Annotated in this window: 82 protein-coding genes, 1 tRNA gene and 1 pseudogene (1 of these 84 only partly in view); 32 read left to right on the plus strand and 52 right to left on the minus strand. The window is 45.3% G+C overall.

What is annotated here, in order from left to right; all coding sequences use genetic code 11:
* The 5 genes from QUA62_RS07750 to QUA62_RS07770 all read right to left on the minus strand — a co-directional run.
* Positions 1 to 149: the 5' portion of a hypothetical protein gene (locus QUA62_RS07750; RefSeq protein ID WP_333403325.1), read on the minus strand. Its footprint begins 148 nt before the window's first position; 149 of the gene's 297 nt are visible here — the first part of the coding sequence; it begins with the start codon at positions 147 to 149; its stop codon lies beyond the left edge, outside the window.
* A 100-nt stretch (positions 150 to 249) separates the two neighbouring features.
* A complete protein-coding gene (locus tag QUA62_RS07755; protein WP_333403326.1) occupies positions 250 to 420 on the minus strand; it encodes a BrnT family toxin in 171 nt (56 codons plus the stop codon).
* Between the two features lie 83 nt (positions 421 to 503).
* Entirely contained in the window at positions 504 to 1,418 is a 915-nt protein-coding gene (locus tag QUA62_RS07760; protein ID WP_333403327.1) for a hypothetical protein, read from the minus strand.
* A 171-nt stretch (positions 1,419 to 1,589) separates the two neighbouring features.
* Positions 1,590 to 2,858, minus strand: coding sequence for a dynamin family protein (locus tag QUA62_RS07765; protein ID WP_333403328.1), 1,269 nt, complete (start codon positions 2,856 to 2,858; stop codon positions 1,590 to 1,592).
* Between the two features lie 295 nt (positions 2,859 to 3,153).
* Positions 3,154 to 3,369, minus strand: coding sequence for a hypothetical protein (locus QUA62_RS07770; protein ID WP_242724456.1), 216 nt, complete (start codon positions 3,367 to 3,369; stop codon positions 3,154 to 3,156).
* A 227-nt stretch (positions 3,370 to 3,596) separates the two neighbouring features.
* Here QUA62_RS07770 and QUA62_RS07775 point away from each other — a divergent pair, with 227 nt between their 5' ends.
* Positions 3,597 to 4,100, plus strand: a complete 504-nt coding sequence (locus tag QUA62_RS07775; RefSeq protein ID WP_333403329.1) for a DNA-binding response regulator — start codon at positions 3,597 to 3,599, stop codon at positions 4,098 to 4,100.
* 171 nt (positions 4,101 to 4,271) lie between these two features.
* Positions 4,272 to 6,059, plus strand: coding sequence for a cellulose-binding protein (locus tag QUA62_RS07780; protein WP_333403330.1), 1,788 nt, complete (start codon positions 4,272 to 4,274; stop codon positions 6,057 to 6,059).
* A gap of 17 nt (positions 6,060 to 6,076) precedes the next feature.
* Here the strand turns inward: QUA62_RS07780 and QUA62_RS07785 are convergent, their stop codons facing one another.
* The 4 genes from QUA62_RS07785 to msrA all read right to left on the minus strand — a co-directional run bounded on the left by QUA62_RS07785 (position 6,077) and on the right by msrA (position 8,294).
* Positions 6,077 to 6,658: a DUF948 domain-containing protein gene (locus tag QUA62_RS07785; RefSeq protein WP_006632276.1), complete on the minus strand. Its 582-nt coding sequence runs from the start codon at positions 6,656 to 6,658 to the stop codon at positions 6,077 to 6,079.
* Between the two features lie 37 nt (positions 6,659 to 6,695).
* Positions 6,696 to 7,037, minus strand: coding sequence for a YtxH domain-containing protein (locus QUA62_RS07790; RefSeq protein ID WP_006632275.1), 342 nt, complete (start codon positions 7,035 to 7,037; stop codon positions 6,696 to 6,698).
* Positions 7,038 to 7,158: 121 nt separating this feature from the next.
* Positions 7,159 to 7,464: a hypothetical protein gene (locus QUA62_RS07795; RefSeq protein ID WP_333403331.1), complete on the minus strand. Its 306-nt coding sequence runs from the start codon at positions 7,462 to 7,464 to the stop codon at positions 7,159 to 7,161.
* Positions 7,465 to 7,640: 176 nt separating this feature from the next.
* Entirely contained in the window at positions 7,641 to 8,294 is a 654-nt protein-coding gene (gene msrA, locus QUA62_RS07800; RefSeq protein ID WP_333059920.1) for a peptide-methionine (S)-S-oxide reductase MsrA, read from the minus strand.
* Positions 8,295 to 8,611: 317 nt separating this feature from the next.
* Here msrA and QUA62_RS07805 point away from each other — a divergent pair, with 317 nt between their 5' ends.
* Positions 8,612 to 8,746 (plus strand): hypothetical protein, encoded by a 135-nt coding sequence (locus QUA62_RS07805; protein WP_333403332.1) that lies wholly within the window; start codon positions 8,612 to 8,614, stop codon positions 8,744 to 8,746.
* Positions 8,747 to 8,879: 133 nt separating this feature from the next.
* Here QUA62_RS07805 and QUA62_RS07810 read toward each other — a convergent pair whose 3' ends face one another.
* Positions 8,880 to 9,062, minus strand: coding sequence for a DUF6999 family protein (locus QUA62_RS07810; protein WP_333403333.1), 183 nt, complete (start codon positions 9,060 to 9,062; stop codon positions 8,880 to 8,882).
* 296 nt (positions 9,063 to 9,358) lie between these two features.
* On the minus strand, positions 9,359 to 10,276 hold the full coding sequence (locus QUA62_RS07815; protein WP_333403334.1) for a hypothetical protein: 918 nt from the start codon (positions 10,274 to 10,276) through the stop codon (positions 9,359 to 9,361).
* Positions 10,277 to 10,558: 282 nt separating this feature from the next.
* On the opposite strand from QUA62_RS07815, the gene QUA62_RS07820 reads away from it, so the two are divergent.
* On the plus strand, positions 10,559 to 11,575 hold the full coding sequence (locus tag QUA62_RS07820; protein ID WP_333403335.1) for a hypothetical protein: 1,017 nt from the start codon (positions 10,559 to 10,561) through the stop codon (positions 11,573 to 11,575).
* Positions 11,576 to 11,616: 41 nt separating this feature from the next.
* On the opposite strand, the gene serS is transcribed toward QUA62_RS07820, so the two are convergent.
* The 6 genes from serS to QUA62_RS07850 form a co-directional block, all read right to left on the minus strand.
* Complete coding sequence (serS, locus tag QUA62_RS07825; protein WP_333403336.1) at positions 11,617 to 12,897, minus strand: serine--tRNA ligase; 1,281 nt, start codon at positions 12,895 to 12,897, stop codon at positions 11,617 to 11,619.
* Between the two features lie 367 nt (positions 12,898 to 13,264).
* On the minus strand, positions 13,265 to 14,896 hold the full coding sequence (locus QUA62_RS07830; protein WP_333403337.1) for an iron uptake porin: 1,632 nt from the start codon (positions 14,894 to 14,896) through the stop codon (positions 13,265 to 13,267).
* A gap of 96 nt (positions 14,897 to 14,992) precedes the next feature.
* Positions 14,993 to 15,211, minus strand: coding sequence for a hypothetical protein (locus QUA62_RS07835; RefSeq protein ID WP_333403338.1), 219 nt, complete (start codon positions 15,209 to 15,211; stop codon positions 14,993 to 14,995).
* Positions 15,177 to 16,181, minus strand: a complete 1,005-nt coding sequence (locus QUA62_RS07840; RefSeq protein WP_333288790.1) for an ABC transporter permease subunit — start codon at positions 16,179 to 16,181, stop codon at positions 15,177 to 15,179. The genes QUA62_RS07835 and QUA62_RS07840 overlap by 35 nt, the downstream gene beginning before the upstream one ends.
* Positions 16,178 to 17,722, minus strand: a complete 1,545-nt coding sequence (locus QUA62_RS07845) for a sugar ABC transporter ATP-binding protein (protein WP_333403339.1) — start codon at positions 17,720 to 17,722, stop codon at positions 16,178 to 16,180. Before QUA62_RS07845 ends, QUA62_RS07840 begins: the two co-directional genes overlap by 4 nt.
* Before the next feature lie 181 nt (positions 17,723 to 17,903).
* Positions 17,904 to 18,950 carry an ABC transporter substrate-binding protein gene (locus tag QUA62_RS07850; RefSeq protein WP_333403340.1) on the minus strand — a complete coding sequence of 349 codons (1,047 nt, stop codon included), beginning with the start codon at positions 18,948 to 18,950 and terminating at the stop codon, positions 17,904 to 17,906.
* An 866-nt stretch (positions 18,951 to 19,816) separates the two neighbouring features.
* Here QUA62_RS07850 and QUA62_RS07855 point away from each other — a divergent pair.
* Positions 19,817 to 21,007, plus strand: coding sequence for a glycosyltransferase family 4 protein (locus QUA62_RS07855; protein ID WP_333403341.1), 1,191 nt, complete (start codon positions 19,817 to 19,819; stop codon positions 21,005 to 21,007).
* A gap of 106 nt (positions 21,008 to 21,113) precedes the next feature.
* On the plus strand, positions 21,114 to 21,494 hold the full coding sequence (locus QUA62_RS07860) for a hypothetical protein (protein WP_333082950.1): 381 nt from the start codon (positions 21,114 to 21,116) through the stop codon (positions 21,492 to 21,494).
* A gap of 152 nt (positions 21,495 to 21,646) precedes the next feature.
* Here the strand turns inward: QUA62_RS07860 and QUA62_RS07865 are convergent, their stop codons facing one another.
* Positions 21,647 to 21,895: a chlororespiratory reduction protein 7 gene (locus QUA62_RS07865; protein ID WP_006632267.1), complete on the minus strand. Its 249-nt coding sequence runs from the start codon at positions 21,893 to 21,895 to the stop codon at positions 21,647 to 21,649.
* A 297-nt stretch (positions 21,896 to 22,192) separates the two neighbouring features.
* On the opposite strand from QUA62_RS07865, the gene sir reads away from it, so the two are divergent.
* From sir to QUA62_RS07885, 4 genes are all read left to right on the plus strand, one after another.
* Positions 22,193 to 24,184 carry a sulfite reductase, ferredoxin dependent gene (gene sir / locus QUA62_RS07870; protein ID WP_333403342.1) on the plus strand — a complete coding sequence of 664 codons (1,992 nt, stop codon included), beginning with the start codon at positions 22,193 to 22,195 and terminating at the stop codon, positions 24,182 to 24,184.
* A gap of 262 nt (positions 24,185 to 24,446) precedes the next feature.
* The gene (locus tag QUA62_RS07875) at positions 24,447 to 25,214 is read left to right on the plus strand and encodes a 16S rRNA (uracil(1498)-N(3))-methyltransferase (RefSeq protein ID WP_333403343.1); all 768 of its coding nucleotides are present in this window, start codon (positions 24,447 to 24,449) and stop codon (positions 25,212 to 25,214) included.
* A 47-nt stretch (positions 25,215 to 25,261) separates the two neighbouring features.
* On the plus strand, positions 25,262 to 25,702 hold the full coding sequence (locus QUA62_RS07880) for a lysozyme inhibitor LprI family protein (RefSeq protein WP_333403344.1): 441 nt from the start codon (positions 25,262 to 25,264) through the stop codon (positions 25,700 to 25,702).
* A gap of 53 nt (positions 25,703 to 25,755) precedes the next feature.
* Positions 25,756 to 26,508 (plus strand): PPC domain-containing protein, encoded by a 753-nt coding sequence (locus tag QUA62_RS07885; protein ID WP_333403345.1) that lies wholly within the window; start codon positions 25,756 to 25,758, stop codon positions 26,506 to 26,508.
* Positions 26,509 to 26,526: 18 nt separating this feature from the next.
* Here QUA62_RS07885 and QUA62_RS07890 read toward each other — a convergent pair whose 3' ends face one another.
* From QUA62_RS07890 to QUA62_RS07900, 3 genes and pseudogenes are all read right to left on the minus strand, one after another.
* Positions 26,527 to 26,751, minus strand: coding sequence for a YgiT-type zinc finger protein (locus QUA62_RS07890; RefSeq protein ID WP_333403346.1), 225 nt, complete (start codon positions 26,749 to 26,751; stop codon positions 26,527 to 26,529).
* Positions 26,741 to 26,911: pseudogene (locus QUA62_RS07895) on the minus strand (DUF4258 domain-containing protein); the annotation flags it as partial. The pseudogene QUA62_RS07895 and the gene QUA62_RS07890, both read right to left, overlap by 11 nt.
* 12 nt (positions 26,912 to 26,923) lie before the next feature.
* Positions 26,924 to 27,064, minus strand: a complete 141-nt coding sequence (locus QUA62_RS07900; RefSeq protein ID WP_333403347.1) for a hypothetical protein — start codon at positions 27,062 to 27,064, stop codon at positions 26,924 to 26,926.
* A 108-nt stretch (positions 27,065 to 27,172) separates the two neighbouring features.
* Between QUA62_RS07900 and QUA62_RS07905 the strand changes: the two genes are divergently transcribed.
* Positions 27,173 to 28,330 (plus strand): tetratricopeptide repeat protein, encoded by a 1,158-nt coding sequence (locus tag QUA62_RS07905; protein ID WP_333403348.1) that lies wholly within the window; start codon positions 27,173 to 27,175, stop codon positions 28,328 to 28,330.
* A 104-nt stretch (positions 28,331 to 28,434) separates the two neighbouring features.
* Here the strand turns inward: QUA62_RS07905 and QUA62_RS07910 are convergent, their stop codons facing one another.
* The gene (locus tag QUA62_RS07910) at positions 28,435 to 28,902 is read right to left on the minus strand and encodes a hypothetical protein (protein ID WP_333403349.1); all 468 of its coding nucleotides are present in this window, start codon (positions 28,900 to 28,902) and stop codon (positions 28,435 to 28,437) included.
* A 318-nt stretch (positions 28,903 to 29,220) separates the two neighbouring features.
* Between QUA62_RS07910 and QUA62_RS07915 the strand changes: the two genes are divergently transcribed.
* Together QUA62_RS07915 and QUA62_RS07920 are read left to right on the plus strand one after the other, a co-directional pair.
* Complete coding sequence (locus QUA62_RS07915; protein WP_190663646.1) at positions 29,221 to 29,838, plus strand: esterase/lipase family protein; 618 nt, start codon at positions 29,221 to 29,223, stop codon at positions 29,836 to 29,838.
* A gap of 2 nt (positions 29,839 to 29,840) precedes the next feature.
* Complete coding sequence (locus QUA62_RS07920) at positions 29,841 to 30,452, plus strand: alpha/beta fold hydrolase (RefSeq protein ID WP_190663645.1); 612 nt, start codon at positions 29,841 to 29,843, stop codon at positions 30,450 to 30,452.
* A 189-nt stretch (positions 30,453 to 30,641) separates the two neighbouring features.
* On the opposite strand, the gene QUA62_RS07925 is transcribed toward QUA62_RS07920, so the two are convergent.
* Positions 30,642 to 31,073 carry a VOC family protein gene (locus tag QUA62_RS07925; RefSeq protein ID WP_006632256.1) on the minus strand — a complete coding sequence of 144 codons (432 nt, stop codon included), beginning with the start codon at positions 31,071 to 31,073 and terminating at the stop codon, positions 30,642 to 30,644.
* An 11-nt stretch (positions 31,074 to 31,084) separates the two neighbouring features.
* Here QUA62_RS07925 and QUA62_RS07930 point away from each other — a divergent pair, with 11 nt between their 5' ends.
* Positions 31,085 to 31,897: a TIGR00297 family protein gene (locus QUA62_RS07930; protein ID WP_333288766.1), complete on the plus strand. Its 813-nt coding sequence runs from the start codon at positions 31,085 to 31,087 to the stop codon at positions 31,895 to 31,897.
* Positions 31,898 to 32,079: 182 nt separating this feature from the next.
* Here the strand turns inward: QUA62_RS07930 and hetR are convergent, their stop codons facing one another.
* The 4 genes from hetR to QUA62_RS07950 all read right to left on the minus strand — a co-directional run bounded on the left by hetR (position 32,080) and on the right by QUA62_RS07950 (position 36,787).
* Entirely contained in the window at positions 32,080 to 32,985 is a 906-nt protein-coding gene (gene hetR / locus QUA62_RS07935; RefSeq protein WP_190663691.1) for a heterocyst differentiation master regulator HetR, read from the minus strand.
* An 851-nt stretch (positions 32,986 to 33,836) separates the two neighbouring features.
* Positions 33,837 to 34,064, minus strand: coding sequence for a heterocyst-inhibiting protein PatX (gene patX, locus QUA62_RS07940; protein ID WP_333403350.1), 228 nt, complete (start codon positions 34,062 to 34,064; stop codon positions 33,837 to 33,839).
* Between the two features lie 594 nt (positions 34,065 to 34,658).
* Entirely contained in the window at positions 34,659 to 34,886 is a 228-nt protein-coding gene (locus QUA62_RS07945) for a hypothetical protein (protein ID WP_333403351.1), read from the minus strand.
* A 98-nt stretch (positions 34,887 to 34,984) separates the two neighbouring features.
* Positions 34,985 to 36,787: an FAD-dependent oxidoreductase gene (locus QUA62_RS07950; RefSeq protein WP_333403352.1), complete on the minus strand. Its 1,803-nt coding sequence runs from the start codon at positions 36,785 to 36,787 to the stop codon at positions 34,985 to 34,987.
* 300 nt (positions 36,788 to 37,087) lie between these two features.
* On the opposite strand from QUA62_RS07950, the gene cysC reads away from it, so the two are divergent.
* The 5 genes from cysC to QUA62_RS07975 all read left to right on the plus strand — a co-directional run bounded on the left by cysC (position 37,088) and on the right by QUA62_RS07975 (position 45,426).
* A complete protein-coding gene (gene cysC / locus QUA62_RS07955; RefSeq protein WP_190656752.1) occupies positions 37,088 to 37,618 on the plus strand; it encodes an adenylyl-sulfate kinase in 531 nt (176 codons plus the stop codon).
* A 37-nt stretch (positions 37,619 to 37,655) separates the two neighbouring features.
* Positions 37,656 to 39,386 (plus strand): SLBB domain-containing protein, encoded by a 1,731-nt coding sequence (locus tag QUA62_RS07960; RefSeq protein ID WP_333403353.1) that lies wholly within the window; start codon positions 37,656 to 37,658, stop codon positions 39,384 to 39,386.
* Between the two features lie 143 nt (positions 39,387 to 39,529).
* Entirely contained in the window at positions 39,530 to 41,854 is a 2,325-nt protein-coding gene (locus QUA62_RS07965) for a polysaccharide biosynthesis tyrosine autokinase (protein ID WP_333403354.1), read from the plus strand.
* 422 nt (positions 41,855 to 42,276) lie between these two features.
* Positions 42,277 to 43,644: an NAD-dependent succinate-semialdehyde dehydrogenase gene (locus tag QUA62_RS07970; RefSeq protein ID WP_333403355.1), complete on the plus strand. Its 1,368-nt coding sequence runs from the start codon at positions 42,277 to 42,279 to the stop codon at positions 43,642 to 43,644.
* Positions 43,645 to 43,788: 144 nt separating this feature from the next.
* On the plus strand, positions 43,789 to 45,426 hold the full coding sequence (locus QUA62_RS07975) for an acetolactate synthase large subunit (protein WP_333403356.1): 1,638 nt from the start codon (positions 43,789 to 43,791) through the stop codon (positions 45,424 to 45,426).
* Between the two features lie 130 nt (positions 45,427 to 45,556).
* On the opposite strand, the gene QUA62_RS07980 is transcribed toward QUA62_RS07975, so the two are convergent.
* From QUA62_RS07980 to murA, 8 genes are all read right to left on the minus strand, one after another.
* Entirely contained in the window at positions 45,557 to 45,706 is a 150-nt protein-coding gene (locus QUA62_RS07980; RefSeq protein ID WP_333403357.1) for a hypothetical protein, read from the minus strand.
* Between the two features lie 398 nt (positions 45,707 to 46,104).
* Positions 46,105 to 46,980: a DMT family transporter gene (locus tag QUA62_RS07985; protein WP_333288792.1), complete on the minus strand. Its 876-nt coding sequence runs from the start codon at positions 46,978 to 46,980 to the stop codon at positions 46,105 to 46,107.
* A gap of 289 nt (positions 46,981 to 47,269) precedes the next feature.
* Entirely contained in the window at positions 47,270 to 50,770 is a 3,501-nt protein-coding gene (locus QUA62_RS07990) for a hypothetical protein (protein ID WP_333403358.1), read from the minus strand.
* Complete coding sequence (locus tag QUA62_RS07995; RefSeq protein WP_333403359.1) at positions 50,763 to 50,915, minus strand: hypothetical protein; 153 nt, start codon at positions 50,913 to 50,915, stop codon at positions 50,763 to 50,765. Before QUA62_RS07995 ends, QUA62_RS07990 begins: the two co-directional genes overlap by 8 nt.
* A gap of 352 nt (positions 50,916 to 51,267) precedes the next feature.
* Positions 51,268 to 51,645: a DMT family transporter gene (locus tag QUA62_RS08000; protein WP_333403360.1), complete on the minus strand. Its 378-nt coding sequence runs from the start codon at positions 51,643 to 51,645 to the stop codon at positions 51,268 to 51,270.
* Positions 51,646 to 51,748: 103 nt separating this feature from the next.
* Positions 51,749 to 51,830 (minus strand) — tRNA-Leu (locus tag QUA62_RS08005).
* On the minus strand, positions 51,809 to 52,678 hold the full coding sequence (locus QUA62_RS08010; RefSeq protein WP_333217264.1) for a M48 family metallopeptidase: 870 nt from the start codon (positions 52,676 to 52,678) through the stop codon (positions 51,809 to 51,811). Before QUA62_RS08010 ends, QUA62_RS08005 begins: the two co-directional genes overlap by 22 nt.
* A 136-nt stretch (positions 52,679 to 52,814) precedes the next feature.
* A complete protein-coding gene (gene murA / locus QUA62_RS08015) occupies positions 52,815 to 54,233 on the minus strand; it encodes a UDP-N-acetylglucosamine 1-carboxyvinyltransferase (protein WP_333403361.1) in 1,419 nt (472 codons plus the stop codon).
* Positions 54,234 to 54,598: 365 nt separating this feature from the next.
* Here murA and smc point away from each other — a divergent pair, with 365 nt between their 5' ends.
* From smc to QUA62_RS08040, 5 genes are all read left to right on the plus strand, one after another.
* Positions 54,599 to 58,399 carry a chromosome segregation protein SMC gene (gene smc / locus QUA62_RS08020; RefSeq protein WP_333403362.1) on the plus strand — a complete coding sequence of 1,267 codons (3,801 nt, stop codon included), beginning with the start codon at positions 54,599 to 54,601 and terminating at the stop codon, positions 58,397 to 58,399.
* 68 nt (positions 58,400 to 58,467) lie between these two features.
* A complete protein-coding gene (locus tag QUA62_RS08025) occupies positions 58,468 to 59,484 on the plus strand; it encodes a PRC-barrel domain-containing protein (protein ID WP_333403363.1) in 1,017 nt (338 codons plus the stop codon).
* 290 nt (positions 59,485 to 59,774) lie between these two features.
* Positions 59,775 to 60,800 carry an SGNH/GDSL hydrolase family protein gene (locus QUA62_RS08030; RefSeq protein WP_333403364.1) on the plus strand — a complete coding sequence of 342 codons (1,026 nt, stop codon included), beginning with the start codon at positions 59,775 to 59,777 and terminating at the stop codon, positions 60,798 to 60,800.
* Between the two features lie 168 nt (positions 60,801 to 60,968).
* Complete coding sequence (locus tag QUA62_RS08035) at positions 60,969 to 63,062, plus strand: hypothetical protein (RefSeq protein ID WP_333403365.1); 2,094 nt, start codon at positions 60,969 to 60,971, stop codon at positions 63,060 to 63,062.
* 12 nt (positions 63,063 to 63,074) lie between these two features.
* On the plus strand, positions 63,075 to 64,907 hold the full coding sequence (locus QUA62_RS08040) for a DUF6798 domain-containing protein (RefSeq protein WP_333403366.1): 1,833 nt from the start codon (positions 63,075 to 63,077) through the stop codon (positions 64,905 to 64,907).
* A gap of 136 nt (positions 64,908 to 65,043) precedes the next feature.
* On the opposite strand, the gene QUA62_RS08045 is transcribed toward QUA62_RS08040, so the two are convergent.
* The 4 genes from QUA62_RS08045 to rfbC all read right to left on the minus strand — a co-directional run bounded on the left by QUA62_RS08045 (position 65,044) and on the right by rfbC (position 69,427).
* Complete coding sequence (locus QUA62_RS08045; RefSeq protein ID WP_333403367.1) at positions 65,044 to 66,018, minus strand: glycosyltransferase family 2 protein; 975 nt, start codon at positions 66,016 to 66,018, stop codon at positions 65,044 to 65,046.
* Positions 66,019 to 66,110: 92 nt separating this feature from the next.
* A complete protein-coding gene (locus tag QUA62_RS08050; protein ID WP_333403368.1) occupies positions 66,111 to 67,901 on the minus strand; it encodes a hypothetical protein in 1,791 nt (596 codons plus the stop codon).
* A 105-nt stretch (positions 67,902 to 68,006) separates the two neighbouring features.
* Positions 68,007 to 68,879, minus strand: a complete 873-nt coding sequence (gene rfbD / locus QUA62_RS08055; RefSeq protein ID WP_333403369.1) for a dTDP-4-dehydrorhamnose reductase — start codon at positions 68,877 to 68,879, stop codon at positions 68,007 to 68,009.
* A gap of 2 nt (positions 68,880 to 68,881) precedes the next feature.
* Positions 68,882 to 69,427 carry a dTDP-4-dehydrorhamnose 3,5-epimerase gene (gene rfbC, locus QUA62_RS08060; protein WP_190656722.1) on the minus strand — a complete coding sequence of 182 codons (546 nt, stop codon included), beginning with the start codon at positions 69,425 to 69,427 and terminating at the stop codon, positions 68,882 to 68,884.
* A 49-nt stretch (positions 69,428 to 69,476) separates the two neighbouring features.
* On the opposite strand from rfbC, the gene QUA62_RS08065 reads away from it, so the two are divergent.
* Positions 69,477 to 70,151 carry a methyltransferase domain-containing protein gene (locus QUA62_RS08065; RefSeq protein ID WP_333403370.1) on the plus strand — a complete coding sequence of 225 codons (675 nt, stop codon included), beginning with the start codon at positions 69,477 to 69,479 and terminating at the stop codon, positions 70,149 to 70,151.
* Positions 70,152 to 70,251: 100 nt separating this feature from the next.
* Here the strand turns inward: QUA62_RS08065 and QUA62_RS08070 are convergent, their stop codons facing one another.
* From QUA62_RS08070 to QUA62_RS08100, 7 genes are all read right to left on the minus strand, one after another.
* Entirely contained in the window at positions 70,252 to 71,316 is a 1,065-nt protein-coding gene (locus QUA62_RS08070; RefSeq protein ID WP_333403371.1) for an NAD-dependent epimerase/dehydratase family protein, read from the minus strand.
* Positions 71,309 to 72,070, minus strand: coding sequence for a glycosyltransferase family 2 protein (locus QUA62_RS08075; RefSeq protein WP_333403372.1), 762 nt, complete (start codon positions 72,068 to 72,070; stop codon positions 71,309 to 71,311). Before QUA62_RS08075 ends, QUA62_RS08070 begins: the two co-directional genes overlap by 8 nt.
* Positions 72,071 to 72,073: 3 nt before the next feature.
* Positions 72,074 to 74,017: a hypothetical protein gene (locus QUA62_RS08080; RefSeq protein ID WP_333403373.1), complete on the minus strand. Its 1,944-nt coding sequence runs from the start codon at positions 74,015 to 74,017 to the stop codon at positions 72,074 to 72,076.
* A 225-nt stretch (positions 74,018 to 74,242) separates the two neighbouring features.
* A complete protein-coding gene (locus tag QUA62_RS08085) occupies positions 74,243 to 76,243 on the minus strand; it encodes a chromosome partitioning protein ParA (RefSeq protein WP_333403374.1) in 2,001 nt (666 codons plus the stop codon).
* A 58-nt stretch (positions 76,244 to 76,301) separates the two neighbouring features.
* Positions 76,302 to 79,316 (minus strand): peptidase domain-containing ABC transporter, encoded by a 3,015-nt coding sequence (locus tag QUA62_RS08090; RefSeq protein WP_333403375.1) that lies wholly within the window; start codon positions 79,314 to 79,316, stop codon positions 76,302 to 76,304.
* Between the two features lie 131 nt (positions 79,317 to 79,447).
* Entirely contained in the window at positions 79,448 to 80,197 is a 750-nt protein-coding gene (locus QUA62_RS08095) for a peptidylprolyl isomerase (protein ID WP_190656712.1), read from the minus strand.
* Positions 80,198 to 80,492: 295 nt separating this feature from the next.
* Positions 80,493 to 84,293, minus strand: coding sequence for a glycosyltransferase (locus QUA62_RS08100; protein WP_333403376.1), 3,801 nt, complete (start codon positions 84,291 to 84,293; stop codon positions 80,493 to 80,495).
* Positions 84,294 to 84,649: 356 nt separating this feature from the next.
* Here QUA62_RS08100 and QUA62_RS08105 point away from each other — a divergent pair, with 356 nt between their 5' ends.
* From QUA62_RS08105 to QUA62_RS08115, 3 genes are all read left to right on the plus strand, one after another.
* Positions 84,650 to 86,323: a methyltransferase domain-containing protein gene (locus QUA62_RS08105; protein WP_333403377.1), complete on the plus strand. Its 1,674-nt coding sequence runs from the start codon at positions 84,650 to 84,652 to the stop codon at positions 86,321 to 86,323.
* A 75-nt stretch (positions 86,324 to 86,398) separates the two neighbouring features.
* Positions 86,399 to 87,268, plus strand: coding sequence for a calcium-binding protein (locus QUA62_RS08110; protein ID WP_333403378.1), 870 nt, complete (start codon positions 86,399 to 86,401; stop codon positions 87,266 to 87,268).
* Positions 87,269 to 87,308: 40 nt separating this feature from the next.
* On the plus strand, positions 87,309 to 88,157 hold the full coding sequence (locus QUA62_RS08115) for a Uma2 family endonuclease (protein WP_333403379.1): 849 nt from the start codon (positions 87,309 to 87,311) through the stop codon (positions 88,155 to 88,157).
* 12 nt (positions 88,158 to 88,169) lie between these two features.
* Here the strand turns inward: QUA62_RS08115 and QUA62_RS08120 are convergent, their stop codons facing one another.
* The 3 genes from QUA62_RS08120 to QUA62_RS08130 all read right to left on the minus strand — a co-directional run bounded on the left by QUA62_RS08120 (position 88,170) and on the right by QUA62_RS08130 (position 90,307).
* Positions 88,170 to 88,976 (minus strand): MOSC domain-containing protein, encoded by an 807-nt coding sequence (locus QUA62_RS08120; RefSeq protein WP_333403380.1) that lies wholly within the window; start codon positions 88,974 to 88,976, stop codon positions 88,170 to 88,172.
* Between the two features lie 116 nt (positions 88,977 to 89,092).
* Positions 89,093 to 89,392, minus strand: coding sequence for a putative quinol monooxygenase (locus QUA62_RS08125; RefSeq protein WP_190656699.1), 300 nt, complete (start codon positions 89,390 to 89,392; stop codon positions 89,093 to 89,095).
* 237 nt (positions 89,393 to 89,629) lie between these two features.
* Complete coding sequence (locus QUA62_RS08130; protein ID WP_333403381.1) at positions 89,630 to 90,307, minus strand: hypothetical protein; 678 nt, start codon at positions 90,305 to 90,307, stop codon at positions 89,630 to 89,632.
* Between the two features lie 143 nt (positions 90,308 to 90,450).
* Between QUA62_RS08130 and QUA62_RS08135 the strand changes: the two genes are divergently transcribed.
* The gene (locus tag QUA62_RS08135; protein WP_333403382.1) at positions 90,451 to 90,930 is read left to right on the plus strand and encodes a hypothetical protein; all 480 of its coding nucleotides are present in this window, start codon (positions 90,451 to 90,453) and stop codon (positions 90,928 to 90,930) included.
* Positions 90,931 to 91,048: 118 nt separating this feature from the next.
* Here the strand turns inward: QUA62_RS08135 and QUA62_RS08140 are convergent, their stop codons facing one another.
* On the minus strand, positions 91,049 to 91,552 hold the full coding sequence (locus tag QUA62_RS08140) for a hypothetical protein (protein ID WP_333282647.1): 504 nt from the start codon (positions 91,550 to 91,552) through the stop codon (positions 91,049 to 91,051).
* Positions 91,553 to 91,990: 438 nt separating this feature from the next.
* On the opposite strand from QUA62_RS08140, the gene aroA reads away from it, so the two are divergent.
* Positions 91,991 to 93,346: a 3-phosphoshikimate 1-carboxyvinyltransferase gene (gene aroA / locus QUA62_RS08145; RefSeq protein WP_333403383.1), complete on the plus strand. Its 1,356-nt coding sequence runs from the start codon at positions 91,991 to 91,993 to the stop codon at positions 93,344 to 93,346.
* Positions 93,347 to 93,494: 148 nt separating this feature from the next.
* On the opposite strand, the gene QUA62_RS08150 is transcribed toward aroA, so the two are convergent.
* Together QUA62_RS08150 and QUA62_RS08155 are read right to left on the minus strand one after the other, a co-directional pair.
* Positions 93,495 to 93,932: a CAAD domain-containing protein gene (locus QUA62_RS08150; RefSeq protein ID WP_333403384.1), complete on the minus strand. Its 438-nt coding sequence runs from the start codon at positions 93,930 to 93,932 to the stop codon at positions 93,495 to 93,497.
* A 196-nt stretch (positions 93,933 to 94,128) separates the two neighbouring features.
* Positions 94,129 to 95,136 (minus strand): 2-hydroxyacid dehydrogenase, encoded by a 1,008-nt coding sequence (locus tag QUA62_RS08155; protein ID WP_333403385.1) that lies wholly within the window; start codon positions 95,134 to 95,136, stop codon positions 94,129 to 94,131.
* A 243-nt stretch (positions 95,137 to 95,379) separates the two neighbouring features.
* On the opposite strand from QUA62_RS08155, the gene QUA62_RS08160 reads away from it, so the two are divergent.
* Together QUA62_RS08160 and QUA62_RS08165 are read left to right on the plus strand one after the other, a co-directional pair.
* Positions 95,380 to 96,384, plus strand: coding sequence for an ion transporter (locus QUA62_RS08160; protein WP_333403386.1), 1,005 nt, complete (start codon positions 95,380 to 95,382; stop codon positions 96,382 to 96,384).
* Between the two features lie 258 nt (positions 96,385 to 96,642).
* Positions 96,643 to 96,785 (plus strand): IS1/IS1595 family N-terminal zinc-binding domain-containing protein (locus tag QUA62_RS08165; RefSeq protein WP_445301646.1); only part of this gene is annotated, 143 nt, incomplete at its 3' end.

Here is a 96,785-nt window from a genome sequence, read left to right on the forward strand (position 1 = left end):
TAAAACTTAAGCAATGCTTCTACAGACATATCTCGATTTGCCGCTATTTTCTCAAGTGATGCTAAAGTATCTATTGGAATGTTTAGCGAGACTATTTCCGCTGTACGAGGTCGCAATTGCAATTTTATTTCTTCTTCAGAATTGTTCATATAATTTCCTTTCAGTCCGGGTAGCAGGACGGGCTGAAATGATGCGTATTCGCAAGCTGCGTTCTACATAAACAACCAGTAATAGGCGTTGAGTGCGGGACTAACCCAGGATAAAGTTACGCTGTTCGTCATGAGCCGTTGCATCTCCCTCCTGATAGAATGGATCGAAGAAAACTTCTGCGGCTTCTTCAAAGCTAACGCCATGCTTTTCTAGGTTAATCTGAAATTTGTTTGTGTCCCATTCAAACTCAACGCCTTGCAGTCTGTACACACTATCCATGCTTCGATATTAACATTCTTTAAATAAGAGCGATCGCACTTTGGGAAAAAAGGGCGATCGTACTTTCTCTAACTTTACTTAACTGGCTTCCAACTATTGAGAGATTCCCGAATCGAACTTAATTGACTGAGGTACTCAATAAGCGTGGCTTTTTGATACTCAAGACGAGCTAGAATTTCCGGCGCTTCTGCTTCTTTCGTTTCCCGTTCCTTCAAGACGCGCTCGAAGTCATTTTGAAACCTTTTAATGTAATCATTGATTTGCTTTTCGGCACTTCTGAAATCAGCAGAAATCTGTTTATCAATAACTCGCTCTAGAAGTTGTCTGTTTCTAGATATCTGCTCATCTATTTTCCCATTTACTGACTCTAATGTCTGTCGTAAATCAACATCAAAAAATTCCCAATTTTCCGTAACATCAACATCAGCATAATAGACTTCATCCGAGTTACAGCAACGACTTTTTCTACCTGTTTCTTCCCTTCTATTTCCTACAACCACTGCTAATTGTACATCTTTAATCCGCGCATCAATTCCGGGAAAATCAAAGCTAGGAAACTGAATCGAGTTGATGTTCAGTTTCACTTCTAAAGAATCACCAAGATAATTAGATAATTCATCTGATATTTCTTGAATATCTTCCTGAATTCTTCTTGCCAACTCTTCGCGAATCTTCGTCCCCTCTCGAACTAATTCATCCTGAGTATCTATCCACCAATTATGAATATGTGGCGCGCAAAATTTATTAATTGTTTTAACAATTTTTTCTGCTTCCGCCTTAGTTTTACACCGGATAATGTACGGCTCTAATTTTTCACTTTTAACAGCGTGTTCATAAACCGAATTATTGAAAGTTTCAGGCACAGATTCACTCAGCTTATCCAACAAAGATACAGTTAAATTGAATGCTTGGCCTAAGCCCTTACCAAAATTAGGGAAAAGTCCTAATACTAATTCTCCCATTCCTCCTATTATTTGTCCGACGCCCATATTATCAGATGTTGGCTGTGGTAGTTGAAGAATTTTTGGAGTTTTTTTTGGCTTTGGAGAGTTGGCGGAACGAGAGTCGGCAATCTTATCAATCTCACTTTTGATCTTGGCTTTAGCTCCATCGGCAAATTTATCAATGCCTTGACTAAATCCTTGGATTAGTATTTGTTTTTATGTCTCGACCTTTTTTTTGACTGACTCAACTTTGTACATCGCATTTTCTGAGCGTTTCCTGTACTCTTCTACTTTTTCCTTGAGGGATTCAATCTCCATTTCCCAACCTTTAATTTCTGTATTCAGAGTATCCTCAATAGCCTTAGCAGCTTTATCAATTTCTGCCACCACCTCACTCAATAAATTCCAGCCAGAATTTTGCGTAATCTTTTGAATGACTGTTTCTTGAATGTTCAGGATACCGCTATCTTGCAAAGCTCTTGGTGCAATCTCTTCAGGTAAAGGAATTACTCTCCTACCTTTTTCATCTCTCTCAGCATATTTGGCACTAAAGAAATCCTCAAAATCTTTTATCTCCTTTTCAGTTGCTTTTCCTTGCTGAATCAGTTTCGCTAGAAGTCCTTGTCGAGAACTAGCAGGGTAAATAACTGGATTGCTAAAGCCAAAACCAACTAACTCTCGCTCTAAATCTTTAATGACATCAACAATTTCTTTGTCTCTCTCTGTTTTTTGGTCAACTTTATTCAAAATAAAGTAAATTTTTCCCGTGTTCTCAGCTATAAAATCCTTACGATTTTCAACAACATCCTTAAACAAATCGGCAACTGCATTATCTTTGTAGGAAGCGTAGTTTAAAATAAACAGAATGGCATTGCAGGTTCGCAGTGCTTCTAGTGCTGTCTGCTTCAGTGCATTAATGTTGAAGTTTGCAGACTCCCACTCATTAGGGCCAGGAGTATCAACTAAGGTAAAGCCTGTGAGAGAAGATAATTGGCTAATTGCTTCAATCGCATGCTCTATCTCAAAGCGTGTAGTGTTATCAGGATTGCCTTTCTCTCGGATTTCACGGGTACGCCGCAGGAATTCTTGTTGAATTTTGCCTGCGTCACCCTCAACAAGAATGACTGGTTTTCTTTCTCCTTCTCGATACTCTAAAAGTTTAGGAGTTTCGCCCGGTTTAATGTGTCGGACATCTGTACGGCAGATGGTACAGGCGGCCGTTTCACTCGCCAGTACATCAGCACCGATGATAGAATTTAAGAAGGTGCTTTTGCCAGCTTTCATTGCTGCAATGACGGCTACTTGATACTTCTGAGCTTGCAAAGCCTTTAAAGCTTTGTTAATTTCATCTTCAATGCTTTGTAGTCCTTGACTTTCATCTCCCTGAATGCGGAGCCCGTCACGGAATTCTTTGAGATATTGTAAGAGGAAAGTGCCTGTACTGTAAATGCTGGTGTATGCTGCTTGAAATTCTTGAGAAGACATAAGTTGACACTTTTTAGTTGAGGGACGGGCTAAGTTAGAGCTAGAAATTCGCGGTTCAAATTGATATAGATTGTGCGCTTACCAACCTATCTGCCAGGGGTTTAAACTCCTGGCTAACAGCGAAAGTCCTCGTTATGAGGACTGAAAATTTTGTACATTAGGTATTTAGTCCTCTTTAGAGGACTTTCGCTATGAGACGGGGGTTTTTAACCCCCGGCGGACTCGTGGAACAAACGCTAAATATCAACAACCTAGTTATTAGCTAGGGACTGAAGTCCCTGGCGCGAGTCAATGTTTAGTCGTCAGAAAAAGCCTTGCTGATCCCGTAAAATGCCAAACCAGCCAACGCACCTACGGCTACACCAACGGGCCCAGCAGCAGCACCAATACCCGCACCTCCGCCAACGGCACCAACTGCCGTCAAACCTGTAGCAGCTACCACACCAGCACCCACAGCACCACCGGCAGCAGCGGAACCTGCCGCTTTCGCTATTTCATCACCTTTAGCCATTGAAATACCTCTGTGTAAGGAACAAAAACTAACTGTTTGACTAACGAAAGTTAATTAAACAGACAAAATTTGAAAGATCGCGATCGCACTTTCCCGCTTTTCTAAGTATTTGCACTTAGACAATGAGTCGGTAATTTAATCCTAGACTACCTATAGTTAGCAAACCACTAACAAACGCTATCAACTTCGGTTATGCTATCGTTAGCCACATCTCACCACACCCGACAATGGCATCAAAAGAAGATTTATTTGCCGAAGCCGCGAAACACTGGGACTTAGAAAGGCTGTACCAAGCTTTTGCAGAAGCTAAACGGCAAATCTCACCCCGATCGCGAAGGGGACTAACAGAAACAGAAAAACTTTACCTGCGAGGATTGCTTTCCGGTTGCAGTCCCGCCGAAATCGCCCGCCAACTGTTTCAGAGTTCCAAAAGTGCAGAGGTTTATTTATGTAAAACTTTATACCAATATGTTAAAAAACTCGCAGATGTACCTAACGAACCTGTAGGAAATTGGCGCAATATTTGCGATCGGCTACAGGAAGCCGGATATAAAACTCAGTCTTCTCCTGAATTTAAAATAAATAATTCTGTACCTACAGAAGCATTAGTAAAAATAGTTGGTATAGGTGTGATTGAGAAAAATACAGTATCAATTGATATTAATATTCGACTAGAATTCCCCTCAACTTCAGAAGCGCCGAAAACAGAAGATTTGGATAAAGACGGTTAGATGGGCGATCGCACTTGGGGACAGAAAGGGATCTCGCCCCTCCACAGAGAGGCAAAAATGTTAATAATCTTATAGCTGATAGTTTGAGAAGGAAGTTTTTGATAAAATATCAAAATTAAAACTGCCTCACCCGCTTCGATTTTACCTAAAACACTCAAATTAGTCAAATTTATGTCTCGATTAAGTATCCTATCAAAAAATAAAGCTCTGGGCTTTGTGCTGGGTTTATTAATTTTTGTCATTTTCATTCCCGGATGTTGGGCTTTAACCACTAATATTGCTCCCACAGCAGCACGGCAAGTAGATAACAAAGTAGCTGTGCGTGCAGATGTACAAAATACATCAAATTCTCGATCTTCTTTAGGAGTTGGGCTGAGTGGTATTGCTGACTACTCAACACAATTACCCTTTTTAGATGCTTTCAAATCTTCTAGACAATGGATAACTCAATGCGTCAGCGGACAACCAAACTGTAACGGTGAATGGGATACAGAGGAGTATAATCTTTTAAATCTTGATGAAAATGGGTGGGTGAAGTCTCTCCCCTCGCCCGAAGATGCTCCTAAATATACTAGGGTAAGTACCCTATTACTTAGGGAAATCCCCAATCGCTATCCTTCAGGGCAATATATTGTTACTTATGAGGGTGAAGGTGCGATCGAATATAGCTTTGATGCCAAAAAAGATGAGGCTGCGTCGAAACCCGGGAGGGATATCATTAATGTAGATGCCACACAAGGCGGAGGCATAATGATTATAATTACTGCTACCGATCCCAAGAAAACAGGGAACTATATCCGCAATATTAAAGTTGTTCACTCCCAAGATGAACAGCTTTATCAAAGTGGTGAAATATTTAATCCGCTGTTTATAGACAAGATTAAAAAATTTAGAGTCTTGCGTTTTATGGACTGGATGGACACAAATGGTTCAGAACAAAAAGACTGGTCAAACCGACCTAAACCAGAGAGTGTATCCTATGCTTACAGAGGAAATGTTCCCATAGAAGTTATGGTGAATTTATCTAACAAACTCCAAGCAGAGCCCTGGTTTAATATGCCACACCAGGCTACGGATGAATATATGACTAACTTTGCTAAAATGATCAAAGATAGTTTAGATCCCAAGCTGAAAGTTAATGTAGAGTATTCTAATGAGGTTTGGAATTGGTCATTCCCACAAGCGACTTATGCTTTGGAACAAGGTAAAGCGAGGTGGGGAGATAAAGGCGATGCTTTTATGCAATGGCACGGAATGCGTACTGCTCAAATGTGCGATATCTGGAAAGGCGTTTTTGGGGATCAAAACAATCGAGTTGTGTGCGTGTTAGGAACTCAAAGAGCCTGGAGAGAGTTAGAAACTTATTCTTTAGAGTGTTCCTATTGGGTGGCTGAGGGCAATAAACCTTGTTATCAACACGGTATTGATGCCGTAGCCATAGCTGGATATTTTAGCGGAAACTTGGGCGGGAAAGAAAGTGTCAGTACAGTAGAGTCTTGGTTGAAGGACGCAGATGGCGGGTTTGGCAAAGCTTTTAAGCAATTAAAAGAGGGCGGGTTACTTCCTGGCTTCAAAGATAGTTTGCCCGATGTTGAGAATGACTTTAAGTATTTCTTAGATGTGGCTCAAAAAAAAGGTCTCAAGTTATTTGTTTACGAGGGCGGTCAACATATTGTAGGTATTGAAGGAGTTGAGAATAACGAAAAACTGACTCAGTTTTTTATGGAATTAAATAGGCGTCCAGAAATGTATGAGATCTACACCCAATTACTGAATAGTTGGAAACAAGCTGGAGGTAGTCTCTTCATGCACTTTGTGGATGTGAGTTCATTTAGTAAGTGGGGAAGTTGGGGGGCTTTGGAATATGTGGAACAAAAGGGTTCGCCTAAGTATGATGCTTTGATGGATTTTATTGATAAGAATCCTTGCTGGTGGGATCGCTGTGCTGTGGAGGGATGATGAGGAATTGGGTGCAATCAAGAATCGTTCGATCGCACTTCCTCAAAATCTTCCGCATCCCCCGGCAAACCCGAACCCTCGCTACCCCTCAACCGGGGCGATTCCCCATTACTCCCACCCGCACCGTAAACCCCAGAATACCTATCCTCCAAACCCGAATCCCTTAGCGAAAGCGCACTTCTTTGACTCGGCGACAATCTATCTGTTGACCGGCGATTTGTCCCAGAAATCGGCGGCTTCCGAGTTAAAGTTTTCCAAGCAGCCTTAATCCCACTCACTACGCTGCGAGTAGTTACCTGCACCTTTTGCGCCTGCTTTTTGGCGCTACCAATACTTTGATCGACCTGTTTGACAACCTCGCCCGCACTTTGTACTCCCTCGCTGACATCATCCGTCAACTCGCTAATTTCCAGCCCCGTCAACCGAATCGCCTCCAAAGTGGGCGGAAATTCGCGAGAAAGCGTGTCAGCGAGCTTTTCCACGCTGCGGGCCGCCCGGGCGAGCGCTTGCACCGCAGGTATTAAAGTCACTAAAACAGCAGTCAGGCTAACTGCCACTAGCAAAATCGAAAGTCCTAGCCAAAATATGGGATCGCTCACTTGAATCTGGGATTGGGGGTTGAGAATTTCATGTCATTTAGCGGATGGGAGGGCGCGACGGGGGACTCACTTCAGCTTCAGCTTCCGACAGGGTTTGGCGTTCCCGCTGAGTCGCTTCCAAACCTGCCGCGATCGCCTCTTTGAGTCTAATCAAAGTTTCGTCCCAATTTCGGATTGCAGTTTCAGAAAGTCGATCGGCCTGCAACTGCACGCTAGTCGATAAATCCTCCGCCAACTCGGGCAAAGCATCGGCCGATTTTTTCAATATCTGTCGCGTCTCCTTGCCCGGTCGCGGTGCTATCAGCAACCCAGTCACGGCCCCGATCGCAGAACCCACAAGCAAACCGCCAATAAATAATCCTGAACGTTTAGTTGACATTTTTATAACTTCTCTCCATACACCAATTTTAGGCACGTTTGCCCGATCGCGGCCCTTTGCAAAGGTAGAAATATTGTTGACAATCCTACGGAGTCAGCAGGGGCGGCAGTTTTAGGATAGCTTACCTCAAACGTCGATCGCGCCTGGACCAAAGCATCCGTCCGAAACCCAGCAATCCCAAAAGTTGCTGAACCTGTTGCAGTTGCAATTCCAGTTGTTGATAACGTCGTCGCAGTTGGCGGGTACCTTGCTGCCTTTTACCAAGGAAATCCGGCGATTTGCTGAGGACATTGCTGCTGCTGCGTTCCATTCCTGCGATCCGAATTTCCAAACGTGCGATCGTCCCCCTGATTTTCCACACTTTCGCAGCGATATAAAAACAGACCACAGATATTAGTAGATTGATAATTACAACAGCATTCAGCATTTATTACTTATTTTCAACTACTACTAAGATATTCCGCTTTTTGTGGCGGGCTAGGAGCAACTGCCTACCAGATATATTGTAGGGAGACAACATTGTTGTGTCCTGAGATCTGTTTTAAGGACACAACAATGTTTTGTCCTGAACTATGTGTCCCTCTCCCTAAGCGGGGTCAATTTTTAAGCCTGAGACATAGCAGGTAAACAAACCTTAGTACCGCCCAAACCGCAATAACCGTTCGGCTCTTTAGCAAGATACTGCTGATGATAGCTTTCTGCGTAATAAAACTCAGGAGCATCAATAATCTCAGTGGTAATCTTGCCGTAACCGGCCGCCGTCAGAGCCTGCTGGTAAGCATCGCGCGAAGCTTCAGCTAGCTGCTTTTGGCTAGCTGAATAGGTGTAAATTCCCGATCGGTACTGAGTACCCGAATCATTACCCTGACGCATTCCTTGAGTAGGATTGTGACTTTCCCAAAAAACTTTGAGCAGCGTTTCGTAACTAATTACTTTGGGATCGAACACAACCAGAACTACTTCATTATGTCCCGTCATCCCGCTGCAAACTTCGTTGTAAGTAGGATTCGGAGTAATCCCGGCCGCGTAGCCAACAGCCGTCGAAAAAACTCCATTTTGTTGCCAAAATTTGCGTTCTGCTCCCCAAAAACAGCCCAGGCCAAACAAGGCAGTCTCCATGCCGTTTGGAAAGGGAGGTTTGAGCGGATTGCCGTTAACAAAGTGAGTTGCCGGTACCGACATCGACTCTGCCCGTCCCGGCAAGGCCTCTTGGGGAGAGGGCAGGCTCGACTTTTTGCCAAATCCAAATAGCACCATAAGTTTGTGAGGGGATCTCTGATAAACGTCTTTACCTTACTTAATAATATCAGATGTATACTGAAAATAGTGGCCCTCTTAAAGGTAGAAGGTAAAAACCCGAAGGCAGATTTTTTTTACGGAAGGTTTTTGGTGATACTGCTCACTGCCAACGCAGTTTTAAATCACATTAGGCGGTGTTTTATGTCACCAAAACATACCTAAAATATCACCTATTGTTGAGGTATAAATCACGCGGATTTTAGGCCAAATAGCCGATTATTAAAGGTAGGGTGTTGTAGTAGTTATTCAATACCATTTATGGGGAGTGTGTAGAAATGGCCGCTAAACCTTGCAGTCAACCTTTAAAATCTAATCCGTTTATTACTTACCGTGACCCAATTACAGGCAAGTGGATTGTGGTAAATCAGACTTTGCCCCAAGCAGAACAAGCACAGCTAGCAGCAGCTTGAGTTCTCCTATTAATTTTACTTGAAAAATTAACCATTATCTCCAACTTCAGGACTTACGCAAAAAGTTATTTGACGCGCTACTTATATTCGTAAGTGCTTAGGGGTTGCAGCCTAAATAAATACCACCCTACTTTTAAACATTGCTCATCTCTTTTTGCAGTTCTAAATACTGATAGAGATATTCCGCAATTATCCCGTGCAAAAACAAGTCGGGTGCCGCATTAAACGGACTGTTTGGCGCTAGCGCATGGCGGTTGACATTTACATGATTCCAGTCGCAATTTCCGGTAATATCGCTGACGTAAGCCAAATCCATACTAACTGCCGCAACAAATAAGCTTGCGGAGAGTTGGGTTGTTCCGGTTTAACGCTTTCGAGAGTCGAAGATTCTGGAACCTCAAGAAAGTTATAAATTTAATAAATCATAGGTTTATGGGTATTTTCCACAGCAGTTAACATCATGTATGCCGTTGTAAAGCTGCCGCTTTTCGGCACGAAACAAAAGATTGTCTGTCCAGGCTGCAACTTTTCAGAATTGAATAATCCCTCTAAGATTAAATAAATCGAGGCGCCGCCTGTATTTCCCCGACTGTACAAGTTGGTAAACCATTTTTATTCAGGAATCATGCAGCCTGCTTGTTCCAGAAGTTCTACAATTTGTTCCCGGAAAAAGTGAGACGAATAGTGGCACAGCAGCCAGTCGATTTCCTGCGGACAAACTCTCCCGGCTTTAATCAACCGCAGCCAACCTTCAACACCTAATTTCATTACATTGTCCAGCAAGCTAATATTTTGCCGCCAGTCAAAAGCTCCCGCTGTGGCTGCATTGAGGTAAGAGGAATAACCCAACCAGCTTTTAGTTGATGTTTCGTTTGCTAATCCTGAATACATACAAACAGGATAGGCGTTGGCGTGGGAAATTAGCTCAATCCATTCTATTTTTAAGCTTATTCCTGTCGCGTTAGGATGGTTTTGGAGCAACAATGCTCCGGCACCGTCGGAGAGCATCCAGCGCAGAAATTCTGTATCGAAAGGCAGGGGTTTTCCCGCTTGCACTGAAGTCTTTGCTTCAAATTTGGTGTTTTTGAACAGGCGCGAGGGAAATTCGGAAGCGACGGCAATTGCTGTTTGTTTTTTGCCGAGTTCGATTTGAGAGGTGGCGTAATTTAAAGCACTAACTCCGGCACAGCAAACTCCTTGAGTTGACACTATTTCTAGGGGAGATAATTCGGAAAGTTCCCCGTGTACTGTGCTGGCAAATCCCGGTACTAATAAGTCTGGTAAAGTAGTGGCGCAGGCCAGTAAGTCGATCGCCCCTGGTTCCAGATTTGACTGAGAAATCGCCTCACGGACGGCAAACGCTGCCATTTGGCTGTTAGAATATAGTGTTGGCTGCTGTTTGTCGATCGCGTAGTAGCGCTGTTGAATGCCGTTGCTGTTGAGAATTCGCTGACTGACTCTCGAAGGGCGCGAGGCAATTTTGCCGAGATACTCTTCCATCTCATCATTATTAATCGGTTCTCCCGGCAAAAATTTTCCAATCCGATTGATATAAGCACTGTAAATGACGTAAACCTCTAAAGTTGCTAATTTAGTCGGGTTGGTTGTTTTGTTAAATCAAGCCAGAAAATATTTAAAACTGATTGTGCTTTGTGAAGCAGTGAACTTGCAAGGAAGAACCAGCTATCTTGTAGAGTCGCCGGAAATCAGGGAAGTTGAGCAACAGCGGCAACCAATAACCTGAAGCGGGGTGAAGTTTTATGTAATTGAGCCAATATGTAACTAGAGTTCCTTCGCTGCTTCCCGACTGAAATGGATATTGCAAAACTAGATACTTGGTATTCTCCTTCTCAACGCCGCACGGCTGTTTCGCTGTTGATGAAACGAGTAGGCGTAACTCGCACTAGGGCTGAATGCTTTATCAGGCTTTGGATTTACTTATCAGTGAAACAGCTTCAGGAAAGCCAGCCCCGTCTCAAACCACCGCTGGCGAAACTGGAAGTGCCAGCAACAGAAGTGCAGTGCACTCACCGGGAAGCCGCCGAACTATTTTACTGCGATTCCGATCGCGGGAGCGATCGCGCCGCCGGAATGATGTTAGATAAATTAGCAGCACTCGGATTAATCGCAAAACACTTTGATGGTAACGCTACGGCAATTCAAATCCAACCAGTTTCAGAAATTTTAGAGACCGCCGAACCTCAAAAGCCTGTACAACTCCAATTAGATGATTTCAACCCTCGGTGCGACGCGATTCCCGTTGCCAATTTATTAGCCACCAATTACAACTGGATGAACCGCAACACTAACGCCGTCCCCCACAAAATTGCTAAAATCCTCCGGCTTTTTGCCAATCAATACTCAAAGGGAATGCGAGTTTTGCGCCGCTCAGATAATCTCAATCCAGTCGGATTTTACTTACTTTATCCCACAGCTAGCGAATCTGAAATAAATTTTTTTAATGCTCCTAGTAAAGCGCTTCATTTAAGTTCTATTTCCGATATCGATCCTTTCAATATGGCGCTACCAGGAGATATAAATTGCCAGTCAGTATTTGTCCGCAGTTGGATGATCGATCCGCAGTATTTGTCAGAATACCGAATTGCTTTTCTTGAAGACACACAGAAAACTTTAGGCGAAATGCAAACAGATTTTCCGAATCTTTGCGACTTGTACACGCTGATGATTCACCCCATGTACGAAAAACAGTCCCTAGCTTTGGGATTTCAGAAGACTAGCAGTGATAATCAGCTATCTGTTTATTGGATGTATTTAGCGCTGGATAGATTTTTGGGGCTCGATATCAAGGAAGCATTAGTTAAACTGTAAGATAACTCGGCGGTTTCAATCGCCGAGTGACGACAAACAGCTTACAAAGTCTCGCGACCCAAATAAGATTGCAGCACTTCCGGCACTTTTACAGTTCCATCCGGCTGCTGGTAATTCTCTAAAATTGCTGCCATTGTGCGGCCTATAGCTAAACCGGAACCGTTCAGCGCGTGAACGAATAGAGTGCCTTTTTTCCCCGCTTCTTTAAAGCGAATATTCGCCCGTCGCGCCTGAAAATCTGCGACGTTGGAACAACTGGAAATCTCGCGGTATTTGCCCGCAGATGGCAGCCACACCTCTAAATCGTAGGTTTTGGCTGCCGCGAAACCCAAGTCGCCGGTACAGAGTGCGATCGCCCGATAAGGCAATTTCAGGGCCTGTAAAACTCCCTCAGCATCCTGCACTAACTTTTCGTGCTCTGCCTCGGAGGTACTCGGATGCACGAGTTTCACCAATTCTACTTTATTAAATTGGTGCAGTCGAATTAATCCCCTGGTATCTTTGCCGTAACTGCCAGCTTCCCGCCGAAAACAAGGAGTATAAGAACAGTGATAAATTGGCAACTGTTCTGCTGTCAAAATTTCACCTCTGTACAAATTGACAACGGGAACTTCGGAAGTAGGAATGAGCCATAAATCATCTTGGTCGCACTTGAAACTTTCTTCAGCAAATTTGGGTAATTGACCCGTAGCAGTGAGGGATTCAGTGTTAACTAAAAATGGTGGAATTACTTCTACATAACCTGCTTTTGTGTGGCGATCGAGCATGAATTGAATAATCGCTCTTTCCAGGGCTGCCCCGGCTCCCATTAAGCTGACAAAGCGGGGCTGAGCGATTTTTACTGCCCGTTCAAAGTTGATAATTCCTAATTTTTCGCCGATTTCCCAGTGCGGTAAAATACCGGAATTTTGGGGTATGTATTCGTCTCCCCAGCGCCGGATTTCGACGTTTTCCTCTTCATTTTTGCCGATCGGCGTTGACGGACTCGGTAAGTTTGGCAGCGGTAGCAATAAAGCTTCTATTTGAGCTTTTAGGTCTTTTTCTTGTGCTTGCAGTTGGTTCGACTCGGTGCCGACTGCGTTGCCTTCTGCCTGCAGTTCCTGAACTTCGGGAGATTCGAGGGTTAAACCCGATTTTCTTTTTTGACCGATGAGTTTGGCAATTTCGTTGCTGCGGGCTTGCAGTTGCGATCGCTTGCCTTCCAACTCCCGCTGCTGTTTGTCTAATTGCAAAATCGGCTCGATTTCATAGTTACCTCCGCGCAGGTTGAGGCTTTCTTGCAGGGCTTGCGGGTTTTCTCGGATTAATTTGAGGTCTAGCACAGATTTATTCTAAATCTTAAATTTTAGAGCGGCTGGGACAGAACGAGATGATATAGAAGCTTTGTTAATCATTGGCATATTGAATCATAATTTATTCTGACTGAAAATCTTAGTTGGGTGTCACCCCTGGAGGGTGACACCCCACAAATGTCTGCTATACTTGCAAATATTAGTAGATGCACCCTGATAATTTTCTACCCCAGCCAGCGATGGCAGGGGTTTTTTGTTGTGTGGCATGAAATTGAAGCCCTGGACGCACTATCAGTCTAAAAAACCCAGTTTCTCGCGATTATCGTCTCAAATGAGGCAATTACGTCAAGAAACTGGGTTTTTGCGTCCAGGACTAGGTTACTAAAATATCTTCCGGTTAAAAGTTAAAGCCAGTGCGGAGCAACCAAACCCATTGAGTGTCGTTGCGGCTGTCATTCTCAGGATTAACAACGGCCCAAACACCAGGAGTGATGGAAATGTTGTCGTTGACCTGAAAGCGATAGAAGGCTTCAACGTGATAAGAAGTATCTCGCTCGCGGCGCACATTACTGCTCGTCACGCGACCTGGCAAACCCACCAAAATCCCGGGTAGGTTGCCTTCACCTCCCACATCTGGGAAACTTATCCCGATCGCTGCATACACAATATCGGCGCGATCGTCGCCGTCAACATTTAGCAAAACCACGCCACCTCTACCATCAGAAACGCTGCTAACACCGGAATTTTCTGCCTTGGCGCGAGTATAAACGCCCCAGCCGTGAACTTGCAACCGGGGAGCAAGGCGGTAGAATCCTTGTACGCCTACAGAATCGCTGGATGTAGCAATATTGTCCCCAAACGGTCGCGCAGCCAGAAAACTGCCCGTACCGCCTGTGAGGTCGGCTTTACCGCTTGGTGCAAAGGTTCGAGAATAGGCTACGCCAATTGCTCCGCGATCGCCCCGGTAGGCAAGCTGAACCAGAGCGTTGTACGAGCCGTTGAATAAACCGTTACTTTGCTGCGAGAGATTGGGATTTCCGCCTACATAGCCCACAGTCAGGGTGAGGTTTTTGACGATCGTCCAGTTGACAGCAGCACCGCCACCTCCCCGGCGGTAGAGGGGATTGTATTGTCCGAACTTCGACGGAATTCCCTGACTATCGCTGGCGATCGTTGGAGGAGTCAGCAAATCCGTAATATCGGGATACCCAACACCTGTGGAGCCGACGGTCAGCGCCAGATTAGAGGTCAGCGGGGTCACATACAATACGTGAGGGACGGTGATTGTGTTATCGACATTGCCATCAAAGTTCAAGGCCGTCATATTTGTACCCGTATAGTCGGCAATCCTGCCCAAGTTGCCGAATTCCAAACGGGTTCTGAGCATATCGCGACCGGTGAAGCTGGTTTCCAAATTTAATCGGCCCCGGTTGGCAACAATAGTGTTGGTGCGATCGCGCGAATCCCCAACACTGTTACCCGAGGTATCTGTTACCACCACGATAATTTCCGCATTCAGCTTCGTAGTAGTCGAGAACTGATTCGCTTCTAGTTCTGCTGTGCGTGCATCGAGAGTATCGACTCGACCCCGCAACACCGATAATTCTGTTGCAAATTCTGCTTGCAGTTTTTGTACGATCGCTAAATCTTCCCGAGTAATCAGGTTGGTTGTTCCTGCGGCAATTAGTTCGCTGACTCGATCGAGACAGCTATTCAATCCTGCTGCAAATTCGTACCGCGTCAGCGCGCGGTTTCCTCTGTAGGTGCCGTCGGGATAACCGGCAATGCAGCCGTAGCGTTCTACTAGAGATTGCAGCGCCTGAAACGCCCAGTCAGTTGGTTTTACATCCGAGAGTTGAGAGACAGAATTCACCTGCGCGAAGGGGTTTTCTGCCAATGTATTTAACGGTTCAGGAGCAACTAATCTATCAATTGGTGCAGCAAAAATTGGGGATGATGTTAGTATAAATACACCCGGTGCTCCCAGTATAAAAGCACTAATCAGGTGAGGAAAATGCTGGATGTGCATAGGACAAAGCTCCTCATAAGGAACCGATCGCCAGAATTAGCAATACAGTTACCTTCTAGACTGTTAGGACGTTCTTAATCGCTGAAACCATTGGTATTATTGCATTTGCCTTTTTCCTTCTTCCTTCCCCCCAAGGGGGGCAGGGGACTTCTTCCTTCTTCCTTCTTCCTTCTTCCTTCTTCCTTCTTCCTTCTTCTTTCTTCCTTCTTCTTTCTTCCTTCTTCTTTCTTCCTTCTTCCTTCTTCCTTCTTCCTTCTTCCTTCTTCCTTCTTCTATACCTTTACGCTGCGCTTGAACCAGTGCGAACTTTGTCAATCGTCACTGCGATAATTATCACCAGACCTTTGACAACTAACTGCCAGAAGAAAGACACGTTCATGAGAGTTAGTCCATTGTTGAGCAAGGCAATAATTAAAGCCCCCAGCAAAGTACCCCAAATAGTGCCAATTCCACCTGTGAAACTCGTTCCTCCCAAAATTACAGCAGCGATCGCATCTAATTCGTAGCCTTGCCCTAACATCCCCGTCGCACTGTAGAGGCGCGAGGCGCTCATAATTCCACCTAAACCAGAAAGCAACCCGCTCACGCCATAGACAAATAACAGCACGCGACTCACCTTAATACCTGTCAATCGTGCTGCCCGAATGTTGCCTCCCACGGCGTAAATATGCCTCCCTAGAACCGTCCGCCGCAAGACAAACCAACTCGCTAAAACTGCGAGGAAAGCGATAACAACTAACCAGGGAATTGGGCCGAGATAATTGTTGCCTATCCAAGCAAAATTCAAATTTCTATTGATAACGGTAGTGCCGTTAGCTACTAAATAAGCAACTCCCCGCAAAGCTGTGTAAGAACCGAGGGTGACGATGAACGGAGGCAAACCTAAATAGGCAACTAGCGAGCCGTTAAGCAATCCCAAAAAGACTCCGGCTATTAACGCAGCGGGTACGGCAAACCAACCCAGACCTGGAACTAAAGAAACCAGCACCCCGACAACTGCCGTCACACCCAAAATTGACCCGACTGAAAGGTCAATTCCGCCAGTCAAAATCACAAAAGTCATGCCAGTAGCTAGGACAATATTGATTGATGCTTGCCGAATGACATTAATCAAATTTCCTAAGGAAAGAAAGTTGGGCGTTACCAGGGAAAAAATTACACAGATGGCAACCAAAATCGGCAGGATACCGGCAACTTGGATGAAATTTTTCCAAGCTTGAGCTTTACTTGTTTTCTGCCGATCGCTCCCTGAATTTCTGCTGGTTTTTGTTTGCGTTTGACTCATGATTTTACTACCTCTTTTGCACCAGTGGCATAAGCCATAATGTTTTCTTGCGTAATCTTTTCCCCAGTCGAGCCGCCTACTTCACCGACGAGGCTTCCCGATCGCATCACTAAGACGCGATCGCTCATTCCCACAATTTCCGGCAGTTCGCTGGAAATCATCAAAATACCTACACCCTTGGCTGCCAAATCGCTAATAATTCGATAAATTTCGCTTTTTGCGCCAATGTCTACACCCCGCGTCGGTTCATCTAGCAAAAGTACCTTTGGGTTGATAGCCAACCAACGCGCTAGCAGCAACTTCTGCTGATTTCCCCCAGAAAGATCCATTGCCCTGATGCTCGGGCTTGCAAGGCGAATCTGCAAATTATTAATAGCATCATTGACAATTTTCAACAGAAAATTTGAGTTAATAATGCCAGCTTTTGCTTCTCGATCGAGGACATTCATGGTGATATTCTCACCCGAACTGGCCTCTAAAAAGAGTCCGAGAGCCTTGCGATCTTCTGGCACGTAAGCAATTCCGGCTGCCATTGCTTCATTGGGTGTCGAGACATTTAGATGACGACCTTCCAGTTTTATTTCACCGCTTACCTTCCGATCTGCACCAAAAATCAGGCGGGCAAGTTCTGTTCTGCCAGCGCCAACTAAACCCGCTAAACCCAAAATTTCGCCCGCATGAAGTTGAAAACTGGCAGGCTTTACTTTGTGGCCGTCGCTTAAATTTGTTACCTCAAGAACAATAGCACCCGGTGTTATTTGATGCTTGTTTTCGTACAAATCCTGTAAAGAACGACCCACCATCATTTCCACCAGGCGCTCTGCCGAAATTTCGTGCTTTTCAAGAGAGCCAATATACCCGCCATCTCGGATGACGCTCACGCGATCGGCAAGGGCATAAATTTCTGCCATTCTGTGGCTGATATAAATAATAGCAATGCCCTCATTCCGCAAGCGGCGAACCACTTCAAAAAGCTTATCTGTTTCGCGGTCTGAAAGCGCCGCTGTCGGCTCGTCCATCACTAAAATTCGGCTATTGTGTTTGAGCGCCCTAGCTATTTCCACTTGCTGCTGTTCGGCAATTGAAAGTGTCGAAACCAGGTCTCCAGCCTCAAAATTTGCATCGAGGTTTTTCAAGACCTCAGATGCCTTGCGCCGCATTTCCTCTTGGTCTAAAAATGTACCTCCTTTCTTCAGCTCGCTGCCCATAAAAATGTTTTCAGCAACTGTCAGATTGGGGGCAAGATTGAGTTCTTGATAAATAATCGCTATCCCTAAATCTCTGGCTTGAGCGGGGTCTGTCATCTTAACAGCTTTGCCGTCAATTCTGATTTCGCCTGCATCGGCTATGTAGGCTCCCGCTAGAATTTTCATCAGCGTACTTTTGCCCGCACCGTTTTCCCCCATGAGGGCGTGGACTTCGCCCGGGTAAACGGTGATATTTACATCGTGCAAGGCTATAAAACCGTTAAAGGTTTTTTTAATACCTTGCATTTCGAGGACGGGCTGAGTTTTAATTGAATCTTGAGTGCTATTTACCATCGTAAATACCGTAAGGAAATCTGCTTGACTATTAAACTTAGATCCCCCCTAGCCCCCCTTCTTAAGGGGGGGAGAAGATTCTTCTCAAAGTGGGTCTTCTTAAGGGGGATTTAGGGGGATCTAGACTCTGGGAAAAACGGGATTCCTCAAGGGTTTTAGTCTTAACTGGACATGAAGAAGGTCACTCGCTAGTCCAGCCTTTATGTTGATTGACGTTTTCGCGAGTAATCAGCGCGACTGGAATCAGAATGTTTGGATTGGCTGGCTTTTTTCCTTTCCGAATGTCGTTCCCGACTTCAACTGCCTTGGCTGCCATGCGAAATGGATCTTGAGCTGCTGTAGCCACAAAGAGACTGTTGTTCTGCTTGAGGGCATCTAAAGCTTCAGGTGCACCATCGACTCCCACAATAAAGAACTCGCTTCTTTGTGCCTGTTTGGCTGCTAATTCTGCACCAATGGCACAGGGGTCATTAATTGCAAAAACAGCATCAATTTTTGGGAAGGAGGTAAGCAAATCGCTCATCACTCTCAATCCGCCATCGCGGCTGCCTTCTGCGTTCTGATCTTTGGAAAGAACTTTGAGATTGGGATATTTGGAGAAGACACTCTGGCACCCCTGAACTCGCTCGACTACTGAAGCGACGGGAGGCCCGTTGATAATCACAACGCTGCCTTTTCCTTTCAAGCGATCGGCTATATATTGACAGCTTACTTCGCCAGCTTGCACGTTATTTGAAGTAACTGTCGCATCAACGCCTCCCTCGGCGGCGGTATCAACTGCAATTATCGGAATTCCGGCTTGCTTGGCTTTTTCGACAGCGGGTGCAATGCCTTTGGTGTCAGCAGCATTGAGTACAATCATGCTGACCTTAGAGGCAATAAAGTTTTCGATTTGATTAAATTGCTGATTTAAATCGTCGCCGCTGGAAACGAGAGTTGTCCTCACGTTTGCACCGCCGATTTTCTTGGCTGCGGCCTCAGCGCCCTTGCCAACTTGTACGAAGAATGGATTGCCGAGGTCGCGGACTGCTACAGCAACTGATGAAAGTTCGGAGCTGCTTGGTTGTATGCTGTTTTGAGCGTTCTGAGAAGCTGCGGTGCAACTTGCCAGAGTGCTGCTGAGTAGACTAAAAAGACTGAGTGCGATCGTTACTCGTTTCACCTCAAACTCCCATGAAGGCTCGTTTGGAGAGAGTCGCTCGTAAATATGACGTTGCCAACCTAACATTAGCTTTGTTAGGTTTAAGCTCGAATACCTAATGTTTTAGGGGAGCGGCTTTTCTTTGTACATAATTGTACGAGATCGTGTTTATTTTCGGCTCGTAAAACTTTTTCACTCTGCTCGCCCGACTACTTTTGTAAACCGAAAAGATATGAATAGTCAAACTATCTCCTCGATACCACAATAATCAACGCTACTGATTTTTTTCAATGCTTTATGAGCATTAATCTTTTTGCAAGGCGTGACCAAATTTTAGGAGAATATTTTCGACAAAATCTTTCAGAAATGGCTTTTAAAACCTGGTCGAGTCATATTAAATTTAACTCTCTATGTTGCTGATGATAACAATTAAATACTGGCTCTATATCTATCTTTGGATAGACAATACTTTTACCAAAAACTAAAGAGGCAAGACCCTCGATCAGTACCCCTTTGCTAATCTTCAGTCTGCTCGGATGCGCCGCACCAACTCAATAAATCTTAAATTTTGCTTGGGGTAGGATATTGTAAAAAATCATTAAGTTTAGAGTTAACAACGCTAGATCATAGTAAACTGAAAGCAAAGCCTCGCGCTCACAGATGCAGCCGGTTAAAAAGCCCTAGTTAAAAAGCAGATAGTCGCTCAAAACCAACGGTGAAAGTAGGCGAGTCAAATATTTTCCTGTAAAACCTGCCACTACAGTCATCATGACATGGTTTAAAAGCTCTGGATAATGGCGATCGCCCGGATTGGCAAAATCACTATAGCAATCCTTGCAGGAGTCGTAAATTTTTTACCCCACCCCAACCCTCCCCGAACTCGCGGGGAGGGAGTAAGAAATTCACAGATGATTTAGGATTGCTATATACTGCAATAATTGTCTGCGCTGTCAATGGGTAAATCTGAGATGCGATCGGCAAATCACCTATTCTGTTTCCTAGAAATATTGGCCAGCGAAGGCGGTATTCAATCCTACGTTAAAGACATTCTCAAAGCTTACCTGTCCATAGCCGCAGGGACAAACTCGCCGCCACAAGCTGAAGTTTTGCTGTTGCGAGATTCCGAAGACTGCAACAATCCTTACGAGTCAAAAAATCTGAAATTTTATTACCTCAAAACCGAAAATCCCGGCTTGGGCCGTCTTAAGTTTGCTACAGTATTACTAACTCGCTTGCTGCAAAAACGACCGCAGCGGGTTTTTTGCGGTCACATCAAACTCGCACCGCTAATTCAAATTCTGTGCCAAGCCTTGGGAATTCCCTACACAATTTTAACTTACGGCAAGGAAGTGTGGGAACCGCTTCAGCCCAAATATCAAACAGCAATGAGTAAAGCTGACAGTATTTGGACTATTAGCAGGTACACGCGCGATTCCCTACGGGATAGCTTCGCTTCACGCACTTGCGAAATTAACAACTTAAATCCCGAAAAATTCCAAATAGTGCCTTGTACTGTAGATGAAAATATATTTACCACTGGGCCGAAGCCACAGGATTTATTAGAGCAGTACAATTTGGTGGGTGCTAAAATATTGATGACTGTAGCCAGATTGCGATCGACAGATATTTACAAAGGCGTCGATGTCACCATTCAAGCTTTGCCGCAAATAGCCGAAACTTTTCCGAATGTGAAATACTTAGTTATTGGACGCGGAGACGATCGATCTAGATTAGCCAAACTCGCTGATGATTTGGGAGTTACCGAAAGAGTAATATTTGCGGGTTTTGTACCGACAGAAAATTTAGCAGCACATTACCAGTTAGCCGATGCTTATGTAATGCCCTCCCAGGAAGGCTTCGGTATAGTTTATTTGGAAGCGCTGGCTTGCGGAGTACCCGTACTCGCGGGAGACGCGGACGGGTCAGCCGATCCGCTGCAAGATGGTAAACTGGGATGGCGAGTTCCTCACCGAGATTCAGCAGCAGTAGCGCTTGCTTGTGTGGAAATGCTGCGAGGGGAAGATAAAAGGTGCGATCGCCACTGGTTGAGGGAACAAACCCTGGCAAGATTTAGTTTTGAATCCCTTTGTCAATCCTTACAAGGAATTTTTCAACCCTCTGACTCAGATAAACTTATGCCGTAGAGAGCGGTTTCTGGGTGTACAATGGGAAAATTAACTCGATCGACCGCCTGAATTTCTGAGTAGGATAGAGTTATGCCTACCTGCAAAGACACCCAAGGAGACCACCGTGAACCAAGGCACCCCCAAAATATCTTTCAAGCTACCCCGTATTAGCAATTGGTTGATACTGCTGGGCATCGCCTGTTTGTTGGTGTCAATTGGTTTGGGTTGGATAGTTAAATCAGTGTTGATTCTAGTAGCTTTTTTGTTGCTGACGCCTGTGGTCGCATTTTTCGCGCTTCAGTGGTGGCTGAAACGCAATTTAATTGAGGACAATTGTCCAGTTTGTCAATACGAATTTACAGCTTTAAATCAAACTCAGTTTCAGTGTGCCAACTGCGGCGAACCTCTGAAAATAGAGGAAGGTCATTTTAGTCGCTTGACACCGCCCGGTACGATCGATGTTACCGCCGTTGAAGTATCCTCGGTTCAACAGTTAGAAGATTAATTAGAAAGAATAGGGCATTGGGCATTGGGCATTGGGCATTAGTTGGTTTTTATTGGTTATTTGTTACTTGTTAGCTGTTATTTTTTATTTGTTACTTGTTACTTGTTGGTTCTAATAACCAATGCCCTATGCGCGATGCCCTATTTCCCAAATTACTTTTCCAAGCGTACTGCATACCACTGCAAATATTTTCCCTGCCCGACATCTAATTCACAATAAGTATCAATTAAATACTTGGCTTGAGCTTCCACGCCAGATATTTTATGCACGTCCTGCGGCAAATCTTCGTGTTCCTCGGCTAACACGGCTTTCAGCTTTTCTAACAGTTCCGCCGCAGTCAAAAACTGCTCTGGCTGGTTTGTTTCTAAGACCACAAACGTGTCTTCGTCATACAGTGACATAGTTTAAAAGGTTGAGGTTAATTATTTCTAAAGTTTCGTACACTTAAGCGAGCGAAAGTATAAACTCTTAATTACAATTTTCCAGCCCCGGCTCGATCGTGTTACAATTAGCACCATCAGAATTCCTAGCGGATTACCGTTATTAACTTACTTGTTAACTTAGTTGTTAACCGAGTTCTCAACAGATCCGACACAGCATTTCTGAGGAGATTTGTCAAGTGCAAATTTGTCAAGTGTCCAATTGTCAAGAAATATTCGATCGGCTGTATCTAATTATAACTGGCACTATACATTCCCATGATCACATCTTCCACTTCAACCCCTGTTGCGCGCAAGCCCTCTAAATCAGAAGGTCTCAAAGAACGCAGCAACTATTTACGAGAACCCGTTGCGACTGAACTGTTACAAGAAACTACCCACTTCACCGAAGAGGGGCTTCAGATTCTCAAATTTCACGGCTCGTACCAGCAAGACAACCGCGACAATCGAGTTAAAGGACAAGAAAAAGATTATCAGTTCATGCTCCGCACCCGCAATCCCGGCGGGTTCACTCCGCCGCAATTATACCTAGCCTTAGACAAGGTATCTGAAGAATACGGCAACCACACGCTCCGCGTCACAACGCGCCAAGGTTTCCAACTTCACGGCGTGTTGAAAAAAAATCTTAAAGCAGTGTTTTCCTCAATTATTAAAAATATGGGGTCAACCTTGGGAGCTTGCGGCGACTTGAACCGCAACATCATGGCACCTCCAGCACCGTACAAAAATCGCCCAGAATACCAGTATGCGCTGCAATACGCTAACAATGTCGCCGATTTGCTGACACCGCAAACCGGTGCTTATTATGAAATTTGGTTGGACGGCGAAAAAGCTGTTTCGGCCGAGGAAGACCCCGCAGTGAAGGCCGCGAGACAGAAAAACGGCAACGGCACAATCTTTAGCGACGACAAAGAAGAACCGATTTACGGCAGCCATTATATGCCGCGGAAGTTCAAGTGTTCCGTTACCGTACCCGGAGACAATTCAATTGACTTGTACTCTCAGGATTTGAGCTTGGTGGTAATTACCAATGAAGCTGGCGAGTTGCAAGGTTTTGACGTGTTTGCTGGCGGCGGTTTGGGCCGCACTCACAATAAAGAAGAGACTTTTGCGCGGGTTGCGGATGAGATTTGCTATGTTGCCAAGGATGATGTTTACGATTTGGTCAAGGCCATTGTAGCAACCCAAAGAGATTACGGCGATCGCACAGACAGACGGCACGCGCGGCTGAAGTACCTGATTAACGACAAAGGCGTACAGTGGTTCCGCGAAAAAGTAGCCGAATATTTTGGCAAGCCGCTAGAAGCCTTTAAACCGCTGCCTGAGTGGAAGTATTTTGATTTCTTGGGCTGGAATGACCAAGGAGACGGCAAGCTGTTTGTCGGCATTTCTGTGGATAATGGCCGGATTAAGGATGAAGGTTCATTTCAGCTAAAAACAGCTTTGCGGGAAATTGTGCAGAAGTACAACTTGCCGATACTGGCGACGCCACACCAAAACGTGCTGATTTACGATATTTCGCCGGATATTAAAGAAGAAATTCAGGGAATACTCGATCGATGCGGCATTCAGCGGGAAACTGCGATCGATCCATTGGTGCGCTATGGGATGGCGTGTCCAGCCATGCCGACTTGCGGGTTAGCGATTACCGAATCTGAGCGCGTGATGCCGAGCATTTTAGAGCGGATTCGCGCACTTTTGACCAAAGTTGGCTTGCAAGACGAGCATTTGGTGGTGCGGATGACTGGTTGCCCAAATGGATGCGCCCGCCCTTATATGGCAGAATTGGGGTTTGTCGGGAGTTCGCCGGAATCCTACCAGATTTGGCTGGGCGGTTCTCCCGAACAAACGCGGCTGGCAAAACCAATTGAGGAAAAGCTGCACGTCAATGATTTTGAAGCTTTTCTGGAGCCGATTTTTGTTTATTTCAAGCAAAAACGGCAACTGAAGGAGAGTTTTGGCAATTTTTGCGATCGCGTCGGGTTAGAATCTATCCGTCAATTTGTAACCAACTACCAATCTGCTGACTCGATGACAACTGAGATAAATGAATTAGAAGTTACGTCTAGTAACGATGACGGGAACGACGCTGCCACTGCTACCGGTGGCAAAGTCCGCCGTCGAATTAGCGTCCGCGATGAAATCTACAACGAGCTCAAGGAAGAAGCAGCCCGTCAGGGCAAGCCGATTACACAACTAGCTACAGAGGCGATTTCAACTTATTTAAAAAAGATTAAGGAGGAAGCATAAGCCGATTTTAAATTTGCGCTTTGTGATTTTCGATTGTATTCAATAGACTTCGGGCAACAATAATATAAAGGCAGAGCATTTGCAGAAAAAAACTTGAATTTGTAAAATAATTCCGGTTGTAGATGCTTTGCCTTTATTGTTTTTTGAACTGTTGAAGCCCCGCCTGCCTATCTCTTCTCATTCTCTCTTCCTCTGCGTTCTCTGCGTTCTCTGCGGTTAAATAAAAAAAATCTCTAATAGAAAACGAACAATCCCAAATTCAATGCCTCAATTACAAAGATTAGCAGTTACTGCCGCTCAAATTTGCGATCGCAAAATCGACTTAACTAGGGAACAGCAGCATTATTTAAATCGAGTGCTACGTTTGCAAGGGGGCGATCGATTTATTGCGATGGACGGTCGAGGGCATTGGTGGTTAGCAGTCCTAGAAGCCCAGGAAACAGGGTTATTTGCCTCCATAACCGAGGAGATTGCTGTGAATAGGGAGCTACCAGTTGAAGTCACTTTGATGGCGGCTTTGCCCAAGGGAAACGGCTTTGACGAGGTTGTGAGGCAGGCGACGGAGTTGGGTGTGGCAAGTATTGTGCCGGTAACGAGCGATCGAACTTTGCTCAAACCAAGCGATCAAAAAGTTGAGCGGTGGAGAAGAATTGCTGCGGAGGCGGCGGAACAGTCGGAACGTCAAATTGTGCCGACGATTTTAGAGCCTGTTTCGTTTGATGTTGCTGTCAAAGATTGCGGTCAAAAATATCGATTTATTTGTGTGGCTCGCGGGGACAATCGGCATTTGTGGGATTGTTTAGCCGCTTTGGCTCCCCCCCAGTCCCCCTTAATAAAGCGGGAGCAAGATGGGGGAGAATTATCGATTGTCATAGCTATTGGCCCGGAGGGTGGATGGACTGAGGGTGAGGTGAAAAGGGCGATAGAATTTGGTTTTGAAGCTGTTTCTTTGGGGAGTAGAATTCTGAGAGCGGTGACAGCACCGATTGTGGCTTTATCTTTAGTTGGCGCGGCATTTGAGAAGTGCTAATATCAACAAATAACAAAGAATTCATCAGATAGGTGGGTTGACGGGCAATGAAAATAGAGTTGAGGAAAGGTCGATCGCTCTTTTGGTCGATTCCCTACGGGATAGCTTCGCTTCACGCGCTTTTGGCAATTTTCGGTACAACATCAGTTTCTGCACAATCTCCGATTTTTCCCATTGCTCAACAGATTAATTGCGATCGCCCCCAAGGAGATGCACAAGTCAGAACTTGTATTCGGTTGAATTACGAAGCCTCGGATAAACGACTAAACGAGGTTTACAAACAACTGATTTCCCAATTGAGTGGCGAAGAGCGGGCGCTACTTTCCGAAGCCCAATTAGGGTGGATTAACTTAAGAGATAAAACCTGTGAATTTGAAGTTTATAAAAATCGTGGCGGTACGGGTTATGGAGGTTTCCTCAGTGAATGTTTGGATCGCATGACTAAACAGCGTACTGCGGAATTAGAAAACTATTTAAAAAAAAGGTAAAATAGGAAGTACACCGTAAAACACCTGACAAGAATAAAGATAAACAAGTATTTATGAAAAGCCGATCGCCCTTCACCCTCACCCTCACCATCATCTCAGCAATTGTAAGCACCACCGTACCAGCAGTTTTCGCCCAGCGACAGCCATCAGCCAACGAAATATACATCGATAAAAATTGCCAGCGCAACCAGCAACTACCGCAACTTGAAAGATTCACTATCTTTAGCAGAAACGAATTTACAACTAACGGTCAAAACTACTGGTTCTACGCCGCCCGCTATCAAGATGGAGGCGTACTTCTCTGTATATCGAAACCAAATTTTAATCAACCAAAACCTATAAAGGAACAAAAAATACAAGCCAATTTTATTGACAAAATAGTCCGAGATATCAACAGCAAAACAGCTTTTATCATCGTAGTCCGAGAAGGAAATGGCCCCGAAGCACCCGTGACCAATTACGGCTTAGAATTGAGCAATGTCGATCGACCAAAACTCACCTCCCTTTCCATCCTACAGCAGCGGGGAACTCTCAAAGACGGCGAGCCCAGTGAACACACATTTCAAGGACGGGCCGGTCAATCTATTACGATCGACCTCAAAAGCAGAGCATTCGACCACAACATAACACTGTTCGACACCAGCGGCAAAAATATTGCCCAAACAACAGGTAACTCCCAGAATCGCCGAGAGTCTAAACTCAGCGTAAAATTGCCTAGTAACGGCACTTATAAAATAGTTGTTAAAGGAGGCGATCGCACAAGCAAAGGTTCCTACACCTTAAGCATTAATTCCAACCACTTCTAACTAAATTTAAACCAACCGCTAGGCAAACTCAAAAACAGGTGTTTCAATCACCCTAATAGGCTTTCTATCTTCCGAAATCATTTTCTGCAACTGTTCCACAGTTTCAGGTGAAAAAAATCGCTCTCCAGTTTCCAAACACACTCTAGCAGGAACATTTTCAATAATAATAAACTTACCCTTGATTTCAAGGGTAGAATTTACTTTTTGTTCCACCATTGTTTCTTGCCAAATATCATTGTTCATTTTGATTTATCCTTAACTTAAAATCAATCCAAATTTTCGGCTCTGGTTCGTATAAAGTAATGATTTTTACCAAAGGACGAGATGGATAACTGCACTGAACGTGCAAAGGTCTATTGGAAAGGGTGAAGCCGAAAATCAAACAGCTTGGGCCATATTTGTCATCGGGATACTCTTAGATAACTTCACCAGCCATTATTGCTTCCCGGAGTTCTTGTACCCTGATACGGCGAACTATGCTTTGGTTTACTGCGTGTTGTGAAAGCTCAAAATCATTTTTTACAATTTTGACACGTATTTTTTCAATGATTGTCATAGTTTCATATCATATCTATAACTTAACACAAGAGCCAAAATTGTTAACCAGTGGCGGAACCAACCAAACATCAGCCAAGATAGAAACAACGCCATTCCCGCAACCGCCATGACAGACATCAACCAAATAGCCGCCGCCCTAGAAGGTAAAGACTACAAACAAGCTGCCCAACTCATCAAACAACTACAAAAAGAATCCCCCGAAAATCCGTGGGTACAATACTATATCGCCCGCTACTACGAACTCACCAACAATCTCGAAAAAGCCCAAACAACCTACAAACAAATACTCCGCGACATCACCAACGCCAAAATCGTCTCCCAGACCCGCCAAGCTATTCAACGGATTGAAACCGCACAACAAAACCTCCGCCAACAAGCCATAGAAACCGCCAAAAACGACCCCAGCAACCTCGAACCCGGACTCCTCATCCTCGAACCAGTTAGCCCCGAAAAAAAACCCGCAGCCATTCAAAATATCAGCAGAATCTTTAAAATCGACGCCTACACAACCCGGATGCAAATCCAAAGCCGCGGCTGGAGACTCTACAAAACTGGCCCCATCGCCGAACTCCGAATTTACGGTCAAGAACTCCTCAAAGCCGGCATTCCCGTATTTTGGGCAACCCTAAGCGATATTCAAAAAATCCAAATCTTCCGAGTGCAACACTTCCAGTCTCTCTCTTCCCCAGCCGTTGTTTGCAAAGATAAATTAGATCGACTCGGTGCGATCGAATTTAACTGGTCAGAAGTTACCCAAAGAGTAGAAGGCTTGTTGCCCATGTTCATCGAAGTCATGGACTACTCCCCCAACCGAAGAAAGGAGCAATTTCGCCACAGAGAAATCAGGCAAGATTACGCTCAAATCTGTGACTTACACATTCCCAGCAGAAACTGCATTCTGCGAATTTGCGACCAAAGTTACGAATTTCAACAAGGAGTTGACTTCACCAAAGCTTCTGCTGATATCCCCACTTCACCGAACCCGAAAAACAAAACATCCAGAGTCAAAAACTCTCAACAGCTTCCTCAAAGTACCACCCGAATTAACTGGAATAACTTACTGGAAATATTCGATCGCCAGCTTGACGTTACAGTTTGGTCAGAATTTACACCATTTGCCGAGACAGTGCTCGATTACACTAATATGTTGAGCAAGATCGAATCTCATATAGAAGTCGAGCGCAAATCCGAAAGTCCTTGGGACTCAGCTTTTCAGCTATACAGCGGATTAGCCTTCCTCAGAAACCCAGAAAATAGGGAATAGAACAAAGAGTTAAAATTAAAAATGAGGAATCCCATTTTTAATTTGTTAACGCCAGCATTGGGAATTATCCCATGCCAAATTCCCTATTATAAATTCCAAATTTCCTACTTCGTTTTCACCTGACGGGCCATTTCCCGGAAATTGTTCATGCTGGGGCCAGGGGTTCGACGACTTCCATTTGGTGTCGGCATTAAATTATTAGGAGCAAAAGTGCGATTGGCTTCAGCTTGACTCGGCACTTTCCCGTTAGTTGCAGCAGCAGGTATCTTAGCGGGTTCCGCATTATTAGCAGGAGCGGTAGCGACTGGTTCCTTTTCTTTCTTAGACTTTTTCTCTACCTTAGCCTTTTTAGCTGGTTCAGACTTCTCAGGCTTGTCAGACTTCTCAGACTTAACAGGCTCAACTTTTGCCGGGGCGATCGCAACAGGCTCAGCCTTCGCCGGCGCAACTTTTGCTGGTTCCTTAGCTCCAGATTCGCCCAAATCTAGGAAATATTCAGACTTTTTCAAGCCCAACAGTCTGCCGAAAAAGCCGAAAATACCGCCGAAGAAATTTGTGATAAAACCAAACATTAGACTTACTCCTTTTGTTCTTTTAGAGAAATTTGTACAAGCTTGTCAACAAAGTTAGATTACGAGCTAGGGCAACCTTTGTCTACATTTATTCATCAAAATTTACATTTGCCTATATCTAAGCTACCTCATCAAAGGAAATTTTAGGTATGAATACTCACCGTGCTTTGCACTTATTTACAAAGTATCTCAGAATTTGTTAGGGATTCCCACTCATTGCCTATCGTACCTCGATCCGATTGGCTAGCTGTCCTAGTACGGGTCACACTCCCTAGGGGAGTGATTTATGCTTTAATCACCAAGCAATTTTCCAGCAAAATGAACAGTTCGCTCGATCGCAATCCCGTCATCCTCATACACGGCATCTGGGACACAAAGATTATTTTCAGCAAAATGTCCGCCCGCCTCACCGAACTCGGATGGTCAGTCCACAGCCTCAACCTCACCCCCAACGACGGCAGCCTCGGCCTTGACTTACTGGCCAAGCAACTCGCAGACTACATCTCTGAAACCTTCGATCCAGAACAGCCTTTAGACATAGTAGGCTACAGCATGGGCGGCATCGTCAGTCGCTACTACGTCCAGCGACTCGGAGGAATCAACCGCGTACAGCGTTTCATCACCCTATCTTCCCCCCACCACGGCACCCTCACCGCCTATTCCCTACGCCTACCAGGATACCTGGATATGCGGCCCGATAGTGGCTTGCTGCGCGATTTAAATCAAGATGTCACAATGCTCAAACGCATAAACTTTACATCAATGTGGACGCCATTTGACATGATGATTGTACCGGCGAACAGCTCCCAAATGCCAGTAGGTAAAGAAGTTAAAGTTAACGTTTTGTTGCACCGCCAAATGGTGACAGAACCCCTAAGTATTAACGCAATAGTTGAAGAGCTCAAAGCACCTATTGAAAATAAAATTCCTACTTAAAAATGAATAGCAATTTCAGCCGCAACCCAGTCTTGCTCATTCACGGAATCTTCCGAAAATCGGGAATTTTTTACAAAATGTCTGCCTACCTCACCCAACTGGGATGGTCAGTCTATACCCTCAATCTCTCGCCCCATTGGGGCAACGCCAGCATAGACGAATTAGCCCAACAAATAGCAGATTATATAGACAAAACCTTTGCGCCCGCACAGCATCTAGATATAGTAGGATTGAGCATGGGCGGTTTAGTAACTCGCTACTACCTGCAAAGGTTAGGTGGCATTAACCGAGTGCAGCGCTTTATTGCCATATCTTCTCCTCACAGTGGTACTTGGATGGCTTACACTCTCTGGGGAAAAGGCTGCGTCCAAATGCGTCCTGGCAGTGCTTTTCTGGAAGATTTAAATCGAGATGCTGCCTTGTTGGAAAAGCTCAATTTTACTTCGATTTGGACAGATTGGGATTTCATCATCGTACCTGCTTCTAGTTCCCAAATATCTGCTGCCAAAGAAGTAAAATTGTCTGTTTTCGCCCATGCCATGATGGCGAGGCATTCCAGCAGTTTAAAAGCTGTGGCTGAAGCATTGTCAGAACCATTGAAAATTAATAATTAACTTGTAGTGTACGTCAGCAGATACTTTTTATTAAAATAAGCTGTCCGGTATCTAAATTGTATTTTTGGGGCGGGCGGGACGCCCAACCCCTACTCCCCACAAGAATTTCATCACAGTGGAGCCAATTCTTCAATCTAAAATTTAAAATCTAAAATCTAAAATCGACTGACGCACCGTGAGAGGCTACTACTAAACTGTATCGCCAACTTCAGCGTATTCGCTGCGACCAAAAATTGCTTCAGCTTCACAATAATACTTGAACTCAAGTATATTGTGGAAAGGGTCTTCTAAGAAGAAAGTACGGTGTTCTGTAGGCAAACCGACAAATCGCCGTCTCGGTTCTTGATAGAAATTTAAGTTGTTTTGCTGGGCTTTCTCTAACAACGCTTCCCAGTCAGCTTCAGAAGTAAAAATTAACCCGAAATGCCGGGGATAGATGCCTCGCTGAGGCGTCAAAGGTTCGCGGCTGACGTGGGCGACAATTTGATGACCGCACAAACCCATAATCGCAGAATTAGGCGATTCGCGGCCTAGTTCGCAGCCGAGCCCGTCTACGTAGAACGCTTTGGTTTGGGCAATATCGGTCACAGGGAAGGCAAGATGAAATAAGACTTGGTTCATGGAGGTACTAAATGCAGAATTCAGAATTGTTCTTTAATTATTTATCTTGGTCTAATCCTTGGTTGATGGCGATCGCCCTAAATACAGTTTTACTCGCGATCGCCACCATTGCTCCTAAAAAATTGCTCACTCCCGCTGGCCAATTTCACGGCTGGGTATTGGGCGTGCTCATCTGGGGCTGTTTGGGATGGCAAGGCTATGCTGTGGTGATGTTTTACTTTCTTGTCGGATCGGGAGTTACCCGCATTGGCAAAGCCCAAAAAGAAGCAGAAGGCATAGCCGAAAAGCGTTCAGGCGCCAGAGGCCCAGAAAATGTCTGGGGTTCGGCTTTAACCGCGACTCTTTGCGCTTTGGGAGTTTTGGCATTATCTATTTTAGGAGATACAGGCAAAATGTCTGTGCCACAAGATGCTATTTCCCTGTTATTGCTGGGTTACGCGGCGAGTTTTTGCACCAAACTTTCGGATACCAGCGCCAGCGAAATCGGCAAAGCTTACGGGAAGCGGACTTTTTTGATTACCAGCTTGCAGCCTGTACCTAGGGGTACGGAAGGGGCCGTAAGTTTGGAAGGAACGATCGCAGGTATTGTCGGCTCAATTTTGATCGCACTTTTGAGTTGGGCCGTCGGTTTAATTGACTTGACAGGAATAGTTTTTTGTGTTATAGCAGCTTTTATTGCCACGAACATCGAGAGCGTCATTGGGGCGACGGTGCAATCACAGTTTGAGTGGCTGACGAACGAGGTGGTAAATTTTTTTAATACGCTCATAGGAGCGATCGCAGCGATTATTTTAGCGGCGACCTGGAGAGCTTTTTTAGCTTAGTTAATCTTGGACGCATTCGCGACCCAAGAAACCGGGTTTGTTACGAGAATTCAAGACCTTAACGCAGTATTTTTCCAGAGAAACCCGGTTTCTGCCTCGCGAGTTATTAGCTATTAATCATTAGTCATTAGTCATTAGTCTCAAGCAATCAACTCATGACTAATGATTAATAGTTAATCAAACTAAGCGTCGTCTTGCGGCCCAAAAACCATTTGTAAAATCATCGTCGGTTCGCCCCGCTTGTGATAGCGATCGGCCCAATTGCGAATAATTTCATCTAATTCCTCAAGGGCTTGGTCGAGGCGTTCCGGCGGAATATCCAAAGTCTCCATAATTCGCATCACCCTCGGTTGTTTTTCCGCCCAATCCTTCATCAGCCGGAAATATCTAGCCGTATCCTCCACCATAGTAAATGTTCGCTCTTCCTGCTCTGCGGGAGAGTAAGTAGCGCGGGTGAGGGCATAAAAGGGCATTCCCCAAGGAGAATCAATGCGAGTTACTGTCCCAGAATAGATCAAGCGCCGCTTAATGTGTTCTGCTAGAGCTTCGCTCAAAGGCATTCGCCTTTCTGGAGACATATCTTCTTGCGATCGCCTGTGCAGAAACTCGATCAACTCCATAAACTGAAAAGAATTGATCAGTTGAGCGTCTGGCGGATTAGGAGGGATCTTGCTTTCGAGATATTTTTTTTCATCTACAGTCAAATTGTTTCCCGGAATGCGAGGGCGTCCCGGCATCCAACCATACTGTTCCAACCAGACATAAGGAAACTGAATCAAATATCTAGGTTCTTGGGAACCCAACATTTTCAGCAATTTTCCCTGAGTCAGAGCTTCCCGGACTTCCTCAACAATCACCTTCACCCGTTTAGGCTCAATGTGATGCAAGTGCCCAGTCATCCGCAGGTTGTTGTCCTGCTCCATATAAGTCATATAAATGGCACACTTAGCCGCCGTTGCAGCCGCGTCTAGAAACGCCCCGTGCCTGTGCCCACTGGTTCTCATGGCGCTAAACGCCAGATATAGCATGATCTGATCCATTGCACTAGGGCTGAGGCTTTTGACCAGATCCAAAGAGTCATTTTTCATCACTATCCCCGAAATAGCCAAATTAGGAGGCATTTTGTCGTCCTCCATTAAATTATTGCGAGAGCGCCGAATCAAGCATAGCCGACTGTCGCCGGAAAGCTTGCCAGCTACCCTAATATTCAGGTTAGTTAATTTCCCTGAGGTAACAGGGGCATGGGCTTAAAGGCTATCCACACCGCATAAGTGGTTCTTATTGGTGGCCAATTTAAGTAGATTGCTGCACCCTCTGCGCTGACAGTTTACCTATATATAAGTTAGTTATCGCAAGTTAATTATAGTGCAGGGGTTGAAAATTAAACCGTACTTTGGGCGGGGAGAAGGTAAATAACTGTTGCGCTCCCAGGAATCTGAGGCGACTCCGAGCCCCTAATTCTTGAATAGTCATGGATGCCGAAACCTGGTTTGATCAACTAAAATAAGGCTGTTGCATAATTGCGCGAAAATTTTGATGGTTTTGTGGGATGGACTCTCCTAGGCCGTCCGCTTTATTTTCACAGCAGGCGGGACACCCCACAAGAATCCTCCTCAAATTGTGCAATGCCAAAATAAGGCGTGGAGGGCGAGGGATATCGGTGGAAAAACCCAGATGATCAGAGGCCTGTGGTTAGTTCCTGTTTAATTGAAGCGCTTTCAATACAAAACCGCCACCTACTAGAATCTATCTCTAGGTAGATGGCGGTTCCCCGTTTATATGCTAAAATTTATCAAAAAAAATAATCTCCTCAGAACTGTCCACAAAAAGTGCAGTTGTCGCTTAACCTGAAAAAATAGAATCCCAGAAAATCCGATCGCGCGATCGAATGAACGGCCCAAAGCAACTCAGTTGTGGTCATCACTTGCGTCCAGTGCCATTAGAAATCTTGTAGCGGATGAGTGTAAACAGTAGGCTCAGTAAGATTCCTGCGTCCGCCGCCCTTCTCTGGACTGCGCTCGCGCTTTTGTTGAGTTTGGGCTGACAACATATATTGGGCGGTGGCAGTTTCGACCATGGGGAGTGAAGATTCTAAAGCTTGAGCGGCGCTGGCACTCAAGGTAATGCCCAACAGGCTCAGTAAAGCAATTGCAGTGTAGGTTTTCATGGGTAGTATTAGTCTCAGTATCTATTTAGAGATACGACATTTACCCAGCCTGATCAGGATAAATTTCCCTGAAATTATCAAACTATAGAATCAGGAATCAGGAATCAGGAATCAGAAGGAAAAAGAAAGAAGGAATCAGGCTTTAGTTAAGCTATCGCGCATTTAAATTGTCTCCTACAATCTTTGTATAAAAAGCGGAAAATTATCTTTCCCTCTCCCTTTGTCAAGCTCACCTCCTCCCGAAGCAACAGACACTTTAGATGCGTAGCATCTGATCTATGAGAGCAGTCACAAGTCGATGTAAAATGGAATAAAATCTCTGGCTTCAGTAATAAAAAAATTCCTAATTGCACTACCCAGACGGTTGCAATAATATACAAAACCGCCAAATACAAGATTCAATCTCTCGATAGATGGCGGTTTAAGGTTTATATGCTATCATCACTCACATAAAAGAAGAGCCTAATGACTGTAAACAAGAAATGCAGTTGCCTTGGAAACCTGAAAAACTAGCATCCCAGAAAATCAAATTGAGCGCTAGACACGGGCGGCAGAAACTAACTCAATAACGGAAATCGCTTTCGTCCAATGTCATTAAAATGCTTGTAGTTGATGAGTGTAAAGATTAGGCTCAATGAACTCTCGGCGTCCGCTGCCTCTTTCTGGAGAACGATCGCCCTTTTGTTCGGTATGGGCGGATAAAATGTATGGATATGTGGCAACTTCGAGCAGTCCGACGAGGGATTCAAAGGCTCGAACGACAGTGGCGCTCAAAGTAACGCCCAAAAGACTGTGTAAAGCAATTGGTGTGTAAGTTTGCATGGGGTTAGTATCCGTGTCATTGTCTATTAACTGATACGGACTCTCCCCGATCGATCAGGATAAATTTCTGTGAAATTTTCGGATCTCTGCAAAAAACCTTACCTCTTCAATTCTACGGATTCCGCCAGCAGCCAAGCACCTGCGGAATTCAGCCTGCCCCACACTGTCAGAGGCTTTTCGGTTTCACAACTCTGTAAAAATCTGTCGGTTTCCGAGTCCAAAGTCACGAGTTGCCAGGTTTGACCGGCTACAGATACGGGACTTGTCAGCGTTAGTGTCCAGTCTTGTTCGCCGAGGCGACGGAAAATGCCCGAAAACTCGCTGTGGGTATTTGCTGTTTGACTGCTTGGTTTCTCTACTGACTGCTGACATTCGCCGCTGGCGGGATATGCTTCAGGCCGATCGAGATAATAGCGTTGCCAGTCGAGCCAGTCCGATCGATCCCGTGTCAAATTAAATAAGGGAATAACTGCCGCACTCGCCTCGGAATCTTGCAGCAAAGCTTCCTGCAAAACTCTCACCGGCAAATCGCGCGGCTGACATCCAGATTCCGCGCACAAAGCCGCCGCCATCCCCGCCGCCTGTCCAATATTCATTACCGTCGGCTGCAAGCGAGTTGCACCGTTAGCGATGTGAGAAACGGAAATATTTTTTTCGCAGACTAGCAAACCGTCTGTACTCGCAGGAATTAGGGCGCTGTAAGGAATGGTAAACGGAGTTCCCGTCCAGCGGCCGCCCCAGCGAATGGATTTGGGCTGCAAGGGAATATCGCCACTGCGGTAGTGGTGGTCATTGGCATAGTTGCCGATAGCCACCGCTTCGCAAATTCCCTCGGCATTGATGGGCAACTTTGCGACTCTTCCGCCGGCAATAGGCAAAATATCTTGTTCTATGACTGTACTTATCCCTCGCAAGCGCCGACTTTCTCGGTAGTAAGGATGTAAGGCGAAAGCACCAAGAAGGGAAGAATTGTGTGGATTTTCGATCGTTGAAATGGGGAAAATATTCTGTGCTAGGCCGTAGCGGGGGCCGAGTTGCGTTTGAATGAAGCGGGCGAAACTTTGAGTATGCCAGAGACTTTCTTGCAGGAATTCTTGTCGAGATGCTTCAGATTTAATGAGTCGATCGACCCCTTCACCATAATCATTACCTCGAATCGGCCAATTAATCATCAACAATCCCCCTGGCAGCCTGCCGTAATTGAGAAATTGTTCGGGAGTGTAACCGTCCCAAGCACCGAGAAATCGATCGGGATTGTCAACTGGCGGCGCGGGAATTTCTGGCGCAAGCGCACCTTTACCAAAATCCTGCATGATGGCCACCCAAGTCGGAGCTTGCACCGAATAGCTCTCTGTGAGAGTATTAGACGCAGCCGGCGCGCTGGGTTCTCCCCACTCGGCTTGGAATTCCCAACCCCAGCGGTGCCCAACCTCCGCTAAAGCCAGCAAATCTCCCAATTCCGTTGCATCTAAAGTGATTTTGGCGGAAACCGTAAAATCTGCAAACCGAACGCCAGAAATGCGATCTCCTTCATACAGCACATCTTGAGCTTTTTGTCCAGAAATCCAGCGCAAGTTCGGCAAACATTTAACCCAATCAGCGAAAATTTCAGCACCGGTGCGGGGATCGTAAGTAAAAAAACTGACCCACCCCCAATCCAAGCCTCCCGGCTGTCGCTGCTGGAGTTCCCGGAGAAACGCGCCCCACAAACCGGTTTGAAAAGCTGCTAATTCATTGCCATCGGGGGCCGAAACGCCAGCGGAAGTCAGCATTCCTCCCAGCCAGGGGAATTCGCTTACTAAAATAGTTTTGGCACCTCGGCGGGCTGCTTGGACGGCTGCAGCGGTGCCGCCGGTGCCGCCACCGACTACCAAAACATCTGCTTTTAAGACCGAAGACATGGGCAATACCATTTTAGATTTTAGATTAAGGTGATGAGTGCGCTAGGGATAGATGTTCGGCGTTGGCGATCGCGAAGTGAATTTTAGTGTGTAAAGACTTGACAAATAATAAATCGGGAATTATGCAGCGCTCACACAATTTTGTTACTAAATGACCGCAGGAGCGATCGCAACTTTTGATTTCTCATTGTGTGCGCGCAAATATTGGCAATTTGACACCGCGAATAACGATAATAGAAAAAAGGGAACAGCATCTATAAAGTTTTACGTCTTAAAAGTTTCCGAGTTACTAATAAACAACTGAAAATGGAAAAAGGTTTTATTTTGTGGTTCACCGGGCTGAGCGGTTCCGGCAAGACAACTATCACCAAAGCTCTCGAACCCGAATTGAAGGCAAGAGGTTGCAAAGTTGAAATATTGGATGGAGATGTCGTTCGCACCAACTTGTCAAAAGGTTTGGGATTTAGCCAAGAAGACCGAGATACTAATATTCGGCGGATTGGATTTGTCGCTCACCTGCTGAGCCGCAATGGAGTAGCCGTAATGACTGCAGCTATTAGCCCCTACAGAGCAATTCGCGACGAAATTAGAGCAATGGAGCCCAATTTTGTTGAAGTATATATCACAGCGCCGTTAGAAGTGTGCGAAGGTCGCGATGTCAAGGGCCTGTACGCTAAGGCCAGAGCAGGAGAAATTAAGGGTTTTACGGGAATTGACGATCCTTATGAAGAACCGCTCAATCCTGAGATTATTTGTTACACAGAGCGAGAAAGTGTGGAAGAGAGTGTTAAAAAAGTTCTAAGCAAGTTAGAAGAGTTGGGTTACATTTGATGTTGGCGGGGTTGGATGAGGATAGGGGCAAAAAGCGATGGTGGTGAAAAGTGATTCGCGCAAGGTGCAACTTGAGAAAAAATCTCACCCTTCTCTCTCCTTCGCGGAGAGTCCAAGGGAAGAATTTCTCCCCTTTGCTGCAAGGAGAGGCGATGGGGGAGACATTTCCCGCAAAAGCTGCAAGCTTGGTGATTGGGCAAGCACTGCTGTAAAAAGTTTAATTGTCCAAAGTTTAACAGTGTCAGTGCTGGCGGCGGTGGGTTCATCTCCTGCGGCGGCCCAGTTTATGCCTCCTCCTCCTCCTCCTCCTCCCGCTTCGGGTTCTCCTGTTCCTGTACCGGTTCCGGCAGCACCGGGATTTCAGGGATTTCCGGCAAGTGCACCTTCAAGTGTACGATCGGAAGTTTACACTTTGGGAGCGGGCGATCGTATTCAAATGGACATCTTCAACGTCCCGGAATACAGCGGCCCCAACGGTCAACACCAAGTACAGGCAGACGGTTCCCTGAATTTGCCGTTAATTGGCAGCGTTTCGGTGTACGGGATGACCCTAGAACAAGCTTCTAATGCTGTTAAAGACAAATACGGCAAATACCTCAAACGTCCTTGGATTACCCTGAAATTGCTGGCACCGCGTCCTTTGCAAATTGCGATCGCGGGCGAAATCAACCGCCCCGGAGCCTATACAATATCCTCAGCAGCAGGCCCCGGAGGCACAGCAGAGCAAATGGGAACTCAAATGCCAACGATATCGCGGGCTCTGCGAATGGCCGGTGGAATTACCCAGTCAGCAGACGTGCGGCAAATCAAAATCCGGCGCCCCCAACGTAACGCACCGGAACAAATTATTAGTGTGGATTTGTGGGAATTATTGCAAAACGGCGATTTGCGGGCCGATATGACTTTGCGCGACGGCGATACTATATTTATTCCCACTGTAACTAGCCTCAACCGCCAAGAAGCACCGACTTTAGCAGTAGCTAACATTACCGGACAAAGCACTCAACCAATTAATATTGCTGTGGTGGGCGAAGTAACTCGCCCCGGTACTTATACTTTGGCAAAAGAGACTCAAAGTAGGGTACAAGAGAATGAAATGGGTGAAAATTCTGGTTTGTTTGCTGCCAGCGAAACCAACAGCGGGGAAACTGTTTTGCAGCAAACTGTAACGAGGGCAATTAAAATGGCGGGCGGCATTACGCCGGTAGCTGATATCAGACAAATACAAGTTCGCCGCCTGACACGGGCGGGTACAGAACAAATTATTAATGTGAATTTGTGGCAACTTTTGGAAGGGGCAGATGTATCCCAAGATTTAGCGCTGCAACAGGGAGATACGGTAATCGTTCCCAAAGCCGAAAATCTCGATGCAGTCCAAGACGAACAAGTTGCTAATTCTAATTTTTCACCGGATACGATTAAGGTGAACATTGTGGGAGAAGTCGTGAAACCCGGAGCAATTGCGGTGCTGCCAAACACTACTTTAAATCAAGCGCTGGTAGCAGCGGGAGGTTTTAATAAAGCGCGGGCCCAAATGGATTCGGTGGATTTAATTCGTCTCAATCCTAACGGCACTGTTTCCCAGCTAAATGTTAAGGTTAATTTTTCTGCAACAGCCAATGAAGAATCTAATCCCAAACTGCAAAATAATGATGTAATTATGGTAAGGCGATCGGGTCGCGCTACGTTCTCGGATAATGTAGGCGGGACTCTCGCTCCTCTCAGCCCGCTGTTAGGAATATTTCGGTTGTTCGATATTTTTAGGTGATTTGAATAGACTGGCATTAACACGTCAGAAACCCGCTTTCTAGAAAAAATTGCGGTTTGGGAATGAAATATCTAGGAATCAACCGATTTCCTGAAACTCCGCCACCAATACAGACGTTTAAACTAATAAGTTGTAGAAATCAAATGAAACCAGGGAAACAATCTCAAGTAGCACTGTTTAATCATAAAAAAGCCGCTGATCTGCGAAAAAGGTCTTCTGGGCTTTATGAAGAAGATCAATTTTTAGGCAGAAACACAACCGAGGCAGAAGAGTTAAGTTTTTGGGAAGTTTGCCGCAGTCGCTCCATCTTAGTCATCGGCGTAGCAGCGGCAGTGACTACCGGAGTTTTCGCCTGGACACTGAATCAAAAAAGCGAGTACGAAGGGCGCTTTCAATTATTAGTAGAACCAACGGTTACGCAAAATACTTTAGCAAAAATATACTCCGGTGAGCTGAAACTGCAACCAGCGGGCCCCGCGACGACCGAAAAGGCCGGTTTTGACTACGAATCCCAAATTCAAGTTTTGCAAAGCCCGCAAGTAATGTCGCCGATTATTAAACAGTTGCAGGCTAAGTATCCCGAAATAAATTACAACTACCTCTTGAACCAAAAAGCAGATAATTTGCCGTTTTCTCAGGAAAGTAGGTTGTCAATTAATCGCTTCAAAAATACCAAAATTATCGAAGTGAGATATCGGGATTACGATCCGAAAAAAATTCAGTTTGTTTTGGAAAAAGTGGCGCTAGGCTACCGCAACTACAGCGTGCAAGATACCACCACTCAAATTAGTCAGACTCTGGATTTTGTGAAATCGCAAATTCCCAACCAGCGAAAGCGCCAACAAGCTCTGCAAACAGAAATTCAAAAATTGCGGCAGCAGTACAATTTCATCGACCCGCAAATTCAAACCCAACAACTGGCGCAGCAAATCAGCCAACTTCAAACGCAAAGATTGGACGCGCAAACGCAGCTCAATCAGCAGAGATTGCTCTATTCCAATCTGCAAAATCAGCTCGGACTGAACCAGAAGCAAGCGCTGATGGCCTCGGCTCTGAGTCAAGCTCCCCGCTATCAAGCGATGCTGACTCAATTGCAGCAATTAGAAGGGCAAATTGCGATTAACTCGGCTACGTTTACAGACGAAACTCCGCAAATGCAATTGTTGCGAGAACAGCGCAAAAACCTAATTCCTTTATTGAAGAAAGAAGCCCAACAGGTTCTGGGAACTGATTTGGCTAAGGTAAATTCGCAAGTGCTGGCTTTTCAAGATCCGGTGCGGATTAAGTTAATCGAGCAGTTTATCGGTACTGCTAATTTAATTCAGGTGCTGGGCGTGCGGAATCAAGTTTTGGAACAAGCTGCTAAGCAGTTGAATCAATACTCTCAAGGATTACCGGTGATTTTGCGACGCTATTCCGATTTGCAGCGCGAGTTGGATTTAACTAACAATACGCTGAATGGTTTGCTGGCAAAACAGCAAGCTTTGCAGCTTGAATCTGTGGGCAAAAAAGAGGTGGCTTGGGAAGTTATTGCTAAGCCGGAAATTCCGCGCTACAAAAATGGCGAGTTGATGGCTGTTGCTCCGATTATGCCTTTGAATTTGGCTTTGGGGGGATTGGCTGGTTTGCTGTTCGGTATGCTGGCGGCGCAGTTGGCGGAACGGTTTAACAATAAAACGGTGTTCCAAACTCCAGAGGATGTCAAACAGTCGATTCGCCTGCCTTTGTTGGGGGTAATTCCTGCTAGCGATAAAATTTTGAGACTTCCTCCTGCTGAGACAAGCCCGGTGGATGTGGCAATTTCGCCGATGCCGACGGATGCTTTTCAAGAAGCTTTTCGATCGCTCAATGCGAATATTCGCTTACTCAACCTTGATACTCCGATCAATTCTTGTGTAATTACTTCTTGTCAAGTAGCTGACGGCAAGTCTACTGTAGCAGTCAATCTGGCGCGGGCTGCTGCAGCAATGGGCCAGCAAGTGCTGTTAGTGGATGCCGATTTGCGGCGCCCGCAGGTACACGAAATGCTGGGTTTACCGAATTGGCAAGGCTTGCACAATGTGATTGCTGAGGATGTGGATGTGGAACAGGTGATTTTGCGATCGCCCCGCGATGAAAATTTGTTTGTGTTAACTTCCGGCCCGGTTCCTCTCGATCCCACAAAGGTGCTTTCTTCCCGAAAAATGCCGCATTTAATGGCAGCTTTGTCAAGTCATTTTGACTTAGTTATTTACGATACTGCACCGCTTTTGGGTTTGGCGGATGCGAATTTGTTGGCGGCTCACACTAACGGATTGATGCTGGTAGTGGGGCTGCATCAAACTGAGCGGGAGGCGCTGTTGTTGGCTTTTGAAGATTTAAAAATGGCCGGAATTCCGCTGTTGGGAATGGTGGCGAATAACGATAAAGGCAGCAGGTATTACTATCAGTCTTACGTGCAGGATTACGTCCAGGAACAGTCTGTTTGAGGGAGAGGAATTGAGAAATGTGTAATGGAACAGGCCGTCGGGTCTGTTCTTGAGAATGCAAGGCGGGCGGGACACCCGACAAGATATTTCATCCATCTTGCACCATTAATGGTGAATAAAGCGGTCAGGGGCGGGCGGGACGCCCCACAAAAACATTTAACTTTTGTGGAACAGGCCGTCTAGCCTGTTCTTGAGATTTGTGCGTGATTTCAGAAAGACAAATTTTCTTAAGATTTGCGATCGAGACTCTGAACTATAATTAAAAGTATAGAAATTTAAACAAATCGCGGTACTTGCAACTTGGCAAGACCTGAAAGAAAACGTGGCCGGTAAATTCCTATTTTGTAATACCTTGATACAACTCCCTGCCGAGGCTGAAAACTAGCAGGGAGTTTTGTGTTTTTCACACAGGAGATGAAACCATGGCTATTGCTACTATCAACCCGGCAACGGGAGAAACGCTGAAAACTTTCGAGCCGATCGCGGATGAGGTAATAGAAGCTAAGCTGGAATTAGCACAGCAAGCTTTTAAAAAATACCGCCAACTGCCGTTTGAGCAGAGAGCCCTGTGGATGCAGAAAGCTGCAGACATCTTGGAGCGCGATCGCGAAATTTACGCTGAAATGATGACCCTGGAAATGGGCAAAACGCTCAAATCTGCGATCGGCGAAGTGGAAAAATGCGCCTTAGTTTGTCGGTATTACGCCAAAAATGCCGCTCAATTTATGGCAGACGTACCGGCAACCACTGACGCTAGCAGCAGCTTTGTCCGCTACCAACCGCTGGGCCCTATTTTAGCCGTCATGCCCTGGAATTTCCCATTTTGGCAAGTTTTTCGGTTTGCGGCGCCAGCACTGATGGCGGGCAATGTCGGCTTGCTCAAACACGCTTCCAACGTGCCTCAGTGCGCTTTGAAAATCGAAGAAATTTTTACGCTTGCTGGCTTTCCCGAAGGAGTTTTTCAAACTTTGTTAGTCGGCGCCGACAAAGTAGCTGATATCGTTGCGGACGATCGTATAAAAGCAGCAACTCTCACCGGTAGCGAACCAGCGGGTGAAAGTTTGGCAGCAAATGCGGGCAAAAATTTGAAAAAAGTAGTGCTGGAATTGGGAGGAAGCGACCCCTTTATTGTGATGTCCAGCGCCGATGTAGCAGCAGCTTTATCAACTGCTGTGACATCCCGGATGCTAAATAACGGTCAATCTTGCATCGCAGCCAAACGCTTTATTTTAGCAGAAGAGGTTGCCGACGAATTCATCACAGGATTTGTCGAAAAATTCGAGCAATTAAAAGTAGGCGATCCGATGTTGCCCGAAACCGATATCGGCCCTTTAGCTACTCCCGCAATCCTCAAAGACTTGGACAATCAAGTGCAAACTTGCGTCCAATCGGGAGCAAAACTTCTGACAGGTGGCCGCCCATTGTCAGAGAAGGCCGGCAATTTCTACTTGCCAACTATTCTGGCAGACATTCCGCCGAATGCCTCTGCCCGTCAAGAAGAATTTTTCGGGCCCGTAGCTTTAGTATTCCGAGTGGCAGACATGGATGAGGCGATCGCCCTCGCAAACAGCACATCTTTTGGCTTGGGTGCGTCAGCTTGGACTACAGTAAACTCAGAGAGCGATCGCTTTATTTCCGAACTAGAGGCCGGCGCGGTATTCATCAACGGTTTAGTAAAATCAGACCCTAGATTGCCCTTCGGCGGCATCAAACGCTCCGGTTACGGACGCGAATTGAGCATCCAAGGAATGCACGAATTTGTTAACATAAAAACAGTGTGGGTGAAATAAGCTCCCACTCTATCAACCGATCGCACAAATCTACATAAGTCTGCGTTTATCTGCGTTTACCTGCGGTTAAAAATTCCCATTTAGTATTTTTGCGATCGGTTTAAACAGACCAAAAAAAACCATTAACCGAGGAGAGAAACGGAAATGAACACAGCTCAACTATTGGTAAAATGTTTAGAAAATGAAGGCGTCGAATACGTCTTCGGACTTCCGGGAGAAGAAAATTTAGAAATTTTAGAAGCCCTGAGAAACTCTTCAATTAAATTTATTACTACTCGCCACGAACAAGGCGCGGCTTTCATGGCCGACGTTTACGGTCGTCTCACCGGCAAAGCCGGCGTTTGCTTGTCCACCTTGGGCCCAGGCGCAACTAACTTAATGACAGGAGTTGCTGATGCCAACTTAGACGGCGCTCCTTTAATAGCAATTACCGGACAAGTCGGCACAGACAGGATGCACATAGAATCGCACCAATATTTAGATTTGGTTGCTATGTTTGAGCCAGTTACTAAGTGGAATGCTCAAATTGTTCGCCCCAGCACAACGGCAGAAATTGTCCGCAAAGCTTTTAAAGTAGCTCAAAGTGAAAAGCCGGGAGCAGTTCACATTGACTTACCTGAAAACATCGCAGCAATGCCTGCTGAAGGAACTCCGCTCACCAAAGACAACCGCGAAAAAACTTTTGGCGCTTACCAAAGCTTGAATAAAGCCGCTGTGGCAATTTCCAAGGCAAAAAGTCCTCTGCTTTTAGTAGGAAACGGCGCGATCCGCGCTAACGCCAGCGATGCTTTGACACAATTTGCTACTCGATTGAATATTCCTGTAGCTAATACTTTCATGGGCAAAGGTGTAATTCCTTACACTCATCCTTTGGCACTGTGGACGACGGGATTGCAAAAACGGGATTATATTAGTTGTGCTTTTGAAGAAACGGATTTAGTGATTGCTGTTGGCTACGATTTGATTGAATATTCCCCGAAGAAGTGGAATCCAGAAGGAAAAATTCCGATTATTCACATTGGATCTTTGCCAGCAGAAATTGACAGCAGTTATATTCCTCTTATAGAAGTTGTGGGAGATATTTCTGATTCCCTCAATGAAATTTTGCAGCGTGCCGATCGCATGGAGAAAGTAGATCCTTTTGCTAAGCAATTGCGGGCGGATATTCGCGCTGGGTACGAACAATATGCAGCCGACGACGGTTTCCCGATCAAGCCACAAAAACTCATTTACGATTTGCGGCAAGTCCTGGGCCCGGAAGATATTCTGATATCTGATGTGGGAGCTCACAAAATGTGGATCGCGCGGCACTATCATTGCGATCGCCCGAATACCTGTTTGATTTCTAACGGATTTGCGGCGATGGGAATTGCGATTCCGGGTGCGGTGGCTGCAAAACTCGTTTATCCCGATCGCAAAGTAATAGCAGCCACCGGCGACGGCGGTTTTATGATGAACTGTCAAGAGTTAGAAACTGCTTTGCGAGTCGGTACTAATTTTGTGACGCTGATCTTTAATGATGGCGGCTACGGGTTAATTGAATGGAAGCAGCAAGATTATTTTGGTCATTCCGATTTCGTCAAATTTGGCAATCCCGATTTTGTGAAATTTGCCGAAAGTATGGGTTTAAAAGGCTATCGAGTGGAAGCTGCAACGGATTTAATTCCGATTCTGAAAGAAGCCCTGGCTCTAGATGTCCCTTGCGTGATTGATTGTCCGGTAGACTATCGGGAAAATGCGCGTTTCAGTCAATTATCTGGGGATATGAGTTGCAATTTGTAAGAGTAGCCCGAAATCAGGAAACGGCAGTGCCGTTTCCTCCATCGCCGTGTTGTTGATGGTTATATCGGATCGCCCTTAAATCGCGCTTTTTGACAAGTTGGGATGTAAGGGCGATCGCACTTTTGCAGCTTCAAGTATTCGGATTAGCTGTTACCTGCGTGATGTACTGGATGATCACGTCAAAATGCTTACGGATTTCTGCCAAGTTTTTTACCCCAGTATGAGAAGCATAAATCACTTCCTCTTCCTTCTGGCGAGCGGTTGCAATTTTCTTTTCCATTACTCCCGATAGTTTTATTTTAACTTGTCGGAGTTGTTATTCTATCAGAGTTTCGAGGTCTTGGGCAATGGCAATAAACTGACTCATTATTTAACTATTATTTAACTTAAATTGATACGTTTTTACAGTCAATTTAGACGTAGTTGAGTTTTTGGCTAGTTAAACTAATATAGCAATCCTTGCAGGAGTCGTAAATTTTTTACCCCACCCCAACCCACCCCGAACCCGAGGGGAGGAAGTAAGAAATTCACAAATGATGCGAGGATTGCTATATTTGAGCATACTAAGTATGGAAGACCCGTTTTTGGCTACTTAAACTAATATTTAAGGACACCAACTAAGAAAGAGCCTATTTTTTGACTTTTTAGCGACACGCAACACTTCTGTCTCAAATCTAATCACTTCAAACCCAATAATAAGGCGATCCCGCCGATCGCACCAACTACCCCCAAAACAGCCCGAATGCTCACTTTTTCGCCCGCCAGCACCGCTAAAGGCAGTATAAATAGGGGGCTGGTAGAACTGAGTGTTTGAGCGATTGCTGCGGGTGCATATTTCAGTGAAGTCTGTTGCAGGGAAATCCCGAGATAGGTTCCTAAAAAAGCTGCCAGAATTATGGCACCTAATATTTTGGATGATTTTAATTGTTTGAAACTCTCAAGGTTTGTTGGCTTAAAAAAGCACAGCATGACTGCCATACCGCCGCTCAAACGCAAGGCCGCCGTCCACAGAGGATCGATATCTATTTGAGTGAAGGCGGCGCGGGATAAAATTGCTCCAACGGCGTGGGTTGTTTGTCCTAATAAACTAATACCTAATCCCTGCCAAAGATGTTTTGATGATAAGGTTGTTTCGGCTGTTCGTTCTGCAATTACCCACGCTACGCCGCAGATTGTTAAAAGAATGCCAGTACAAGCAATGGGCGATAACTTTTCTTGCAAAAATATTAAGCCCAATAAAGCTGTTAAAGGGGGAGATAGGGTTTCTAAAAGCAGCGTTCGCCTCGCGCCTAAATATTTTAATACGATAAAGAAAGCGGTGTCTCCGATGCCAATTCCTAGACCGCCGCTAATCAGCAGCATTGCTAAAATATTGGGGTTGATGGCGGGTAAGGGTTTGCCTAAAATTAGTACAGTGGCAAGGAGCATGAAAAGGGCGATCGCGCCTTTGAGCAAGTTTAGCACCACTGCGGGGATTTGCTGTCCCACTCGCTGCCAGATGGTGGAAGATAGAGCCCAGACAAATGCAGCGCCTAAAGCGGCGATTTCACCCATAAAATCTGTTGACTGTTGACTGTTGACTGTTGACTGTTGACTGTTAACGGTTGACTGTTGTCATTAGTTACCAATTCGCAATTCCCGATGCCCGATTCCTCATGCCATATAAATTAGGGTTCCCGGTAGCCTACCTGGAACCCTAGATTTATTAAGCTTTTTTTAGCAGTGGGCGGTGAACATAAATCAATACCATCATGTCCGAATAGAGGAAAGAAGCAATTCGCTTGCGGTTTGGGATTGCTTCGTTCCTTTCTTCGGACACCCAATATAGATGTCTACCTACTGATTAACCTTGTGGTAATTCCGGAGATTGCGTAGGTTGAAATTGTGACCGCATATCTGTTCTTACCCAAGAACCAAAACGATCGGGACGAACGCATTCAGCATTCTCTAATTCGTCTTTGAGTCTCTTGGCGAAAGATTCAAAGATATCCCCTAAAGCCTGACGATCTGTTAAGCAACCTTGGAGAGCAATAAGTTGTTCCAGCGTCCAGTTATACAGTTGAGTGTCCCCTTGTTCAATGCGTAAATAGAACTGATTCTCAAACTGTGCAAGATTAGAGTAGAAGTTCTCAACTTCTGACTTGATCAAGTTGATATCCAGGTAGAATTGTTGCTGTCTCAATTCTGAAAAAATCGTATTTTTGAGGTTCTGCGTGAAGTTTTGGTTCAGCTCAGTTTTGACGATTGTAGAGACATCATTACGGAAGTTGAGAATCTTGTTATCCAAGCTAACATTAATGCGATTGTCAAGATCGTTGACAATATTATTAGTCACTAACTGCACGTTGCTCGTGCTAGATTGATTAACAACCGTATTGATGCGGTCATCAATGTTAGATTCAATCTGCTGAATGACCAGGTTTTTAATGTGTTGGCTTTGGTCAGCAATTTTGAGATTAACTACCGCATTAATCCGCTGATCCATGTCGTGTTGAATTTGCTGAACAATTTGAGTGTTAATATCGTGAGATAGATTAGACACTTTGAGGTTCACGACATTATCGATGCGTTGATCGATGTAAGTTTGCATTTGCTGAATCACCAGATTCTTCACATTCTGGGTTTGATCAGAAATCTTGATGCTCACCACATTCTCAACACGCTGATCAATAGTTTGTTGGACTTGCTGAATTACCTGATTAGTGATCTCTTGAGATTGATTGGCGATTTGGACATTAACCGAGTTACTAATGCGCTCATCAATATCAGCCGATATTTGATTAATTACCGTGGTATTAATCTCTGTAGACTGATTGGCAATTTTGATGTTAACTACATTCTCAATCCGTTGCTCAAGTTCAGTTTGCATTTGCTGAACTACGAGGTTCTTAACTTCTTGAGTCTGATTAGACACTCTGAGATTAACGACGGACTCAATACGCTCATTGAGTTCGGTTTGCATTTGTTGCACGACTAAATTTTTAATCTCTTGGGTTTGTTCAGAGATTCTTAAATTCACCTGCTCACTAACAATGCGGGGGATTCGGGAAATAAATAAGTCGTTGAGATTTTTGTTGAAGTACCCCGACCAATTGTGGAAATTCTGATTAAAACTAACTTCCATTTGCTGGGTAAGAGTCTTAAACATAAAGTCCAGCCGTGCTACCCTCATGCCTAAGTCTTTAGCTTGAGTTTGATAGCCTTTAAGCAGCCATTTTTCCAAATTGTCCCAATAAGCTTCTTTTTTCTCGTTTGGGTCACCTGTTACTGTGATGGAAGTATTGATTTGGGCTGCCATTTGCTGCCACATTTTTTCCATCTGATCTTGGTCAAAACTGAAGTTAAATCCACTGCCAATATTGATATTTTCAGAACCAGAAATACTTGTACCACCAGTGTTAACTGGTATACCACCAGAGCTAGTTGTACCACCAGTGGTAACTGGTATACCACCAGAGCTAGTTGTACCACCAGTGGTAACTGATACACCACCAGAGCTAGTTGTACCACCAGTGGTAACTGGTATACCACCAGAGCTAGTTGTACCACCAGTGGTAACTGGTATACCACCAGAGCTAGTTGTACCACCACCAGAGGTAACTGCTGTACTACTAGAGCTAGTTGTACCACCACCAGAGGTAACTGCTGTACCACCAGAGCTAGTTGTGCTACCACCACCCACTACACTAACAGTGCTTTCGCTGCTGCCCGTGCCAGATGTTATTGATGACCCTCCATATCCTTCGGCTACTTCTACATCAGTGATGTTGTTGATTTCTAAAACAACTTGCCCTTCGTTATCTTCTATGTATGTATCAAAAAAGAAGCCGGAGATGGTTGTTTTTTCTTTGACTTCAAAAATAACGTCATCTTTGAAGCCATTTAAGGAACACCAACTTTCGCTAACTTCATTTCCTGTCAACTTGGAGATAAAATTTCCCCCTTGAATCAAGAGTAATGCCCAAGGTTCTAATTGGAAATTTTTTGCTTCTGCTCCATAAGTGGCATTGCTTTCCCGAATCTTGACGCGATAGTTTCCTGGGGCTAACTCGATTGAATTAGCATTGGCTTTTTTAAGATTTGAGAGAGTATTGCTATCAAGCGGATAGCAGTTTTTCTTGCTATCAACGGTTAAAGTTTGGGGATTTTGTTGATTGCCAGTGATTGAAACAGTGACTTGTCCTTGATTATCATCACTATAGATATCAAAGAATAAAGCACAGACTACAGCTTTTTCTTTGATATCTAACTGCAATTTGTCGTTATAGCCGTTTAAAGTTGCCCAAGTTCCACCTGTCTCAACACCTGTCTTTGTGTTGATAAAGGTACTGCCATCAAGTCCATAAATCCAGAGAAAAACAAAAGGCTCACCGGCGGTATTGTCGGCCCTATAACTGTAGGTACCACTGGTAATTTGGATGTCAAAAGTTCCTTTGTCTAATGTCAGAGACTTAGCAACATTTTGTTGCAAGTTATTCATCTGATCGGTATTGATAACGTAACAGTTTTCTTTGGTATCAATGGTTAACAGTTGCATAGTTTCCTCAGGAGTTGTAGTAGTTGGTTGTGGAGCTTGTGTAGCTTCAGTGTTAACTTTTGAAGTGATGGTTGGGATCACTTCTGGTGCGGGTTGATAAACGGCAAGGCCTGCCCAACGACCCCTAGGCTTGGTTTGAGCCACTAATGTGCCTTTACCTGTCTTGGTATTAATGCGGATTAATTGACCGTCTTTTCCCAAGTTAAAAAATCTGCCCGTAACGCCATACAGGACATTGCCAACAAATTCCATACTGCCAATACCAGGAAATCCGGTATCACCAATGGTTTTAACTTCGCTAGTATCGAGATTGCATCTAGCAAGTAATTTCTTCTTTTCGTAGCTAATTAATGTGATATATGCTATGCCATTGCTATCAAAGGCAAGTTCACCACAGTTGTAGTCTTTATTAGCTACGGTAGCTACTGGGGTACCTTTTCCTGTTTTAATATCAAGGGCAATCAGTTGTTTAGCTGTGCTGGCATAAAGGGTTTGACGTTGGGGATTATAAGCCAAGCCGACTGTAGCAAAGCCCGTATCCCCAATGACAGTCGTATCACCTGTTGTGATGTCAATTTTAACGAGCTGCGTTGTGTCCCCTTCTTGCTCAATGCCATAGAGTTGTGAATCAACAAAGGCGATATCATACATTTCTGTAATGAGCTCACCGATGAATGTTGCTTTACCTGTGGCTAAATCAAGAGTATACAGTTTACTTAACTGATTCGAGACACAATCTTGGATATATACTGTCCCTGGAACCATAGCTAAATCCAAAGAAGATATATTGCTTGCCTGATTACTCATCTTTATCTTTTGAACTTGCCCAGCGCTCGATCTCTCTGGCCCGCCATACTGGTACAGGATGGGACAACTGAGCCGTCTGAGCTTGTTTGAGCATATCTCCGAGTTGAGTGGTGCTGAAGTCGTCGTAGGCTCGCGCCTGCGCCAAAAACGTCTCTACATTCAGTTTTTGGTAATCACTTAATGTGATATATGCTATTAGACTTGTTTTGCCAAACTGTTAAGAAATCCTCATCGAGTTTGCTGATGACGGTATTTCCCTTAGTGCTGATAAACTCAACATCTGCTAGAATTGGTCGCAAGTTTGACAGCTCCGGGAATGACTATTAGTTTATCTCAAGGGGTAGATAATTTTTTTTTCGTAATAAAGCGTAACATCTTTCTGTATCCGCTCAATAATCCGGAGTAAATCGCTCAACGATGCACCTCAAATGATGCAAAATCGTTCCTGAGTGGGTAGTCCGCCCCGAATTATTGAGCGGATAAATCTTTCTCATCTTTCAGTTGTGCGAAGTCAGCAGCAACGAGCATTTTATCGAGCTCGTACTCGCGCCTAAATATTTTAAAACGATAAAGAAAGCGGTGTCTCCGATGCCAATTCCTAGGGCGCCGCTGATGAGCAGCATTGCTAAAATATGGGGATTGAGTGCTGGTAAAGATTTGCCTAAAATTAGTGTAGTGGCAAGGAGCATGAAAAGGGCGATCGCACCTTTGAGCAAATTTAGCACGACTGCGGGGATTTGCTGTCCCACTCGCTGCCAGATGGTGGAAGATAGAGCCCAGACAAATGCAGCGCTTAAAGCGGCTAATTCACCCATAAAATGTGTTGGCTGTTGACTGTTGACTGTTGACTGTTGACTGTTGTCATTAGTTACCAATTCGCAATTGGCGATGCCCGATGCCCGATGCCCGATGCCCAATATAAATTAGGGTTCCAGACTTATCATCTGGAACCCTAGATTTATTAAGATTTTCTAGAAGTGGGCGGGGAGAGAATCGAACTCTCATACCTTTCGGTGTCAGATTTTGAGTCTGATGCGTCTACCAATTTCGCCACCCGCCCTTTTGGGTTTCACCATCATAACACACCGATCGATTTCCTGCAAGCAAAGATTCATAATCTTTTGAACTTGCCCAACGATCGATCTCTCTGGCGCGCAATACTGGTACAGGATGGGACAACTGAGCCGTCTGAGCTTGTTTGAGCATATCTCCGAGTTGAGTGCTGCTGAGGTCGTCATAGGCCCGCGCCTGCGCCAAAAACGCATCGACATTCAGTTTGGGAGCTAAAGTCGGCGAACCTCCGGCCAGTTTCATCAACAGGGATGCTACCACTTTTGGGTCTTGGGTGGCGAGCAAGGCGGCGCGATCGCACGTAAATTCCGCACACCGCAACCATTCCAACATTTGCGCCTGCAAACCCTGCGCCAGCACGGTTCCCACAGGCGAAATTTGGCCCGCGGCCAACACAATTAAATTAGCCAGAGTCAGGTAAACTCCGTGATCGCACTTCAAATGACCCAACTCGTGAGCAATTACTGCCTTAACTTCCTCGTCTGTAAGCAAATCAATCAGAGAAGTGTGCATCACCACAAAAGGCTGTTTTCCCCGCATCGCAAAAGTGTAAGCATTTGGCATCGGATGCTGGCGGACATAAAGCTGCGGCGCTTCCAAATCCAGAGTTTTGCAGGCATCCAACAGCAATTGATGCAGGTGGGGCAATTGATTTTCGCCGACTTGGACGCTGGAAGCCAGATTTTCCAGCATAAAAAACTGTTCGCCAAGTTGTCCCAGCAACTGCCGCACGATCAAATCCAGGCCGGGCAGTTGTTTGAGAGTGCTGGTAGCTTCCAAGTCTAGCGGGTGGCGAAACTGGTCTGCTTTTAAACCGATGAGCGGTATGTTCGACATTTTAGTCAGTTGGGAATGGGGAATAGGGAATTGGGAATTGGGCATGGGGCATGGGGAATTGGGCATGGGGAATTCTTTTGCTTCTTCCTTTTTTCCTCTTCCTTCTTCCTTCTTCCCTCTTCCCTCTTCCTTCTGACTACTTTAAACCCGATCGCACGGGATTGACAGGAGCCTCAGCAGTCGCCGGGTCTGTACCCTCTTTGACGCGCCGCAACTTCGCTCCCAATTTTTGCAGTTTCACCTCTAACTGCTCATAGCCGCGGTCTAAGTGCTGCAAGCTGCTGATGGTTGTGACACCATCGGCTGCAAGTCCCGCTAGCACTAACGCCGCCGAAGCCCGCAAATCTGTTGCCACGACAGGCGCGCCCGACAGCCGCGACACTCCCCGCACAATCGCTACATTGCCTTTAAGGCGAATGTCTGCGCCCATGCGGTTGAGCTCTGCTACGTGGCGCAAGCGATTCTCAAACACGGTTTCTTTGATCAAGCTGTCGCCTTCGCTCAGCGTGAGCAAAGCCATAAACTGAGCTTGCATATCTGTGGGGAAACCGGGATAAGGCAGAGTTTCGATGTCTGTGGCCGAGTGAGTTTGGCCGGGAACTATCCGCAAAATGTCGGGGGATTCTGCAATAATTTTTGCCCCAATTGTCTGCAATTTGGCAATGACTGCGGTCAGGTGGTCGGGAATTACCGGCGACAAACTGATTTCCGAGTGAGTGATGGCTCCTGCTACTAAAAATGTTCCGGCTTCAATGCGATCGGGAATAATTGAATAGTCTACCGCGTGCAGCTTGGGCACTCCCGAAATGACGATCGTATTCGTGCCGGCGCCTTGAATTTTTGCTCCCATGGCGCGGCAGAAATTCGCCAAATCTGCGACTTCCGGCTCTTGAGCCGCATTTTCAATTATGGTTTCTCCTTCCGCCAGAGTCGCCGCCATCATCAAAGTTTCAGTTGCGCCGACGCTGGGGTAGTCCAAATAAATTTTGGCTCCTTTCAGGCGGCGGTTTGGCCCTTTGACGTAAGCGTGAACGGTGCCGTGGTCGATGTGGACTTCCGCACCGAGGGCTTGCAGACCGCGAACGTGGAGTTCAACAGGTCGCGCGCCGATGGCGCACCCACCGGGCAAGGGCACTTTGGCAAATCCCAAACGCGCTACCAGCGGCCCGATGATGAAGAAGCTCGCCCGCAGTTGGCTGACTAATTCGTAGGGGGCTTGAGCGTCTATGAGGTTGCTGGCGTTGATGTCTAAAACGTCCCCGTTCTGCTGTAATTTGACTCCTACAGCCGAGAGAATTTGTCCCATGCGGGCGACATCGACTAGACCGGGAACGTTGCGGAGACGGCAATCCTCTGGGCATAGCAGGGAGCCTGCCATGACGACTAAGGCCGAGTTTTTGGCGCCACTGATTTTGACGTGTCCTTTAAGGGGTTCGCGACCCCAAATTTGTAATACTTGTTGTTCGTCGCTTTCAGGTGAAGCTGGCAGGTTAGATGAGTTCTGAGCTGGTGTAATGGGTTTGCCCTCCATAATGCGCTTCGTTACTTTATACATTATTAATTTTGGTTCGATTTTACCGGAAAGTTTTTATATGTCTAGGGGTAACATTAGGAATTCCGGGAATTATATTTGCTGGCACTCGCTCTGGACAAGGCTTTCAGGTTTTAGCGCACAAATAATATCGATCGAGTCTCATGAAGTTATCTGTATCAAAATTTACGTTCATTTGTAGCGCTCGCTCGGCTCTCAGATGTTGTACCTTTGTCAACGATCTTTTTAAGTAAAAGCGGACTCGGTTGTTAACAAAGGTGTAAGATATCGGTTCGATCGACCATGCCAGAAAGTTTACACATTGTCGATCGCCCCATTGCCTGTGCTACCCTGTGACAACAACCTAGAGCCAAAGCTACTCCTAGCATATGGTTCACATTAAACGGATCGAACTGACGAACTTTAAATCTTTTGGCGGCACGACGGCCATTCCCGTGCTGCCCGGTTTTACTGTGGTTTCCGGGCCCAACGGTTCTGGGAAGTCCAACATCCTCGACGCTTTGCTGTTTTGTCTCGGACTTTCGAGTTCTAAGGGAATGCGGGCTGAACGTTTGCCGGATTTGGTGAACAGCGCCCAAAACAAACGCGGTACGATCGAAGCTAGCGTGACTGCGACTTTTGCGCTGGAAGATGTGGGGGAGGAATGGTTCGCCCGGGATGAAGATGAGGAGGAAAATGCAGCAGATGAGTTATCTGTTGAAGCAGAGGAATTCGAAGGGATAGAAATTGCCGAAACTCAAGACAACAACGGCCAATCATCTGCCAATCGAAAATCGAAAATCGAAAATCGAAAATCGGAAGAGTTATCTGTTGAAGACGTAGAAGAGATTGAAATCGCAGCAACTCAAGACAACAACGGGCAACTACTCGCTACCAATCGAAAATCCAAAATCGAAAATCCAAAATCGGATGAATGGAGTGTGACGCGGAAACTTCGGGTAACTCGCCAAGGTACTTACACTTCAACTTATTACATTAACGGCCAACCTTGCACGCTGACTCAACTTCACGAACAACTCAACCGCTTGCGAATTTATCCCGAAGGCTATAACGTCGTGCTGCAAGGAGACGTTACGAGCATTATTTCGATGAATTCTAAGGAACGCAGAGAAATCATTGACGAATTAGCTGGCGTGGCTCAGTTCGATCGCAAAATTTCTTTAGCTAGGCAGAAGTTGGATGAAGTTAAGGAGGTGGAAGAACGCAGCAGTATTGTGGAAAAAGAGCTGATTTCTCAGCGCGATAGACTGGCTTCCGATCGCACAAAAGCGGAAAAATATCAAAAATTGCGGGCGGAATTTCAAGAAAAGTCGCAATGGGAAATTGTGCTGAAATTCCGGCAATTGCAGCAACAAGAATGGAAGCTGCGAGAACAAATCGAAACGGGCGATCGCACTTCGGCATCTCTCACCGAACAACTGCAAGCAATTAGCACCCAAATTCAAGAAGCAACCGCCGAACTTGACGCGCTGAATGCCCGCGTTAAAGCTTTGGGAGAGTCGGAATTGTTGGCTTTGCAAGCGACGATTGCAACTCAGGAAGCGGAACGGCGGCAACTGCAAAACCGCAAACAGGATTTGGAAAAAACTGCTGGGCAAATGGCTGCTAATATAGCACAAACCGAGGAAGAAGTTCGCCAATTCCGCCAAAGTTTGGAGCAAATTGAGATTGAAATATCTTATGTTAAGTCTCAGCAGGGGAGTTTTCAGGAACAGCGGGACGCAGCCCAGCAAAGTTTAGATGAAAGTCGGGAAGTTGCAAATGCGATCGCTTCGACGGCCGAAGTTTGGGTACAGCAGCAAACGGAACTGCACCGCCAAATCGAAACAATTCAACAAACTTTGGAACCGCAGCGTACAGAACAAGCTACCATTGGCGAAAGATCCGATCGCCTGCAAAGTCAAATTCAAGAACAAAACCAATCGCTGCAAGTATTGGAACAGGAAATTGCAGGGAAAAAAGAGCAGCAATCTCGCCTTGTGGAAACCAAAGGCGTTGCATCTTTGCAAGTAGAATCGCTGACTCAGATTTTACTCGAAGCCGAACAAGAATTGCAACTGCAACAGGAAACTCAAACTCGTTTGTTGGAAGAACAGCGCGAAAGACAGCGCAAATTAGACAAACTAGAAGTGCAGTTTCAAGCACTGCAAGAAGCGACGGGAACGTTTACTGCAAAAATTGTCGCGCAAAGCGGAATTGGCGGAGTTTGCGGCTTGGTAGCTCAACTCGGTCGGGTGGAACCGCGCTATCAATTAGCCCTGGAAATTGCGGCGGGCGGGCGCATGGGAAATATGGTGGTGGAAGATGACAGCGTGGCTGCTGCTGCGATCGAATTGTTGAAACAAAAACGGGCGGGAAGGATGACGTTTTTGCCTTTGAATAAGATTAGAGGCGGCAGGTATTCGGTGAATGAAAATTTGCGGCGCGCGGCTGGGTTTGTGGATGCGGCTGTTAATTTGATTGATTGCGATTCCCGGTATCAGGAAATTTTTGCTTACGTTTTTGGCAGTACGGTTGTGTTTAGCAACCTCAGCGACGCCCGCCGCTATTTGGGACAGTACCGGATTGTCACTTTGGACGGGGAAATTTTGGAAACTAGCGGGGCGATGACTGGGGGAAGTTCTACTAACAGATCTACCTTGCATTTTGGCACGGTTGAGGCTAGTGAGGCTGCTAGTGAAGCGCGGACGATCGCATCTCTGCAAGAAAGGTTGGAGGAAATTGAGCGGATTTTGGAACGGTGCAAAATTGCGATCGACCGCGCTTCTATTTCTGTTAAAACTCGCAGCCAAGAATTGATGGAAGCGAAACAAAATTTGCGCGAACATCAGTTGCGCTTGGAACAGTTGGATTCAGAAATTAAGAATTTGCAAGCGCAACAGGAACAAGTGCGATCGCAAATTGCGAAAAATACACAGGAATTAACTAATTCGCGATCGAGATTGCAGTTGCTGGAGGGAGAATTGCCCGCACAGGAAACTCAATTGCAGCAATACCGCCAAACTTTGGCGCAGTTGGAAGAGTCCAACAGTCACAGCGAATGGCAGCAAATGCAATCGAGTTTGCGCGCTCTAGAAGCGCAGCTCCAAGAGCGAGAATTGGCTCTGAGAAACGTCCAGCAGCGCCTTGTAGACTTGGAAAATCAATTCGGGCGTTTGGAAGACAAAATTAAGGAAGGTAGCGAGAAATTGCAGGAATGGCAAGTGCAGCAAAACGCGGGTGCGGATGCACTCGATCGCATTGTTTCGCAGCAGTTAGAACTCGATCGGCAAATTGCGGAAGCTAAGGCGGCTTTGGGGGAAATTGAGGAAAAATTGGGCGTGCAGAAGGGAGATCGCGATCGCGCGGAATCTCAACTGCGAGAACAGCATTTAGCCAAACAGCAGTTACAATGGCAGTTGCAAAAACTCCACGAAACCCAGCAAGAACGCCGGGAACAATTGAGCGCAGTCCGCACTCTATTGGAAGCGCAGCGGGCGGAAATGCCCGACCCCGTGCCGTCGATTCCTGAAAATGTCGAGAAAGCCAATTTGACGGAATTGCAGCAGGAAGTAAAGGCGATCGCCAAACGCATTCAAGCTTTAGAACCGGTCAATATGCTAGCCTTGGAAGAGTACAACCGCACTCAAGAACGCCTTCAAGAATTGAGTCAAAAATTGACGACATTGGAAGGAGAACGCACTGAACTGCTGTTGAGAATCGAAAATTTTACCACACTCAGGCGGCGCGCTTTTAAGGAAGCTTTCGACGCGGTTAACGAGAACTTCCAGACTATCTTTGCGGAACTTTCCGAAGGCGATGGCTATCTCCAGCTAGATGACCAGGAAGACCCCTTCAGCAGCGGGTTGAATTTGGTTGCTCACCCGAAGGGCAAACCCGTACAGCGGCTGGCTTCCATGTCTGGAGGCGAAAAGTCGCTGACGGCGCTGAGTTTTATTTTTGCGCTGCAACGCTACCGCCCGTCTACGTTCTACGCTTTTGATGAAGTGGATATGTTTCTGGATGGGGCAAATGTGGAGCGATTGGCTAGAATGATAAAACGACAGTCTGAACAAGCCCAGTTTATTGTTGTGAGTTTGCGGCGACCTATGATTCAATCGGCTGAGCGTACAATTGGCGTTACTCAAGCGCGGGGAGCTTATACTCAAGTCATAGGACTGAAGTTGTAGTCCCGGAGTCTCTGTTAACGATCGTGTTGAGTGATATATGTACTTAATAAATCAGGATTAAACTTAGAATGACATCCGAACAAATTTGCCAACGCTCCGACATTCTCGGCACTCAAGTCATCACCCGCGACAGAGGTAAACGCTTGGGGGTGGTTAGTCAATTGTGGGTGGACATTGACCGGCGGGAAGTTGTGGCGATCGGTCTGCGAGATAATATATTCGCGGTCGCTGGAATGCCGAGGTTTATGTTCCTCAGTAATGTTAGTGAAATCGGCGACGTGCTGTTGGTGGAAGATGAGAGCGCGATCGAAGATGATGTTGATGTTGAAGCCTACAGCATTTTGATTAACAGCGAAGTTATTACCGAAACCGGCGAACTTTTAGGTAGGGTGCGGGGCTTTAGGTTCGACCCCGAAGACGGTAAGTTAGTTTCTATAATTATCGCTTCCCTGGGAATCCCCCAAATCCCCGACCAAGTTCTCAGCACTTACGAGTTGGGGATTGAAGAAATTGTCAGCAGCGGCCCGAATCGCTTGATTGTGTTTGAAGGTTCCGAGGAAAGGCTCAGGCAGCTTAGTGTGGGTTTGCTGGAGCGCGTCGGTTTGGGTCAAGCACCTTGGGAACGGGAAGAGGACGAGCAAGGTTATTATCCGAAACCCGTGGCTACAGGAAATCAATTGGGCCCGGGCGTGCGGATACCTGCACCGGAAATGCGGAGCCGGGTAGCTGCGCCTGCGGTGGAGGAAGTTCCTTGGGATGAGGATTCGCAGTGGAATCGGCCTGCGGTGCGCCAGCCGATGCGCGCGGCGCAGCCTGAGCCGATTATCGACAATTACGAGGATTACGAAGAAGATAATTGGGGCGGCGAGGAGGACGATTACGAAGAGGAGTACGAGGCGAAGCCACAGTACACTCGCTCTGAGAGTTCTCGCCCGAAGGCGCCTGTGGTCGAGTACGAGTACGAGGATGATGTGGAAGCTGATGCTTGGGCTGACGATGAGGCACCGAAGCCTTACCAGGCTCCTCGGGTGAATATCCCTGAGAAGACTAAGACTCCTGAGTACGAGGAGGAGCCTGGTTATTAGAAATTAATCGCTCGGTTGGGCGGGTTTACGAGATTGTGTGTTTTAGACATAGATAGTTGGTAAAACCCGCCCCTACAGACCATTGTAGGGGCGGGTTTTACAAACAATATCGGCGTAAGACCCACAATATAATAAACCCGCCCCCGCCCAACGAATAATCGGAATCTACATTTTTTTGGAGTATCTCGAACATCAGGTTAATCTAGATTATCGGCTGTGTGGGGGCGGGTTTATCTAAATTGTTTGTGAACCTCAAATATTGTTTGTAAAACCCGCCCCTACGTTAAATTATGAAAAAAAACTTTATTAAAACCTCTATTTTCCAATTAATAACATATCTAATTTTTCCAATTTTTTTATCTACCACCACGGCTGAAATTGTCTTACGAGTTGCGGGATACAAACCCTGGCAAATAGAAAATGTTGATGTTGCGGTCGAACCCAAAGGTAACTTTTTTACCAAAGACTCGCAACTTGGCTACAAGCATTGGCCGGGTAAATTCAAGGTGACACTTAACGGCAATTACTCATTTAATACAACTCATCTCAATAATAGTTTAAGAATAACACATCCCCTCAATACTTACAATTTATTATCGTCAAAAAAACCTGAAATTTGGATATTCGGCTGTTCTTTTACCTACGGTTGGTCATTGAATGACAGCGAAACTTATGCTTGGTTGCTGCAAGAGAAATTACCCAAATATGAAATAGTTAATTTTGGCGTTAACGGCTACGGCACGCTGCACTCGTTGATTCAATTCAAAGAAGCACTAAAACAAGGAAATAAACCCGAAATTGCGGTGATTGCTTATGCCGGATTTCATGACCGCCGCAATACTTTGTTAAGGGCGAGAAGAAAGCAGATGGCTGCTTGGAATAAACTCGGTATTTTATTCCAGCCGGATGCTAGGCTGAATGGAGAAAATAATTTTACCTACAAGATGGCAAAACTTGAATATCACGAGTTCCCCCTGATGCGGGTTTCTGCATTAAGCCATTTTTTGGAGGTTAATTACAATCAATTTGAAGAGGGATTGTACAAAAGTCACGAGGTTTCTAAGGCAATTATTGAAGAGTTTAACCGTGTGGCTGAGGCTAATGGTGTTAAGTTAGTTGTGGCGGGAATTAATACAGGTTCTGCTAAGATGTTGGAGGAGTTAAGTCAGGAGGGAATTGCTACGGCGGATATTTCAGTTGATTTGAAAATACCTGCCAATAATAATTTACCTCATGACCTTCATCCAAGTGCGATCGCGAATCGGCAATATGCAGAAAAGTTGGCCGGTTTTTTGCAAGGTACTGTTTTAAGGTAAGTTAACGAACCGCGAAGGCGCAAAGGGCGCGAAGGAAGAGAGAAAGAAGAAGTTTATAAGTTATTTAGGGTTGCGAGAGTGATGGGATTATTGGATTTTGTTTGTTTTAAATTGCCTAGCAAGAGTTTGATTGATGGCTTTTTTCTTTTTTTACTTGTTCTTGTAACCGTGACCGTTACATCAATCTATGTATCCAGCGAACATACTTTTTATTGGTGGGATTACGCGGGCTACAATACCGCTACAGTCAACACGGCAAATTTATTTCGAGACTCGCCAGATAAAGCATGGCGCGGAGTTATAGAATCGCTATCTAAGGAAAAAAACCTGTTAATTTCTCTGCCGTTAGTGCCGTTTATTCTCTTATTTGGTGAGTCTCGCCTGAGTTACATTCTCAGCGTATCCCTGATTTATGTGCTGCCGTTTCGCCTGTTGCTGGGGGCAATTTCTGCAAAGCTAATTCCAGTTTATCCCCGCCGCGTGTTTTGGTCAACTGTGCTGCTGAGTTTATTAATTCCGATGAGTTGGATACCGACTCTGCGGGGATATCTGGATACTGGCGGCTGTGTGTTTGTAGCCTTGGCAATTTGGGTTTATTTGCAGGATGTTAAGCTGAAATCTTGGTGGAAAATCCCGTTAATTGGGTTTTTGCTGGCGGCGGCGATTCTGTTGCGGCGCCATTTTGCTTATAGTGCGATCGCATTTTTTGGTGCAGCGACTTTACAGGCTTTCATCGAGTTTATTGTACTAATATACTGTAGGAAAACGGCGTTGTCGTCTTCAAAACACAAGGACGCGGCAGTGCCATTTCCCTACCGATGCTTGTTTGAATCGGGTGTAAAGTTAGGGTTAATAGCTGCAACTAGCTTGACTATTTTAATGTTGGTAGCGGGAGATTTTACTCGCAGTGCTCTGACGGTTGACTACCGCAATTTGTATGTCGCTTGGAGTTTGCCTGTAAGTGATATTTTAACTCGTTATGCGGATTTTTACGGTTTGGGAACTTGGCTGCTGGTACTGATTGGTTTTTCGGCGGGAATTATCACTCGAAGGCTGGTTCCGGCGGCGGCTATTTTTGTTTCGTTGTTTGGGGTTTTGTCGCTGGTTGAATGGCTGTTAGTTTTGCGTTACGGCTACTTGCACTATACAATTCATCTTACACCGATCGCACTTTTGGGATTGTCAACATTTTTCTGGACAACTTGGCTGACACTCAAGGGAAAAGTGCGGTATTTGATGCTGGGCGCGGCGGGTTTGTACCTGGTTGTAAATGCCGCAGTCGGGTTAATTCCTCTCAAAATTGATTTGCCCAGACTGTTTGTGGGTAATTTTCCGCCGTTAGTGCGATCGGACTACGACGAAGTTGTAAAATTAGTAGAGTTTCTGCGAAAATTAGCACCGAATGAAGAACCGATTTATATTGCCGGTGCTTCTAACAGTTTTAATGCTAATATCCTCAGACAAGCCAACCGAAAATTAAACCCGCCCGAGGGTTGGTGGAAATTAAATACAATCGGGAGGCCGCAAATTGACTCGCGCGATACTTACCCGCTACCGGAGTTGTTGCAGTCACAATATGCGGTGGTTGCTACACCCTTTCAGCAGGTGTTACCGAGTGACGAACAAGTTTTGCGATCGCACGAACAAGATGTTGTTAAAGTTGTGTACGATGCCTTTACTCAAAACTGGGAAATTGCCCGCGATTTCCAAGTGCTACCGCAACAGTTTAAGCTAGAAAACGGCGTGACTGTCAGCGTTTACCGGAGGGTGCGGCCGACTGATACAGCAACGGCAGTTAGGACTCTTGAGGCGATGCAGCGGCAAATAGTCGATCGACCAGGCACGCAGTTAGATTGGATTAGTTTGCATCAATCAATCTACACAAGTGCTAATTATTCAGTCAGTCAAGAATCGGATAATCTATATAATATTGTAACTCATCCCATTAAAAATAGCCAGAAACTCGATACATCTTTCCTGTATTTAGGTGCCATCTCAGACAAAGCGAAAGTTACCGGCAAACTCAATTTACCTAACAAACAATGTCCGGGAATTGCCCTGCGCTTGACTTTGTGGGACAAGCAAGGTAAATTAGTAGACTCAGCAGAGATGGCTTATAGTCAAAAAAGTGCGATCGACTTAAATCTATTAGTTGAGGGCAAAAATCCCATTTATCTGCTGCTTGAGGTATTGAGTAGCAGCAAACAGGATTTAACAAACCAATGCCGACTGGAGATTAACAATTTGGCTGTCAGTAGGTAAGTTGAACCGTCAATGCAAAAACATCAAAAATCCCACTGGTATTTTAATCTATCTCTGTATACTTTTGTCATCATCGGTTCCCTGATGGCTACAGGCTATCTTTTCCCGATTGGAGGCAACTTCCCAGAAGTGCCGCCCATTCAATTTATGTTAAATCCTGAACTGTACAAAAATGACTATTACGTTCAGGAAATGGTTAAGTTTAATCCGAGATATTACTATTATTATATTATCTATTTGCTCGCCAACTTAGGAACAAGCATTCCCCTAGCGCACTTTATTTATCAATTCCTAGCCTTCGGTTCATTTATCTTAGCTTGCTACGCAATTCTCAATATCTATACTAATTCCAAACTGCCTGCGGCAGCGATGGCTTTTTTATGTATAGCCGCTTCATTTACAGATGTTGGTAACACCCTGATATTTTCGACCAAATCAGTACCCAGTACCTTCGCAATGGGTTTCGCAATCTGGGGAATTTACTTTAGTTTGCGCCAGAAATGGCTGACCGGATATTTATTTTTTGGGCTGGGCTGTTTGCTGCAATTTTTAGTTGGTTTGTTGCCGGGACTGATGATGGTTCCCGTTTTATTTATTGAATCTGTAAGACAGCGGAAGTTTAAAACATTGATTTTGGCGATCGCACTTTTAGCAGGAATGGCAAGTATCGTTTACGTACCGATGTTATTAACAGGTACTACCAGCACTCACACTATCGGCAACGCCGAGTTTGTCTACATTCATGCGAAAGTCCGCAACCCCCACCACATCCTCCCGTCAAATTGGGATGTCGGGAATTGGTTCAACTTTATATGTTTCATAATTGGTGGCTTGCTGTGCATCAGAAATTCCGATTTATTGCGAAAAGAAGACAAAGTTAATTTTTATATAATTGTTGGTACATCCATTTTTGGACTGTTTCTAAATTACATATTTGTAGAAATTTACCCGGTGGCTTTTATCGCCAAACTACAGTTAGCTAGAACCGTACCTTTTGCTCAATTAATTATATTTATTGCTGTTGCTTTGACGGTAGATCGACTTGACAGAGACAAACAAATAGCTGTTAGCTTGTTGATGTTAGCTGTACTAACTTTGCCTTTTCGGGGCATCATTTTCTTAGGATTCTCAGTTTGGCAAACAAAAAATTACGTATTTCCCAAACGATATAATATATTGTTGTGGATTTTAGCAGCAGGAACGGTAATTTTCAGCTTGATATATCCGGTGACTGATTCATGGGAAATAATAGGCGATCGAATAATTAGCATCCCAGTCCTTTTCTCAATCCTCGCCTTCCCATTTATTTTAGAACAAACATCCTTCGCTACATCTATAAAACAGACTCTTACTCACACATTAGCCTTAATAACTACCGCCACATTAGTTTTTGGAATAGCAGGTATTCTGCCCAAACCTATATTAAATGTATTTCAAACAAGAGTTAATATCAATGCTGTTCCCAGAGACGACTTAAGCAAATTAGCTGTGCGATTTTCGCAAAGTAGCAGCCGCGATTCACGCGTATTAATTCCCCCCTCAGTTACCAGCTTCCAGTTTTTCTCCGAAAGAGCGATTGTCGTCAACTTCAAGAACTTTCCCTTTACCGAAAAAGGCATCAAAGAATGGCAAACTCGCATGGAAACCGTTTTAGGGGTTCCCTTAAACCCGCAAATGATTTGGGGAGGAAATGACTTTTTTATCCGCCGCAGCAGTGCAGATTTAGTCAAAGTAGCCAGAAACTATCATGCCGATTATATCCTGACTCGTACTGACTGGCATCCAAATATTCAAGGGGAAATCGCCGACAAACAAGGCAAATGGATACTGTATAAAATTAGGTAATAGGTAATTGGTAAAACTTGTTAAATCTCAATTAGACTTTTATCTTAGTCTGCAGAGACAGACTTTGCTTGTCTGTAAGCAATTTCAAGATCCGATTTATCTGCGTTAATCAGCGTTAATCAGCGTTAATCAGCGGTTAAATATCAAAACCGGAATCATCAATAATTTCGCTAATTTGTTTGTCCACATAATCAGCATCCACATTCCGCGCCATCAACTCAGCTAAAATCCCCAAAGAAATCAACTGCACCGACAGAATTGTACACAAAATCCCAAAAAATAACAAAGGTCGATTCCCGATCGGCCCAAAATTCATCCCCGCCAAATTCAGAAACCAAATAATTATCAAATAACTCAGCGAAACAGTTCCAACCAAGCCAAAACACAATCCCAAACCTCCAAACAAATGACCCGGTTTGTGCAAATACTGCGTCGTGGCTAACACCGTCAACAAATCAATAAAACCCCGCGCATAGCGTTCCCAGCCGTAATTGGATTTTCCGTGCTTTCGCGGATGATGTTCGACAACTACTTCGCCAATTTTAAACCCTAAATTGTTTGCTAAAGCTGGAATGTAGCGGTGCAATTCCCCGTACAATTTAATCGACTGCAAAACTTCCCTACGATAAGCTTTAAAACCGCAATTCATATCGTGCATTTGCACCCCAGTCAGCAAACACGCAACGGCATTAAACAGCTTGGAAGGTAAAGTTTTAGAAAGCGGGTCGTTCCGCTGTTTTCGCCAACCGGAAACTAAATCAAATCCCGATTCTAAGTGATGTAAAAATTTGGGAATTTCAGCGGGGTCATCCTGAAGGTCAGCATCAAGAGTAAAGATAATTATCCCTGCTGCATTGCGAAATCCTGCTGAAAGTGCGGCGGATTTGCCAAAATTGCGGCGCATTTTAATCGCTTTAATTAGTTTGGGATGTTGGCTCGCTAAATCAGTGATTTCTTGCCAGGAATAATCGCGGCTACCGTCATCTATGAAAATGACTTCGTAATTGTCAATTCCGGTTTGGGACATGACAATTTGGATTTTTTCAAACAGCAATTTGAGGGTAGCTTCTTCGTTGTGAACTGGGATTACGAAGCTGAGATGTTTTGGCATAGGGCTATTCTATTTCATTGGTGTTGTAAATGAGGTTTTTTTATTAACCGCAGAGGGCGCAGAGGACGCAGAGGAGGAGAAAGAGAGGTTTTTTAGTTTTTATTGATAACTTGGGAGTTTCGCAAGGCTACCCAACCTTTGCGGTTTTTAAAGGAGGCATAGGCTGTCAATAATTTATCTGTTGGTGATGTTTGAATGTATCCTCTCCAAGCTGCGAATTCGTAGGAAGGGCCAAACAAGTTAACTAAATCTGGGCGCGGAAATCCTGACATGGCGAAACCTCGAACGACATTTTCTTGGTTGAGAATGGCAATACATTTTACATTGTTTTCGGGGTCTCCTACCCAGCCAATTACTCTGGAGGCGGCGGGCGCGAGTTTAGTTACTGTATCAAAAAATCCGGGTACTCCGTCTTTGGGCGCTGACAGTAAATTTGGGTCTATTTTGGTGTCTAATGCTGCACAGAAATTGTGTTTTTTGATGTCTCGGTTAAATGGCACTAAGTTGTTAGTTTTTAATGCGTCAATTAATCCGATAAAAGCGGCAGGTTTGTTGCCTACGCGGTCTTTAATTAGCGTTACGTCGGTGATGCCTAATTGCAGTGATAATGCTACTAACGGTTGATAGGTTGCTCTGCGGGCGATCGCCATTGCAGTTTCGCCTCCCACCCCGTACATAAAAATAATCGCGACTGTGGCGACTGCAAACAGCGGTGTCAGCCAACGCCCTTGAATTCTCGGTGTTGGCTGCAACTCGCGCACCCACAATACTGTCAGCACAATTGTGCTCATCCAAAACAAAGCTGGGAGTGTGGCGTAGCGGGAAGCGGTGGCCTGTTCGACGCCAAATCCCGCTCGACTAACCGCGGCCATTAACGCCGTTTGCAGCGTGTAAAGTTGGATTGATAGCCAAGGCAGCCAATCCGGGCGATCGACCTTTTTTACAAATAGCCAATAACCCACAAAACCAGTCACTGCAATCAAACCAATTATACCAATAATTGAAGCAACAATAATATTTTCGCTAAAAATTCCGCCGAGATAAGTGGGAATATATTCAAGAGTTTTGAGCGGGTTAATTTTAGTCAAAGAAGGGTGATGAGATGGAGTTTTATAAGTTAAAAAATAAATGCCAATCACGGCAATCGAAGCAATGAAATACAAATAAGTTATTCGCCGAGGAAACCGCAGCACAACAGCAGCCGCACACAATATCGGCCACAAAGCTAAAGGAGTGCTGTAACTAATACAGCCTAAAATCCCAAAAATAATGCTGCCAATTACCCACTTATTTTGTTTCCATTCTTCGTTACCAGGCTCTGCCGGGGAATGAAGATCCAGAGGCTCCGCCTCCCTCTTATTTAACAAAAGCGTCACATAGGATTGCAAACAAAATAGCGAACAAGTCACAAATAAATTAGCAATTATCCAGTGAACGCCGCTGAATCCCCGCATCCAATTGTGAGCCGCCGCCGGAGTAAAATTAAAAATAGAAATGCACAGAAGTAGTGAGATAAATTGCAGAGGAAAACGCCTCAAATTTAACGGAAGCAGAGCAATTAATACCTGGCACTGAATCCAAGCCAAGAACCAGGCAACTAAACATAAACCAATATTTGAACCTTGGGTGACAACTATATTCAAGCCATAAATAATTGCCGGAATCAAGACAAAATGCTCGTTGGCCCGAAAGATCCAATTAAAAGGATTTGTAGAGAAACCGTCTACTGAGTAAAAATTCCAGGTCATCCACCAATAATCAAAATTAGACAAGTCTCCCGCTTGCGATATCAAGTACAAAATATATGAGGCTGGTATTAGAATGCCGAAAACTGATGCGGCAATTAAAACATCTTGTTGCTTGATTTTCATGGATTCAGACATGGGGAGATTTTAATTAGTAGGAGCGGGTTTAGCCTAGAAACTTTGCATCTAACAGATGATTTCTGAGCAAAACCCGCCCTCGCGTTTTGAGTTTTCCTCAATTTTTTATTTCACTTCTCTTGCCAGCATTTGTCTGAGCCCTTGCCGCCAGTGGGGAGGATACGTGCCTAGAAGTGCTGATATTTTTACCGTAGAAAGGACAGAAAAAGCGGGACGTTTTGCGGGTGTCGGATATTCGGAGGTTGTGATGGGAATTACGCGCTGAATTTTTAGGGGAAAGCCGAGTTGTGCTGCTTCCTCAAAAATGGCGATCGCAAAATCGTACCAACTACAAACTCCGCTGTTAGTGTACTGGTAAGTCCCAAAACTTTCTGGTCCAAGCCGAGGAATAATTTGCGAAATTGCCTCCGCTAAATCGCCCGTCCAAGTAGGACTTCCGATCTGATCTGCTACTACTCGAATTTCTTCCCTTTCCTTTCCCAACCTCAGCATGGTTTTGACAAAATTACCTTTGCCGCCATTGCCGTAAACCCAAGCGGTTCTAATAATAATATGTCGGTTTCCCGCTTTCCGAATTGCTTCCTCGCCTGCTAATTTAGATTTGCCGTAAGTTCCCAGCGGGTTCGTAGAATCTGTTTCCAGATAAGCAGAACCGTGGCTGCCGTCAAATACATAGTCAGTGGAGAAGTGAATCAAACTTGCTCCCAGTTTTTCGCATTCTTCTGCGAGAATTCCGGGTGCAATACCGTTGACTGCGTTTGCTAATTCCGGTTCGCTTTCTGCTTTGTCTACCGCAGTGTAAGCACCCGCATTGACTACTAAATTCGGTTGAATTTCAGCCATTGCTTGACGGATGCTTTCGGGTTGGGATAAGTCGAGGTGAGTGCGATCGACCGCAATTACCTCTCCCGAAGATAATAAAATCGGCTGCAATTCTTGAGCTAGCTGTCCGCTGCCACCTGCGAGTAAAATTTTCATTGTTAAAAAACTTCAGCTTTTTTGAAGGTTTGTCCCGCTTGGTCTTTAGCTGATAAGATTGGTTGGGCACCATCTAGCGGCCAGTCGATCGCCAAATCGGGGTCATTCCACAGGATACACCGCTCGTGGGCCGGTGCATAATAATCTGTCGTTTTGTACAAAACTTCAGCCGTCTCCGAAACCACTAAAAAACCGTGTGCAAATCCGGCCGGTACCCAAAATTGCCGTTTATTTTCTGCACTCACCAAACACCCCACCCACTTTCCGAAAGTCGGCGAACTTTGTCTAATATCCACCGCTACATCAAATATTTCGCCAGCAACTACCCGCAGCAATTTGCCTTGAGGCTGCTGCAGTTGGTAGTGCAAACCACGCAGCACATTTTTAGAGGATTTGGAATGATTGTCTTGAACAAATTCTGCCGTCACGCCTGTTTTTTCGACAAAAGCTTTGTGATTGAAACTCTCAAAAAAGAAACCGCGATCGTCTCCAAAAATTTTCGGCTCAATGATCAGAACTTCCGGTATTTCGGTAGATATAACATTCATAGTTAGCTGTGAAAGTGATAAGCTCATACTCAGTCTAGGCTATTTTACTATGAAAACTGACACATATCTCAAAAAATTGTATGCCAACCGCTTTGATTCGCGACAAATGCAAGCGAAGGTCGCACTCTGGAAAGTTTTAATTGACGATTTTTTACAAAATTATGTTCCTCCCGACTCAGCAATTTTAGATATTGGCGGCGGTTACTGCGAGTTTATAAATCAAATTAGAGCTGAAAAAAAATGTTTGATTGACCTCAATCCAGATTCAAAGTTATTTGCAAATCCTGATGTGAAGGTGCTTAATATTGATGTCTTGAATTATGGCGATAAACCTGCTTTTAGCGAAGAATTTGACAGAATATTTATCTCTAACTTTTTTGAACATCTCCGCAATAAAGAAGAACTCATCCAAATTATTTCCTTTTGCTTTGAGGCGCTTAAGCCAGGGGGTTGCCTCTTAGTTGTCCAACCAAATTTTAAATATTCTTTCAAAGAGTATTACGATTTTATCGATCATCAATTACCAATTACCCACTTATCGCTGCAAGAACTGTTACAAACCGTCGGTTTTGAAATCGACCTAATTATACCCAGATTTTTGCCATTTTCGACCAAAGGCAGACCGACATCGCCCTGGCTTTTAAAACTTTACTTAAAATTACCTTTTTTGTGGCTGTTTTTGGGTGGTCAAATGTTTGTTAAAGCATCAAAAAAAAAACAATAGAGGCAGCTCCTCATGACAGGCATTCCCAGTCATATCCAGGCAGAGAGATACATCTGCGTTTATCCGCGTTAATCCCCCTGCCTCTGCGGTTAAAAAATTCCTACAAAATGGAACTTAAAACCACCTCATTAGCAGCAATCCAATTATAAATATCCTGCAAAGCTGCTTCCGGCCCAATAACAGGCCGCCATCCTGTTTTCTCCATCACCCTAGAAGAATCAGTAATAAAAATCGGAATATCCCCTGCGCGTTCCTCCAAAACAGGATTAATCGGAATCGATTTACCCGTAATCTTTTGGCACAAATCAGTTGTCTCAACCAAAGAAAGACTGTTGCTCAAACCGCCGCCAACATTAAAAACTTCGCCATCAAATTCAGGAAAATGTTCTAACTGATAATTAACTAACCTCAACAAATCTTCTACGTGCAGTAAATCCCTAACCTGCTTCCCACTGCCGCGAAAACCGATATAATTCAGCGACTTTTGAAAATAGTGAGCCGCCACCCACAAACCGCAAACTCCCTGATCGACTTTACCCATTTGCCAAGCACCAGTAATTAACCCGCAGCGGTTAATAATTGCCGGCACATTGTATGCTTCCCTGTACTCCTCAATCAGCAATTCCGAAGCTAATTTAGTTGCTCCGTAAAGCGAACGGTGTCCTTTTAATGGGAAGTCTTCTGATATGCCCAACTCGGATATACCGGGTAAAGTTTGCTCAGGGGCGATCGCAAATCTATTCGGCAACTCTAACAGTTTAACAGACTTGACACTGGCGATCGGATAAACCCGACTCGTAGACAAAAACAGCAAACTCGCACCCGTTTGTCTCGCCAACTCCAAAACATTCACAGTGCCCAGTAAATTCGTCTGCAAAACGTACTGAGGCGAACTAAAACCAGCCAGCACAGAAGGCTCCGCAGCACAATCTATAATGCAGTCAGCATTTAGTGCAACTGGATCTAAATCTGCCGCTGTGCGAATATCCCCGTAAACAAACTGAATTCCGCAACTTTTAAGCCGAGGCAGATTCAATTCTGAACCCCGGCGACGCAGGTTATCCAAACAAATTATTTGCCATTCCGGGTGCAGTTTCTTCAGGCCAATTGCCAAACAACTGCCGATGAAACCCGCACCACCAACAATTAAAATTCTATCAGGCATTCACTTTTAATTTTGCTATCTTTCTAGTCCGGTGGTAGTCGCCGCGAGAGAGATGTTTTTCCAGCCAGACATACAAGACAATAAACAAATACCGACTGCCCATCTCTTTTATTTTCAGCTTAGAAATACCAGCAGTCCGATTGTACCACCTCAGAGGAATCACCGTATAGGAAAAACCCCGGACAATTGCTTTTAAAGGCAGTTCCACTGTCAAATTAAAATGGTGGCTCAAAATCGGTTGCACGCCTTCAATCACTTCTCTGCGGTAAATTTTAAAAGCATTGGTGACATCGCTGTACCGCAAGCCGAAAATACTTTTGACAAACCAGTTTGCTAAGCGGTTAATTGCTAACTTGTGAATTGGATAATCAACCACAAAGCCACCTTTGATAAAGCGGGAACCAAAAACGCAATCATATCCTTCTTGCAGCTTGCGGTATCCTGCTACCAAATCCATCGGATCGTCGGAAGCATCCGCCATCACAATTGCTGCAGCATCTCCGTCAAATTCTGCCAAACCCCGGCGCACGGCAAATCCGAAACCATTCGGAGGTTGATTGTTGATGTATCTAACTGTGGGAAAAGTCTCTGACAACTCCTGGCAAATATCAATAGTTTGATCGACACTGTTGTCATTCACTATCAAAATTTCGTGCGGAATGCCTTCTAAATCGAGCGTCTGGGCGATCGCCCGCACAGTACCGTACAAACAGCCCTCCTCATTGTGGGCTGGTATAATCACAGAAATTTTCACTCCTCATCCTCCGCGCAACTGGACAAACTGGTTGTCCACAGGATTATACACCCAAGCTTTAATTTCAGTTTGGGCGATCGGCAAATTATTATCCGGCAAATCAACAGCCCACCTTGCATTATTGTATAACTCAGATTTTAAACTCTTAGCAATGTCCGGACTGTCCAAATTTACATAAGCGTTAGCAAAAAAAGATTTTTTGTCCCCGACAGATAGCAGTACAATATTCGGCTGTTGCAATTTTTCTGGCAAAACCGCCCAACCAGCAGCCTTGACAGCATCATTTTGCTTAACAGTCAAGGATTTATTGCTGGTTTGAGGTTTGTCTAAATAGCCGTACACTTTCTCGGTATTAGAAATAAACTCTATATTTTTCGCGAACTTGATCCAACCTATTTGGTCGATAATTGCAGCGCCTTCTCTTACCAGCCAAGTTTTTTTGATCAGCACCCTCAAACAGCTTTCCGGCGAATTTTTGAAAAAATCCGAGGGTTCCAGATAGTTAATTAACTGCAAACAATCTTGAGCGCCTTGTTTGTAAAGAAGTGCCGATCGAGTTTGGGCGATCGCCTGTTGAGAATTAACAATAATTGTAGCAATTAACACCCCTGCTACTACGCGATAAATAAATTTATAATTACTCCTTAACGTTGCTTGTGTTTCTTGATAATTACCTCGAACAAACAATTGCCCTAGCTGAACCAAAGCAATTAAGAGCAAAATCGAATTAGTGGTATATCTCGACGATTCAAGCGCCTGAATTGCCCCAAATTCTGCCCTCCCAGCCGTAATAAACAAAGAAGATAAAACCGAAAACAACCCTATTGACACCCAAGGTAAAGCCTGATATTGCAATCCTAAAGGAATTGTGGAATGGGCATCTTGCCGTAATCCTAAATGAATTGTGGGATGGGCATCTTGCCCGTCCAGCGTGGCAGCCTGAACCACGTTCATAACTGAGTTGGGATTGCTATAGCTTTCAGCAATATCATTGCTATCTGTGATTCCGAGGGGCGAAGGAATCGCCGGGAGTCGAGGTTGCTTTTGGAAGTTAGCATTCACAGATGAAGCTAGCGAACTTGATACAATTTTTTTTCCAAAATAAACTACAAAAAATATAAAATTTGCCAAAATTACCAATCCTACAAATGCCGAAATTCCCGGCGAGCGAACAATTGGCGAGCCCAGCAAGCTTAAAAAGTAATCAATAACCACAAGCGGCTTATTCAACAATGAAATAATACTTGCTTTCCGACTAGGATGATAATCTATTGAGTAAACAGCACAAGTTGCCACAAACAGCAGCATCCATGCGATCGCTCTTTTTCGTTTCTGCGCTGTATTTCCCTCCAAAGCCACCACAGCCGGAATCGCAGCCAACCAAGACAGCAAGCCTTGAGCGAGCGAAAAACTCGCAACAAAGCAGAAGACAGCAGCAATAGAGATTCTAATATTAGGCACTAATTTGTGAGGTGAAACCAGCGCATAAACCGCAGTTACAAAACACAAATTTACGAAAAACCAAGCTAATTGAAACCCCCAAAGCCAGTTTTCGTGCTGAACTAGAGAGAAAACCAAAATACAAGTTAAAATATTAGCTAAATGCCACAGATCATCCGCGATATTCTTAACTGGCATCGAGGATAACTTGTACATAGCGATAAAAGTTATCGCAGCCAAACCTATGCTGAGACACAACTGATAATTAATATTCCATCGGGAAGCAAAAGCCAGCACCGCAATAATTATTTTAGGGAAAAGTATGCGGTGGTTGCTGTGCAAAGCCCAAAAATCGTTAAACGTTACATTTCCCGCAGCTATTTTTTCAAAAAGGCTAGCTAACCTCCACTCGTCATCAACGGGAACGTTAACGCTAAAATTCGCTACAAATCCGATTAAGAAGAGGACAGGAATTAGATATAAAGTAAATAAGATGATTTTTTTCATGAAAGTGCGATCGCACCGATTTCCATCACCATTTTATATCAACCCGGCTTAAATACCCTTTATTTTTTTCTCAGCGAAGGACGTTCGGCGAAGCTCAGTCTAGCCGCCGACGAAAGTTAGACTTTTGAGGGGTTTTAACCACCTAATTTGATCGAGGAGGTAGTATTTACTTATAGCGGTAAGGTGCGCTAGGCGCACCCTACTTCTTGATAGCGGTTAATCGAATTACTTAATAGTCTTGAACGTATCCATTTTCCCTGTAAATCGGTTGATAAACATCTGCAAAACAGTCCGCTTGCCGATATTGATATTAGAACTCACGGACATTCCCGACTGCAAGTTAACCTCCACTTCATTTGCCTTGCCCTTGTTCAAAACAAACTTCTGATTTTTGAGCTTAATTTTGGTTTTGAAAGCGTAGTATTTCCGCAGTTCAGTAGGAGGCTCAGCATCGCTACTAATCTCTATCACTTCACCCTCAGCAGTACCAAACTCCATCGCCGGGAAAGCTTCTACATTCACTTCCACAGGCACGCATTGGTATTTCGTCAAACCCAGTTTCTCTCTGTTAACTTCCTTCTCTGGACAAACGCAAGTTTTACCTGTTTCGCAGTCAATCTTTTCTCCGTCTAATTGCTTGCCGTGATACTTCTCCAATTTGGCCCGCTTCTGTCTCAAAGCATCCAATACCAGAGCCACATTGCTGTTTTCCAGGTAAACAACTGCTTCCAGACCGTTTTCGTCATCCAAAACCTTGAGCAGCTTTTCAGTTTGCTGCGCTTCGTAATAAGCTTCTTCGCAGCGTGCTGGGCGCGGTTCGCCCGGTTTCACCACCGAATTAATAATGGATTGGCATATCGGATCTTTCGCCATATCCAACTTAGCTTTCTCCTTCGTAGAAGGCTTCAAATCAAAGATTACACCCGATACGGGAGCCTTCATCACTTGAGTGTCGCGGTTTTGTTGAGCCTTTTCTAGCTGAGCGTTCACCTCGGACAGCTTTTTCAGGTTTTCCACTTTGAAGCGACTTAGCTGAGAATCGCTGCTGGCAATTTGTTTCTGGTTTTCAGCAATTTTGGTATAAAGTTCTTTCGCCCAGGAATCCTTGGTGTTTTTTAACTGTTCTTGGGCGCGGTTGATAGACTCCTGAATGCGCGCTTGCTCTCCTTGGTGACGCTGTATTTCAGCAGTAATTTTTTGAATGTCACCTTGACGCGCGTTAATTTCGCCTCGGCGCGTATTGATTTCACCGAGGCGCGTGTTAATTTCGCCTTTGCGAGAGTTGATTTCACCTTCCCGCTGCTTGATTTGATCTTGCTGTTTGAGAACCTCGCTTTGGCCTCTGAAAACATCTTGTTCTTGACGTTCTTTTTGCAGTTCAGCAATGGCTCCTTCCTCCACCAAGGGGGCGAGTCTGCCTAGAATGTTTTGATTCGACTTCAATACTTGTTGGGATTTCGCTAACTGTTCTTGGGCCAAATCTTTCTGAGCTAGGGCTGATTTTACTTGCTCTTGCGAAGAAGCTAACTGCTGCTGAGCATAATTTAATTGGTTCTGGGCAAAACCCAATTGTTGCTGTGCCACTGTCATTTGATCGCCGGCGGCTTTCTCAGCATCCTGAGCTTGCTTCAGTTGTTTTTCCAACTCCTGAACTTGGCCTTGAGCAGCAGCAACGCGAGACAGAAATTCCGATCGATAATTAACATAAAGTCCTTGCTGGGCTGCATCAAAATTTCCGCTAGCTCCCCGATTGAGGTACAGTTCGTCAATCAAAGCTTGCAGCACTTGATTTTGTGCCGTGAGGCTCTGTCTGTCCTTGATTGTTGATTCTAGGTTAGAAGGAACAGGGCCTTGAATTTTGCCGTTGACAACATCTTCGTAAAATTTATTTTCCTTTTCCAGAGCTTCTTTAGTTTTCTGTATCGATGTTAAATCGGCACTAGGTGCAAGGGGGTTGAAAGTGAGCAGAGGCTGGTTTTTTTCCACACGATCGCCATTTTCAACGTGAAGTCTCACCACAGCGCCCGTAGCAGGTGCTTGGATGTCTCTAGCACCATCTTTGAGTTCTAATTGGCCGACAGCGGGGACAGCTTGCTCTACGCTAGCAAAATAAGCCCAAACTACAGCAGAAGTGGTCATCAGCATGATCATCCACAAAAACAAGTGCGACCAAATCGCTGGTTTTTCGAGAATGACTGGTTGCTCAGAAAGTATTAACGATTTCATAGCCATTTGTTAGTTCTCAGTTGTTAAGCGTTAGTGAGCAGTTGTGAGTTGTTAGATATCAGGTATTCGATGACTCTTGTTGTTGGAAGAGGCAGTAGTAACGCCCTTTGAGAGCCATTAATTCTTTATGAGTTCCCCGCTCGACTACAGAACCTTGATCCATCATAATAATTATGTCGGCGTTTTGGATTGTCGTCAGGCGGTGAGTAATGAAAAACACCGTGCGGCCGGCGAAAGCTTCTGCTAAGTTATTGCAAACTTGGCGTTCGGAATGGTAGTCGAGGGCGCTTGTAGCTTCGTCCAAAATCAGCAGTTTCGGGTTTTGCAAAATCGTGCGGGCGATCGCCAAACGCTGCCTTTGACCCCCAGAAAGCGACGAACCCCGCTCTCCGACTATCGTATTGTAGCCAGCAGGCAAGCCCATAATAAAATCGTGAGCTACCGCTAGTTTCGCAGCTCGCACAATCTCATCCGTACTCGCATCGGGATTGCTCAGAGCAATATTTTCCTGTACTGAGCAGTTAAACAGCAAAGTATCTTGCAATACCACCCCTAGTTGGCTGCGGAGCGAGTACAGTTCCACCTTAGAAATGTCGTACCCGTCAATAAAAATCCGGCCCGACAGCGGCGGATAAAGACGCTGTAACAGCTTCATCGCCGTACTTTTACCGGAACCGCTTCCCCCGACAATTCCCACAAAACTGCCAGCGGGAAATTCCAAATTCACATTAGCCAATTGCAGTGGACCGCTCTCTAGGAATCGGAACGAAACCTCCTCATAAGTAACCTGCCCTTGAATTGCCGGCAGCGGGATATTGCTGCGGTCTTCATCGCTGGTTTCCGTCGGAGTATCGACAACATCCTTAAGCATATCGATCGACATCGAGACTTCTTGGAAACTCTGCCACACGCTCACAAAACGCAGCAGCGAACCAGTCACGTTCCCGGAAATAATTCGGAAAGCAATCAACTGACCCAAAGTAATCTCATTTCCCAGTACCAAATAAGCTCCCACCCACAACTGAGCTAAGTTACCCACCTGGTTTAAAAAGCCGCTAATCGTACCGGCCGCAGTCCCCGTGATAATTGTTTTAAAACTGGCTGTAATGTATTTTGCGTAGCGGCTCGACCACTCCCATCGGGATTTCAATTCAATATTTTGAGCCTTAACAGTTTGAATCCCGCTGACTACTTCCACTAGATAAGATTGAGAGTCAGCAAAACGCATATTTCTCTGTTTTATCAGGCGCAGCACCAGCGGATTGATTAGAACAATCATCAGCCCCAGTATCGGTACCACTGCCAAAGATACAAACGTTAGCTGCACGCTGTAGGAGAGCATAACGGCGACGTAAACCACCGAAAATACCGCATCGAGAACCACTGTCAGAGCTGTACTCGTCATGAATTCCCGAATCTGGCCCATCATGCTGAATTTGTAAACCAGATCTCCCACCCGCCGATTGTCAAAGTAATTCTGGGGCAGCCGCAGCAAGTGGTCGATTACCTCCGCACTCAATTTGACATCGATGCGGTTTGAGGTGTCCATAAACAAAAAGGTACGCAAACCGTTGAGCAGTCCTTCAAACAGAGCAACACCTAACAGAAATGCCCCCAAAATATCCAATGTGTCAATGCTGCGCTGACCTAATACTTTATCAATGATTACTTGGCTGATTAATGGGTTGGCCAGACCAAATAACTGTACAAAAAACGAAGCAAGCAACACCTCAAAAAACACTGTCTTGTGTTCCATGAGGGCCGGCACAAACCACCAGAAGCTGAACTGCTCTTTTTGCTCAACTTGCGGAGCTTGCAGCAGCAGGACTTCTCCTGATTCTCCCCAGATTTCTTTAAACTGAGGTATCCGCTTCCGCATCAACCCTTTTTCGGGCGTGGCCAGCACCAATTCTTGCTCGGTAATGCTGTAAATAATGGCGAAGCTATCTTCCCATTTAATCATTACGGGGGCTTTGATGCGGTTGATGGCTTCTGCTGGCACTTGCGCCAATTGGGGCGTGAGGCCGATGCTTTGGGCGATCGCCCCGCAGGCTTGCATATTGATAGAACCAGCGGTTTTTAACTGATTTTCTAGAACTTTGCGGATGATATCTCGACGAAATTTTAGACCGAAATACTTGCTCAACATTTGGAAGCAAGCAAGCGGGCTGTCTATTTGCCCTTTGGCGCGGAAAACTGGGTATTTCGCCGCCGCCGCATCCTTTGGTTGGCCGCTTGGGGGTTCTGGAGGACGCTCTGGGGCGGGTGTAAGCACGATGACTTTTCCGCCGGGCGGCTTCTGCCCAGGGTCTGCTGGATCTGTCGTGCCATTTGATGACTCTGTTTCGGGTTGGGGTTCTGGGGGTTCCCGGAAGCCGACCAAGCGGGCGCCGAGGCGGCCTTCTACTTTTAAGGATTTGGCTGCGTTTTCCACAGAGAAGCGGCTGCCGGTGGGAAAGTCGCCCAAGACGCCGCTGCTGACGAGCCAAACTCGATCGGCATCTAGCTCTTTGGCGATGTCTTGAGTTTTTTTGTTGCCGTTTGGCACGTTGACAACTGCCGCGTCTTGCCAAGCTTGCAGGGTGAGTTCCTTGAGATTGGAAGTGCCGTCGGCTTGGCGCTGCAACTCCAGGCTCAACAGTTCAAATACTTCGCTCAAGGAACAGTGTTCGCGAAAGGCTTCTCCAAAGGTCGGCTGTTTTTCCAGTACGCTCAGGAAATCTTCGGCAGGTAGGACGATCGCGATCACATCTGTAGAGGCGATCGCCGTCTCGCAGGGAACTCCCCTGAGCAAGCCAGCCCAGCCCAGGATTTCCTTCGACTGCACCAAGCGTAAACTTACGTGGCGCTGCGAGCGCTGGTCAAAGCCCAGCAGCCGGGCCTGGCCTTGATAGATAATTGCCACCTGAGTCGGCATTTTTTCCCGTTCAAACAGGGGCTGCCCCGTCCGGTAGCCGAGGAGTTGGCATTTAGCCACCAAGGCTGACAGAGCCGTCTCTGAGAGTCGGTCAAAGGGAGGTGTTTTAGCTAGGAAATCCTGAATTTGGGAGAGGGAAACAGCGGAAGAAGTCATCCGATTTTAGATTTTAGATTTTAGATTTTAGATTGAATCCACAGATGAATCCGGAGGCTTTTTGTCAGGATGCTACGCTTTTTAAAGTCTCCACGGATAAATCCGGGGGCCCCAGACGAAATTGCTTTCGGTCATGATATTGAAGACACGGAAGAGAGGGGCTGTAGCGGGCCTATTTGCGATATCTGTTCGGCGAGCCAGCTTTCAAAGAGTTCGTTAATCAAGTGCAGCCGCATCGATTCATCGAGCTGGGCCGGCATGAACTTTTCTAGTCGAATAATTACCATCCATTCTGCCAGAGGACGTGGCGTCCAGAGTTGATTTGGCTGGCTGACGGACAAAAGTTTGCTGATTGCCGGGTGGGGCTGGCTGAGGGGTACTGGGCCCAACAAGCCGCCTGACTTGGACTCCGGCCCTTCGGAATACTCGCGGGCCACTTCTGCAAAGGTTTGTTCCCCTTCCAGGATGCGAAAGTAAAGTTCGTTTGCCAGTGCTGGATTTTTGGTGCGTACCAGGGAATAGACTACGTGGTCTAGGCTGGCTTTGCGGGTTAAAAAATAATTATCTACTTTAGGTCTCCAAGTGGCTTGCTTAAATTTTTCGATCAGCAAGGGCCTCACGGCCATCTCTTGAAGTTCTTCTTCCGTCATGTTTTGGCCACGCAGCCAAGCTTCTTTAGCTTCCGGGGCTGTCAGTTGGTGTTGTGCCAGAAAGTTCTCGACGGCGGATTTGCGTTCTTCGTCGCTGCAACTAAAGGATGCGATCGCTTGGTCTACTATTACACCCCGCAAGAATTGCGGCATTAACTGGTACCGCTTCAGGAGCGATGGCATATCCTGAGCTTGCAGTAATTTATCGCCTATTTGAAAAAGTCCTGTCATTTTTTTATCTCCAACTGACTTGCGCTTCCCCTTTTAATTTAGCTGTGGCAGGAAAAGAGCGACAACCACTAACCCCTCGATTCCCCGATGATAGCAGACCGTCAGTGGGCTAGCGCTATTGCTGTCTATTTCTTGACGTTCTGCCTAGCGAGGGGTTCCCCGCGGGTCTCAGAATGGTAGCGGGATGCGAGAGTTGGAGAGTGGGAAAATCTTTACTTCTGCCATCTTCCTTCTTCCCTCAACATCCATCCGTTAAATCCCGTACACTGCTTAGTTGCTGAACTTCCTTCTTCCTTCACTCTCGGAATAGTCTTTCAAAGAGTGTTCCGAGTTGGGTCGAGCAAGCGCGACTGTCGAGATATTTCGGGTTTGCCGCCATTTTTTTCTGGATTCGATCGCGGTAGTGCTGGCGCAGTTCTGGGTTGGTTCCCAGTGCTGTGCTGAGCTCTAAATAAGAGTTCTCGCTGTTTGCTACCAGTTCCGGAATTAGCAGTTCTTCGAGCACTGCGGCTGATTGTCGCGATCGAGTTGTTTGCCCTTTTCTTACCACTACAGGCAACCCCACCAACAGCGCTTCTGCCGCATAGCAGGCACTGCTGTATGGATAGGAGTCTAAATATATATCAGCCAATTCCAGACATTTTATGTAATCGGCGCGAGATGGCAGCGCTTTAATAACAACTAAGCGTTTTTTGTCAACCCCAAATTCGGCAAAGAGCGATCTAATTTGTTTGTAAAAAGGCACCGTCGGATAGTTTTCATTGCCGGAACTAAAGGGATACAAAACTAAAATAGAATTTGGTACCGCCGCAATAATTTTTGCCCAAGTTTCTCTCAATTCTGGGATAATTGTAAAAGCTTGAGCGCCGGACATGAACACTACAGATTCCTCGGTGGCTCCCCAACTGCTGCGAGTCGGTTCAACTTGGGCAGGTGCTGATTCTACACTATAGCTTAAACAAACTCCCGAGCCTTTTAAAGTAATTAATTTTTCGCGATACTCTGCTGCTGCATCTGCAGGCAATGTCAAATCTCCCGCAAGGAAATAATCGATATTTCGGGCGCCCGTGGTGGCGGGGGTTGATGCACCGGTAGCTATTTGCACCCGGGCTAGTCGGTGCAGGCACAGCAGCGCGCTTGGTTGGGAAGTGTCGGTGGTATTGGTGCAAATTAGCAGAATATCTAAATCGTGCGAGCGCATTTCTCGAACTTGATTGGGCAAATCTTCTGACAGTTGCACCAGTTTGTCGGCGCAATTTTCGCAATATTTCCTCAGTCGCTCGTCTTGTACCTGGAAATTATACACGATAATTTCAAATTTGCTTCGGTCTAAATATTCAAAACTCGGAATTGCAGCACGAGTCTCGGATTCATCACTAATTTTATCAAGTAAAAAGCCAACTCGAATTTTAGTTATTTCATGTCTTTTCTGAGGAAAATTCCCTTCTATTTGACAGCCGATATTTTTCAAATAAAATTCCAGAATATCAGCTCGCTGACTCAATACATTAAGCAGATTTGCCTCGCTCAAATACAAAGCTTGGAAGCTAACATCTTTCGCAATAAAAGCCGCCAAATAACGCCAAACTTCTGAATCTGGAAAACTCGCGATATTAGCCGCGACGTACTTGATTAACTGCTGGAAATATTCAGAGTACCTTTCTATTTCCCAGTTTTGTTTAAAATAACCGGGAGACTGAAATATAAATTTCAAAAAGTCGTCAAAAAACCACTGGGGAATCGCTGCATTGTTATACTCAAGTGGCAACTGATAAGCGTCGCGGTACAGCATCGCTGCGAGGAGATATTGAATCTTCTCGGCAATTTCCCCTCCTTCAGCAAGTTTCGAGGATAACTGCTGGACAAAACTTTGTTCTTCCTCAGTTAAAGTTTCATTTTTGAGGGCGCTATCTAGGAGCAATTTATGAGCTTTCCCCATGTCTTTCGAGTAAGCACTTTCAAATTTTTTCGATGGCAAATTCAGCCAATATTCAGCTAGCTGTTGGCGGTAGGGGCGCAGGGCGAGAAGAGGCTGTTTTGAGGGGAATTTATTGTATTGATCAAGCATTGCTGACAATTCCGATAAACTCGGCTGGGTTCTCAATGCCAACTTTTGGCGGATTGTCTGTTTGATTTGTTGATTCAAGAAACTGTAATCTGGACTATTTAGTAGTTTTTTGTAAAATCTGACTACATCCTTATGATTTTCCCCAGCCGCGAAGTTTTTCCAAGTTTGTTGTTCGGGATGAATCCGCAGTGAGGACAGTTTTTCGTCTACAAATCCGATATGATAGTTGCCCATGATTCGCCACCACATATCTAAGTCTACATACTGAGATAATCCCGAATCAAATAATCCTATTTCTTCAAAGACTCGCGCGGCAATTAAGACGGTACTAGGTTCGCCAATTTTGTTTATCGGGTTGTTCAAGCAGTTAGTATCTGCCAGTAATTTTTTTCCGGGCTGAATAGATTTTAAATTTGACCAACTTTTATGCAAATCTTTAATTGATTGGGAAGCTAGGCGCAAAATTGGGTTAGATTCATTGTCAGCTATGGTGATGCCACGCGGGGAGAAAACCATACCTATTTCTGGGTTTGGTTGGGCGAGGGCGACCATTTTTTCAATACATTCTGGTGCAAGCAAGTCGTCTTGAAATAAAAACTTAATGTATTGACCTTTTGCTTGAGATATGCAAAAGTTCCAGTTTTGTGATAAGCCGTAGTTGCGGTGCAGTACGATGCGGAAATCGACAGAGGTTTGGGATTGGAAGGATTGGGCGATCGCAACTGTTTCGTCTGTGGAACCGTCGTCGGATATAATCAGCTCTATGTTAGGGTAAGTTTGGGCGATCGCACTTTGAATCGCTTCGCCAATAAATGCCGCTCCGTTGTATGTGGGAATACAAATACTAACTAAAGGTCGTGCATTTTTTACTGTCGCCCCCTGAGAGGACTTTTTCCGTATTCCGCGCTCCAAGCTTTTGAAATTATCTGTAAGTTCGGCAATATATTCGAGACGGTTTTGAATTTTGCTCCCGACAGTTGGCGGATTCAGTAAAGTCTTAATTTCATCAGAAGCTCTTATTCCAACTTGCTGAGCTTCCAGGTAATTGTTGAAGACATGACGCATTAAATCAGCAGCGTGTTCGACATCCGGTTCGGCCCAAACATTGCCTTTTTTGTAAGGCCCGCAATCTTTCTCAATTGGGATTAACTTATACTTGACTAAATAGCTATTGCCGACATTCATAAATTCTGTATTTGATGAATAGCCGGTGGCAATTACGGGTTTCCCGTAAAACATGGCTTCAGCCATTGTTAAGCCAAATCCTTCGCAGCGGTGCAGCGATATGTAACAGTCGCAATTATAGAGCAAGCCGTTAAGTTTATTTTTGGACAGATACCCGTCTAGATGTTTGATATTTGAATTATTTGCTATGGCTGAGTTTAAGGAGGCTTGCTCCGCTGAAAATTTGTTGGAATTAGAAGATTTGATTACCAATAATACGCTGTTATCTTCCCCAAAAGCTTGTTTAAATGCTTGAATGGTCGCCAAAGTATTTTTGCGCTCAATGCGGCTAGAAAAGTCGAATACAAACAAGAAAATAAATTTATTTTTCGGTAAATTCAGTGCTTCTCTGTTCAGGGAAGGTGCGGGGAGAGCAATACTAGGCATGATTTTGATAACGGGAATTGGCGCTACTGCGGCAATTGCTTCGGCGCAATAGTTGCTGTAAGTCCATATTTCGTGAAAGTGATTAAATGCGGGCTGCCATTCCGGGGGAAAGGCGGGAAGTTCCCAGGCCCAAAAGCCGATGTTGTATTTGTTTTCAAAATAGGTGGAACCTGTATGTTTGATAAAGGTTGCAACTTCATCTGCGTTGACTTGAATTAAGTTTACGGGATAGGGATTATCTTGGCTAAAATTTTGATATGTGGTGTCTTTCTTGCGGTGGGGACTGCGGGTAAAATTGTTTATGGCGAAGGGAATCCCGGCGGCTTCTGCGGCCCTGATATTTGCTCGGACACCTTCTCCTATGCCAAATTCGCCGTTGATGTAGCCGGCGATGTTCATTCCTAGATTAGGGTTCATAGTTTCTAATGTATTTAGCACAGGGTAGTGTGGATTTTTTGAGAAAAAGCAGAATTAATTGATCGGCTCAATTGCGCTAAAAAAGGGTAGGTAGAGAATAAATTATAAATTTGCCGAATATTTGCTAACATATAGCAATCCTGGAGGATTGGTGAATAAGATTTAAAGGAAACGCTCTTAACGCACACCAAGAGAATAGAAAAGAAAAAAAGTTCGCAACTGAGAATTTAGTGCTTGACAAAGATAGCGATCGCCATTGTATACTGGCATCGCAATGCTAACCTTCGGCTGGTTGTCTGTCGGCATGGGTTGCTCTGTTTTATTTTACGATAAACTAATCAGGAATTTTAGACAAAGTGATCGATCGCGCCAACCACGACTTCTTGAAGCTGCTACCGCCGGATGCTAAAGTCATTGTCGAAATTGGCTGCGGTACGGGCTCGACGGGTGAACAGTACAAGCTGATCAATCCCCATTGTCAGTATATGGGCATTGAATGCGATCGAGAAAAAGCTAAAATTGCGGTCGATCGGCTAAACTGGGTGACTGTAGCCGATATTGAAGAAATTGCCCTCGAAAGTCTCGACATCGCTCCAGGAACCGTCGATTGCTTAATTTTCGGCGACTTGCTACCCTATCTGAAAAATCCCTGGGAAGTCCTCAAGCAGTACAGTGGTTTGCTGAATCCAGAGGGGCAAATTCTCGCCAGAATCCCTAATGTTCAATACTGGCGGCGAATTGTTAATCTGCTGCGGGGACAGTGGGAGAATCCCGACAGCAAGATGCAGCACTGGTTTACCCTAGAAAGTATTAAATCACTATTTGCTCAAGCCGGATTGCAGGTTTACGAATTTCAAGGGAAGGGACACAAAACCGAAAATTTTGTCCACTTTCAGGAATTACTGCATCCAATGGTAAAGGCTTTAGAGCTCACATCGAGCAGTTTTGCTACGGAAACAGGTGCTGAACATTATATCGTGCGATCGACCAAATCGACCGTACCTGCGCGCAGACTGCTGATTCAGACTATCATTATGGCTCCTACAGGGTGCGATCGCGTGCGAGTTTTGGAACCGGACAAATTTAGCGCCACAATTCCCGGTGTCCGCACCGTATCCGGCGTGAAAACAGCAGGATTAATTCCCCCCCTGCCGGAAGAAGAAAAAGTTTTCATCTGGCAGCGGACAATTATGCAATATCCTGCCTACATTCCCCAACTCAAAGAACTGTTGCAACAAGGCTATTTAATAGTAGCTGAAATTGACGACAATCCCATCCGCCGCCGCGAATATGCAGATAATAATTACCTCAGCTATCGCGGCTGTCACTGCGTGCAAACTTCTACAGAACCCCTCGCAAAAATTTTGCGCCAATACAATCCCAATGTGGCTGTATTTCCCAATCACTTAGCTTATCTACCTCCGCCGCGAATTTATCCGGCCGAAGATACAGTCACAATCTTTTTTGGTGCACTCAACCGCGAAAAAGATTGGCAGCCGATTATGGCAGCGCTAAATCGAGTTTTAGTCGCACACAAGCACCGGATTCGAGTTAAAGTAATCCACGACAGAAAATTTTTTGAATCCTTGAAAATACAGCAAAAAGAATTTGAACCATTTTGCAGTTACGAACGGTACCAAGAAATTATGTACAGTTGCGATATAGCTTTGCTGCCGCTTGTTTCCAACCCGGTTAACGAAACGAAATCCGACTTAAAATTTATTGAATGTGCAGCGCGGGGAGTAGCGGTGCTGGCAAGTCCCACGGTGTACGAACATTCGATTGTCGAAGGTGAAACAGGATTGATTTATAGATATGAAAAAGAGTTTGAAACCAAACTAAATTCGCTGATTTCAGACACTTCTCGGCGCCGGGAAATAGCCGCGAATGCTTACGAATGGGTGCGCGACAACCGCTTGCTGTGCGGGCACTACCGGCAGCGGCGAGATTGGTACTTACAGATGCGGGACGAGTTGCCACGTTTAAATGCTGAGTTGCGCGATCGCCTGCCCGAGTTATTTGGTGACTAAATGCGGTAAAATTTATAGGGTTATTGTGCGATCTTACTGTTTTATTGTTTAATTTCTAATTGTTACTCCACACCAATGCGAATTCTATTCACTATTGCTCACTTTTACAATCCCAGCGGCGAGGGGAAACACGCTTCCCAGCGAAATGATCCGCAACCGCGACTGAATGCTTTAACCGCTTGCGTGACAGCGCTGCAAGCTTTGTACGGCAAATCTCAGTCCATGATTGACATTAGCGAATGTGCAACTATCCCAGCAAATCAATCTCAACAGCACGAAATTGACATTGTTATTTGCACTACTCAAGGTTATCATCTGTTGCCTCAACTGCCCGTGCAGCCCAGATGTTTTATGCACCACGCTACCAAATGCGAACCGCTGCTTTTGGGGTTTGAGTGTCAAGCAGTTTTGCGAGCGTGTCTTAACAAATACGATTATTTCTGTTATTTGGAAGATGATTTAGTTCTGCACGATCCGTGGTTTTTTAGTAAATTAAAGTGGTTTACGCATCACGGGGGAAATGGGAATTTGCTGCAACCTAATCGCTATGAAATAGCGCCTAAAGGCGCGGTTTTTAAAGCATATGTTGATGGTGATTTAGCAGAATCCGCTACTTCTCCGTTTCAAAATGTAGAGGAGCAGCGGCAGTTAATGGGAAAAATCATGGAACAAACAGTCGCTTTTGAGCGGGCGTTGAATCCTCATTCCGGCTGCTATTTTTTGAATGCGGAACAGATGGCACACTGGGCTAAGCAGTCTCATTTTTTGGACAGAGATACTAGCTTTATCGGTCCGCTGGAAAGTGCCGCAACTTTAGGAATTATGCGGACTTTTAGAGTTTACAAGTCAACTCCTTCCTATGCTAATTTTTTGGAGATTCAACATTTTGGAACGAGTTTTCTAAACTTGATTGGTAATAAGGTGAGGGTGCCGGAAGCAGGATGAGTTAAGATATTCAGGTAAGCTGCAATACTTGAGAGGTAGCATGACCCCGGCAACCGAAAAGATTGTCCTTCCCTCTCCCTTCCCCGACCACACTCAACTGCCAGAGGAAGATGGCACTTTCGTGAAGAATTTTCAGGAGCATCCTCAGAGTATTATTTTGACTGATTCGATCGGGTCGGTATTGCAAGAGCTTCATCCCGATGGGCAATATGCTATAGGGCAAGACTGCGGCATCTACTGGCGAGAAACTGACCCGCTTGAAAAGGGAGCAGAAGCTCCAGACTGGTTCTACGTGCCGAATGTGCCACCAACACTAGGAAATCAGATCCGTCGCTCTTACGTGCTGTGGCGGGAATTCATGGCTCCGATGATTGCTTTGGAGTTCGCATCGGGAGATGGTTCAGAAGAGCGGGACACAACCCCACTATCGTACTCGGAAGTTGGAGCGGCGCAAAGACCTGGGAAGTTTTGGGTATATGAGCGGATCATGCGGATTCCGTTTTATGGCATTTATGAGATCAATAGTGGCAGGCTGGAGGTTTACAACCTGAACAATGGGTTTTACCAGCAGTTGCTTCCGAACTCGCGCGGTCATTATCCGATCGCGCCAATGGGCGTAGAATTAGGACTGTGGGAAGGCAGTTATCAAAACCAGACAATGCTGTGGCTGCGGTGGTGGGATAGCGAGGGCAATTTGCTGCTGACAGGTACAGAACGAGCTGCTGTCGAACAGCAACGAGCTTCCTTAGCAGAGCAGGCTTTGAGTGCAGAAGCCCAAGCGCGGCGGGATGCAATCCCTCGGTTGTTGGCAATGGGATTGAATACAGAGCAAGTGGCAGAAGCACTCGGTTTATCAGTAGAGGAAGTTAGGCAGCATTCACAATCTTAATGTTGGTTTTTATTAATAAGAAGTCAAAACATCGCCGATTTTAACTGTGCCGCTGTTAATAATTTTTGCTAACACTCCAGTTTGTGCGTGACCGAATTCCTTTTGGAGTAAACTGAGTAGGGAAATATCCCGATCGCCTGTTTCGGGATTAACTTCTATATTGACACAGCGATTGATTCGTGCTGTAACTTCTATGCGCGCCGTGCCTAATTGAAACTGTTTTCCGATCAACTCAAATTCTGACCAAGCTGCCATACCTTCTAGCACAATGTTCGGGCGAAATCGGCCCACGTCAATGTTTTGAAGAGCGATTTCTGTTAATTGGTCTAATGTGGCTTGACTGAGTAAAGAGATGTGTACGGGCTCTCGATCGGGATAACGAGTTTCGCCGCTGGTGTCGCCGACTAAGTGCAAAGGTGCAAACTGCGGGTGTCTCGCTTCTTTTGTGGGTTCAATTGCCGCCAGATATTCTGTGAAAAAAGCGCCGATGCGATCGCGCCCCGCTGCTGTGTTCGTTTCTGCCGATAACACTACAACTCCTTCACGCTTGACTGTTAAAACGGCCGTTTCCGGTTGATAATGACATTCTAAAGCTGCTAACAAAGGCCAATCGTTTTGGACAGCAAAATTTTTTTTGCTCATCCAAGGCACATTGTCAGGCGGCATTTTTGCAGCTTCAAGATTATCTGCAAACATTAAGGCAAAAGCTCGATCGCCCTTAATTCCGTGTCCTGCTGTTAAAGCAAACTCCGACATTTCTTGCGGTGTCAGCCCTTTAATTGGATAAATAAATAACTGTTTTATTGTTGCAGATATCATAAATTTGAGGAAGTTACTACACTTTTAAATCTCAATCTTATCCCCCCTTACTAAGGGGGGCTAGGGGGGTAGAAGCTATTTCACCAACCCTTAATAAAATTGCTCTAAAAACCGGATTAAGCTAGCAATTCATAGCGGCGGATATCTGGAGGCCCAACGGCCAAACCGTCTAATTTCTGCACAGCGTCTTGAATGTGAGTTGAACCGAGATGTAGTTCCAGCAAATCTGCACTTTCCCACTCTTCAACGAAGGTAAAATCTGTGGGATCGGCTTGATTTTGCAGGAGTTCGTATTTGATGCAGCCTTTTTCTTTGCGAGTGGGCTCCATAATGCTCAGCAGCAGAGATTTAAGTTCTGCTACTTTGTCGGGAAAGGCAGCGAGGCGGGCGACTACTCGCAAGGTTGTTTTGGACATAGGAGAAAAAAGTCACAGATAGGACGATCGAATTTACCGATTTTTATTTGGCAAACTCAACAATAGAGGATTTTACTTAAAATAACCTAAAGAGGTCGATCGGTCAACGGCAGTAAAATCAATGCTGGGTGCGCTTAAGTCTCAGAAACCCGGTTTCTTGCCAAATTCTTCGTTACTAAGCGCCGAACCTCCTAGAAACCGGGTTTCTTGAGATATTTTGGCAAATACCGGAGGATCTCAATCTTTGGGATAAAATCGCTTGTTTTCTGTAGAATATTCCCAGGCCAGATCCTCCGGGTCTTTTTCGCGGCTCCACTGAGCAAACTCCGGCTTAAGTTTCCACTTGCCGATCGTAGTTGCGTGAACTTTGAATCTGCGGGAGAGTTCCGTCTGGGTAAAAGAGATTTTGGGTTTTTCAGGAGTCTTGGTTTGAGCAATGGGGAATAAATTTGGTTTTTTATCTTGTGCTTTTTCCCGATTTGTGGGAGGCTCTTGAACAGCTATTACCGCATTAGCTGTTTCGCTTTGATTGACAGGTGGAGCTATTTGAAAATAATACAAAATTCCGCCTTGTTCTGTCACTTCAAAATCCGCTGCAAACTCAGAGGCTCGTTCGTCGAGATACTCTTGAACCTTTTCTCCGGGGAGTTTTGCATTCATCGCCAAATCCAAAGCCGTAACTCGCCCTTGATTTTCCTTGATTAACTTGTAGAAAACCGAGTCTAAATGAGCGAGTTTGTGTTTTTGTTGCTGCTGGTAGAGCCTCCAAGCCCAAGCAATGCCCGCTGTGGTGGCGATCGCCCAAAACATCGTTCCCGACTCGAAACTGGCAACCGCCGTCAAGGAAATAGGCAAAAGCAGGGTAAGATATCCCCAAATGCTTCCCTTCTTTAGGTTATTGCTGTTTTTGACCATAGTTCCTAAACAGGTACGTAGTTTAGCTTAGTAGGGCGTGTCTGAATGCCGCGAAAGTTTTACGACAGTCGATATATCGGCTAATCGCTGACGCACTCTACTACACCATCCCAGAATCTACTTTTTTTTGCAACCGAGGGTTCATGTACTTTTTTCGCAAACAGATTGCCATCCTGCTGATAGTTGTTGCTTGCTGTACGCTGACGATTAGTTGCAGCGATAGCCGAGCTGTCCAGTGTACTAAATTTACTGAAATTGTCAACAAGGGCAACGCTCTCATTGATGTTGATAAAGACAGCAACGATGCTGCAACGACCGACAACTTAGCTAAAAATTTGAACCTGATAGCGAATGAACTTGAAGATCTGCGAATAACAGATCCAACCCTCAAAGAAATTCAGAAGCCATCGGTTAAATCCTTCCAGGAAATTAGTCAAGCACTCGGCGACATAAGCAAAAGTCTTCAGGCTGGAAATCTCGCTTCTACAAGTATAGAAGGTCGAGAGCAAATCCAAACCGCTCAAGCAGATATTATCAGAGCAGGACAGCAGGCGAATCAAGCAGCCGCAAATCAAGACGCTTTGACTAGCAAACTGATTAATTATTGTAAGAGCGATCGCTAAAGGCTAAGAGTTTTGAGTTGGGAGATGGCCACGCGAACCCCAACAACCCACGGGGGGTGAATGAATTTGAGGAATGCGTCGCCTTCACCTACTATCTACCCCTTTGCAATTACCCAATTTAGTGATGAATTTCTAGATTCAAAATATAGCGACCGAGTTGTACTTTCTCCGACCACAACTCGTATTCTAACTGCAAGTGTCCGGGTTCCGGCTTTCCTGTCAGCGTCAAGTTGCGGGTGAAGTTGCGGAGTCGCAACTGTTCGGGAGTCGCCAGCGATTCGCCCTGAAGCCAATAACGGCTCAGGCCGTACATTCCTCGTTCCCAGCAGTGGCGGTAACTGTATTTGCCGTTTCCTTGCATGGTCATAATGACTCGATAGGGCGAAACTTCTAGCCAGAGCAACCGGGGTTTTGTAGTTGCGGGCAAGATTGTAACTTGCTCGGCCGATTTGTCGGAGTCGTCGGAAAATTCGCGATCGATTATTGCTGGTTCGTGTAACAACAAGTGAAAGCGATCGCTGTCTTTTTGATAAAGGGTAGCAGCGGTTTCCACGAATGACCACAAAGGTAAATCTGTGGATACCAGCGATAAACTGACAGGCTTGCGGTGATGGGTCAGCATAAATAAAAGTTTAGGAGTTGTTGTGGATCGGGCGGTTTGAGATTTGAGATTTTAGACTTTAGATTTTAGATTTGCTGGGTTCCAAATTCCGGAGCTTTTGCTTAAAAAAATGAAAAACCTACAACTCGCAATCGAAAATCTAAAATTGTTCAGTCACAATTCAATCATCTGGTCGATAACTGAGAGCAGGAAATGAAATCTACGCATATACACGGATAATATTTGTGAAATTTATGTGAAATTAATGTGAAATCCGTGCGGTTGCGTCCGTCCTCCCTTGTCGCCGATAACTGACAGAAGAGTCTGCGGGCGAGTTTAATCAGCCTTTAAGTTAACCGGACACATTGGGAAAAAACCCGCAGGCCGTACAAAAGACGACTGACTTAGGACTGGGAAAAAGGTAGGATAGCTAACGCCATCCAATCCTAGTTTATCTCAATGCAAGCTGACATTATAACTACTACGCTTCTTGACAAAAGCCAAACTTTAAGCATTCAAAAACCGGCCTCGGGCTTGTCGCTGGTGGGGAGGATTCGAGTTCCGGGCGATAAGTCGATTTCTCACCGAGCTTTGATGTTAGGTGCGATCGCCCAAGGCGAAACTACTATTGAAGGACTACTCCTAGGGGAAGACCCCCGCAGCACGGCTAAATGTTTCTCGCTCCTGGGAGCCAAAGTTTCTGAACTCAACGCGGAACGGGTGACAGTTACGGGCGTCGGAATTGGCGAGTTAGAGGAGCCTGTAGAAGTCTTGGATGCGGGTAATTCCGGCACGACGATGCGGCTGATGTTGGGAATTTTAGCCTCTCATCCGGGGCGTTTTTATGCAGTAACGGGCGACAGTTCTCTGCGATCGCGCCCCATGTCGCGCGTCATTAAACCGCTGCAACAAATGGGAGCCCAAATTTGGGGCCGAAAAAGCAATTCTTTAGCTCCTTTAGGGATACTGGGACAGCAGTTAAAACCAATTCACTACCATTCTCCGATCGCCTCGGCTCAAGTTAAATCTTGCATTTTGCTCGCCGGTTTGATGGCAAGCGGAGAAACTACAGTCACAGAACCCGCTCTGTCGCGGGATCACAGCGAGCGGATGCTGCGAGCGTTTGGAGCCCAATTGAGCGTCGATCCAGAAACTTGCAGCGTGACAGTCACTGGGCCGACACAACTGCAAGGGCAGAATGTGATTGTACCGGGGGATATTAGTTCGGCGGCTTTTTGGCTAGTTGCTGGGGCGATCGTCCCGGGTTCCGAGCTCGTAGTCGAAAATGTCGGCGTCAACCCAACCCGTACAGGCATTTTGGAAGCTTTGGAGATGATGGGCGCCGATATTGAACTGCAAAATCAGCGAGAGGCGGCTGGGGAACCGGTAGCGGATATTTTGGTTCGCAGTTCCGGCCAATTGCGGGGATGCACCATTGCTGGCGACTTAATTCCCCGACTGATTGACGAAATCCCGATTTTGGCGGTAGCAGCGATCTTTGCGTCCGGTACTACAATAATTCGAGATGCGGCCGAGTTGCGAGTCAAAGAGAGCGATCGGCTGGCCGTGACTGCTGCAGAACTCAACCGCATGGGAGCCAAAATTTCCGAGTTACCCGACGGTTTAGAAATTACCGGGGGAACTCCTTTGACCGGCGCGGATGTTGACAGCTACACCGACCACAGAATAGCGATGAGTTTGGCGATCGCAGCCCTCAACGCCACAGGTATTACTAACATTCACCGGGCAGAAGCTGCTGCCATTTCCTACCCCGACTTTACCGCCACTTTGCAACAAGTTTGCCACCCTAATTGAGAGGGGGAGAGCCGGAGAGCGGGAGATTGGGAGAGCCAGGAGTGCGAGATTGGGAGAGGGGAGAGTGGGAAAAATCTTCTTTATTCATTCTTTCTTCTTCATTCTTCCTTCTTCCCTCTTCCTTCTTCCTTCTTCCTTCTTCCTTCGTTTAAGAATCTTTACCTACAACTTGTTCTTTTAAAGAATCAATTTCCGTTAACAACTCTTGGCGGTTAGAAGCCTTGAGCAGATAGCGGTAAACAAACCAACCCGTATATCCCATCCCAATCAACTCAAAAACGGGAGCTACCAAAGGGACATCATTAAGAGCACCTAAAACTCCCAGCATTACCTTAATACTAATGCCGCCTGCCAGAATTAAACCAATAGTTATGAGGGGCTTTTGGTAGTCAGCAAAAAAATTGGAGACATAGGTTGGAAGTTCCGACAAAATTGTCAGAAATTGGTCTTTAATATCTTGGAACTGGCTCGTCGGTGTTTCTGTGGTTGTCACTGTAGTCATGACCCCCGGTTGGTCAGGCACCAGGTCTACTGTGACGACTTCAGTGACTGTTTGTGCGTCGTCAGAAAAGTTAGCTTGTGTCATTTGATACTTCCTCCGGTGTCAAGTACAATTGCAGGCTTTGAGTGGCTGCCCGTATAATTCTCCGGCAATTAGCACAGCATTCGCGCTGCCGGGACTAATTGATGAGACTAAGGCAGAGCTTCACAAATTGCAAGCAAAAATAAGGATAAGACTTGATTGTAAACAATTTCCCCCGTTGCCAAATCGGTCTTTTGACTCATTTTTTCACTTGAGCGAAGTCGATTTGATTCGGGCAAGGGCGTCCTTGTTCAAAGTCGGTGATATTGGCGATCGTGGTTTCGGCAATATTTTTCAAAGCTTCCTCCGTGAAAAAAGCTTGGTGTCCGGTAATCAGGACGTTTGGAAAAGTCAGCAAACGCTGAAAAACGTCGTCTTGAATGACCTGATTTGACAAATCCTCAAAAAACAGATCCGTCTCTTGTTCGTACACATCTAATCCGAGGTAGCCAATTATACCCGACTTCAGACCTTTGGTAACAGCTTTAGTGTCAATCAACTGACCGCGGCTGGTATTGATCAGCATCATCCCCGGTTTCATTTGCTCGATCGCCTCTGCACCGATTAAATGGTAAGTTTCCGGTATCAGCGGACAGTGGAGGCTGACAATATCAGAGGTGGCGAACAGTTCCGGGAGTGCGACGTATTCCATGCCTAGGGCGAGGCAATCTGGGTTGTGGGAAACATCGTATCCCAGCAGGCGACACCCGAATCCGTGCAGAATTTGGGCAGTAATTGCGCCAATTCTGCCAGTCCCGACGATTCCCACCGTTTTGCCGTGGAGGTCAAAACCCAACAAGCCATCTAGGGCGAAATTGCCTTCGCGGACGCGGTTGTAAGCCCGGTGGATTTTGCGGTTGAGGGACAAAATCAGAGCGACTGCGTGTTCGGCGACGGAGTAGGGAGAATAAGCCGGAACTCGGAGGAGAGTTAGATCTAAATCCTTGGCTGCTGCTAAATCGACGTGATTGAATCCGGCCGATCTCAGGGCCAGCAAGCGGACGCCTTTTTCGGCGATCGCCCCGAGCGTTTTCGCGTCCAAGCAGTCGTTCACGAACGCACAGACGGCCGGAAATCCAGCAGCCAAAACGCTGGTTTCCAGGGTCAGATGCGGTTCAAAAAAAACCAACTCGTGTTGACCGCCGACATTGGCTGCTGTCAGAAAAGTGCGATCGTAGGATTTGGTATTAAATACGGCTACCTTCATGATTTTTGCCTGCAAATCCAGTAATAGTTGGGAATTCTTTCCAGAGTAACTCTAAATTTTACTAGAACGCCCTTGCCCCAAACAACCCAGTTTCCCTGATAAATATTGAGTTTCGCAACGATAGCATTTCGGAAGACACCAAATTTTTAGCCCTAGGGCAAGTCCTGCTTAATTTTTTTAATCTAATTGCTTAGACTGTAGTAAAGCGCGATGTTAATTGCTAAATTTTTAGGAGGATATCCGATGCGTAAACAACTCAAAACTATAATTCATGAAATTTTAGAAACCTCAGAAAGCCGCAATTTATACAGTTTAGCAGATGACTTTGTTATTACAAGTTTAATTTTGATAAACGTCGCAGCTTTTATTGCTTCTACTTCGCCCACCTTGGCGCAAGAACACCAAGCGATTTTGGACAACATCGAAATAGTTTCATCCTTAGTATTTACAATAGAATATCTTTTGAGACTGTGGGTATGTACAGTCGATTGCAGATACACCCACCCGCTTTGGGGCAGATTGAGATATGCTCTTACCCCGCTAAGTCTGATAGATTTAATTTCAATCTTACCTTTTTACTCCTTGCTATTATTTCCAAGTTTAAACTTCGTTAATTTAATTCGACTCCTGCGCTTGTTGCGCTTGCTAAAAATGAGCCGTTATTCAGAGTCAGTCAGAACTCTGGGAGCAGTATTGTTCGCTAAAAAAGAGGAGTTAATCGCCACTGCATTTGCAGTTTTTATTCTGTTAATCTTTGCCTCTAGCATCATGTATTTTGTGGAACACGAGGCGCATCCAAAAGCTTTTGGGAGCATCCCCGATGCAATGTGGTGGGGAGTGGTGACATTAACTACTGTTGGTTACGGCGATATTTATCCAATCACTCCTTTAGGCCGATTTTTAGGAGCAATATTAGCATTTTTGGGAATTGGAATTTTTGCGTTACCTGCGGGGATAATTGCTGCGGGTTTTTCCGAGGAAGTACAAAGGAGAAAGCAGGAAAAAATGGCGGCAAATTTAGAGCAATCTGCGAATTATCAATCGGTCAAAAGGCTGGCGGAAATCGAGGTCGGGTTTGAACAAAACCAAAGGGCGATCGCACTTCACATCGAAAGTTCATCCGAGTTGATGAAAATGTGTGTTCAAACGGCGAAACAGAAGTTAGGAAGTGATTTTCAAAATGAACAAATTCTTCGTGATTTAGCTATTCATCTGTACAAGGAAGCTGTTAGCAAATTTGAGCTGTAATTCGAGTTAGATATTATACTTCTTGCAAAACTCGCAAACAATCTTGAAATCATCTGCCTTGGCTCTGCGTTTTCCCGAGCAATCAAAGATTTATGTAATAAGTCTATTGCCTTTCATATCATGTCCTGTAAAATAACCATTATCATGTTTGTATTGAGGAATAAAATCCTCAATACAAACCAATAAATGGCGTTGCTGAAAGACTAATGGTTATCATGGTAAAAGAGGAATAAGTAGAGTGGACGGAGGTTAATCCCGATGAAGTGTCCTAATTGCGACTCAAACGAGACATATAAGAATGGTCATCGTACTGAGAGACAGTGTTACAAATGCAAGCACTGCGGTCGCCAATTCCTCGAAAGCTATCGCGATTGGAAATATTCTGACGATGTTAAGCAACT

It is taken from the genome of Microcoleus sp. MON1_C1 (genome assembly GCF_036701945.1).
Classification (GTDB): domain Bacteria; phylum Cyanobacteriota; class Cyanobacteriia; order Cyanobacteriales; family Microcoleaceae; genus Microcoleus.

What these genes read in the sequence shown, in the direction of transcription:
- QUA62_RS07760 (WP_333403327.1), bottom strand. Translation starts at nt 1,418, where the DNA reads ATGGGCGTCGGACAAATAATAGGAGGAATGGGAGAATTAGTATTAGGA.
- QUA62_RS07765 (WP_333403328.1), bottom strand. Translation starts at nt 2,858, where the DNA reads ATGTCTTCTCAAGAATTTCAAGCAGCATACACCAGCATTTACAGTACA.
- QUA62_RS07770 (WP_242724456.1), bottom strand. Translation starts at nt 3,369, where the DNA reads ATGGCTAAAGGTGATGAAATAGCGAAAGCGGCAGGTTCCGCTGCTGCC.
- QUA62_RS07775 (WP_333403329.1), top strand. Translation starts at nt 3,597, where the DNA reads ATGGCATCAAAAGAAGATTTATTTGCCGAAGCCGCGAAACACTGGGAC.
- QUA62_RS07780 (WP_333403330.1), top strand. Translation starts at nt 4,272, where the DNA reads ATGTCTCGATTAAGTATCCTATCAAAAAATAAAGCTCTGGGCTTTGTG.
- QUA62_RS07790 (WP_006632275.1), bottom strand. Translation starts at nt 7,037, where the DNA reads ATGTCAACTAAACGTTCAGGATTATTTATTGGCGGTTTGCTTGTGGGT.
- QUA62_RS07795 (WP_333403331.1), bottom strand. Translation starts at nt 7,464, where the DNA reads ATGCTGAATGCTGTTGTAATTATCAATCTACTAATATCTGTGGTCTGT.
- msrA (WP_333059920.1), bottom strand. Translation starts at nt 8,294, where the DNA reads ATGGTGCTATTTGGATTTGGCAAAAAGTCGAGCCTGCCCTCTCCCCAA.
- QUA62_RS07805 (WP_333403332.1), top strand. Translation starts at nt 8,612, where the DNA reads ATGGCCGCTAAACCTTGCAGTCAACCTTTAAAATCTAATCCGTTTATT.
- QUA62_RS07810 (WP_333403333.1), bottom strand. Translation starts at nt 9,062, where the DNA reads ATGGATTTGGCTTACGTCAGCGATATTACCGGAAATTGCGACTGGAAT.
- QUA62_RS07820 (WP_333403335.1), top strand. Translation starts at nt 10,559, where the DNA reads ATGGATATTGCAAAACTAGATACTTGGTATTCTCCTTCTCAACGCCGC.
- QUA62_RS07830 (WP_333403337.1), bottom strand. Translation starts at nt 14,896, where the DNA reads ATGCACATCCAGCATTTTCCTCACCTGATTAGTGCTTTTATACTGGGA.
- QUA62_RS07840 (WP_333288790.1), bottom strand. Translation starts at nt 16,181, where the DNA reads ATGAGTCAAACGCAAACAAAAACCAGCAGAAATTCAGGGAGCGATCGG.
- QUA62_RS07845 (WP_333403339.1), bottom strand. Translation starts at nt 17,722, where the DNA reads ATGGTAAATAGCACTCAAGATTCAATTAAAACTCAGCCCGTCCTCGAA.
- QUA62_RS07850 (WP_333403340.1), bottom strand. Translation starts at nt 18,950, where the DNA reads ATGTTAGGTTGGCAACGTCATATTTACGAGCGACTCTCTCCAAACGAG.
- QUA62_RS07855 (WP_333403341.1), top strand. Translation starts at nt 19,817, where the DNA reads ATGGGTAAATCTGAGATGCGATCGGCAAATCACCTATTCTGTTTCCTA.
- QUA62_RS07865 (WP_006632267.1), bottom strand. Translation starts at nt 21,895, where the DNA reads ATGTCACTGTATGACGAAGACACGTTTGTGGTCTTAGAAACAAACCAG.
- sir (WP_333403342.1), top strand. Translation starts at nt 22,193, where the DNA reads ATGATCACATCTTCCACTTCAACCCCTGTTGCGCGCAAGCCCTCTAAA.
- QUA62_RS07875 (WP_333403343.1), top strand. Translation starts at nt 24,447, where the DNA reads ATGCCTCAATTACAAAGATTAGCAGTTACTGCCGCTCAAATTTGCGAT.
- QUA62_RS07880 (WP_333403344.1), top strand. Translation starts at nt 25,262, where the DNA reads ATGAAAATAGAGTTGAGGAAAGGTCGATCGCTCTTTTGGTCGATTCCC.
- QUA62_RS07885 (WP_333403345.1), top strand. Translation starts at nt 25,756, where the DNA reads ATGAAAAGCCGATCGCCCTTCACCCTCACCCTCACCATCATCTCAGCA.
- QUA62_RS07890 (WP_333403346.1), bottom strand. Translation starts at nt 26,751, where the DNA reads ATGAACAATGATATTTGGCAAGAAACAATGGTGGAACAAAAAGTAAAT.
- QUA62_RS07900 (WP_333403347.1), bottom strand. Translation starts at nt 27,064, where the DNA reads ATGACAATCATTGAAAAAATACGTGTCAAAATTGTAAAAAATGATTTT.
- QUA62_RS07905 (WP_333403348.1), top strand. Translation starts at nt 27,173, where the DNA reads ATGACAGACATCAACCAAATAGCCGCCGCCCTAGAAGGTAAAGACTAC.
- QUA62_RS07910 (WP_333403349.1), bottom strand. Translation starts at nt 28,902, where the DNA reads ATGTTTGGTTTTATCACAAATTTCTTCGGCGGTATTTTCGGCTTTTTC.
- QUA62_RS07915 (WP_190663646.1), top strand. Translation starts at nt 29,221, where the DNA reads ATGAACAGTTCGCTCGATCGCAATCCCGTCATCCTCATACACGGCATC.
- QUA62_RS07920 (WP_190663645.1), top strand. Translation starts at nt 29,841, where the DNA reads ATGAATAGCAATTTCAGCCGCAACCCAGTCTTGCTCATTCACGGAATC.
- QUA62_RS07925 (WP_006632256.1), bottom strand. Translation starts at nt 31,073, where the DNA reads ATGAACCAAGTCTTATTTCATCTTGCCTTCCCTGTGACCGATATTGCC.
- QUA62_RS07930 (WP_333288766.1), top strand. Translation starts at nt 31,085, where the DNA reads ATGCAGAATTCAGAATTGTTCTTTAATTATTTATCTTGGTCTAATCCT.
- hetR (WP_190663691.1), bottom strand. Translation starts at nt 32,985, where the DNA reads ATGAAAAATGACTCTTTGGATCTGGTCAAAAGCCTCAGCCCTAGTGCA.
- patX (WP_333403350.1), bottom strand. Translation starts at nt 34,064, where the DNA reads ATGAAAACCTACACTGCAATTGCTTTACTGAGCCTGTTGGGCATTACC.
- QUA62_RS07945 (WP_333403351.1), bottom strand. Translation starts at nt 34,886, where the DNA reads ATGCAAACTTACACACCAATTGCTTTACACAGTCTTTTGGGCGTTACT.
- QUA62_RS07950 (WP_333403352.1), bottom strand. Translation starts at nt 36,787, where the DNA reads ATGTCTTCGGTCTTAAAAGCAGATGTTTTGGTAGTCGGTGGCGGCACC.
- QUA62_RS07960 (WP_333403353.1), top strand. Translation starts at nt 37,656, where the DNA reads ATGGTGGTGAAAAGTGATTCGCGCAAGGTGCAACTTGAGAAAAAATCT.
- QUA62_RS07965 (WP_333403354.1), top strand. Translation starts at nt 39,530, where the DNA reads ATGAAACCAGGGAAACAATCTCAAGTAGCACTGTTTAATCATAAAAAA.
- QUA62_RS07970 (WP_333403355.1), top strand. Translation starts at nt 42,277, where the DNA reads ATGGCTATTGCTACTATCAACCCGGCAACGGGAGAAACGCTGAAAACT.
- QUA62_RS07975 (WP_333403356.1), top strand. Translation starts at nt 43,789, where the DNA reads ATGAACACAGCTCAACTATTGGTAAAATGTTTAGAAAATGAAGGCGTC.
- QUA62_RS07980 (WP_333403357.1), bottom strand. Translation starts at nt 45,706, where the DNA reads ATGGAAAAGAAAATTGCAACCGCTCGCCAGAAGGAAGAGGAAGTGATT.
- QUA62_RS07985 (WP_333288792.1), bottom strand. Translation starts at nt 46,980, where the DNA reads ATGGGTGAAATCGCCGCTTTAGGCGCTGCATTTGTCTGGGCTCTATCT.
- QUA62_RS07990 (WP_333403358.1), bottom strand. Translation starts at nt 50,770, where the DNA reads ATGAGTAATCAGGCAAGCAATATATCTTCTTTGGATTTAGCTATGGTT.
- QUA62_RS08010 (WP_333217264.1), bottom strand. Translation starts at nt 52,678, where the DNA reads ATGTCGAACATACCGCTCATCGGTTTAAAAGCAGACCAGTTTCGCCAC.
- murA (WP_333403361.1), bottom strand. Translation starts at nt 54,233, where the DNA reads ATGTATAAAGTAACGAAGCGCATTATGGAGGGCAAACCCATTACACCA.
- smc (WP_333403362.1), top strand. Translation starts at nt 54,599, where the DNA reads ATGGTTCACATTAAACGGATCGAACTGACGAACTTTAAATCTTTTGGC.
- QUA62_RS08025 (WP_333403363.1), top strand. Translation starts at nt 58,468, where the DNA reads ATGACATCCGAACAAATTTGCCAACGCTCCGACATTCTCGGCACTCAA.
- QUA62_RS08030 (WP_333403364.1), top strand. Translation starts at nt 59,775, where the DNA reads ATGAAAAAAAACTTTATTAAAACCTCTATTTTCCAATTAATAACATAT.
- QUA62_RS08040 (WP_333403366.1), top strand. Translation starts at nt 63,075, where the DNA reads ATGCAAAAACATCAAAAATCCCACTGGTATTTTAATCTATCTCTGTAT.
- QUA62_RS08045 (WP_333403367.1), bottom strand. Translation starts at nt 66,018, where the DNA reads ATGCCAAAACATCTCAGCTTCGTAATCCCAGTTCACAACGAAGAAGCT.
- QUA62_RS08050 (WP_333403368.1), bottom strand. Translation starts at nt 67,901, where the DNA reads ATGTCTGAATCCATGAAAATCAAGCAACAAGATGTTTTAATTGCCGCA.
- rfbD (WP_333403369.1), bottom strand. Translation starts at nt 68,879, where the DNA reads ATGAAAATTTTACTCGCAGGTGGCAGCGGACAGCTAGCTCAAGAATTG.
- rfbC (WP_190656722.1), bottom strand. Translation starts at nt 69,427, where the DNA reads ATGAATGTTATATCTACCGAAATACCGGAAGTTCTGATCATTGAGCCG.
- QUA62_RS08065 (WP_333403370.1), top strand. Translation starts at nt 69,477, where the DNA reads ATGAAAACTGACACATATCTCAAAAAATTGTATGCCAACCGCTTTGAT.
- QUA62_RS08070 (WP_333403371.1), bottom strand. Translation starts at nt 71,316, where the DNA reads ATGCCTGATAGAATTTTAATTGTTGGTGGTGCGGGTTTCATCGGCAGT.
- QUA62_RS08080 (WP_333403373.1), bottom strand. Translation starts at nt 74,017, where the DNA reads ATGAAAAAAATCATCTTATTTACTTTATATCTAATTCCTGTCCTCTTC.
- QUA62_RS08085 (WP_333403374.1), bottom strand. Translation starts at nt 76,243, where the DNA reads ATGAAATCGTTAATACTTTCTGAGCAACCAGTCATTCTCGAAAAACCA.
- QUA62_RS08090 (WP_333403375.1), bottom strand. Translation starts at nt 79,316, where the DNA reads ATGACTTCTTCCGCTGTTTCCCTCTCCCAAATTCAGGATTTCCTAGCT.
- QUA62_RS08095 (WP_190656712.1), bottom strand. Translation starts at nt 80,197, where the DNA reads ATGACAGGACTTTTTCAAATAGGCGATAAATTACTGCAAGCTCAGGAT.
- QUA62_RS08100 (WP_333403376.1), bottom strand. Translation starts at nt 84,293, where the DNA reads ATGAACCCTAATCTAGGAATGAACATCGCCGGCTACATCAACGGCGAA.
- QUA62_RS08110 (WP_333403378.1), top strand. Translation starts at nt 86,399, where the DNA reads ATGCGAATTCTATTCACTATTGCTCACTTTTACAATCCCAGCGGCGAG.
- QUA62_RS08115 (WP_333403379.1), top strand. Translation starts at nt 87,309, where the DNA reads ATGACCCCGGCAACCGAAAAGATTGTCCTTCCCTCTCCCTTCCCCGAC.
- QUA62_RS08120 (WP_333403380.1), bottom strand. Translation starts at nt 88,976, where the DNA reads ATGATATCTGCAACAATAAAACAGTTATTTATTTATCCAATTAAAGGG.
- QUA62_RS08125 (WP_190656699.1), bottom strand. Translation starts at nt 89,392, where the DNA reads ATGTCCAAAACAACCTTGCGAGTAGTCGCCCGCCTCGCTGCCTTTCCC.
- QUA62_RS08130 (WP_333403381.1), bottom strand. Translation starts at nt 90,307, where the DNA reads ATGGTCAAAAACAGCAATAACCTAAAGAAGGGAAGCATTTGGGGATAT.
- QUA62_RS08135 (WP_333403382.1), top strand. Translation starts at nt 90,451, where the DNA reads ATGTACTTTTTTCGCAAACAGATTGCCATCCTGCTGATAGTTGTTGCT.
- QUA62_RS08140 (WP_333282647.1), bottom strand. Translation starts at nt 91,552, where the DNA reads ATGCTGACCCATCACCGCAAGCCTGTCAGTTTATCGCTGGTATCCACA.
- aroA (WP_333403383.1), top strand. Translation starts at nt 91,991, where the DNA reads ATGCAAGCTGACATTATAACTACTACGCTTCTTGACAAAAGCCAAACT.
- QUA62_RS08150 (WP_333403384.1), bottom strand. Translation starts at nt 93,932, where the DNA reads ATGACACAAGCTAACTTTTCTGACGACGCACAAACAGTCACTGAAGTC.
- QUA62_RS08155 (WP_333403385.1), bottom strand. Translation starts at nt 95,136, where the DNA reads ATGAAGGTAGCCGTATTTAATACCAAATCCTACGATCGCACTTTTCTG.
- QUA62_RS08160 (WP_333403386.1), top strand. Translation starts at nt 95,380, where the DNA reads ATGCGTAAACAACTCAAAACTATAATTCATGAAATTTTAGAAACCTCA.